General features: G+C 60.2%; 107 protein-coding genes, 5 tRNA genes and 3 pseudogenes (2 of these 115 cut by a window edge). 42 read left to right on the top strand and 73 right to left on the bottom strand.

The window, feature by feature from the left end; all coding sequences use genetic code 11:
- Together infC and thrS are read right to left on the bottom strand one after the other, a co-directional pair.
- Nucleotides 1–454: the 5' portion of a translation initiation factor IF-3 gene (gene infC / locus PSH57_RS18795; RefSeq protein WP_214913249.1), read on the bottom strand. It extends 98 nt beyond the left edge of the window; the window shows 454 of its 552 coding nt (coding positions 1–454); the start codon lies at nt 452–454; its stop codon lies off the left edge, out of view.
- A complete protein-coding gene (gene thrS, locus PSH57_RS18800; protein WP_305444703.1) occupies nt 454–2,376 on the bottom strand; it encodes a threonine--tRNA ligase in 1,923 nt (640 codons plus the stop codon). The genes infC and thrS overlap by 1 nt, the downstream gene beginning before the upstream one ends.
- A 373-nt stretch (nt 2,377–2,749) precedes the next feature.
- Here thrS and PSH57_RS18805 point away from each other — a divergent pair, with 373 nt between their 5' ends.
- Nucleotides 2,750–3,052, top strand: coding sequence for a hypothetical protein (locus tag PSH57_RS18805; RefSeq protein WP_305384780.1), 303 nt, complete (start codon nt 2,750–2,752; stop codon nt 3,050–3,052).
- Between the two features lie 289 nt (nt 3,053–3,341).
- Complete coding sequence (locus PSH57_RS18810; RefSeq protein ID WP_047229330.1) at nt 3,342–3,554, top strand: cold-shock protein; 213 nt, start codon at nt 3,342–3,344, stop codon at nt 3,552–3,554.
- Between the two features lie 66 nt (nt 3,555–3,620).
- Here the strand turns inward: PSH57_RS18810 and PSH57_RS18815 are convergent, their stop codons facing one another.
- Both PSH57_RS18815 and PSH57_RS18820 read right to left on the bottom strand, forming a co-directional pair.
- Nucleotides 3,621–3,935, bottom strand: coding sequence for an I78 family peptidase inhibitor (locus PSH57_RS18815; RefSeq protein ID WP_256228792.1), 315 nt, complete (start codon nt 3,933–3,935; stop codon nt 3,621–3,623).
- 163 nt (nt 3,936–4,098) lie between these two features.
- Entirely contained in the window at nt 4,099–4,404 is a 306-nt protein-coding gene (locus tag PSH57_RS18820; protein ID WP_256228790.1) for a hypothetical protein, read from the bottom strand.
- A 131-nt stretch (nt 4,405–4,535) separates the two neighbouring features.
- On the opposite strand from PSH57_RS18820, the gene PSH57_RS18825 reads away from it, so the two are divergent.
- A complete protein-coding gene (locus PSH57_RS18825; RefSeq protein ID WP_047229327.1) occupies nt 4,536–4,733 on the top strand; it encodes a hypothetical protein in 198 nt (65 codons plus the stop codon).
- A 44-nt stretch (nt 4,734–4,777) separates the two neighbouring features.
- Here the strand turns inward: PSH57_RS18825 and PSH57_RS18830 are convergent, their stop codons facing one another.
- From PSH57_RS18830 to PSH57_RS18865, 8 genes are all read right to left on the bottom strand, one after another.
- A complete protein-coding gene (locus tag PSH57_RS18830; RefSeq protein ID WP_305384783.1) occupies nt 4,778–5,806 on the bottom strand; it encodes a nucleoside hydrolase in 1,029 nt (342 codons plus the stop codon).
- A 29-nt stretch (nt 5,807–5,835) separates the two neighbouring features.
- The gene (rbsD, locus tag PSH57_RS18835) at nt 5,836–6,240 is read right to left on the bottom strand and encodes a D-ribose pyranase (RefSeq protein ID WP_305384785.1); all 405 of its coding nucleotides are present in this window, start codon (nt 6,238–6,240) and stop codon (nt 5,836–5,838) included.
- The gene (rbsK, locus tag PSH57_RS18840; RefSeq protein ID WP_305384786.1) at nt 6,237–7,151 is read right to left on the bottom strand and encodes a ribokinase; all 915 of its coding nucleotides are present in this window, start codon (nt 7,149–7,151) and stop codon (nt 6,237–6,239) included. The genes rbsD and rbsK overlap by 4 nt, the downstream gene beginning before the upstream one ends.
- Before the next feature lie 23 nt (nt 7,152–7,174).
- A complete protein-coding gene (locus PSH57_RS18845; protein ID WP_305384787.1) occupies nt 7,175–8,194 on the bottom strand; it encodes a LacI family DNA-binding transcriptional regulator in 1,020 nt (339 codons plus the stop codon).
- A 3-nt stretch (nt 8,195–8,197) separates the two neighbouring features.
- Entirely contained in the window at nt 8,198–9,175 is a 978-nt protein-coding gene (locus tag PSH57_RS18850; protein WP_092455090.1) for an ABC transporter permease, read from the bottom strand.
- Nucleotides 9,172–10,725 carry a sugar ABC transporter ATP-binding protein gene (locus tag PSH57_RS18855; RefSeq protein ID WP_305384791.1) on the bottom strand — a complete coding sequence of 518 codons (1,554 nt, stop codon included), beginning with the start codon at nt 10,723–10,725 and terminating at the stop codon, nt 9,172–9,174. The genes PSH57_RS18850 and PSH57_RS18855 overlap by 4 nt, the downstream gene beginning before the upstream one ends.
- A 58-nt stretch (nt 10,726–10,783) precedes the next feature.
- Nucleotides 10,784–11,740 carry a sugar ABC transporter substrate-binding protein gene (locus PSH57_RS18860; protein WP_305384792.1) on the bottom strand — a complete coding sequence of 319 codons (957 nt, stop codon included), beginning with the start codon at nt 11,738–11,740 and terminating at the stop codon, nt 10,784–10,786.
- 169 nt (nt 11,741–11,909) lie between these two features.
- Nucleotides 11,910–12,356 (bottom strand): hypothetical protein, encoded by a 447-nt coding sequence (locus PSH57_RS18865; protein ID WP_305384793.1) that lies wholly within the window; start codon nt 12,354–12,356, stop codon nt 11,910–11,912.
- Between the two features lie 133 nt (nt 12,357–12,489).
- On the opposite strand from PSH57_RS18865, the gene PSH57_RS18870 reads away from it, so the two are divergent.
- Both PSH57_RS18870 and PSH57_RS18875 read left to right on the top strand, forming a co-directional pair.
- Nucleotides 12,490–12,789, top strand: a complete 300-nt coding sequence (locus PSH57_RS18870; RefSeq protein WP_305384794.1) for a DUF1654 domain-containing protein — start codon at nt 12,490–12,492, stop codon at nt 12,787–12,789.
- A gap of 5 nt (nt 12,790–12,794) precedes the next feature.
- Nucleotides 12,795–13,493, top strand: coding sequence for an endonuclease (locus PSH57_RS18875; protein ID WP_305384795.1), 699 nt, complete (start codon nt 12,795–12,797; stop codon nt 13,491–13,493).
- Nucleotides 13,494–13,633: 140 nt separating this feature from the next.
- Here PSH57_RS18875 and PSH57_RS18880 read toward each other — a convergent pair whose 3' ends face one another.
- The gene (locus PSH57_RS18880; protein ID WP_305384796.1) at nt 13,634–13,990 is read right to left on the bottom strand and encodes an SPOR domain-containing protein; all 357 of its coding nucleotides are present in this window, start codon (nt 13,988–13,990) and stop codon (nt 13,634–13,636) included.
- A gap of 246 nt (nt 13,991–14,236) precedes the next feature.
- Between PSH57_RS18880 and csrA the strand changes: the two genes are divergently transcribed.
- Complete coding sequence (gene csrA / locus PSH57_RS18885) at nt 14,237–14,431, top strand: carbon storage regulator CsrA (RefSeq protein ID WP_003179932.1); 195 nt, start codon at nt 14,237–14,239, stop codon at nt 14,429–14,431.
- A gap of 200 nt (nt 14,432–14,631) precedes the next feature.
- Here the strand turns inward: csrA and PSH57_RS18890 are convergent, their stop codons facing one another.
- From PSH57_RS18890 to PSH57_RS18900, 3 genes are all read right to left on the bottom strand, one after another.
- Nucleotides 14,632–15,087, bottom strand: a complete 456-nt coding sequence (locus PSH57_RS18890) for a DUF2214 family protein (RefSeq protein ID WP_305384797.1) — start codon at nt 15,085–15,087, stop codon at nt 14,632–14,634.
- Between the two features lie 194 nt (nt 15,088–15,281).
- Nucleotides 15,282–16,664, bottom strand: a complete 1,383-nt coding sequence (gene cysS, locus PSH57_RS18895; RefSeq protein ID WP_305415993.1) for a cysteine--tRNA ligase — start codon at nt 16,662–16,664, stop codon at nt 15,282–15,284.
- Nucleotides 16,665–16,685: 21 nt separating this feature from the next.
- On the bottom strand, nt 16,686–18,383 hold the full coding sequence (locus PSH57_RS18900; protein WP_305415995.1) for a glutamine--tRNA ligase/YqeY domain fusion protein: 1,698 nt from the start codon (nt 18,381–18,383) through the stop codon (nt 16,686–16,688).
- 249 nt (nt 18,384–18,632) lie between these two features.
- Here PSH57_RS18900 and PSH57_RS18905 point away from each other — a divergent pair, with 249 nt between their 5' ends.
- Together PSH57_RS18905 and PSH57_RS18910 are read left to right on the top strand one after the other, a co-directional pair.
- The gene (locus tag PSH57_RS18905; protein WP_256232709.1) at nt 18,633–19,136 is read left to right on the top strand and encodes a peptidylprolyl isomerase; all 504 of its coding nucleotides are present in this window, start codon (nt 18,633–18,635) and stop codon (nt 19,134–19,136) included.
- Complete coding sequence (locus PSH57_RS18910; protein ID WP_305384798.1) at nt 19,133–19,882, top strand: UDP-2,3-diacylglucosamine diphosphatase; 750 nt, start codon at nt 19,133–19,135, stop codon at nt 19,880–19,882. Before PSH57_RS18905 ends, PSH57_RS18910 begins: the two co-directional genes overlap by 4 nt.
- Before the next feature lie 177 nt (nt 19,883–20,059).
- Here PSH57_RS18910 and PSH57_RS18915 read toward each other — a convergent pair whose 3' ends face one another.
- The 7 genes from PSH57_RS18915 to PSH57_RS18945 form a co-directional block, all read right to left on the bottom strand.
- Nucleotides 20,060–21,589, bottom strand: coding sequence for a DHA2 family efflux MFS transporter permease subunit (locus PSH57_RS18915; protein WP_305384800.1), 1,530 nt, complete (start codon nt 21,587–21,589; stop codon nt 20,060–20,062).
- Nucleotides 21,590–21,780: 191 nt separating this feature from the next.
- A complete protein-coding gene (locus PSH57_RS18920; RefSeq protein ID WP_305384801.1) occupies nt 21,781–22,983 on the bottom strand; it encodes a TolC family protein in 1,203 nt (400 codons plus the stop codon).
- Between the two features lie 15 nt (nt 22,984–22,998).
- Nucleotides 22,999–24,468: an efflux transporter outer membrane subunit gene (locus PSH57_RS18925; protein ID WP_305384802.1), complete on the bottom strand. Its 1,470-nt coding sequence runs from the start codon at nt 24,466–24,468 to the stop codon at nt 22,999–23,001.
- Nucleotides 24,465–24,938: a MarR family winged helix-turn-helix transcriptional regulator gene (locus tag PSH57_RS18930; protein WP_305384803.1), complete on the bottom strand. Its 474-nt coding sequence runs from the start codon at nt 24,936–24,938 to the stop codon at nt 24,465–24,467. The genes PSH57_RS18925 and PSH57_RS18930 overlap by 4 nt, the downstream gene beginning before the upstream one ends.
- A 223-nt stretch (nt 24,939–25,161) precedes the next feature.
- Entirely contained in the window at nt 25,162–28,848 is a 3,687-nt protein-coding gene (locus PSH57_RS18935) for a translocation/assembly module TamB domain-containing protein (protein ID WP_305384804.1), read from the bottom strand.
- On the bottom strand, nt 28,845–30,572 hold the full coding sequence (locus PSH57_RS18940) for an autotransporter assembly complex protein TamA (protein ID WP_305384805.1): 1,728 nt from the start codon (nt 30,570–30,572) through the stop codon (nt 28,845–28,847). The genes PSH57_RS18935 and PSH57_RS18940 overlap by 4 nt, the downstream gene beginning before the upstream one ends.
- A gap of 66 nt (nt 30,573–30,638) precedes the next feature.
- On the bottom strand, nt 30,639–31,289 hold the full coding sequence (locus PSH57_RS18945) for a GNAT family N-acetyltransferase (protein ID WP_305384807.1): 651 nt from the start codon (nt 31,287–31,289) through the stop codon (nt 30,639–30,641).
- Nucleotides 31,290–31,465: 176 nt separating this feature from the next.
- On the opposite strand from PSH57_RS18945, the gene xthA reads away from it, so the two are divergent.
- From xthA to PSH57_RS18960, 3 genes are all read left to right on the top strand, one after another.
- Nucleotides 31,466–32,278, top strand: coding sequence for an exodeoxyribonuclease III (gene xthA / locus PSH57_RS18950; protein ID WP_305384808.1), 813 nt, complete (start codon nt 31,466–31,468; stop codon nt 32,276–32,278).
- 259 nt (nt 32,279–32,537) lie between these two features.
- On the top strand, nt 32,538–33,872 hold the full coding sequence (locus PSH57_RS18955; protein ID WP_305384809.1) for a substrate-binding domain-containing protein: 1,335 nt from the start codon (nt 32,538–32,540) through the stop codon (nt 33,870–33,872).
- A gap of 354 nt (nt 33,873–34,226) precedes the next feature.
- A complete protein-coding gene (locus PSH57_RS18960) occupies nt 34,227–34,568 on the top strand; it encodes a DUF6124 family protein (RefSeq protein ID WP_305384811.1) in 342 nt (113 codons plus the stop codon).
- A 134-nt stretch (nt 34,569–34,702) separates the two neighbouring features.
- Here PSH57_RS18960 and PSH57_RS18965 read toward each other — a convergent pair whose 3' ends face one another.
- Nucleotides 34,703–35,788, bottom strand: coding sequence for a diguanylate cyclase (locus tag PSH57_RS18965; protein WP_305384813.1), 1,086 nt, complete (start codon nt 35,786–35,788; stop codon nt 34,703–34,705).
- Between the two features lie 191 nt (nt 35,789–35,979).
- On the opposite strand from PSH57_RS18965, the pseudogene PSH57_RS18970 reads away from it, so the two are divergent.
- The 4 genes and pseudogenes from PSH57_RS18970 to PSH57_RS18985 form a co-directional block, all read left to right on the top strand.
- Nucleotides 35,980–36,504 (top strand): annotated as a pseudogene (locus PSH57_RS18970) (hypothetical protein); the annotation flags it as partial.
- Between the two features lie 17 nt (nt 36,505–36,521).
- Nucleotides 36,522–37,451 carry an alpha/beta fold hydrolase gene (locus tag PSH57_RS18975; protein ID WP_256232721.1) on the top strand — a complete coding sequence of 310 codons (930 nt, stop codon included), beginning with the start codon at nt 36,522–36,524 and terminating at the stop codon, nt 37,449–37,451.
- Nucleotides 37,452–37,608: 157 nt separating this feature from the next.
- Nucleotides 37,609–38,985, top strand: coding sequence for a 2-oxoadipate dioxygenase/decarboxylase HglS (hglS, locus tag PSH57_RS18980; protein WP_305384814.1), 1,377 nt, complete (start codon nt 37,609–37,611; stop codon nt 38,983–38,985).
- Nucleotides 38,986–39,216: 231 nt separating this feature from the next.
- Nucleotides 39,217–39,735 carry an Hcp family type VI secretion system effector gene (locus tag PSH57_RS18985; protein WP_305384815.1) on the top strand — a complete coding sequence of 173 codons (519 nt, stop codon included), beginning with the start codon at nt 39,217–39,219 and terminating at the stop codon, nt 39,733–39,735.
- 425 nt (nt 39,736–40,160) lie between these two features.
- Here the strand turns inward: PSH57_RS18985 and PSH57_RS18990 are convergent, their stop codons facing one another.
- From PSH57_RS18990 to PSH57_RS19010, 5 genes are all read right to left on the bottom strand, one after another.
- On the bottom strand, nt 40,161–40,334 hold the full coding sequence (locus PSH57_RS18990; RefSeq protein WP_305384816.1) for a hypothetical protein: 174 nt from the start codon (nt 40,332–40,334) through the stop codon (nt 40,161–40,163).
- A 32-nt stretch (nt 40,335–40,366) separates the two neighbouring features.
- Nucleotides 40,367–40,609, bottom strand: coding sequence for a hypothetical protein (locus PSH57_RS18995; protein ID WP_305384818.1), 243 nt, complete (start codon nt 40,607–40,609; stop codon nt 40,367–40,369).
- A 65-nt stretch (nt 40,610–40,674) separates the two neighbouring features.
- Nucleotides 40,675–41,745 (bottom strand): lipocalin-like domain-containing protein, encoded by a 1,071-nt coding sequence (locus PSH57_RS19000; RefSeq protein ID WP_305384820.1) that lies wholly within the window; start codon nt 41,743–41,745, stop codon nt 40,675–40,677.
- A complete protein-coding gene (locus PSH57_RS19005; protein WP_422766107.1) occupies nt 41,735–44,203 on the bottom strand; it encodes an ABC transporter permease in 2,469 nt (822 codons plus the stop codon). The genes PSH57_RS19000 and PSH57_RS19005 overlap by 11 nt, the downstream gene beginning before the upstream one ends.
- Complete coding sequence (locus PSH57_RS19010; protein ID WP_305384822.1) at nt 44,203–44,871, bottom strand: ABC transporter ATP-binding protein; 669 nt, start codon at nt 44,869–44,871, stop codon at nt 44,203–44,205. Before PSH57_RS19010 ends, PSH57_RS19005 begins: the two co-directional genes overlap by 1 nt.
- A 248-nt stretch (nt 44,872–45,119) precedes the next feature.
- Between PSH57_RS19010 and PSH57_RS19015 the strand changes: the two genes are divergently transcribed.
- Nucleotides 45,120–47,039, top strand: coding sequence for an acyltransferase family protein (locus PSH57_RS19015; RefSeq protein ID WP_305384823.1), 1,920 nt, complete (start codon nt 45,120–45,122; stop codon nt 47,037–47,039).
- A gap of 172 nt (nt 47,040–47,211) precedes the next feature.
- On the opposite strand, the gene PSH57_RS19020 is transcribed toward PSH57_RS19015, so the two are convergent.
- The 8 genes from PSH57_RS19020 to PSH57_RS19055 all read right to left on the bottom strand — a co-directional run bounded on the left by PSH57_RS19020 (nt 47,212) and on the right by PSH57_RS19055 (nt 58,457).
- A tRNA-Sec gene (locus PSH57_RS19020) sits at nt 47,212–47,307 on the bottom strand.
- Between the two features lie 6 nt (nt 47,308–47,313).
- Complete coding sequence (gene selB, locus PSH57_RS19025) at nt 47,314–49,233, bottom strand: selenocysteine-specific translation elongation factor (RefSeq protein WP_305384824.1); 1,920 nt, start codon at nt 49,231–49,233, stop codon at nt 47,314–47,316.
- Entirely contained in the window at nt 49,230–50,660 is a 1,431-nt protein-coding gene (gene selA, locus PSH57_RS19030; protein WP_305415999.1) for an L-seryl-tRNA(Sec) selenium transferase, read from the bottom strand. Before selA ends, selB begins: the two co-directional genes overlap by 4 nt.
- Before the next feature lie 79 nt (nt 50,661–50,739).
- On the bottom strand, nt 50,740–51,666 hold the full coding sequence (gene fdhE, locus PSH57_RS19035) for a formate dehydrogenase accessory protein FdhE (protein ID WP_305384828.1): 927 nt from the start codon (nt 51,664–51,666) through the stop codon (nt 50,740–50,742).
- Between the two features lie 4 nt (nt 51,667–51,670).
- Complete coding sequence (locus PSH57_RS19040; protein ID WP_305444705.1) at nt 51,671–52,324, bottom strand: formate dehydrogenase subunit gamma; 654 nt, start codon at nt 52,322–52,324, stop codon at nt 51,671–51,673.
- Nucleotides 52,321–53,265 (bottom strand): formate dehydrogenase subunit beta, encoded by a 945-nt coding sequence (gene fdxH, locus PSH57_RS19045; RefSeq protein ID WP_305384831.1) that lies wholly within the window; start codon nt 53,263–53,265, stop codon nt 52,321–52,323. The genes PSH57_RS19040 and fdxH overlap by 4 nt, the downstream gene beginning before the upstream one ends.
- Nucleotides 53,266–56,331, bottom strand: a complete 3,066-nt coding sequence (gene fdnG, locus PSH57_RS19050; RefSeq protein WP_305384833.1) for a formate dehydrogenase-N subunit alpha — start codon at nt 56,329–56,331, stop codon at nt 53,266–53,268.
- Between the two features lie 374 nt (nt 56,332–56,705).
- Nucleotides 56,706–58,457, bottom strand: a complete 1,752-nt coding sequence (locus PSH57_RS19055; RefSeq protein ID WP_305384835.1) for a sulfatase-like hydrolase/transferase — start codon at nt 58,455–58,457, stop codon at nt 56,706–56,708.
- Between the two features lie 378 nt (nt 58,458–58,835).
- On the opposite strand from PSH57_RS19055, the gene PSH57_RS19060 reads away from it, so the two are divergent.
- The 16 genes from PSH57_RS19060 (at nt 58,836) to PSH57_RS19135 (ending at nt 76,169) form a co-directional block, all read left to right on the top strand.
- Nucleotides 58,836–60,200: a UDP-glucose dehydrogenase family protein gene (locus tag PSH57_RS19060; protein ID WP_305384837.1), complete on the top strand. Its 1,365-nt coding sequence runs from the start codon at nt 58,836–58,838 to the stop codon at nt 60,198–60,200.
- Nucleotides 60,197–61,267 carry an NAD-dependent epimerase gene (locus PSH57_RS19065; protein WP_305384839.1) on the top strand — a complete coding sequence of 357 codons (1,071 nt, stop codon included), beginning with the start codon at nt 60,197–60,199 and terminating at the stop codon, nt 61,265–61,267. The genes PSH57_RS19060 and PSH57_RS19065 overlap by 4 nt, the downstream gene beginning before the upstream one ends.
- Nucleotides 61,264–62,010: a sugar transferase gene (locus PSH57_RS19070; protein ID WP_305384841.1), complete on the top strand. Its 747-nt coding sequence runs from the start codon at nt 61,264–61,266 to the stop codon at nt 62,008–62,010. Before PSH57_RS19065 ends, PSH57_RS19070 begins: the two co-directional genes overlap by 4 nt.
- Complete coding sequence (locus tag PSH57_RS19075; protein WP_305384842.1) at nt 62,011–62,655, top strand: CpsD/CapB family tyrosine-protein kinase; 645 nt, start codon at nt 62,011–62,013, stop codon at nt 62,653–62,655.
- A 20-nt stretch (nt 62,656–62,675) separates the two neighbouring features.
- Nucleotides 62,676–63,743: a polysaccharide biosynthesis/export family protein gene (locus PSH57_RS19080; protein WP_305384844.1), complete on the top strand. Its 1,068-nt coding sequence runs from the start codon at nt 62,676–62,678 to the stop codon at nt 63,741–63,743.
- Between the two features lie 2 nt (nt 63,744–63,745).
- Complete coding sequence (locus tag PSH57_RS19085) at nt 63,746–65,338, top strand: GumC family protein (protein WP_305384845.1); 1,593 nt, start codon at nt 63,746–63,748, stop codon at nt 65,336–65,338.
- Nucleotides 65,335–66,438: a glycosyltransferase family 4 protein gene (locus PSH57_RS19090; protein ID WP_305384846.1), complete on the top strand. Its 1,104-nt coding sequence runs from the start codon at nt 65,335–65,337 to the stop codon at nt 66,436–66,438. Before PSH57_RS19085 ends, PSH57_RS19090 begins: the two co-directional genes overlap by 4 nt.
- Entirely contained in the window at nt 66,435–67,805 is a 1,371-nt protein-coding gene (locus PSH57_RS19095; RefSeq protein WP_305384848.1) for an O-antigen ligase family protein, read from the top strand. The genes PSH57_RS19090 and PSH57_RS19095 overlap by 4 nt, the downstream gene beginning before the upstream one ends.
- Nucleotides 67,802–68,758, top strand: coding sequence for a glycosyltransferase (locus PSH57_RS19100; protein ID WP_256232744.1), 957 nt, complete (start codon nt 67,802–67,804; stop codon nt 68,756–68,758). The genes PSH57_RS19095 and PSH57_RS19100 overlap by 4 nt, the downstream gene beginning before the upstream one ends.
- Nucleotides 68,751–69,887, top strand: coding sequence for a glycosyltransferase family 2 protein (locus tag PSH57_RS19105; protein WP_305444706.1), 1,137 nt, complete (start codon nt 68,751–68,753; stop codon nt 69,885–69,887). Before PSH57_RS19100 ends, PSH57_RS19105 begins: the two co-directional genes overlap by 8 nt.
- Nucleotides 69,888–69,898: 11 nt before the next feature.
- Entirely contained in the window at nt 69,899–70,903 is a 1,005-nt protein-coding gene (locus PSH57_RS19110) for a polysaccharide deacetylase family protein (protein ID WP_305384851.1), read from the top strand.
- A complete protein-coding gene (locus PSH57_RS19115; RefSeq protein WP_305384853.1) occupies nt 70,900–72,204 on the top strand; it encodes a lipopolysaccharide biosynthesis protein in 1,305 nt (434 codons plus the stop codon). Before PSH57_RS19110 ends, PSH57_RS19115 begins: the two co-directional genes overlap by 4 nt.
- Nucleotides 72,205–72,442: 238 nt before the next feature.
- On the top strand, nt 72,443–73,132 hold the full coding sequence (locus tag PSH57_RS19120; protein WP_305384855.1) for an N-acetyltransferase: 690 nt from the start codon (nt 72,443–72,445) through the stop codon (nt 73,130–73,132).
- 5 nt (nt 73,133–73,137) lie between these two features.
- Complete coding sequence (locus tag PSH57_RS19125) at nt 73,138–74,316, top strand: GNAT family N-acetyltransferase (RefSeq protein WP_305390426.1); 1,179 nt, start codon at nt 73,138–73,140, stop codon at nt 74,314–74,316.
- Entirely contained in the window at nt 74,288–75,082 is a 795-nt protein-coding gene (locus tag PSH57_RS19130) for a carbohydrate deacetylase (protein WP_305416002.1), read from the top strand. The genes PSH57_RS19125 and PSH57_RS19130 overlap by 29 nt, the downstream gene beginning before the upstream one ends.
- 145 nt (nt 75,083–75,227) lie before the next feature.
- Complete coding sequence (locus PSH57_RS19135) at nt 75,228–76,169, top strand: alpha/beta hydrolase (RefSeq protein ID WP_305384859.1); 942 nt, start codon at nt 75,228–75,230, stop codon at nt 76,167–76,169.
- A 252-nt stretch (nt 76,170–76,421) separates the two neighbouring features.
- Here PSH57_RS19135 and PSH57_RS19140 read toward each other — a convergent pair whose 3' ends face one another.
- The 6 genes from PSH57_RS19140 to PSH57_RS19165 are packed head-to-tail and all read right to left on the bottom strand — an operon-like array spanning nt 76,422 to nt 82,371.
- Nucleotides 76,422–78,164: an ABC transporter substrate-binding protein gene (locus tag PSH57_RS19140; protein ID WP_256232751.1), complete on the bottom strand. Its 1,743-nt coding sequence runs from the start codon at nt 78,162–78,164 to the stop codon at nt 76,422–76,424.
- A gap of 46 nt (nt 78,165–78,210) precedes the next feature.
- A complete protein-coding gene (locus PSH57_RS19145) occupies nt 78,211–78,483 on the bottom strand; it encodes a DUF2160 domain-containing protein (protein WP_047228550.1) in 273 nt (90 codons plus the stop codon).
- Between the two features lie 10 nt (nt 78,484–78,493).
- A complete protein-coding gene (locus PSH57_RS19150) occupies nt 78,494–79,294 on the bottom strand; it encodes a carbohydrate ABC transporter permease (RefSeq protein WP_047228551.1) in 801 nt (266 codons plus the stop codon).
- 10 nt (nt 79,295–79,304) lie between these two features.
- Nucleotides 79,305–80,171, bottom strand: coding sequence for a carbohydrate ABC transporter permease (locus PSH57_RS19155; RefSeq protein ID WP_305384863.1), 867 nt, complete (start codon nt 80,169–80,171; stop codon nt 79,305–79,307).
- Nucleotides 80,168–81,277: an ABC transporter ATP-binding protein gene (locus tag PSH57_RS19160; RefSeq protein WP_305384865.1), complete on the bottom strand. Its 1,110-nt coding sequence runs from the start codon at nt 81,275–81,277 to the stop codon at nt 80,168–80,170. Before PSH57_RS19160 ends, PSH57_RS19155 begins: the two co-directional genes overlap by 4 nt.
- Nucleotides 81,277–82,371, bottom strand: coding sequence for an ABC transporter ATP-binding protein (locus PSH57_RS19165; protein ID WP_305384867.1), 1,095 nt, complete (start codon nt 82,369–82,371; stop codon nt 81,277–81,279). Before PSH57_RS19165 ends, PSH57_RS19160 begins: the two co-directional genes overlap by 1 nt.
- Before the next feature lie 422 nt (nt 82,372–82,793).
- Here PSH57_RS19165 and PSH57_RS19170 point away from each other — a divergent pair, with 422 nt between their 5' ends.
- Nucleotides 82,794–84,638, top strand: a complete 1,845-nt coding sequence (locus PSH57_RS19170) for a sigma-54-dependent Fis family transcriptional regulator (protein WP_305384869.1) — start codon at nt 82,794–82,796, stop codon at nt 84,636–84,638.
- A gap of 210 nt (nt 84,639–84,848) precedes the next feature.
- Here the strand turns inward: PSH57_RS19170 and PSH57_RS19175 are convergent, their stop codons facing one another.
- Complete coding sequence (locus tag PSH57_RS19175) at nt 84,849–85,367, bottom strand: anti-virulence regulator CigR family protein (protein ID WP_305384871.1); 519 nt, start codon at nt 85,365–85,367, stop codon at nt 84,849–84,851.
- Nucleotides 85,368–85,492: 125 nt separating this feature from the next.
- Here PSH57_RS19175 and PSH57_RS19180 point away from each other — a divergent pair, with 125 nt between their 5' ends.
- Together PSH57_RS19180 and PSH57_RS19185 are read left to right on the top strand one after the other, a co-directional pair.
- The gene (locus PSH57_RS19180) at nt 85,493–86,707 is read left to right on the top strand and encodes an MFS transporter (RefSeq protein WP_305384872.1); all 1,215 of its coding nucleotides are present in this window, start codon (nt 85,493–85,495) and stop codon (nt 86,705–86,707) included.
- Between the two features lie 205 nt (nt 86,708–86,912).
- Nucleotides 86,913–87,119 carry a hypothetical protein gene (locus PSH57_RS19185; RefSeq protein ID WP_305384874.1) on the top strand — a complete coding sequence of 69 codons (207 nt, stop codon included), beginning with the start codon at nt 86,913–86,915 and terminating at the stop codon, nt 87,117–87,119.
- A gap of 49 nt (nt 87,120–87,168) precedes the next feature.
- Here PSH57_RS19185 and PSH57_RS19190 read toward each other — a convergent pair whose 3' ends face one another.
- The 5 genes from PSH57_RS19190 to PSH57_RS19210 all read right to left on the bottom strand — a co-directional run bounded on the left by PSH57_RS19190 (nt 87,169) and on the right by PSH57_RS19210 (nt 89,840).
- Entirely contained in the window at nt 87,169–87,477 is a 309-nt protein-coding gene (locus PSH57_RS19190; RefSeq protein ID WP_305384876.1) for an AzlD family protein, read from the bottom strand.
- Nucleotides 87,474–88,184, bottom strand: a complete 711-nt coding sequence (locus PSH57_RS19195) for an AzlC family ABC transporter permease (RefSeq protein ID WP_173406747.1) — start codon at nt 88,182–88,184, stop codon at nt 87,474–87,476. The genes PSH57_RS19190 and PSH57_RS19195 overlap by 4 nt, the downstream gene beginning before the upstream one ends.
- Nucleotides 88,185–88,347: 163 nt before the next feature.
- Nucleotides 88,348–88,716 (bottom strand): hypothetical protein, encoded by a 369-nt coding sequence (locus PSH57_RS19200; protein WP_305384879.1) that lies wholly within the window; start codon nt 88,714–88,716, stop codon nt 88,348–88,350.
- Nucleotides 88,717–88,919: 203 nt separating this feature from the next.
- The gene (locus PSH57_RS19205) at nt 88,920–89,117 is read right to left on the bottom strand and encodes a hypothetical protein (RefSeq protein WP_305384880.1); all 198 of its coding nucleotides are present in this window, start codon (nt 89,115–89,117) and stop codon (nt 88,920–88,922) included.
- Between the two features lie 105 nt (nt 89,118–89,222).
- A complete protein-coding gene (locus tag PSH57_RS19210; RefSeq protein WP_305384881.1) occupies nt 89,223–89,840 on the bottom strand; it encodes a LysE family translocator in 618 nt (205 codons plus the stop codon).
- A gap of 102 nt (nt 89,841–89,942) precedes the next feature.
- Here PSH57_RS19210 and PSH57_RS19215 point away from each other — a divergent pair, with 102 nt between their 5' ends.
- Entirely contained in the window at nt 89,943–90,395 is a 453-nt protein-coding gene (locus PSH57_RS19215; protein ID WP_305384882.1) for an Lrp/AsnC family transcriptional regulator, read from the top strand.
- A 172-nt stretch (nt 90,396–90,567) separates the two neighbouring features.
- Here PSH57_RS19215 and PSH57_RS19220 read toward each other — a convergent pair whose 3' ends face one another.
- Nucleotides 90,568–91,017 (bottom strand): PACE efflux transporter, encoded by a 450-nt coding sequence (locus PSH57_RS19220; RefSeq protein ID WP_305384884.1) that lies wholly within the window; start codon nt 91,015–91,017, stop codon nt 90,568–90,570.
- 106 nt (nt 91,018–91,123) lie between these two features.
- Between PSH57_RS19220 and PSH57_RS19225 the strand changes: the two genes are divergently transcribed.
- Nucleotides 91,124–92,008, top strand: a complete 885-nt coding sequence (locus PSH57_RS19225) for a LysR substrate-binding domain-containing protein (protein ID WP_305384885.1) — start codon at nt 91,124–91,126, stop codon at nt 92,006–92,008.
- A gap of 97 nt (nt 92,009–92,105) precedes the next feature.
- Entirely contained in the window at nt 92,106–92,438 is a 333-nt protein-coding gene (locus PSH57_RS19230; RefSeq protein ID WP_305384886.1) for a type II toxin-antitoxin system HicB family antitoxin, read from the top strand.
- Between the two features lie 170 nt (nt 92,439–92,608).
- On the opposite strand, the gene PSH57_RS19235 is transcribed toward PSH57_RS19230, so the two are convergent.
- From PSH57_RS19235 to PSH57_RS19245, 3 genes are all read right to left on the bottom strand, one after another.
- A complete protein-coding gene (locus PSH57_RS19235) occupies nt 92,609–93,115 on the bottom strand; it encodes a P-loop nucleotide/nucleoside kinase family protein (RefSeq protein WP_305390428.1) in 507 nt (168 codons plus the stop codon).
- A gap of 52 nt (nt 93,116–93,167) precedes the next feature.
- Nucleotides 93,168–93,368: a hypothetical protein gene (locus PSH57_RS19240; RefSeq protein ID WP_305384887.1), complete on the bottom strand. Its 201-nt coding sequence runs from the start codon at nt 93,366–93,368 to the stop codon at nt 93,168–93,170.
- 96 nt (nt 93,369–93,464) lie between these two features.
- Nucleotides 93,465–94,010 carry a hypothetical protein gene (locus PSH57_RS19245; protein WP_305384888.1) on the bottom strand — a complete coding sequence of 182 codons (546 nt, stop codon included), beginning with the start codon at nt 94,008–94,010 and terminating at the stop codon, nt 93,465–93,467.
- Nucleotides 94,011–94,298: 288 nt separating this feature from the next.
- On the opposite strand from PSH57_RS19245, the gene PSH57_RS19250 reads away from it, so the two are divergent.
- A complete protein-coding gene (locus PSH57_RS19250) occupies nt 94,299–94,592 on the top strand; it encodes a type II toxin-antitoxin system RelE/ParE family toxin (RefSeq protein WP_025212842.1) in 294 nt (97 codons plus the stop codon).
- 2 nt (nt 94,593–94,594) lie between these two features.
- Nucleotides 94,595–94,903, top strand: a complete 309-nt coding sequence (locus PSH57_RS19255; RefSeq protein WP_256232771.1) for an addiction module antidote protein — start codon at nt 94,595–94,597, stop codon at nt 94,901–94,903.
- A gap of 128 nt (nt 94,904–95,031) precedes the next feature.
- On the opposite strand, the gene PSH57_RS19260 is transcribed toward PSH57_RS19255, so the two are convergent.
- On the bottom strand, nt 95,032–95,304 hold the full coding sequence (locus PSH57_RS19260) for a hypothetical protein (RefSeq protein WP_305384890.1): 273 nt from the start codon (nt 95,302–95,304) through the stop codon (nt 95,032–95,034).
- A gap of 404 nt (nt 95,305–95,708) precedes the next feature.
- Between PSH57_RS19260 and PSH57_RS19265 the strand changes: the two genes are divergently transcribed.
- Nucleotides 95,709–96,047, top strand: coding sequence for a YceK/YidQ family lipoprotein (locus PSH57_RS19265; protein ID WP_305384891.1), 339 nt, complete (start codon nt 95,709–95,711; stop codon nt 96,045–96,047).
- A 73-nt stretch (nt 96,048–96,120) separates the two neighbouring features.
- Here PSH57_RS19265 and PSH57_RS19270 read toward each other — a convergent pair.
- From PSH57_RS19270 to PSH57_RS19290, 5 genes and pseudogenes are all read right to left on the bottom strand, one after another.
- Nucleotides 96,121–96,466, bottom strand: a pseudogene (locus PSH57_RS19270) (hypothetical protein).
- Nucleotides 96,463–96,792, bottom strand: a complete 330-nt coding sequence (locus PSH57_RS19275) for an MFS transporter (RefSeq protein WP_305416006.1) — start codon at nt 96,790–96,792, stop codon at nt 96,463–96,465. Before PSH57_RS19275 ends, PSH57_RS19270 begins: the two are co-directional and overlap by 4 nt.
- Before the next feature lie 923 nt (nt 96,793–97,715).
- Nucleotides 97,716–97,865, bottom strand: a pseudogene (locus PSH57_RS19280) (antitermination protein Q); the annotation flags it as partial.
- Between the two features lie 126 nt (nt 97,866–97,991).
- Nucleotides 97,992–98,444: a hypothetical protein gene (locus PSH57_RS19285; protein WP_305384893.1), complete on the bottom strand. Its 453-nt coding sequence runs from the start codon at nt 98,442–98,444 to the stop codon at nt 97,992–97,994.
- Between the two features lie 370 nt (nt 98,445–98,814).
- Nucleotides 98,815–98,891 (bottom strand) — tRNA-Val (locus PSH57_RS19290).
- Nucleotides 98,892–99,074: 183 nt separating this feature from the next.
- On the opposite strand from PSH57_RS19290, the gene PSH57_RS19295 reads away from it, so the two are divergent.
- Nucleotides 99,075–100,358 (top strand): NAD(P)/FAD-dependent oxidoreductase, encoded by a 1,284-nt coding sequence (locus PSH57_RS19295; protein WP_305384894.1) that lies wholly within the window; start codon nt 99,075–99,077, stop codon nt 100,356–100,358.
- Nucleotides 100,359–100,580: 222 nt separating this feature from the next.
- Here PSH57_RS19295 and PSH57_RS19300 read toward each other — a convergent pair.
- The 14 genes from PSH57_RS19300 to PSH57_RS19365 all read right to left on the bottom strand — a co-directional run.
- Nucleotides 100,581–100,657: transfer RNA gene (locus tag PSH57_RS19300), tRNA-Asp, on the bottom strand.
- An 89-nt stretch (nt 100,658–100,746) separates the two neighbouring features.
- Nucleotides 100,747–100,823: transfer RNA gene (locus PSH57_RS19305), tRNA-Asp, on the bottom strand.
- Between the two features lie 58 nt (nt 100,824–100,881).
- Nucleotides 100,882–100,957, bottom strand: a tRNA-Val gene (locus PSH57_RS19310).
- A 102-nt stretch (nt 100,958–101,059) separates the two neighbouring features.
- Nucleotides 101,060–101,833 carry an SDR family oxidoreductase gene (locus PSH57_RS19315; protein WP_305384896.1) on the bottom strand — a complete coding sequence of 258 codons (774 nt, stop codon included), beginning with the start codon at nt 101,831–101,833 and terminating at the stop codon, nt 101,060–101,062.
- Nucleotides 101,830–103,041, bottom strand: coding sequence for an O-succinylhomoserine sulfhydrylase (locus PSH57_RS19320; RefSeq protein WP_305384898.1), 1,212 nt, complete (start codon nt 103,039–103,041; stop codon nt 101,830–101,832). Before PSH57_RS19320 ends, PSH57_RS19315 begins: the two co-directional genes overlap by 4 nt.
- A gap of 55 nt (nt 103,042–103,096) precedes the next feature.
- The gene (gene purF / locus PSH57_RS19325; RefSeq protein WP_214914437.1) at nt 103,097–104,602 is read right to left on the bottom strand and encodes an amidophosphoribosyltransferase; all 1,506 of its coding nucleotides are present in this window, start codon (nt 104,600–104,602) and stop codon (nt 103,097–103,099) included.
- A 41-nt stretch (nt 104,603–104,643) separates the two neighbouring features.
- Nucleotides 104,644–105,204: a CvpA family protein gene (locus PSH57_RS19330; RefSeq protein WP_039593931.1), complete on the bottom strand. Its 561-nt coding sequence runs from the start codon at nt 105,202–105,204 to the stop codon at nt 104,644–104,646.
- Nucleotides 105,205–105,303: 99 nt separating this feature from the next.
- On the bottom strand, nt 105,304–105,972 hold the full coding sequence (locus PSH57_RS19335; RefSeq protein ID WP_305384901.1) for an SPOR domain-containing protein: 669 nt from the start codon (nt 105,970–105,972) through the stop codon (nt 105,304–105,306).
- A complete protein-coding gene (gene folC, locus PSH57_RS19340; RefSeq protein ID WP_305384902.1) occupies nt 105,956–107,263 on the bottom strand; it encodes a bifunctional tetrahydrofolate synthase/dihydrofolate synthase in 1,308 nt (435 codons plus the stop codon). The genes PSH57_RS19335 and folC overlap by 17 nt, the downstream gene beginning before the upstream one ends.
- Entirely contained in the window at nt 107,260–108,180 is a 921-nt protein-coding gene (gene accD, locus PSH57_RS19345; protein WP_214914431.1) for an acetyl-CoA carboxylase, carboxyltransferase subunit beta, read from the bottom strand. The genes folC and accD overlap by 4 nt, the downstream gene beginning before the upstream one ends.
- 266 nt (nt 108,181–108,446) lie before the next feature.
- Nucleotides 108,447–109,070, bottom strand: a complete 624-nt coding sequence (locus PSH57_RS19350; RefSeq protein WP_305384905.1) for a phosphoribosylanthranilate isomerase — start codon at nt 109,068–109,070, stop codon at nt 108,447–108,449.
- A gap of 62 nt (nt 109,071–109,132) precedes the next feature.
- Nucleotides 109,133–109,957 carry a tRNA pseudouridine(38-40) synthase TruA gene (truA, locus tag PSH57_RS19355; RefSeq protein ID WP_305390430.1) on the bottom strand — a complete coding sequence of 275 codons (825 nt, stop codon included), beginning with the start codon at nt 109,955–109,957 and terminating at the stop codon, nt 109,133–109,135.
- A 576-nt stretch (nt 109,958–110,533) separates the two neighbouring features.
- Nucleotides 110,534–113,104, bottom strand: coding sequence for a FimV/HubP family polar landmark protein (locus PSH57_RS19360; RefSeq protein WP_305384907.1), 2,571 nt, complete (start codon nt 113,102–113,104; stop codon nt 110,534–110,536).
- A gap of 209 nt (nt 113,105–113,313) precedes the next feature.
- On the bottom strand, nt 113,314–113,349 hold the 3' end of the coding sequence (locus tag PSH57_RS19365; RefSeq protein WP_305384909.1) for an aspartate-semialdehyde dehydrogenase. Its footprint extends 975 nt past the window's final position; 36 of the gene's 1,011 nt are visible here — the last part of the coding sequence; the start codon falls outside the window, past its right edge; its stop codon occupies nt 113,314–113,316.

Below are 113,349 nucleotides of genomic sequence, written 5' to 3' on the forward strand. Positions count from 1 at the left end.
CCCGCTTGAGGAGTTCCATCCCCAGCTCCTGGTGGGCCATCTCACGGCCGCGGAATCGCAAGGATACCTTGGCCCTGTCCCCGTCACTCAGGAAACGTACCAGGTTGCGCAGTTTTACCTGGTAATCCCCTTCCTCCGTCCCTGGACGAAACTTGATTTCTTTTACCTGAATCTGCTTCTGGTTTTTCTTTGCCGCGGCAATCTGCTTCTTCTTTTCGAAGATCGATTTGCCGTAGTCCATCAGTTTGCAAACAGGGGGTACTGCATCGGCGGAAATCTCCACCAAATCCAGTTTGGCCTCTTCAGCCTTAAGAAGCGCGTCTTCAATTGACACAATCCCAAGCTGTTCACCTTCAGCACCAATTAACCGAACCTCGCGTGCCGAGATATTCTCGTTGATCGGGGCTTTCGGTGCAGCTCGTTTATCTTGTCTCATTTCACGCTTAATAATAATTACTCCAAATCTGGGCGACCACGCCGGGAAACCGCTTGCGCGAGGAACTCAGCGAATTCGGCGACGGGCATCGAGCCCAGGTCAGCACCTTCACGAGTACGCACAGCGACAGTCTGCATCTCGACCTCCCGATCTCCGATAACCAAGAGAAAGGGAACCTTGAGCAAAGTATGCTCGCGGATTTTAAAGCCGATCTTTTCATTTCTCAAGTCGGACTTGGCACGAAATCCGCTTTGGTTGAGAGTTTTTTCGACTTCAGCGGCAAAATCTGCCTGCTTGTCAGTGATATTCATGATCACTGCCTGGGTCGGCGCCAGCCACGCAGGGAATGCCCCTTCGTAGTGTTCGATCAGAATCCCGACGAAACGCTCGAAGGAACCGAGGATCGCGCGGTGAAGCATGACCGGGTGCTTGCGACTGTTGTCTTCGGACACGTATTCGGCGCCCAGACGGATCGGCAGGTTAAAATCGAGCTGCAGGGTACCACACTGCCAGACACGACCGAGGCAATCTTTCAGCGAGAACTCGATCTTCGGCCCGTAGAAAGCCCCTTCGCCCGGTTGCAGATCGTACGCAAGGCCCGCACTGTCGAGGGCTGCGGCCAGTGCCGCTTCAGCGCGATCCCACAATTCATCGGAGCCGACGCGTTTTTCCGGACGAGTGGACAGTTTCATCTCGACTTCGGTAAAGCCGAAGTCCCGGTAGACGTCCATGGTCAGCTTGATGAAGGCAGCGGATTCGGCCTGCATCTGCTCTTCGGTGCAGAAGATATGCGCATCGTCCTGGGTGAAAGCACGCACGCGCATGATGCCGTGCAGCGCACCCGACGGCTCGTTACGGTGGCAGGCACCGAACTCGGCCAGGCGCATCGGCAGCTCGCGGTAGCTTTTCAGGCCCTGGTTGAACACCTGCACGTGGCACGGGCAGTTCATCGGCTTGATGGCGTAGTCGCGGTTTTCCGACTGGGTGGTGAACATGTTGTCGGCGTAGTTGGCCCAGTGCCCGGATTTCTCCCACAGGCTACGGTCCACCACTTGCGGCGTCTTGATCTCCAGGTAGCCGTTTTCACGCTGGACCTGGCGCATGTACTGCTCGAGCACCTGGTACAGGGTCCAGCCGTTCGGGTGCCAGAACACCATGCCCGGGGATTCTTCCTGAGTGTGAAACAGGCCCAGGCGCTTGCCGATCTTGCGATGGTCACGCTTCTCGGCTTCCTCGATACGCTGGATGTAAGCCGCCAGTTGCTTCTTGTCGGCCCAGGCCGTGCCATAGACGCGCTGCAACTGCTCGTTCTTCGCATCGCCGCGCCAATAGGCGCCGGACAGCTTGGTCAGTTTGAAAGACTTCAGGAAGCGGGTGTTCGGCACATGCGGGCCACGGCACATGTCGACGTATTCTTCGTGGTAGTACAGGCCCATGGCCTGCTCGTCCGGCATGTCTTCCACCAGACGCAGCTTGTAATCCTCGCCACGCGCCTTGAACACCTCGATGACTTCGGCACGCGGGGTCACTTTCTTGATGACGTCGTAATCTTTCTCGATCAGCTGCTGCATGCGCTGTTCGATGGCCGCCATGTCTTCCGGCGTGAAAGGACGCTCAAAGGCGATGTCGTAATAGAAGCCTTCGTCGATGACCGGACCGATGACCATCTTCGCGCTCGGATACAACTGCTTGACCGCATGGCCAACCAGGTGCGCGCAAGAGTGGCGAATGATCTCCAGCCCCTCTTCGTCCTTGGGCGTGATGATTTGCAGCGTGGCGTCGCTGTCGATGACGTCGCTGGCATCGACCAGTTTGCCGTTGACCTTGCCAGCCAGGGTGGCCTTGGCCAGGCCCGCGCCGATGGATGCTGCGACCTCGGCTACGGAAACCGGGTGATGGAATGAACGTTGACTGCCGTCGGGAAGAGTAATAGTTGGCATGGCGCCTCCTCTCCTAGTGGTGACCCCTACCAAAGGTCACGTGGGTTGGGATGAGCCAGTACAAGATCCAGTCCAGGCCATTCAATGACGAACGCCTGCCTTACAGCGGCAGGAGCCTTGCGGCCAACCGGGAAAACCGAACCAGAGTGACTGGGATTCAAATCAGGGTTAATCGAACATTTGCCGCCGCCGGGACCTGTTGTCCTCCGGAGCCTGAAAATACCCGAGCCCGGCATGCTAGCACAGATGAACGGTCATCGCCGCGCCCGGATTGAAGCGGACGTAAATCCACGGTTTTTATGCCAGAGTGCTGAACTGAACCGTCCGCTACGCCTCAGATAACAAGACATCGACCCGAAAGGAGCATCTTCGCATGCGTCTGAACACCTTATTTGCAGTAGTCGCCCCCCTCGCCCTGCTGCTTCCACTGACCGCCCACGCCGAATGGCCTAAAGGCGAGCGTGAGAAATACATGGCCCAGTGCACTGAGGCGGCAACGCCACAGATCGGCGCGGCAGCGGCCAAGTCTCATTGCGCCTGTGGCGCCGATGCGATCAAGTCCTACCCGGCAGCCGACATTCAGGCCTTGATGGACAACAAGGCAACCCCACAGCTGCAGCAAAAAGCACTGGGGGAGATTGCAAAATGCAAGGCCGATAACAAGGCTAAAAAGTAAGAACACGGGTCTTTGGACAGAGCCGTGCATCGATAAAAAACGCTGATTTCAGGCCTTTTTGATCGATTTATTCAGGTTTTACAGCTTTTTTTATTGTCTTTACGTTCGGCCGAAAGCCTTTAAAACCGGGCCTTTCAGCCGGACAAGGCAGTAAAGAAAACGCGACTGATCGGCAAACAGCGCGTCCGGGGGGCTCCCAAATCGAACATTTCGACTATGATACCCCGGTGTGCCCAGTTGGCCTGAGCAGCACAGTACACTGAAAATATATGTTTCTTGGAGATACACCATGTCTAATCGCCAAACCGGCACCGTTAAATGGTTCAACGATGAAAAAGGCTTCGGCTTCATCACTCCTACAGGTGGCGGTGACGACCTGTTCGTACACTTCAAAGCTATCGAAAGCGACGGTTTCAAAAGCCTGAAAGAAGGCCAGACCGTTTCCTTCGTGGCTGAGAAAGGCCAAAAGGGTATGCAAGCTGCACAGGTTCGCCCAGAGTAATTTCTCGACGAGCACAAAAAACCCCGTCCATGTGACGGGGTTTTTTATGGGCGATTGAAAAATCAATCAGCCGCAGTTCACCCGGTTGATGACCAGGTTGGCATCGGTGTTGAGATTCAGGCGATCTGAGCGGTACTCAAGCGTCACCATGTCATTGGGCTTGAGGATTCGCGCATTCTGCGCACCGGCACGGGTGCGGGCTTGTTCCAGCAGTTGCGGCGAGGCCTTCTTGCCGATGGCAAACTCGGCACCTTTTGCTTCGCAGCGGCTGTAACCCGTTTCAGTTGCCACTGGGTCAGGGGTCGATTCAGAGGTGCTGCTGCAACCGCTCAAGAGTGCGACGGCCAGCAAAGTACTCAATGACGCGAGCTTCCAAGGCATGAAGCCTCCTTTTCTTGATAAATAAACAGAGAGCGTGCGACAGCCCAAACGACGCTTGGTTTCAACACCAGGGCTATCATGGTGCCCTCATCTGGAAAACAGGCAGTTTGCCTGAGCCGACTTGCCGGTTCAGGTATGAATCGTGACTGAATATGAATGGTGCTCAGTAAACGTCAATGTAGTCAAAGGGTGGATTCGGCCAGTTGTCTTTCAGCGCATTGTAGATCTGCATGACCCAGACCTCGTCGCTGGCGGCGACCCTTCCGACGTAGCCTGAACCTTTCGCCCACGTTTCCAGCCGAAACGATAGCCCGTCGATCTCCACACCGCCCACCACGCCCGAAGACAAATAGGCGATACCGCCCTTGGTCACGCGCAGTTGGGTGTGCTCGTCATCACTGGCCGACGCCAGCAACTGACGAACCGCGTCAAGGGTCAACCCGTCAGGAGCGTTCAAATCGATCTGCACGGCGGGGGCCTCTTCAGAAAGTCAAAAAACAAGTGTCGCACAGCCCTTCCCTGATGCCTAAGTCGCAGTGCAAAACCCCAGACAAAAATGGTTAACTCAACCTACAGACCTCCCAACTCGCGAGCCCGACCATGAGCACCGTCAGCATCGAAGCCACCATCAATGCCAAATGGTCGGAGGGTCACAGCTCCTACAGCCCTGGCAGCCCCGAAGAACTGGCAATCATCGGTATAGAACTGTTGGTGAAGGAATTGGGAACGAAGGCCGCTCTGAACTTTATCCAGCAAGCGTTCGAACGATACCCGAGCAGCATTGAAGCGGTGGATTGAAACACACGCGCAGGCCATGGCCTGCGGGTGTTCGGCAAGACCGATTACTTCAGGCGCGCCAGACGCTCGGTCAGCAGGTCAAAGAAACCCTGAGCATTGCCATCCTGCACCCAGTAGGCATTTTTTGGCGCCTTCAGGCCGTCGTACCAGTCAACGATGGTCTGTCCGAAAGTCGGGCCTTCACGACTGTCCACCACGACATTGACCGACCGCCCGGTAAACAACTGCGGCTTGAGCAGGTAAGCGACCACCGTAGCATCATGCACCGGCCCCCCCGTCATGCCGTAGTGCTCCATATCACCTTTGACGTATTCGTTGAGAATGTCGCCGACGATCTTGCTGGCCTTGTTGTTCACGGCAGCGATCTGCTTCAGACGTGCTTCGCTGGTGAGGATCTTGTGGGTCACGTCCAGTGGCAGATAAGTGAGCTTCACACCGCTCTTGAGCACCACTTCTGCAGCCTGTGGATCAGCGAACAGGTTGAACTCGGCCACCGGCGTGATATTGCCGCCATTGAAGTGTGCGCCGCCCATGATCACCACTTCCTTGATGCCCTGGACAATGTCGGGTTCCTGTATCAATGCCAGGGCCAGATTGGTCTGCGGGCCAAGCATGGCAATGGTGATGCTATGGGGCTTGGCAGTCTTGAGGGTGTCGATCAGGTAATTGACGGCATTGCCCTTGGCCAGGCCCTTCTTCGGCTCATACACCTCGACACCCGACAGGCCTTCCTTGCCATGGATGTTTTCCGCGTAGATGGGCGTGCGCATCATCGGCTTCGGCGCACCGGCATACACCGGCACCTCTTCGCGCCCCGCCCATTCCCTGGCCAGGCGAGCGTTGCGCGATGTCTTGTCCAGCGTAACGTTACCGGCGACGGTGGTCAGCGCACGGATATTCAGCTCCTCGGGAGAAGCCAGGGCAAATAACAGCGCAACCACATCATCGGCCCCCGGGTCGGTGTCGATGATCAGGTCGATTTTTTCCGCCGCCTGGGCGCTCGTAGCGGTGATCAATGACAAAAGCAGCAGACTCCGCAACAGTTGACGCATTTTCTGAGCATAGTGGTGCATGGCGCATTCCTTGTGCAGGGTTGACAGGGTTAGAACGTTACTCCGGCAATCAATACGATGTTGCAGTACGGGGAGCATTCTCCCGTGCGAATAATCGCCCGAGCTTGCCGGCTGACCGCCTTGAACTGTTCATGGCTGACCAGCTCTCGCGCGCCCAGCGCGCCATCAGCATGAAGTGCCTCCAGTGTCGCCAGGGCTGCCGGTTGTTTATCGAAAATTTCTTCAGCGAGCACGTGGCTCTCCACCTGCATTTCGCTGAGCACCACTTTCAGGGTGCTGACAAAATCCGGAATGCCGTGGGTCAAGGCCAGGTCGATCAACTCGACCTGGGGTGGCACCGGTAACCCCGCATCCCCAATGACCACCTTGTCGCCATGGCCAAGGGAAGCGATCAGTCGCGACAGCGCAACATTCAACAACGGCGTCTTTTTCATGATTTAAAAGCCTGTACTTCCAGCAAGGTGGGAATGGAGGGCTGTGCCCCCGCGCGGGTGACCGACAACGCGGCGGCGATCTGACCAAAACGAATCGCCTCGACCTCACTTTTGCCGTCAGCCAACGCTGCCGCGAAGCCGCCGACAAAGGTGTCTCCGGCCGCCGTGGTGTCCACCGCCTTGACCAGCGGCGCCGGGAAGTGCTCGAAGCTCGCGCCGTTGGCGAACATCAGGCCCTGGGCACCCAGGGTCACGATCACCTTGCCGGCACCGGCGGCGAGCAATTGCGTCGCGGCGGCTTCGGCGGTTTCCAGGGAGTCCACCGCCAGCCCGCTCAGCACGGCGGCTTCGCTCTCATTGGGAATCAGATAGTCGATAGAGGCGTACCAGTCGGCCGGCAATGCACGAGAGGCCGGCGCCGGGTTCAGGATGACGGTCTTGCCCAGTTCCCGGCCCCGCTTGAGTGCATGCCCGACGGTCGCGTCCGGCACCTCCAACTGGCAGATAATGACGTCGGCGCTGCGCAGCACCTCATCGAACCGGTCCAGGACATCAGGGGTGAGCACGCCGTTGGCACCGGCAACGATAACGATCGCATTCTGGCTGTTGTCGTCGACAACGATCAGCGCTACGCCGCTGGAGCCGGCCACGACACTGACCGACTGGCAGTCGATGCCCTCGGCCAGCAGCGCCCCGCGTAATTGCTGGCCGTAGGCATCACTGCCCACGCAACCGACCATGGACACATTCGCCCCCAGGCGCGCCGCGGCGACGGCCTGATTGGCCCCCTTCCCTCCCGGGATGGTGCAGAACGACTCACCGATCAGCGTTTCACCCCCCTTGGGCAGACGGGGTGCACGGGTCACCAGGTCCATGTTCAGGCTGCCTATTACCACTACTTTTGCTGGCATACATCTTCACTCATCAATTCGGTTCAGCGGTATTGGGCGAATGTACCTGACAGCGGTGCAGTCGACTCTCGCAAGACAATACTGGGCGTCACGATGCGCTGATCGGTGGCAAGCCCCGGCGTTGCGATCCGCCGCAACAGCACTTCAGCGGCCATCTCACCGAGCTGCAGGATCGACTGACCTACCGTGGTCAGCGCCGGATAGACATAACGGCTCATCTGAATGTCATCGAAACCAATGACCGACAGTTCACCGGGCACGCGCACGTTGCGCTCGGCGGCAGCGCGCAGCACACCGATTCCGATCATGTCGTTGGCTGCAAAAATCGCACTGGGTGGCTGATGCTCGAGCAGCCTGGCCGCCGCCTGGTAACCACCGGTACTGGTGAAATCGCTTTCGAGCATGCGCTCGACGGGCAGTTCGATCCCGGCCTCTTTCAGGGCGCGGCAGTAACCGGCCAGACGCATTTGCGCCACGCTGGTGTCCGCCGGGCCGCCGATAAAAGCGATATCACGGTGACCCAGCTCCAGCAGGTGCCGGGTGGCCAGGTACGCGCCGAGCTCATGGTCGATGCGCACCAGGTCCGCGTCGACGCCGTCAAGCCCACGGTCGACGATGACCATGGGCGTACGCACGTTGGTCAGCCCTTGGGCGAGACCGACGTCACCGCCGGCGGAAGCGACGATCAAACCGTCGATGCGCTTTTCCAGCAGCACCCGTAGATAACTGCGCTGCTTGTCCGGGTTGTCGTCGGAATTGCACAGGATCACGCAATAGCCGTTGCGCTCACAATAATCTTCAATCCCCCGGGCCAGTTCGGCAAAGTAGGGATTGAGGCTGTTGGGCACCAGCAAGCCAATGGTCGCAGTGGTCTTGGCCTTGAGCGACCGGGCCACCGCGCTGGGCACGTAGTCGAGGCGCTCGATGGCAGCCTCGACCTTGAGCCGCACTTCTTCGCTGACCGGCCGCGTTTTGTTCACTACGTGGGAGACGGTCGTGTAGGAAATTCCCGCGAGCGCCGCCACATCCTTGATCGTCGCCATGGTTCAGGCCCGCCGGCTGGCGCGCTGGCTGCGGTAGGTGTCGAGCACCACCGCAACGACGATCACCGCGCCGGTAATGATGCGCTTGGTCGGTTCGGAGGCGCCAATCTGCGCCAGGCCCGCTGCCAGCACGGAGATGATCAGCACGCCAAAGAAGGTGCTGATGACCGAACCGCGCCCGCCCATCAGGCTGGTGCCGCCGATGACCACAGCAGCGATGACCTGCAGCTCGAGCCCTGAACCAGCGTTCGGGTCTGCCGCCTCCAGGCGCGAAATCTGGAACAGCGCGGCCAGACCGGCCAGCAAGCCCATCAGGCTGAACACCAGGATCTTGTAGGGCTTTGGATTGATGCCGGCCAGACGCACGGCTTCCTCATTGGTGCCGATGCCGATCAGGTAACGGCCAAACACGGTGCGGGTCAGCACAGCCTGGGCAATGAAAATCACCAACAAGGCAATGATGAATGACGGGGAAATGCCGAAGGCGATCGGGTTGGACAACCAGGCGAAGGAATCCCCGATGTAGGCCGTCCGCGAGCCGGTCATCTGGTACGCCAGGCCTCGGGCCATTTCCAGCACGCCGAGGGAAACAATGAACGACGGGATCCGCCACGCCACGGTAATCGAACCGGTGACGGTGCCAGCCAGCGCCGCCACGGCCATGCCCAACAATGCTGCTGGCCAGACACTCCAGCCCCAACCCAGCACCGCCACGCTCACCGTCGAGGCGGCCAGGGCCAGCACCGACCCGACCGACAAATCGATACCGCCGATGATCAGGATGAAGGTCATGCCGACCGCCAGCACCATGAGGTCTGGAATCTGGTTGGCCAGGGTGCTGAAAGTGTCATACGAAAGGAAATGGCTGCTCAGGACCGAGAACAACGCGATCATCGCCAACAAGGCCCCAGCCAGTCCCAGGTAGGTACCCAGGCCATAGAAGTTGCCACTCGGCTTGCCGACGGCAGATACGGTTTTCATGAGAAGTCCCTAGGCGCTGCTTCGTTGAGCAACGCATCACGTTTCTGGTAGCCGGCGAATGCGGCGGCAAGCAAGTCATCCTGGGTCCAGCTGTCACGCTCGAAGGTGTCAATCAGGCGTCCGGCGGACAGCACACCGATCCGGTCACAGATCAGCATCAATTCCCGCAGGTCGCTGGACACCACGACCAGCGCCTTGCCCTGGCGCGTCAGCTCACCGAGCAGCGCATAGATGTCGAATTTGGCGCCGACGTCGATGCCTCGGGTCGGCTCATCGAACAGCAATACCGAGCAATCGCGTTCCAGCCAGCGACCGATCACGACCTTCTGTTGATTGCCGCCCGACAGTTCGGACACCAACTGCGTCGGGCTGGAGCTGCGGATTCGCATGGCGTCGATCTGTCGCTGCGCCAACGAGAACTCATCGCCACCATTGACGAAGCCGGCACTGGAGATTTCCGGCATATTGCCCAGGGCAATGTTGGCGGCGATGGATTGAGTCAGCAGCAGGCCTTCGCCCTTGCGGTCCTCGGTGATCAGCGCGATGCCGTGGGCCACCGCATCGGACGGCGAGCGAATACTGACGACACGGGCCGGCGAACCCAGCGCCACCGTGCCGCTGTCGGCTGCATCGGCGCCGAAGATCAGCCGAAGCAGTTCGGTGCGCCCTGCCCCGATCAGCCCGGAAATACCAAATATCTCGCCGCTGCGCACCTCGAAGGACACATCGCGGACCTTGTCCGAACGGCTCAAGCCGCTGACGGTCAATGCCGGCGCGCCGATCTGGCGCGGGCCCAGGTCGATATGCTCGCCCAGTTCCCGCCCGACCATCAGCGTCACCAGTTGCTCGCTGTTGTAGTTGGCCATCGGCTCGACGCAGACCAGGTTACCGTCACGCAGCACCGCAATGCGCTGGGCGACCCGAGCCAGTTCTTCAAGACGATGGGAGATATAGATGATCGACACGCCCCGCGCCTGCAAACGAGTGATCTGCTCAAAGAGCATCTCGACCTCACGCGCGGTCAGCATCGCGGTCGGCTCGTCGAGAATCAGCACATGGCAATCACCGATCAGGTTGCGGGCGATCTCGACCATCTGCTGGTGACCGATACCCAACTCACCGACCAGCGTGTCAGGGTCGATCGCATCGAGCCCCACCTGGGCCATGGCCTCGACCGCCGCTGTGCGCAACTGCTTACGGCTGATCCAGCCACCATGGCTGGGCAAGTTGTCGAGAAACAGGTTTTCGGCCACGGAAAGCGTCGGCAGCAGGTTGAGCTCCTGCATCACCATGCGCACGCCCAGCTCTTCAGCCTGGGTGCGACTGCCGGGGCGATAATCCTGTCCCTGGAATTGCATCTGCCCGGTGGTCGGCGTCACCAGCCCGCCGATGATCTTGGACAGGGTGCTCTTACCGGCGCCATTTTCGCCGGTCAGCGCCAGCACTTCACCACGCATCAACGTCAGGTCGATGTTGGTCAGTACCGGCTGGGCATAGGTCTTGCCGATGCCGCTGACCGAAAGGACAGCGTTCGGGTCGCGAACGGACATAAAAAACTCTCCAATACGCTCGCCAGTAATGGCGAGCGTCGTTGTGTCGCCAGAATAACTACTGGGTCACCAGCTCGACCGGAGTTTCGATAACGCCGTTGGTGCCGCTGTCGACGGCTTCGCCCTTGAGGATCTTCAGGGCCGTCTCGATACCGAAAACAGCCTGCTTGGCGGCGAACTGGTCGGCAGTCGCCAGGACGCGACCATCCTTGAGCATGGGCTTGATGGCGTTGATGTTGTCGTAACCGACCACTTGCACCTTGCCCGCCTTGCCGGCAGCCCGAATGGCCGATACCGCGCCGACCGCCATGCTGTCGTTACCGGCCAACAGCGCCTTGATGTTCGGGTATTCGCTAAGCATCGAGGCGGCAACCTGATTGCCCTTGTTGATTTCCCAGTCGCCCGATTGCAGGGAGACGACCTTGATCTGCGCCGCTTCCATTGCATCCTTGAAGCCGGCCGTGCGCGCCTGGGCATTGGTGGTGGTGGACACGCCTTCGATGATACCGACTTCATCACCGGCCTTGAGCTGCTTGGCCAGGTACTCACCTACCAGGCGCGCGCCCTTGCGGTTGTCCGGGCCTACGAACGGCACAGTGATGTTTTTGCTTTTGACCACGGCCGGATCGAGCTGGTTGTCGATGTTGATCACGGTGATGCCGGCGTCGACGGCTTTCTTGATCACCGGCACCATGGCCTTGGAATCGGCCGGCGCGATGATGAGGGCATTGACCTTGGATACGATCATCTGCTCGACAATGCGGATCTGGTTGGCGGTGTCGGTTTCATCCTTGATCCCGTTGGAGATCAGATCGAAATCGGCGGAGTGTTCCTTCTGGTAGGCCTTGGCGCCGTCTTCCATGGTCAGGAAAAACTCGTTGGCCAGGGATTTCATGACCAGGGCAACCTTGGGTTTTTCCGGGGTCTGGGCAAATGCCGAAGAGAAAGGCAGCGCAGCGGATGCGGCCGCGAGCATGGCGACGGCGAGAAGGCGTCCAGCGAATGGCAACTTCATGGGTTCACTCCGATTTTATGATTATTTTGAGCAAAATCGTTGCACGGGAAGTCGTTCCACAGGCCGTCGCCAAGCATCAACGAAGGCTGCGCAAACGTTTGCGTGAAGAGAACTATGGTAAAGCTTCCAGGATTTGTCAACGTGCGGATTTCACCGCAAGGCTGCGGGCTCAGACCGTCGTGTTGACCAGGGCACCCGAGCCGGAGCCCTTGGCCAGCTCTGTGATCAGATGGCCGGTGACCTCCAGCAACGCTCCGCTGGTGTCGGCAATCTGACCTTGTATCGCCATGACCGTCGAGGTTTTGGCTTCGGGTGTCGGATAGGCCTGCTTCTGCGCAGCAGCCAACTGTTGTTGCTGTTCTCTGAGCTGCTGTTGAAGCTCTTGCATGCGCTTGAGCAACACCTGCACGGCAATGCTTTGGGTGCTCCCGCTCTTTTCCGCCTTGCCTTCGGACGCAGGGCTCATGCTCGTACGGACCTGGCCTGGCGCCTGCGTCTGGCCGAGGGTCTCATCGGCTGCCTCGGCGCTCGCTTGGCTCAAGGCATTGAGCGTGGCCGCGGATTTGCCGCCGATGGTGACGGCAGCGGCATTTGGAAAGCCGACGGAAAACGACATAACAAAACTCCATGAATGAGATTCCTACAAAGGCCATCGACTGCTTGAGCGGCTTCTTTAGCTTAATTTTTCCTACACCAAAACGGAAAAAGCGTTGTCAGAGGATTTTCTTGAATTTTAAGCAGTTGCGTAAATGCCTACGGTTAAATACTGTACGCACGTACAGCTCAATAAGGATAATCCTGTGGCAACGCCGTCCGCTGCAACTACCCCCTTAGATTCCTATACCCGTCTTGGCCTGCGGGTCTCGAAAATCATCAACGCCCCCACCGCACAAAAAGCCAAGGCGGCCCTGATCTTCCGGCTTCCCGAGGAGCCGGTGGATGAGTGGGAGCGCCTGCTGGAAGAAATCGACGAGAACGACAATGTGACCCTCGCCTATCGCGACGATGGCGGTGTGCAGGTGTTCTGGGTTGTGCCGAAGGAAGATTGAGTCAGATGAGTGTTCGTTGTTTTGCTTTATTGCTTGTGATGGTCGCCATGGGCGCGCAAGCCGATGCGCCCCGTACATTCAGCGAGGCCAAGAAAGTCGCCTGGAAACTCTATGCCCCCCAATCCACCGAGTTCTACTGTGGCTGCAAATACTCCGGCAATCGCGTGAACCTGGCAGCCTGCGGTTATGTGCCGCGCAAAAACGCCAATCGCGCCGCGCGTATCGAGTGGGAACATATCGTCCCGGCGTGGCAGATCGGTCATCAGCGTCAATGCTGGCAACAAGGCGGGCGGAAGAATTGCACCCGCCACGACCCGGTCTATCAACGGGCCGAGGCCGACCTTCATAATCTGGTGCCCAGCATCGGGGAAGTGAACGGCGACCGCAGCAACTTCAGCTTTGGCTGGCTACCAACGCAGAAGGGCCAGTACGGCTCGTGCCTGACCCAGGTGGATTTCAAGGCCAAGAAAGTCATGCCCCGCCCTTCCATCCGTGGAATGATCGCCCGGACGTATTTCTACATGAGCAAGCAATACGGCCTGCGCCTCTCGAAACAGGACCGGCGCCTGTATGAAGCCTGGGACAAGACCTACCCGGTACAGAGCTGGGAGCGCCAGCGCAACCAGAGCGTGGCGTGCGTGATGGGACGTGGAAACGAGTTCGTAGGCTCGGTGAATTTGAAGGCCTGCACCTCGCATTTGTGAACAACGCAAATCAACTGTGGGAGCGAGCTTGCTCGCGATAGCCTGTCCGTCAACATCAACGTTGGCTGATCCACTGCTATCGCGAGCAGGCTCGCTCCCACAGGTTTTGTGGCTTAACGGACTTTTCTATTCTGCGTGGCTTATTGAGCGGGCGGGTAATCCACCACCAGCGACTCGATGTTGCGCTTTTTCGCTCGAACCAGGGCGGCGTTCAATTGCTCCTGTTTCGCCTCGGCTTCAGCCTTTGAATTGAAAGGCCCGACCAGAACCCGGTCCTTGCCATTCTCTTTCACCACGCTTGATACAAAACTGTGCTCGATGAGCCAGGCGGTCAGGTCACTGACAGCCTGCGGGATCTCGCCACGGACCTCGACCCCCCACTGCGGCGCAGCGACGGCTGGCGCGGAGGTCGCCGCCGGCTTCGGCGTTTCGACATCACGCCCTTCACCGCATCCTGCCAGCGCCAATACCGCGATTACCCAAGCCAATTTGCGCACAACGTTTACCCCGGAAGACATGGAGCGGGGATTTTAGCACTCAAGCCTGCCAAAACGCCGCAAACAGTGCTCAAAACACGAGAAACCTGCACGGCGTCTCTGTATAGTCGCACCCTGGGAATTAATGCTGCGTCTGCGCGTCAGAAAGAGGCACCCACATTGTGACACTTGGCACTAATCTATAAGCAGTACCGACATCTGCACTGCCTGAATCAGGTGCCCTATAAAGCAATCAAGGAGAACACCATGCTGATACTCACCCGCAAAGTCGGTGAAAGCATAAACATTGGTGACGACATCACGATCACCATTCTGGGCGTTAGCGGCCAACAAGTCCGTATCGGCATCAACGCGCCAAAGAACGTTGCGGTGCACCGCGAAGAAATCTATCAGCGTATTCAGGCGGGCCTTACCGCCCCCGACAAGCCGCAAACGCCCTGAGCCCTGTAGCAGTCCGTAGCCAGCCCGTATGCATCGTCGCAAGGCTGGCTAAAGATTCATGCCGACCGTCCTCTCCCCCCTGCTCCATCCCGCCCATGATTTTTTCGTCCACCCCGTCAAACCGATACTAATGACATTGCTCATAGCATGGCTGTCAGACGTTTCGTTTTAATGGCGACGAAGCAGGTATTCATGAAGGGTCAACCCAGCCTCACGCCGCGAGCCATTCCTGTGGCAGCGACCACCATCAGTACCAGCAACAAGGCTTCAATGTGGCTGATCCGCGCAAACCGGCCGGCTTTTGAAGGATCGATCGCACGCCCTTTACCCAGTGCCATCCGCCACTTTATCAAGGCGATCATCGGCGCGACTTCAAGCAACAGAATCAGCACGAACAAGGTCATCTTCAGGTGAAACAGCGGCTGGTGCAGGTAATAGTCCGTGCCTTTTTCGAAGCCGCCGAAAGCTCGCATCCCACCGGTCACCAGCAGGACCACCGCCGATAGCCCCCACAGGTTGTCCGCCATCAAGACATTTCGAACCGCGTCCATACCGCCCGCCAGGCGTCGAAGCGCTGTGCCACGGGCAAGTACCGCCCAGAACCCCAAGGCGAACGCCAGAAGATGAATTGCCGCGAGAGACCAATGAGCCAACATGGAGGACTCCTGTCAGAGGATGTCGAATTGACCTGACAGTACTAGCTCATAACAGGGTGATTGCCAGGATTGGCATGCAAAAAACTGTGGGAGCGAGCCTGCTCGCGATAGCGGTGTATCAGTCGACAACAATGTTGTCTGACACTCCGTCATCGCGAGCAGGCTCGCTCCCACAGTGGGTATTGCGTAAGGACTCAGTCAGCCAAACGCCAGGTCGTCCCGCCCTTGCCGTCTTCCAGCACCACGCCCATGGCAGTGAGCTGGTCGCGGATGCGGTCGGATTCGGCCCAGTCCTTGTTGGCGCGCGCAGTCAGGCGTGCCTGGATCAACGCCTCGACCTCGGCGGCGTCCACGCGACCTTCGGCACCGGCCTGAAGGAAATCATCCGCCTCAAGCTGCAACACACCCAGCACGTCAGCCAACTCTTTCAGACGCGCCGCCAAGCCCGCCGCCGCGTTGAGATCGCTCTCACGCAGACGATTGATCTCGCGCACCATCTCGAACAGCACCGCGCAGGCTTCCGGCGTGCCGAAGTCGTCGTTCATCACGTCGGTGAAACGCGCGACAAAGGCTTCGCCACCGGCGGCCGGCACCTTCGGCAAGCCCTTCAACGCGTGGTAGAACCGCTCCAGGGCGCCCTTGGCGTCCTTGAGATTGTCTTCCGAATAGTTGATGGCGCTGCGATAGTGACTGGACACCAGCAGGTAACGCACGACTTCCGGGTGGTACTTGTCGAGCACGTCGCGGATGGTGAAGAAGTTGTTCAAGGACTTGGACATCTTCTCGCCGTTGATGCGGATCATGCCGCAATGCATCCACGCATTGGCGTAGGTCTTGCCGGTGGCCGCTTCGCTTTGGGCGATTTCGTTTTCGTGGTGCGGGAATTCCAGGTCGCTGCCGCCGCCATGAATGTCGAAGGTCTCGCCCAGGCAGCAGGTGGACATCACCGAGCATTCGATGTGCCAGCCCGGACGTCCGGCGCCCCACGGCGACTCCCAGCTCGGTTCGCCCGGTTTGGCGGCTTTCCACAGCACGAAGTCCAGCGGGTCCTGTTTCGACTCGTCGACTTCGATGCGCGCGCCGATCCGCAAGTCTTCGATTTTCTTGCGCGACAGTTTGCCGTAGCCCATGAACTTGGCGACGCGGTAGTACACGTCACCGTTGCCCGGTGCGTAGGCATAGCCCTTGTCGATCAAGGTCTGGATCATCGCCAGCATGCCTGGGATGTGGTCCGTGGCACGCGGCTCCAGGTCCGGCTTGAGGATATTGAGGCGCGCCTCGTCCTCGTGCATGGCCTTGATCATGCGTTCGGTCAGCGCATCGTAAGGCTCACCGTTTTCCCGGGCACGGTTGATGATCTTGTCTTCGATGTCGGTGATGTTGCGCACGTAGGTCAGGTCATAACCGCTGAAACGCAACCAGCGGGTCACCAGGTCGAAAGCGACCATGCTGCGACCATGGCCGATGTGGCAGTAGTCGTACACGGTCATGCCGCAGACGTACATGCGAACCTTGTTACCGTCCAGCGGCTTGAAAACTTCTTTGCTCTTGGTGAGCGTGTTGTAGATCGTAAGCACAGGGTTTCCCTTAAGACTTGATCACTGACCCCAGGAATCGCGCAAGGTCACGGTACGGTTGAATACCGGACGACCGGGTTTCGAGTCCTTGATATCCGCGCAGAAGTAACCTTCACGCTCGAACTGGAAACGGTCTTCCGGCTGTGCGTTGCCCAGCGAAGGCTCGGCACGACAACCAGTGAGTACTTGCAGGGAGTCAGGGTTGATGTTGTCCAGGAAGCTGGCGCTGTCCTCGGCCTTTTCAGGGTTCGGCGAACGGAACAGGCGATCGTACAAGCGCACTTCGCACTCGACGCTGGCAGCGGCCGGCACCCAGTGGACCACGCCCTTGACCTTGCGACCTTCCGGGTTCTTGCCCAGGGTCTCAGGATCGTACGAGCAATGCAGTTCGACGATGTTGCCATCGGCGTCCTTGATCGCTTCGTCGGCGCGGATCACGTAGCTGCCGCGCAGGCGCACTTCACCGGCCGGCTCCAGGCGTTTGTAGCCTTTTGGCGGCTCTTCCATGAAGTCTTCACGGTCGATATAGATTTCCCGAGCGAACGGCAGAACGCGCACGCCCATGTCTTCTTTCGGGTGGCAAGGCAACTCGAGGTTCTCGACTTTGTCTTGCGGGTAATTGGTGATCACCACTTTCAACGGACGCAATACGCACATGGCGCGTGGGGCGCTGTGGTCGAGGTCGTCGCGGATGCTGAATTCGAGCATGCCGAAGTCCACCACGCCGTCGGAACGGTTGGTGCCGACCATCTCGCAGAAGTTGCGGATCGATTTTGGCGTGTAGCCACGACGACGGAAACCCGACAGCGTCGACATGCGCGGGTCATCCCAGCCGTTGACGTGCTTTTCGTCCACCAGTTGCTTGAGCTTGCGCTTGCTGGTGATGGTGTAGTTCAGGTTCAGGCGGCTGAATTCGTACTGGCGCGGCTGAGCCGGCACCGGCAGGTGCTCCAGGAACCACTCGTATAAAGGACGGTGGCTTTCGAACTCCAGGGTGCAGATCGAGTGAGTGATGCCTTCGATGGCGTCCGACTGACCGTGGGTGAAGTCATAGTTGGGGTAGATGCACCATTTGTCGCCGGTCTGGTGGTGATGGGCATGACGGATGCGGTACATGATCGGGTCGCGCAGGTTCATGTTCGGCGAGGCCATGTCGATCTTCGCGCGCAGCACCCGTGCGCCGTCCGCGAATTCGCCGGCGCGCATGCGGGCGAACAGGTCCAGGTTCTCCTCCACACTGCGATCACGGAACGGGCTGTCCTTGCCCGGCTCGGTCAGGCTGCCACGGTACTCCTTGGCCTGCTCGGGGGTCAGGTCGCACACGTAGGCCTTGCCGGCCTTGATCAGCTCCACCGCCCAGTCGTGCAACTGGTCGAAATATTGCGAGGCATAGCGCACCTCACCGGCCCATTCAAAACCCAGCCATTTAACGTCGCTTTCGATCGCGTCGATGTACTCCTGGTCTTCCTTGGCCGGGTTGGTGTCGTCAAAACGCAAGTGCGTGACGCCGCCAAACTCCTGGGCCAGACCGAAGTTCACGCAAATCGACTTGGCGTGACCGATGTGCAGGTAGCCGTTGGGCTCCGGCGGAAAGCGGGTGACGATCTGCGTGTGCTTACCCGAATCCAGGTCCGCCTGGATGATCGGGCGCAGGAAATTGACCGGCACGGCCGGGCCGGTCTTGGAATTCGAGGTAGGGTCGACAGTGGGCTTGCTCATAGGATCCTTGAACGTACAAGTGCGCGGCCGGGTGCGGCCTGATAAATCAAAGCCCGTATCATAGCCGATGCTGTCAAGCACCTGACAGGCCAGGCCGGCAAACGATTGAATTTAATCGACCGGCAGATGAAAAACCGCCTCGAAAAACCCGCTCGGCGCGCTAAACTGCCCAGCCTGGCCGATTACAGCCAGACCGGTTGCGGGCCACAAAGCCCCGAAACCCACGAATTCCTTGAAAGAGTAGCGATCATGACTCAAGTCAAACTGACCACCAACCACGGCGACATCGTCCTGCAACTGAACGCCGAGAAGGCACCGATCACCGTTGCCAACTTCGTTGAATACGTCAAGGCCGGCCACTACGAAAACACCGTTTTCCACCGTGTCATCGGTAATTTCATGATCCAGGGCGGCGGTTTCGAGCCCGGCATGAAAGAAAAGAAAGACAAGCGCCCGAGCATCCAGAACGAAGCCGACAACGGTCTGGCGAACGAGAAGTACAGCGTCGCCATGGCCCGTACCATGGAGCCGCATTCGGCTTCCGCGCAGTTCTTCATCAACGTGGCCGACAACAGCTTCCTGAACCACAGTGGCAAGACCACCCAGGGTTGGGGTTATGCGGTGTTCGGCAAAGTGGTTGAAGGCACCGACGTGGTCGACAAGATCAAAGGCGTGTCCACCACGTCCAAGGCCGGCCACCAGGACGTGCCAGCAGAAGACGTGATCATCGAGAAAGCCGAGATCATTGAGTGATACTGCTGATTTCAGATTTGCATCTGGAAGAGGAGCGCCCGGACATTACCCGGGCGTTTCTGGATTTGATCGCCACACGCGCCCGCTCGGCGCAAGCGTTGTACATTCTGGGCGACTTTTTTGAAGCCTGGATCGGCGACGATGCCATGACGCCGTTCCAGCGTTCCATCTGCCAGGCCCTGCGCGAATTGAGCGACAGTGGCACGGCCATTTTCCTGATGCACGGCAATCGCGACTTCATGCTGGGGCAGGCCTTCTGCAAAGCGGCCGGCTGCACCCTGCTCAAGGACCCCAGTGTCGTGCAGTTCAACGGCGAACCGGTGCTGCTGATGCACGGCGACAGCCTCTGCACCCGCGACGAAGGTTATATGAAATTGCGGCGCTGGCTGCGCAACCCGGTCACGCTGTTCATCCTGCGCAACCTGCCATTGGCCAGCCGCCGGAAACTGGCGCGCAAACTGCGCAACGAAAGCCGCACGCAGACGCGGATGAAAGCCAACGACATCGTCGACGTCACGCCGGAGGAAATTCCGCGGATCATGCACGAGTATGGCGTGAAGACCTTGATCCACGGCCACACCCATCGCCCGGCCATCCATAAGCTGCAACTGGGCGAACATGCCGCCCGGCGCATTGTGCTGGGCGATTGGGACAAGCAAGGCTGGGCGTTGCAGGTGGATGAACAGGGGTTTGCCCTGGCGCCGTTTGGTTTTGGCAATGCGCAGTTGGCGTTGCCAAGCAACTGAAGAACGCAGATACCCCTTGTGGGAGCGAGCTTGTGGGAGCAAAGCTTGCTCGCGATGAACGATGACACAGTCTTGTAGTGGAACCGTGTCGCCCGCATCGCGAGCAAGCTTTGCTCCCACAGGCTCTGTCCCACAGGCTCGCTCCCATAGGCTCGCTCCCATAGGGGTGTATTGGATTCAATGGCCGCTGGCGGCAGGCCCCGCCTTCGCCGCAAACGGTGGCTTGGCCAGCCACACCAGCACGATCAACCCCATGAACGCCCACCCCAGCAGCGTGAAGTAATCCACGGTGGAGAGCATGTACGCCTGGCTGGTGAGGATATGGTCGAGCTGGGCATAAGCCGGTGTGCTCGCGCCACCGAGCTGGTTAAGCGCCTCGCGGGTGGCCGGCTCATAGGTGCTGATGCTTTCGCTCAGGTAGGCATGGTGCTGGTCGGCCCGGCGTATCCAGATCCAGGTAGTCAGGGACGCGGCGAAGCTGCCGCCCAGGGTGCGCAGGAACGTCGCAAGCCCGGCACCGTCGGCGATCTGGTGTGGTGGCAGGTCCGACATCAGGATGCTCAAGGTCGGCATGAAGAACAGCGCCACGCCGATACCCATGAACAATTGCACCAGGGCAATGTGCTGGAAATCCACTTCGTTGGTGAACCCGGCGCGCATGAAGCAGCTCAGGCCGATGGCCAGAAACGCCAGCCCGGCCAGCAGACGCAGGTCGAACTTGTGGGCGTATTTACCGACGAAGGGCGACATCAGCACCGGCAGGATGCCAATGGGCGCCACCGCCAACCCGGCCCAGGTGGCGGTGTAGCCCATCTGGGTCTGCAACCACTGCGGCAAGATCAGGTTGATGCCGAAGAACCCCGCGTAGCCCCCCACTAGCACGATGGTGCCGATGCGAAAGTTGCGATAGGCGAACAACCGCAGATTGACCACCGGATGACGGTCGGTCATTTCCCAGATCACGAACACCGCCAGGGCAATGACCGAGATGACCGCACCCATAATGATGAAGTTCGACTCGAACCAGTCCAGGTCGTTGCCCTTGTCGAGAATCACCTGGAGCGCACCGACTCCGATGATCAGCGTGATCAACCCCACGTAATCCATTGGCTGGTGGCTGGTGACCACCGGCCGCGCCTTCAGCTGCTGGCGCACCACCATCACCGCGAAGATCCCGATGGGCACGTTGATGAAGAAAATCCATGGCCAGCTGTAGCTGTCGGTGATCCAGCCGCCGAGGATCGGCCCGGCAATCGGCGCGACCACCGTGACCATCGCCAGTAACGCCAGGGCCATGCCGCGCCTGGCCGGCGGATACACGGCAATCAGCAAGGTCTGGGTCATCGGGTACAAAGGCCCGGCCACCAGCCCCTGAAGGACACGAAAGCCGATCAGCTCCGGCATCGACGTGGAGATACCGCACAGAAACGAGGCGAGCACGAACAGCAGGGTTGCCCACAAAAACAGCTTCACCTCACCAAAGCGGCGACTCAGCCAACCGGTCAGCGGCAAGGCGATGGCGTTGCTCACCGCGAACGAGGTGATCACCCAGGTGCCCTGCTCCGAACTGACACCCAGGTTGCCGGAAATGGTCGGCAAGGCGACGTTGGCAATGGTGGTGTCGAGCACTTGCATGAACGTCGCCAACGACAGCCCGATGGTGCTGAGCAACAGGCTGGGCGGCGTGAAGGACGCGTTATTGCTCATTGCGAGATCCTATGAAGCGACGGTGGTGAAATCGTTAGGCCAAGACATTCCCCCTGTGGGAGCGGGCTTGCTCGCGAAGACGGTTCCACATTCAACATCTGTAGTGGCTGATACAGCGCATTCGCGAGCAAGCCCGCTCCCACAGGGTTTTGCACCAACCTGCTGGTGCAAAACCCTGGCGGAGATAGCGATCAGCGCTGCGCGGTCTTGCTGGCAGCAGCACTGTTTTCGTGGATCAACCGGGTGATCATCGCGTCGGCGTCGACCAGTTGCCGGTCATAGACCTGGGTGCTGAAAGAGGCTTGTTTCGGTGGTTGCTGGGCCAGCACCGGACCACTCTGGTCCCGCAGGTTGACGTCGACCTGGGTCGACAGGCCGACCCGCAGCGGATGCTTGGCCAGTTCCTGGGCATTGATATGAATACGCACTGGCACCCGCTGCACGATCTTGATCCAGTTGCCGGTGGCGTTTTGCGCTGGCAACAAGGCAAACGCGCTGCCGGTGCCAGCACCGAGACTGTCGACGGTGCCGCTGTACTTCACGTCGCTGCCATAGAGGTCGGTTTCGATGTCCACCGGTTGGCCGATGCGCATGTCTCGCAGTTGGGTTTCCTTGAAGTTGGCGTCAATCCATAACTGATCCAGCGGAATCACCGCCATCAGCGCCGTGCCCGGCTGCACCCGCTGGCCCAACTGCACCGTGCGCTTGGCGACGTACCCGGTAACCGGCGCGATCAAGGTGCTGCGGGCGTTGGTCAGAAAGGCTTGGCGCAATTGCGCGGCGGCCGATTGCACGTCTGGATGGGAAGCCACTACGGTGTCATCCACCAAGGCACTGGAGGTCTTGAGTTGCTGCCTGGCGTTGGCCAACGCATTTTGCGCCGAGGTCAAGTCGTCACGGGCGTGGGACAGTTCCTCCCGGGAAATGGCCCCGCCGGCCGCCAGATTCTTGCGTCGGTTGTAGTTCTCCTGGGCCTTCTGTACCTCGGCCTCCTGGGCTTTGACCTGGGCCCGCATGCCATCGACGTTGCTGTACAAGCCCCGCACCTGACGCACGGTACGGGCCAGGTTGGCCTGGGCACTTTGCAGCCCGACCTCGGCGTCGTTCGGGTCGAACTGCACCAGCACCTGGCCTTCACGAACCAGGTCGCCGTCGTCGGCACCGATGCTCACCACGGTGCCGGTGACTTGCGGCGTGATTTCCACGACGTTGCCGTTCACATAGGCGTCGTCGGTGCTCTCGCTCCAGCGACCATACAGTTCGTGCCAGGCCCAGACGCCCAGCCCCCCCAGGACGACAATCAGCGCCAGCCCCAGCAGCATCAGCTTGCGCTTGCGCGGGTTGCTGCTGTCCTGGGCAGTTTCAGAGGGTTGGGTAGTTTCGGCAGTAGCCATGACAAGTACCTCGAATCAGTTGTTCGGCGTGGTGGAGGCCGGCGCGGCCGAAGCCAGGGTGTCGGCCTCGAAGCCACCGCCCAGGGCCTGCATCAGTTGGATCGACAGGTCGATCTGCTCGGCATTCAGGTTGGCCAGTTGGCGCTGGGTCTGGAGCAATTGCTGCTCGATGCTCAGCACGTCCAGGTAATTTCCGATGCCGGAGCCATAGCGCTGGACCACGGTGTCGTAAGAGTTCTGCGCGATATCGGTGGCGTGTTGCTGCGCGGCGATCTGCCGTGCGATGTCGCGCAACTGGTTGATGGTGTCGCTGACATCCCCAAGGGCCTTGACCAGACTCTTGTTGTACTGCGCCACCGCCAGGTCGTAATCGGCATCCCGGGCGTCCAGGTCCGCCCGCAAGCGCCCGCCGTCGAAGATCGGCAGCGACACCGTCGGCGCTACGTTGAAGAAGCGACTGGCCGAACCGAACATCGCGTCCCCCAACAACGACTGCACCCCCGCCGCCGCGCTCAGGTTGAGGTTGGGGTAGAAATTCGTCTTGCCGGCTTCAATGTTCTTGCCCGCCGCCTCAACTCGCCAGCGGCCCGCGACCAGGTCCGGACGACGGCCCAGCAATTCGGCCGGCAGGTTCGACGGCAGGGCGACGGCGCTGGCTTGCAGCACGTGGGGGCGAGCAATTTCATTGCCGCGGTCCGGCCCCTTGCCCAACAACACCGCCAAGGCGATTTTTGCGCTTTGCAGGCGTTTTTCCGCGTCGATCCGGCTCGCATCGGCGCTGGCTTCCAGGCTTTCGGTCTGCTGGAACTGATATTCACTGTCGATCCCGGCGCTGAGGCGGCGCTTGCCCAGATCGAGCATTTGCCGGGTGCGCTTGAGGTCTTCAGAGGCCAGGTCGTAAATGATATGGGCCTGCCCCAGATCGCTGTAGGCCCGGGCCACGTCAGCAGCGAGCGTCAGGCGGGCGGCCTGCCGGTCGATCTCGGCGGCGCGGGCCTGGCCCAGGGCCGCTTCCCAGGCGGCGCGCTGGCCGCCCCAGAGGTCGAAGTTGTAATTGAAATCCACGCCCAGCGAACGCAGCGTGCTGTATGCCCCGCCCTGCCCTTGCGGGTCCTGGTCACGGGCCAGGCGCGAACGGCTGACACTGGCGCTGGCATCCAGGGTCGGCATGCGCGCCGCATTGGCGGCGTAGGCAGCGGCGCTGGCCTGATGCACCCGGGCGCTGGCGATCTGCATGTCCGGGCTGTCGCGCAACGCTTCGTGGATCAAGCCGTCGAGTTGTGGATCGCCGAGGCTTTTCCACCAATCGCTTTTCGGCCAGGAAGCGGGCGACAGCGTCACGCCGTTGAGAGATTGCCCGGCCTTGAGGTTTTGGGCCTCAAGGCTGACGCCTTCGGTGTCCAGGCCGCTGTAGCTGGCACAACCAGCCAGGCTCATGGCCAGCAACACCAGGCTGATTCGGCTACGCAAGGTTTTACGACTCATTTGCCCCCCAACCGCAACACGGTGATGGGATCACCGGCGGCGAGCAGAATTTTCTTGAGAATTTGTTCGAGGATTTGCAGCTCCTCACGGCTGATCGCACCGGCCAATTGGTTCATGGCATCGGCACCGATAACAGGCAGACGATCGGCCAGAGCCTGGCCGGCTTCGGTCAGCACCAGTCGCACCTGCCGACGGTCATCCGCCGAGCGTTGGCGGATCAAGAAACCTTTCTGCTCCAGGCGATCGACCATTCGTGTCATCGAGCCGCTGTCCAGGGACAGGTACCGACACAGCTCGACCGGCGTATCGATGCCGTGCTGGGCCATGATGATCAACACCTTGAACTGCGCGGCGGTGATGCCGACGGGTTCCATGTGGGTATCGATGATCCGGTCCTTGAGCAGCGCGGCACGGCCGAGCAGCATGCCGAGCTGGCAATTGTGGAAATCGTCCGGGGTGAAATGTTTCATCTGACCACCTTTTACTGCCTAGGCAGTGAATGTATGTCGAGATGTTACTGCCTAGGCAGCAAATGTCAAACAAATAGTTAGTTTACTATGCATAACCCGACAAACGCAGATAAAAAATGTGGGAGCGGGCTTGCTCGCGAAAGCGCTAGTCAGTCAACGAAGATGTTGAATGTCACACCGCATTCGCGAGCAAGCCCGCTCCCACAAATGATTGGGGGAAGCGTTAGAAATCGCGCTTGTAGAAGATATCCAGGGAACTGGCGACGCCGCTGGCGGCTTCCAGGTAAACCCGCTTGCTGAGTTTGTAGCGCAGGGCGATGGTGTTGGCCGGTTCGAACACGCCGACACCGTAACGCAGGCTGAGTTTTTCCGTCAGATTGCCGCTGGCCACCACGCTGGTGGTATCGCCGCTGCCCTGGGTATCGAGCTGAAAATCCTGGATACCCAGGTCATTGGCCAGGCTGGTGGTCACCCCCGCACTGCCCATCAGCCCCAGGCCCAGTGCCGCCTGGGCGAGCATGTTGTTGTCCTCGCCCGTGGTGCTCAGCGGCCGGCCGAGTACCAGATAGGACAACGCCTGCTCCTGGCTCATGGCCGGCTCAGAGAAGATTTGCGTGGTCGGCTGTTCGGCGCTGCCGCTCAAACGAATGCCGGCGATCACGTCATCAGTCTGGCGGATCGCTTCAATATCCAGGTAAGGCTGGTCGATGGGCCCGGCGAACAGCAGCCGCGCCCGACGCACCGTCAGCCGCTGCCCATAGGCCCGGTAGCGACCGTCGTTGAGCCAGAGTTCACCACGGGTGTCCATGTTGTCGCCAATGTGTACCTGGCCCCGTACGTTGGCCGTGAGGCCGAAGCCTGCAAACGCGAGTTTTTCCTGGCCTACGATCACATCGATGTCCATCGCCATGGCCATCGGTGTCTTACCCTCCTCGGTCTGGTGACCGACGATTACTGTGTCATCCGACACCTTGACGGTAGACGGCGGCAGTTCGCGCACGGTAATTTCGCCTTTGGGCACCAGGACCTTGCCGGCGATGGAAAGCCGCTCGTCCTGCATCGTGATGGTCAGGTCCGGCGCCACCTCCAGCACCGCATAAGGTTCGACGGTGACCGGCAATTGCGACCCCTTGAGCGCCAGGTTCATGCTCAGGGCTTCGCCCCAGCCAATGTCCCCGGTCAGGCTGCCCCGTCCATCCTTGCCACTTTTCCAATCACCGTTCAGGCGCACCGTTTCACCGGCAATCGTTGCGCGCATCTGCAAGTCTTCGAGGCTGACCGGCAGTTCCGGGCCGGACACTTCGCCGTCGCTGATCAACAGGTTACCGTTGACCTGGGGCGCCAACAAACCACCCGACAGCGTGCCGCTGCCGTTCAGGTGCCCGGTGAGGGTTTCCACCATCGGCAGGAATGGCCGGGCCACGGACAAGTCCAGGCCGCTCAGGCGGAACGAGCCGCTCAGCGGTTTGCTCGCCGGTAACGGGTTGATCTGCGCCTGGAGCATCAGTTCGCCAAGTTTGGCCCCGGCGAAATTCAGGTGGGTGTCGATCCGCTTGGGCGTAAGGCGACTGTCAAGGGTCAAGGTCTGGTACGGGAAGTCCAGCCATTGCTCATCGTCGCGTTCCTTGTTCCGGATCCGCAAAGTGCCACCGCTGGCATCCACCAGGATGCGTCCGTTCGGCCCGCTGGCCGGCAGGTCCAGTTGCAGGTCGGCGCTGAGCCGGCCCTGCCAGGCAAAATCCTTGGGCATCCACTGGGCTAGGCTTTCGATGGGGAATTGCTTGAGGTGATAGCGCAGCTTCGGCTCCGGCATCAGGCGCTGATCCTCACCACACAGGCTGGCCTGGCCGGAACGCCAACAGTGGGCCCCCAGGTTGAGCGTGCCGTTGGCCAGTCGCTCCAGCTTGGCCGGGGCTTGCAGACGCCAGTCCTGGCCGCCGGCCTGCACATTGCCAGTGCTTAGACGCCCGCGCCAGTTGCCTTGGTCGAGCACGCCATCGAGCGCCAGGGTCGTTTCAAGCTGTGGCCCTTGCAGGTCGAGGGTCAGTTTTTGCTGCCTGATGTCGCCCTGCCCACTGACCGTCAGGACACCTAGCGACGTATCACCCGCCCGAATGCCGCTGGCCTTGAGGTCAACCTTGCCCCGCTGCGCGCTGTCGAGGGTCGCATCCAGGTTCAGGCTTTGCAGGCGGTTGTCCTGCAACGCCAGTTGCGTGCCTTGCAGGTCGAGCTTGCCTTGGGGGGCCTTGAGTGTCCCGGCCACGTTGAGGCGACCGATCACCTGGCCACGCAATTGCGGCCAGAGCTGGGCCAGACGCGAGAGCTTGATATCGATCTGACCGGTGAGTTTTTGTTGCAAGCTGCCCGTGCCGTTGATGCGGTTATCCCCCAGGCGAATGTCCAGCGCGCTGAGGTTCCACTGCTCGCCACCACCGTTGGCCTTGGCCTGGAACAGCGCCGGTTGGCCGCGCAACTTGCCCTTGAGGTCCAGGTCCGCATCGAGACTCAATGCATCGTTTTTCATCGAACCCTTGCTGCGCAACGGCCCGGCCAGGGTGCCGGGCAGCTCGCCCAGCCAGTACGCCGGGTTGATGGCCGAAAGCTCCAGTGCCGTGTCCCAGGCGATGCCGTCGGCAAATTGCAGGTTCAAATGCCCCTCGGCCTTGCCCTGCCCGGCGGCGAGTTTGAGTTCCGGCAAATGGATTTGTGTCAGATCGCCGCTGAACGGACTGTCCAGGCTGAACGCCCCGGCGGGCCCGTCCAGCGCTGCCTGGAAATTGCCCAGGTATTGGCCATCGGTGTACGACACTTCACCGTTGAAACTGCGCAACGTCACCTGCGGCTCGTCGATCAGCGGATAGAGGCGATGCCAAGGGAAGTCCAGCCAAGCGATTTTTGCCTCGGCGCTCAAGCCTTCGCGCCAGTCCAGTTGGCCGGTGAGCTTGAGGTGTTGCTGATCACCGGCGTTGAGGTCCAGGCCGGCGATCTGCGCACCGTTGGCGTCCACTTTGCCTTGCAGCAGCAATGCCACCGGGCCTTTTTCGGCGGGCAACGTGGCCTTGCCAAGCAACTGGTAGCCGCTGTTCAGATCGCCTTCGCCGGTCAGTTCCAGTTGATTGAGCATCAGGGTGTCCGGCAGATCGGCGCTGGCCCTGAAGCCGTCGGCGGTGATGCGTACCTTGGCCGGCAGGTTGTCCGCCAGCGGTTGCAGCTCACCGACCAGTTGGCCTTGCAGATAACCGCTGCTGTCGGCGTTAAGGTTGAGGGTTTTGAGCAGATTGCCATCGATCTTCAGGTCCAGCGTCCAAGGCGTGGCGCCCGGCGCCGGCAAAGTCAACCGGCCTTGGGCCTTCAGGGGCCAGTCGCCGCCGGGTTGCAGCACCCCGGACAGCGTCAGGCTCAGCTCGTCGCGCTGTAGCTGCACCGCGTCGATCTGCAGACCCTGGGCGGTCCAGTGCGCGGCCAGTTGCAACCCTTTGAGCTGTTCGCTGCCATTGAACAACAGGCTGCCGACTTGCACGTCGCCCAATTCGAGGGCAAGCGGCAAGTTCAGGTCCGGCAAAGTGATCGGACCGCTACTGGGCTCGTCGGCGGACGGAGGAAATTGCAGGCTGACCTTGTCGGCCTTGAGCTGGTCAATGCACAGGGTCATGCGCGCCAGGCACAGCGGCGACCAGGCGAAGATCACCTGATCGAGTTCCACTCGGCTGCTGTCTTGCTGCCACAACAGGTGGTCGGCACTCCACTGACCGCCCAACCGTCCCTGGAAATTATCCGTGCTCAAACCCGGCACGACGCCAAGCGCCCAACGACTGCCCCATTGCGTGCCGAGCACGACGCTCAGGGTCAGCAAGACCACCAGCAGCAACGCGCCGAGCGTCAGCAGCGCTATTTTCAACCCACGATTCACAACTCGGGCCCCATGGAAAAGTGCAAGCGAATGCCGCCGTCGTCATCCAGCGCGTGGGCAAGGTCGAGGCGGATCGGCCCCACCGGCGACACCCAGCGCACCCCGACGCCAACGCCCGTCTTGAGGCTCGGCAGCTCAAGGCTGTTAAAGGAATTACCCTGGTCGACGAAGGTCGCCAATCGCCATTTTTGCGCAATCGAATACTGATACTCGAGGCTGCCGGCGACCATGTAGCGACCACCGATGCGATCACCTTCGGAGTTTTCCGGTGACAGGCTCTGATAATCGTAACCGCGCACGCTCTGGTCGCCACCGGCAAAAAAGCGCAGGGACGGCGGGATGGATTTGTAGCCATTGGTGGCGCTGCCACCGACCTGGGCCCGGGCCAGCAGGCGATGCTTGTTGAACACCGTGGTCAGGCCCTTGACCATGGCCGTGCCATATAAAAGGTTGTTGTCCGACCCCAGCCCTTCCTTGGCGACCTTGGTGTCGAATTGAATGCGATAGCCGTTGCGTGGATCGATGCGGTTGTCACTGCGCAGGTAGGAATAGCTCACGCCCGGCATCAGCAAGGTGCTCAGGCCCGAATCGTCGCCGAGCCGATATTCCTCACGCTGCCACTTGAGCGACACCACCCGCTGCCAGCCACTGGGTAACTTGCTGTGCCATTCGGGGCCCACGGTCAGCAGCTTGCTGAGGCTATCGGTGCCGGAAAGCTCTTCATATTGATAGCCACCGGCGTAGCGCATCTTGTCGGTCAACGGCGGGTCCAGGGGCACGTCGTACCACAGGCCAACGTTCTGCCGGGGTGCCGAGACTTCCGCTTCCCAGCCATAACTGTGGCCCTGAGGATTGACCCAGTGGCGCGTCCAGTTGGCCTTGGCCCGTGGCCCGACGTCGGTGGAAAACCCCAGGCCAAAACCCATGGTGCGCGGCTTGCGGGTGTCGAGCTTGACCGCCACCGGGATCACGTTATCGGTGGCTGCGGTGGGCGCCGCATCCACCCGAACGCCTTCGAAATATCCGCTCGATTGCAGGGCCTGGTTGAGTTCTGCAATGAGTTCCGAGTCGTACGCCTCGCCCGCCTTGAACGGCACCATGCGCTGCAACAACTCTTCATCAAATGGCGTGTCACCCTCGAAACTCACCGGGCCCAGGGCGTAGCGCGGGCCGCTGTCGTAGACCAGCTCGATGTCGGCGACGCCAGCCTGGGGGTCCACCAACAGCTTCTGGCTGACAAATCGCCCGCTGAAGAACCCGTAACGCGAAGCCTGGTTCTGGATGATCCGCTTGGCGTCTTCATAACGCCCATGGTTAAGCACTGCGCCAGGCTTGAGCGCGGCGTTGTCGGGTACGCGAAAAGCCTTGAGGGAAGCCGCCGGGCCGTCGATGCGCACGGTGACATTGCGCAGGTGCACCGGCTCGCCAGGGTCGATGGTCAGGATCAGGCGCGGGGGCTTGCCGCCCTCAACCTCGCTGTCGATCTGCGGCTGGTAGTAGCCCAACGCCTGGGCGGCTTTGCGCGCCTGTTCCTCGGCACCACGACTGAAGCGCAACAAGGCCTCTTCGTCACGATCGCCTACGCCGCCGATGTAGCCTTCTACGTTAGCCTTGAGCTGATCGTTGGACGGCTTGACCCGTACATCCAATTCACTTTGTGCCAGCGCCGCGCAGCTGAGGGACAGCAAGAGCGCACCACTGGTTATTCGTCCTGGGAAATTCATGGCGCGGATGCTATCACGAGCTTGGAAGCCTGATAGAGCCGGACATGTCTCAAAAGTTTCCCCGGATTAAGCCGTTGCGCTTTGCAATACCTGCGGGTTGGCGTGAAAGAAGACATGTTCGCGGACGGGGCCTACCGCAATCTCGCCGATTTCCTCATAGCCCTGGCGTTTATAGAACTCCAGGTAACGTGGGTTGCCGGTGTCCAGCACCACACCCTGGGAGTTCTCGTCCACCGCACACCAGTTATGTACCGCCGTCAGTAACTGTTCGCCAAAATGCTGGCCTTGAAACTGCGGATGCACCCCCAGCAGTGGCAACACATGGACAGAATCCGACGGCAGGCAAGCCGTCACTGCGCCATGGTAATCCAGGTAACGCCGGGTGCAGCGAAAGCCCGTACTCAACACCATGCGCAGGCGCCAGGCCCAGCTTTCGGTGATCCCCAGGCGGCGCTGCGGTGGAGCAATCAGGGCGATGCCAATCAGGCGGTCGTTGACCAGCAAGCCGATGGCTGGCAAATCCTGGAGAAAGTGCTGCTTGACCAATTCGCGCACCGTGGCCCGTACCCGATGTTCATAACCCGGCCGCTCGGACTCGAACAGGAAGCTGAAGGTCGGTTCATGGCGATAGGCCTGGTAGAGCAATGAACGTGCCTCGCGGGAATAACCACTGTCGAGCATATGGATGTCGGCGATGGCGGTGGCGGTTTCTGGCATGACGGTCAATCTCCTGGACGAAGCTCGGTGAGGCCCCGCTCTTATTGAGTACGAACCCGATTGGGTGGTGATCGTTCCTACATGCACAGGACATTAGCAGCGCATTTGCCCTACTGCCACGCTGGCCGTGGTCCTACATGTCAGCTAGCATCGCAGTTTTGCCAGGACAGCCGACCATGAAGATCGTCTCCTTCAACATCAACGGGCTGCGCGCCCGCCCCCATCAGTTGGCGGCGCTGATCGAGAAACATCAGCCTGACGTGATCGGCCTGCAGGAAACCAAGGTCCACGACGAGCAGTTCCCCCTCGCCGAGGTGCAGGCCCTGGGTTATCACGTGCATTACCATGGGCAGAAGGGTCACTACGGCGTCGCCCTGCTCTCCCGCCAGGCCCCACTGACGTTGCACAAAGGCTTCGAGGGCGACGAGGAAGACGCCCAGCGGCGTTTCATCTGGGGCACTTTCGCCGATGCCAACGGTGTGCCGGTCACCATCATGAACGGTTATTTCCCCCAAGGCGAAAGCCGCGATCACCCGACCAAGTTCCCGGCCAAGGAGCGCTTCTACAACGACCTGCAGCAACTTCTGGAAAGCCGTTTCAGCAACGACCAGCCCGTGGTGGTGATGGGCGACGTGAACATTTCCCCGGAAGACAGCGACATCGGCATCGGCCCGGACAACATGAAGCGCTGGCTGAAAACCGGCAAATGCAGCTTCTTGCCGGAAGAGCGCGAATGGATGGCCCGCCTGAAAAACTGGGGCCTGGTGGACAGCTTCCGCCATCTGAACCCGGACGTCACCGATCGCTTCAGTTGGTTCGACTATCGCAGCCGCGGGTTCGAAGACGAACCCAAACGTGGCTTGCGCATCGACCTGATTCTCACCTCCCATGGACTGCTGCCGCGGGTCAAGGATGCCGGGGTGGACTATGAGCTGCGGGGCATGGAGAAACCTTCGGACCATGCGCCGATCTGGCTGCAGTTGAGCTGACTGGCGCACACAAAACCTGCACAAGCCTGTGGGAGCAAAGCTTGCTCGCGATGAACAATGACACGGTCCCGCCGTTAAACCGAGTCGCCTGTATCGCGAGCAAGCTTTGCTCCCACAGAACGCAGTTCCCTGCATCCCTCTATCAGAACGCAGCGCCCTGCATCCCTCTGTGGCGGCTGAAAAGTCGCACGTCTGTCACTTTTCAGTAACCTGACTGACTTAATCTTCCGCCACGTCCTCAGGTTCAGAAGGTTCCGGCATGCGGCTGCGCGTTGTTTTTTTCATCAGCCTCTGGCTGCCGCTCACGGCATGGGCCAGCGGCCTGCCGATTCCCGAACACGGCCCCGCGCTGCGCCTGCAGGGCTCGAACACCATCGGCGCAACGCTGGGGCCGGCGCTGGTCAAAGCGCTGATGGTGGACCAGGGGCTGTTCAAGGTTCGCAGCGAAATCACCGGTCGCGAGAACGAGCAGCGAATCGTCGGCCAGGCGGCCGATGGTCGGCGGGTGGAAATCGACATCGCGGCTCACGGCTCCAGTACCGGCTTTTCTGCCCTCAGGCACGCCAGCGCCGACCTGGCTGCCGCTTCCCGACCGATCAAGGACAGCGAACTCAAGGAACTGGCACACCTGGGCGATCTGAAAAGCCCCAGCGCCGAACAGGTCATCGCCATCGATGGCCTGGCGATCATTCTTCACCCACAAAACCCGCTGCGCCAACTCGAAACCAGGCAACTGGCGAAGATATTCAGCGGCGAGGTGAGCACCTGGGAGGCGGTGGGCAGCGCCGGCGGGCCGATTCACCTTTACGCCCGGGACGAGCAGTCCGGCACCTACGACACCTTCAAGGAACTGGTGCTCAACCGACAGGGAAAACGCCTGGCCCCTTCTGCCCAGCGCTTCGAATCCAGCGAGCAGCTTTCCGACGCTGTCAGCCAGGACCGGCAAGGCATCGGCTTCATCGGTTTGCCCTACGTGCGCCAGGCCAAGGCACTGGCGATTGTCGACGGCGATTCCCAACCCATGATGCCGTTGAACAACCTGATCGCCACCGAAGACTACCCCTTGTCCCGCAGGCTGTTCTTTTATCTGCCACCGCAGGAAACAAATCCGTGGGCGCAGGCTTTGGTTGAGTTCAGCCAAAGCGAAAAGGGACAGGCCATCGTCGCGGCCAACGGGTTCATCGCGCAAACGGTCCAGGCCATGGCCGTCACCCCCAATGCATTGATGCCCGAGGGTTATCAGGCTCTGAGTCGACATGCCCATCGCTTGTCGGTGAATTTTCGCTTCGAAGAAGGCAGCGCCAGCCTCGACAACAAGGCCCAGCAGGATTTGGGTCGTGTGCTCGCCTATATAAAGCAGCACGACAAGCTCGACCGCCGAGTAACGCTGGTCGGGTTTGGCGACGCCAAGGACGACCCGGCGCGCGCCGACCTTCTGTCCCGGTTGCGGGCCATGGCGGTGCGGCGCGAATTGGTCAAATACGGTGTGGCCCTGCGCGAAGTACGCGGCTTCGGTGCCCTGATGCCGGTGGCGGCCAATAGCGAGGATGAAGGCCGGGTCAGGAATCGGCGGGTGGAGGTTTGGGTTTACTGACACCGAAAGGCCAAATGTTTATCCCGCCAGCATCAGTGTAGGACCTGACCGCCTCGCCTTGCGCCGTTGCCTACAACTACGCCAGAATCCGCCGGCTTGTGCGCCTTGGGACGGGGCTTTATCGTTTTCCGGTCGCTGACGAATCAGCGATCGGGTTTGGTAGCCCGGTTTTCCTGGTGCACGTGCAACCTGACGCAGGGGATTTCTATGCCCTCTGTTTTATGGTGGTCATGCGCAGGGCGTCCTCGGACGCGCCGGGTTGCCAGGTAACCGGTCTACCAACCTTCGTATGGCCACCTCCCTTCGTTTGGTAGCGAAAGGGATGGCTCCAATTTCTTACCTGGAGTTTCATCAATGTTCAAACCAACACCCAATCCGCCAGACACCGATCCAACCGCCCTCAACGCCAAAGAATTCGACAAAGCCGCCGACCGCGCCCTCGACTTCTACCTCAAGCCCAAACCAACCAAGCCCGAGCCTGATCCAAACCAAGTCTTCACCGTCGTCAACGGCATCGACACCGAAGCCCTGCTCGCCAACCTCAGCGAAACCCTGGCCTCGGCCAATGCCATGGTCAGCGACCTGGCCTTCGATCTGGAAGGTTCCCGGCGCCACGTGGCCCTGGGCATTCAGCAACTGATCGAACTGAGCGGCTTGCTGGCGAACCGGGTGCTGGATAACGTCGACCCGCGCTAGCCGCCTCACCACCTGAAACTGGCCTCTGGAAAACACCCGAGGCCTGTGGGAGCAAAGCTTGCTCCCACAACGGGTCCGCGACAACAGATAAATCCGCAGTGTAGCAACCCCTTTCTCGTGACCAAAAGTGAGTATTAAAGAGATACGGCCGACACCTCCAGCAGCTGTCGCTGCCGGTAACAAACGACACGGTTGCGCCCGGTGGTCTTGGCTTCATAGAGCGCCTGGTCGGCGTCGTTGAGCCAGAGGGTCGCGTCGCCATAGGCCGGGTTGAAGGCCGCCAGGCCAATGCTCAAGCTGACTTTTAGCGCGGGGACCTGTTCGTAACCGAGCAGCGCGAATCGCTCGCGCAGGCCGTCCATGGCCTGCACGGCGTTGTGCAAGGTCAGGTCCGGCAGAATCACGCAGAACTCATCACCGCCATAACGCCCGACAATGTCGGCGGCCCGCAGGTTTTGCTTGAGCATCTTGCCGAGCTGCCGCAACACATCGTCACCCGCGCCATGACCATAAGTGTCATTGATGGTTTTGAAGTGGTCGATGTCCATCAGCACAATCACACCGTGACCTGCCCTATCGTGGGGCTGTCGCAGGCAGCGCTGAAATTCCTCGTCGAGCCGGTCCTTCCAGGCTCCGTGATTGAGCAGACCGGTCAGGCTGTCGGTACGGCTCAGGGCCAACAACTCGCGCTTTTGCCGGCCCAGGATGTCGGTCTGGCGAAAACAGATCCAACCCAGCGCCAGCGGATATATGCACAACAAAGGCAAACTGGCATAGAGCTGCGCCGAGCTGGTCATGGGCACGCTGGTCAACGGGAAGATTGCCATGCCCAGAGCGATGCCTGCCATTTGGACCGTCGCCCCTGCGAACATAAAACGCAGGCCCCCGATGGAGACGTTGTTCATCGCCATCATCGCCAGCGTAACGGCCGTGGGCAGCGGATTGAATTGCATCGCCGCGACCCAGAAGCCGCCAAGAAAGGCGTCGACCAGCAAGTTTCGGCGTTCAGCCTGGTGCGGCTGCGCCGCGCGGCGGGCCCATTGATAGGCCACATGCGGCCATATCAGGCCGTTGAACAGCATGGCCGCCCAAACCCAGGGTGCCGGGTCGAGGGGATAGACAGCGACACTCACCAACAACAACCCTAGCATCAGACCCAGGATTCGTGAGGTGTAAAGCCTCCTGGCCAATGACAGTCCCTTTCGTCCCGTTTTTTGCATAGAGGCCTCTGTACCGAGGGCTTCCCGGGTTGTGGGATAGGGTTGTTTGAAGTCTATCAGGGCGGCATCAAATAGCCACTACCGATGAAAGGGTATTTATTCGCCATCAAATGCACGGGCTTTGCTCGGATTTTGGCCTATACATGACAGAGGGAATCGGCAATCAATCACCAGAAAAGGGGGCCCATATGCAGCTCCTGATCAATGCCACAGGTCCCCTCAGCCAACCGGTGATGCCACCGTTCGAAGGCAGGGATCGCTTCCAGAGCAAGACGTTTCACACCAATGATTGGGACCACGCCTGCGACTATCGCCATAAACGTGTCGCCATAGCCGGCAGTGGCGCCACCGCCGGGGTGATTTCCGATCCCGTTACCGGCCGCAACGGCACCCGACTGCACGACGTCTGGGCCCAACACTGGCATCGGTCACCCCTCGGCGTTATCCATCACCGAATCACAGATGTACTACATCCTGGACTGCATCCGCCCCCTGAACCGGCAGCACCTGCGCAACATCGAAGTGCTGCCTGCGGCCGAACAGCGCTACACCGAAATGATCCGCCGGGAAATGCACGCACCGTATGGAAATCCGGCGCCTGTCACAGCTGGTATCAAAGCAAAAGCGGCCACGTCGTCGCGATGTTCCCCGGTTTCAGCTTCACTTATCACTATCTGACTCGTCGGCTCCGGTTGGCCGACCACATTCTGTCCTGACCCCTGGAGGGCAAAACATGTTGGTGTTGTGGGTAGTCCTCGCCGTGTTTATCGCCTGGAGCTGGCTGACGTATCCAGGCATCGGCCATGTGCTGTACGACATGGGCATGGCCCTGGAAGCGCGTCTGTACCGATTGCACAAGATCACGGTGCCCATCAGCGAGATGACCGTGTCGACCTGGCAAGGCGGGCCTTACGAAGCGTCCGGCAGCATATTGATGCTGCACGGCTACAGCGCCGACAAGAACCTCTGGTTGCGATTTGCCCGGCACTTTGTTGGCGACTACCGGGTGGTGGTTCCCGACCTGGCCGGTCATGGCGAAACCGGCTTCAAGGCCGGCGGCGGTTATGACATCCCGACCCAGGCCCGGCGGGTGATCGAGCTGCTGGATGCCTGCGGCCTGGACAAGGTCCATGTGATCGGCAACTCCATGGGCGGTCATCTCGCCGCCTGGCTGGCGGCGACTTCGCCGGAGCGGATACTGACCCTGGCGCTGATCGACCCGGCCGGCGTCACCGCGCCCGAACCCAGCGACATGGAGCGGCACCTGGCGGCCGGCCACAACCCGTTCCTGGTGCGCTCGCGGGACGATTTCGCCCCTTTCTATGCGATGACCATGGCGTCGCCGCCGTGGCTACCGAGTGTGGTGCTGGCGGCGCTGGCCGAACGTTACGAACAGCGTCGGGACGAACTGGCGGAAATCTTCGTGGACTTTCGTGCCAGCCCGCCGATGGAGCCGCGCTTGCCCGACATCCGCGCGCCTTCGCTGCTGCTCTGGGGCCGCAAGGACCGGCTGATCGACGTCAGCAGCGTGCCGGTGTGGAGCAAGGGCATCGCCGACTTGCGCGTGGAAATCTGGGAGGGGGTGGGCCACATGCCCATGGTCGAACGGCCAGGGAAAACCGCGGCGCTGTATCGCGATTTTCTCAAAGACCTGGGCCAGTGACCGTGATGCCGCGGGTCAAGGCTTGCCCGATCCCTTGTGGAGTGGGTCGATCAGTCCCTGACAGAATGAAGTCCTGAAGATTCTTCGTTTGTGGACACTGGCGAAGGCTGCGATCTTTCCTTCCACTTTCCCACAGCTTGCGCCAGGAACACTCACCATGAGCTTCGTCAGTCCAGACCTGATCCGCCAACGCTTCTCCAGGGCGATGTCCGACATGTACCGCGACGAGGTGCCGCTGTACGGCGCACTGATGAACCTGGTGGAACAGACCAATGCCCAGGTGCTGGTCAACGACCCGCACTTGGCCGAACACCTGCGCAGCACCGGCGAACTCCAGCGCCTTGACCTGGAGCGCCACGGCGCGATCCGCGTCGGCACCGCGGCGGAACTGGCCACCCTGGGGCGCCTGTTCGCGGTCATGGGCATGCACCCGGTGGGCTACTACGACCTCACGCCCGCTGGGGTACCGGTGCATTCCACGGCATTTCGCGCCGTGCATGAAAGCGCCCTGCAGGTCAGCCCGTTCCGGGTATTTACCTCGCTGCTGCGCCTGGAGCTGATCGAAAGCGCCGAGCTTCGGGCCTTTGCCGAATCGGTACTGAAGAAGCGGCAGATCTTCACGTCCACAGCCCTGCAGCTCATCGACCTCGCCGAACGCCAGGGTGGCCTGACGGAGCCTCAAGCCGAGGACTTCGTCCAACAGGCCCTGGAAACCTTTCGCTGGCACCACAGCGCTACCGTCACGGCTGAGCAATATCGACAACTCAGTGCCCAGCATCGGCTGATCGCCGACGTAGTGGCCTTCAAGGGCCCGCACATCAATCACCTGACGCCGCGAACCCTGGACATCGACATCGTTCAGGCCCAGATGCCTGTGCACGGTATCACCCCCAAGGCGGTCGTCGAAGGCCCGCCCCGTCGCAATTGCCCGATCCTGTTGCGCCAGACCAGTTTCAAGGCGCTCGACGAACCTGTGGCGTTCACCGACCAGCCACAATCCCAAGGCAGCCACAGCGCCCGCTTCGGCGAAATCGAACAACGGGGCGCCGCCCTCACACCCAAGGGGCGCGCGCTCTACGACCAGTTACTGAACGCCGCACGAGATGCGCTCGGGGCGTTTCCCAACGAAGCCAACGCCGGGCGCTACAACGCACTGATGGCCGAATACTTTGCCCAGTTCCCTGACAATCACGAGGAGCTGCGTCGGCAAGCACTGGCGTACTTTCGCTATTTCGTGACGCCCAAGGGCCTCGCCGCCAAAGGCACCCTCCAGCAACCGGTCTCGCTGGAGCGCTTGCTGGACGAGCAATACCTGCGCGCCGAACCCTTGGTGTACGAAGACTTCCTGCCAGTGAGCGCCGCTGGCATCTTCCAGTCGAACCTCGGCGATGCCGCCCAAACTCATTACGCCGGACAGTCCAACCGCCAGGCTTTCGAGCAAGCGCTGGGGCAGCCGACCATCGATGAGCTGCGGCTGTATGCCGAAACGCAACAGCGCTCCATCGATGAGTGCATGTCCGCCCTGGAAACATAGGAAAAATCCGAAAGCCGAATGCGTAAGGAATTGCGCATCCGGCTTGCCGGACTACGCAACTCCTCGCGCGCACTCATCTGTCCCCAGAGCGATCACGGATCGATATTTAATCTTAACTTATTGATATAAATAGCTTTTATAGAAGATGGCATAGCTCTTGATAACCGTCAGGCCACCTGGGGACGATTCCCTTCCCAGGTCCCTTTAGTTATCCAGCAAGGAGAGCATCCATTGGCTACCCCCGCTTACATGTCCATCGAAGGCACCAAACAAGGTCTGATCACTGCCGGCGCGTTTACGGCCGACTCAGTGGGCAACACCTATCAGGAAGGTCATGAAGATCAAGTCATGGTGCAAGGTTTTGAACACCAGGTCATCATTCCCCGCGATCCTCAGTCCGGCCAGCCAACCGGCCAGCGCGTGCATAAACCGCTGGTTATCACCAAGGTGTTCGACAAGGCCTCGCCGCTGCTACTGGCGGCTTTGACCTGTGGAGAGCGCCTGACCAAAGTCGAAATCCAGTGGTATCGCACCTCGGCCGCCGGCACTCAGGAGCATTACTACACCACCACCCTGGAAGACGCGATCATCGTCGATATCAAGGACTACATGCGCAACTGTCAGGACCCGGCGAACGCGCACTTCACTCACCTGGAAGATGTGCACTTCACTTACCGCAAGATCACCTGGACTCACGAAGTCAGCGGCACGTCGGGCTCCGATGACTGGCGCTCACCAGTTGCCGGTTAATCGCCGGTAGTTATTGATTCAGAGGGTGGTGTTCGCCCAGTGCGACGGCCTCGGCATTCCATGCACTGGTAAAGAGCCTGACACTGGGCGAACGGGCCAATAATAGTGGAACTTGCGAAATATGTCCGGCCCCCTGTTTAAATAATTATTTATCTTTCGTCGTCATTATTAACGTTCAATCAATTGCCGCGACGAGAACTCCCGCTGTCCTTCGGCGGCGCAGTTGCCGCTGTTTTATAGCGCTTCACAGCCGGCGCGAGCGGGCGCTCTCCCCCAAGAATTTCGACAAACTCCAGCTCGCCTGCATAGCTATACAAACATCTATACAAACCCCAAGAGCAGTACAAAAAATATATCCGCTACGCCTCACAAGAGGTGGCAAGTAAAACAGTCATTAACAAACCGTTTTGAAGACTGCGGGGCTATCAGCCACGTCGTCCGGTCTTTTGCGCATCAGTCTCTCCGGTCTCAGCGTCACCTTCCTGCTGTTTGCGTTTGGCCGGGTCATTCGGGCGCAGGGCATCGTTGTCGCGTTCCACTTCGCCAGGCATCGCTGGCTCGTCCGGGTTGTGCGACGTTTGATCGGGGTTGGGTTTCATGGCGAACTCCTTGGTTTGTCCGGGCCTGCGCGTCAGGCGTCAGGGTCGGCGACTTCTTCAGCGACGTTGGCGTCCGGTGAGCGGTGGTGCAGTTGCTCGGCCCTGGCCTTGAGTTCCTGCCATTGCGCCAGATCGATAGCGCCCTGGCCAAACAGGTCATCGGCCACCCGCATCAGCTCGGTGAAATGGACATCGGGCGACTGCTGCCAGTAAGTCTTGTCGTCGAACAAGCGCTGCCAATCGGCCAGCGAGGGAAGTTTGAGGTCATCGCTCATGACGGGCTCCTCAGAGGCATTCATAAGGTATGAGGGTCGACGTTCCCGGGGAGTTCCGGCGATTCTCAGTAGCCCGTCATTTCCAGATAACCGTTGCCACCGTGGCTGCCGCTCAGGTGCACCGGGCCTTCCCAATAGGGGATGCGCAGGTTCATCCAGGCATTGGGGTTCAGGGCATCGGTGGTGATGTCGAGTCGCTTGCCGGGGATCTTGATCGTCCAGCGCACCGGCATCGAACGCCCGGCAACCTCGGTGGTGTCCAGTGGTTCAAGGCTGATCTCCCCGGCGTGCAGGGTTTGCGCCGTGCCTTGGGCATCGATCCAGGTACCTGTGAGGTACGGCGCCCCATCCTTGTGGCGCATGCGGTAGAGCATCACATGCTCGCCGCTGTCCAGGTGCAGGGAGAACCAGTCCCAGCCCGTCTGGTTGGCGGTCAGCGGCTGGCTGCTCCATTCGCGGTCAAGCCAGGCCGGGCCGCTGACCGTATAACGCTGGCCATCGATTTCCACATGGCCGCTGGCCTGGAAAAACGGCTGGCTGTAGTAGTACGACGCCTGGCCCTGTTCGGATTTCTGACTGAAACCTTTATCGCCCTGCAGCACCAGCGGACGAGTCGACGTGAGGCTCAGCTCATAACTGAAGTGTGGGTCACTGGCCTTGAGCAGCATGTCCGCCAATGGATCGGCCCCAGACGCTTGCGTCGCGAACCGCCAGTCATCGATCCAGGCGTCGAAAGGAGTGGTCTGCACCCCGGCCTGCCCCACTGCGCCCCGAGCATAGCGCTCGGCGGCATGATGAACAGTACTGGAAGTGACCGCAGCATGACCGAGCCAGATCGTTTGGTTGCGCCAGCCACTGGCCTGAGGAGCAGCGTTCAGGGCGCTGCGAAACAGTGTCCATTGCACGCCGTAATCGCGGCCCTCGGCATCCTTGAGATTAGCGGTGACGTACCACCACTCGATGCGGAACCCCTCATGAACGGCATGATCGGCGGGAAAGCTGAATGCTCGCCCCGGCACCACGGGCTTGAATGCAACGGCCTGATCGGCCAGGCCGGCGAAACCCTGTTGCGGCGGTTGCGGGTTATCACAACCGCTGAGCAACGCCAGCAACATCAGACCGAGTTTAATCTTCATGGGCGAAGGTCCTTAGCAAATCCGCCGGTTGCGTGCGGTACAACGCATACAGCGGCCAGGCCGACGCCAGCAGCGTGGCGAGCATCGCCAGGCCCAGCAACTGCGCCAATTGCCACGGGAACACCCGCAAAGGCAGGCGCCAGCCGAAGGCCTGCACATTGATCACCGCGTCCAGGCACCAGGCCAGGGCGATGCCCAATGGCAAGGCCAGCACCAGGGTCAATAGCGCCAACAGCCAAGTCTGACCGAGGTTAAGCAACATCAACTGCCGACGCGTCACCCCCAATGCCCACAGCGGGGCCAACTGGCCGAGGCGGCTTTGGCTCTGGGTCAGCAGGCTGATGAACAACGCGACCCCGGCCACCGCCAGCGTCAGGCTATTGAGGGCGGCGGTGGCGGCGAAGGTGCGTTCGAATACTTGCGTCGACCAGCCCTTGAGCCGCGCCTGATCGACGATACGACTGTCATCCAGGCTGAACCGGGCCTGCAACGCCGTCAGCAACGCCGGGATCGCAGACGGTTCGATGCGCAGGTTGAAGCGGTTCGGCGTCAGTTGCGGCCAATGCCGCAGCAAGTGGTCGGCATTGACCAGCACATGGCCCTTGGGGTTGCCGTAGTCGGCATAGATCCCGACGAGGCGCGGCGTCCAGGGTCCCTGGGGCGTCGGGAGCGTCAATCGATCGCCAATATTCACTTTGAGACGGCGGGCCAGTTGCTCGCTAAGCATCAGCGTATCGCCAGCGGCCAGTTGCTCCCAAGGCTGGTCGGAAACCGACTCCAGCAACGGCCAATGCTGGCGATAGGCGCTGTGATCGATAATGCCGTAGATGTCCGTCGGCCAGCCTTGCAAGGTGATCGAGACCTGCCAGTTGGGCAATATCGTGGTAATCGCCGGCTGCTCCTTGAGCCAGGCGTGCAGCTCGCCCGCCTGGGCCGGGGTTTGCGGGCTGATATACAGCTCGGCGGTCAGCCGTTGTTCGAGCCAGTCACTGAAGGTCTGACGGAAACCTGTGGTCATGCTGCCGGCTCCGATGTTGGCCGCCAGCGCCAGCAGCAACGCCATCAGTGCCAGGCTCAGTGTCGGCAACTGCTGACGGCAATCGGCGAGAAACCATTGCCCAAGCACCGAACGACTGCGGCGTAACAGCAGCTTCAGCGCACCGTTGAGCAACACCGGCAAGGCCAGGGCAGCACCGAGCAACAACGCCGTCATCAAGACAAACCCGCTGGCCAGGCTGTCGCCCCAGATCAACGCCGTTACCGCGAGCAACCCCGCCAATGTCGCCACCCAACCCTGGCGACGCAGCCAGCGAGCATGAGCCTGATGCCAGGCCTGGGGATTGGCCAGCGCCAACAACGGCAGGCGCGCCGCCCGCAGCAAACTGCCGGCCCCGGCCAACAGCGCGCCGAGCAGGCTCAGGCCCACGCCGCTGAGCCACCACCACGGGCTGAGGTTCAGGTGACCAGCCACTTCGGCGCCGTACAAGCCGCGCAGGCTCGCCGCGACATCGGGCAACAACAGGCTGGCCAGCCAATAGCCACTGAGCACGCCGGCGATACCACCGAGCAAGGCCAGCGCCCCCAATTCGAGGACCAGGCTGGTGACCAGCAACCGCGCACTGACGCCACAGGCCCGCAGGGTTCGCAGCAAGCCGCGGCGTTGTTCCAGGGCCAGGCCAATGGCTGCGTGAACGATGAACAGCCCCACCACGAAGGACAGCACCCCCAGGGCGTCGAGGTTCAGGTGAAAGCTTTCGGTCAGGCGCGACAGATTGTTTTCTTCATCGGCGTGCTTGAACTGCAGCCGGCCGTTGAACGCATCCGGCAAGGGCGCCGTGAACGTGGCAGGCAATAGCAATCGCGACAGCTGGTCCGGCCGGCCGAGTACTTGCTGGGCGAAGCCGATGTCCATCAGCAGCACGCCCGGCGCCATGTCCGCCTGAATAAGCAGCGGCGGCAGGGACTGTCCATCGACTGTTCGGGGCCGGTCGCCCTCGTTCAGCCCCAAGGCCTGCAAAGTCTGCGCAGCGATCCAGGTACGGCCAGGCTCAGTGAAAAACTCCACCACTTCTGCCATCTCCCGGGCCTGCCCCGCCACTGCGGCACCGGGGGGCAAAGACACCGGATCGATGCCCATTAACTGCAGGCGTCGGTCTTCGTGCCCCTGTAGCGTCACCCGAGCCTGCAACACTGGCGATACCGGCCAGCCCTGACGACGCAGATCGACAAACCATTGTTGAGTGAAGGTGCCGCCACCGGGCGCGCTGAGACTGGCCTGGGGTTCGCCGCCTATGAGCTGGCTGGCTCGAGCGTAACTGTCCCGGGCCTGACTGTTGAGCGCCTGCACACCGGTGAGCAGGCTGGTGGCGAGCCAGAGCCCGGTCAGGACACTGAAGAACTGCACCGGATGCTGGCGCCAATGGCTGAGCAAAGCCTTGAGCGTCTGGCGAAGGATCATCACCCCTGGACCACCTGCGCCAGGCGTCCGCCTTGCAAGACCACGCGACGGCTCAACCGGGCTGCCACCCGGGGACTGTGAGTGACCATCAGCAGGCTTGTCGGGCTGCCATCGAGCAACTCCAGCAACAGTTGCAACACCTCGTCGCTGGTAGCCTCGTCGAGACTGCCGGTAGGTTCGTCGGCCAGCAACAAGGCCGGCCGCGAGGCCAGCGCCCGGCCCAGCGCCACCCGTTGCTGCTGACCGCCGGAAAGCTGCTCGGGATAACGCCGCAGAAAATCGGAAAGCCCGAGCCGTTGCACCAGATGGGTCTGCCAGGCTGGGTCATAGCGCCCGCACAGTCGCGCCTGGAACGCCAGGTTGTCCTCCACCGGCAAGCTGCTGATGAGGTTGAACTGCTGGAACACCAGGCCGATCTGTGTACGTCGCCAGTTTGCCAGTTGGCTTTCGTTCATGCCGTCGAGCCTGCGCTGGCCAAAACGAATGCTGCCGCGATCAACCTTGTCCAGGCCGGCAACCAGATGCAGCAAGGTACTTTTCCCGCTGCCGGACTCGCCCATCAGCGCCAGGCTGTCACCAGGGACCAGCGTCAGGTCAATACCTTGCAGCACCGGCAATGACCCTTGGGGCGTGGCGTAGCTCTTGAAAACGTCGCGAACTTCAAGCATGAAAAGGCTCGATGGATAAACGTGAGGCTCAGGATAGCGGAGTTGGGTGACGGGCAGACCAGGGGTTGCGCTCAGGCGATGGGCTAACGCCGCTTGTCGTCTACCCCGTCTTGTTTTGCTCAAAGCCTTGCAAAGCCTCAACTTCCAGCTATCAATCAATGACTAATACGTGCCGTTAACTGCTGTCGGCAAACTCGTCATAAACATGACGCACCTGGATTGACTCCTCTTCAAGGACGATCGCCGACATGCATCAAACCAAATATCGCCCCGATATCGATGGGCTTCGCTGTATTGCGGTGCTGGCCGTGTTCATTCATCACCTCAACGCCAACCTGATGCCGGGCGGGTTCGTGGGTGTCGATATTTTTTTCGTCATCTCGGGTTTTCTCATTACTTCCCAAGTGTTTTCCGAGATCAAGGACAACACCTTTTCGTTGAAACGTTTTTATCAGCGGCGCATCAACCGCATCGTTCCGGCATTGGCAACGGTGTTGTTGGCGAGCGTGATCGCCGGGGCCTTCATTCTTTCCCCGGCCGACCTGACGCGGCTCAACGTCAGTGCGCTGTTCTCCCTGCTGGGTGTCTCGAATATCTATATCTGGATGAAGTACGGAAACTATTTCGCCGCCGATGCCAGCGAGGCGCCACTGTTGCATACCTGGTCCCTGGGGATTGAGGAGCAATTCTATGTGATCTGGCCGCTGTTGATCCTGGTGCTCTATCGCCTGGTGCCGCGCCATGTACTGCCAGTGTTGGGCGTCGGTATCGTGGCGGCAGTGGGGCTTTCCGAATACGCCACGAACGTCTTTGCCACGGCCTCCTATTACCTGCTGCCCACACGGTTTTTCGAGCTCATGATGGGCGGAGCGCTGGGTATCTATCTTTATCAGCCACGTACATTCGGCAGGATAGAAGTGCTGGCTTATACAGCGGCGGGGTATGGGTTGATTGGTTTTTCCTTGTTTGCCCTGAGCCCGGACACGCCCTTCCCCGGCGTCAATGCTGTTATACCTTGCCTGGGGGCCGCGCTGCTGATTCTGGCCGGCAGCGGTGAGGCTCGCTCGCGCCTGCTGACCAACCGACCCATGGTGTTCATAGGCCTGATTTCCTATTCGCTGTATTTATGGCACTGGCCGTTGATTGCCTACCTGAATTATCTGGGCGTCGACATATCCCTTTCTGTAGGCCTGTCACTGGTAGTGGTGGCGATTCTGTTGTCGTGGGGGTCCTGGCGGTTTGTCGAAATTGCGTTTCGACGGAGCGGCGCGCAGTTGCAATTTTCTCGCGTACTGGGCCGGCGATTCATGGTCCCAGTCCTGGGGCTGGCCGCTCTGGCGGTCTTGAGCCTGCTGTGGAATGGCTTTCCACAGCGTTTTGCGCCTGAAGTGTCGAGGCTCGAGGCCATGGCGCTGAGCAAACCAAACCGGCTTCGCAGCGGTTGCCATATGCCCAGTGCGCGGTACGGCGCCGACCCCGATCCGGATTGCCGGCTCGGTGCGTACAAGGAGCAACTGGACGGGATGATGGTGGGTGACTCGTTCGCCAATCACTTCACGGGCATGGTCGATATCCTGGCCAAACCCAACGGCATCAGGTTGATGGACTACACCCTGGATGCCTGCCCGCCGATTTTCGGCTATGCCGCCGAGGTGTCCGCGGCGTATGGCGAGCGTTGCGTGGCGCGCAATGCCCGGGTGTTCGAGCTGATCAAGCAGAACCACTACCCTTACGTCGTGCTGGCCGGCGCCTGGCCCAGGGATGCGGCGGCCGCGCAGATTATCGAAGCAAGCATCAAGCGCGTGGCGAACAACACCGGCCAGGTCATCGTGATTCTGCGCAACCAGAACATCGATAACGCGGCGACCTGCCCCGTGCGTCGCCTGATGTTCGGCACCGATCGTCCATGCTCGGCCCCACTGGATATCACCGCGCCTTATTGGGAAGGGATACGCGCCAGGCTGACCCAGGTGCGGTTTATCGACCCCAATCAAGTGATATGCCCAGCGGGACTCTGCAGCCCGATCATTGACGGGCAGTTGCTGTACCGCGATGACGCACACTTGAATGATGTGGGCTCACGCTTCATCGGCCACACATTGCGCGACCTGGGATTCTCCCTCCTGCACGACCCAGCCCGACTCGACCCGATCGCCGCAACCCAGTAAGCCCCCCACGGCTTTGCGGGGTACGCAAGGCCTGCGAGCGACTCGGACTACTGTGGGAGCGAGCCTGCTCGCGATGACGGACTCACATTCAACATTTCTATCAGTTGATACACCGCTATCGCGAGCAGGCTCGCTCCCACAGCGATTGCACCTGTCCCTGTGCTCTATCAAATGGCGGAAGGCAGCCGGAGTCGAACCTGCCCGGGAACGGATGCCGTCCCCAACCGGGTTTGAAGCCCGGCCGCGCCACCGGGCGCGATTGCCTTCCTTGAACTCAGTCTTCTGTTTGTTGGGCCAGTGCATTGTCGAGCCGGATGTGGCGCCGGTCGCCAAAGCGTCGGGTCAGGCCGATTCGGTCGAAGTACTCCAGAATCTGAATACTGCGCTTGCGCCCCAGGCCCACGGCATCGCGAAACGCGGTGACCTGAATCACCGGGTCATCGCTGACCAATTGCACCAGCATAGCCGCCAATCGGCGCACCAGGGGCTCGGTATAAAACAAGTCACGGACCACTTGATGCATCAACCCCAAACGCGCCATCTTGCGCAGCAGCAGACGCACGGTGGCCTCTTCATGGCTTGTCGCTTTAGCCAGATCACGCACCCACGGCGGATCGAAACCCGCCTGTTCGAACAACGGCTGTAATTGTTGCCACAGGGTTTCATCGTCTTCGCTCAATCGCACCTGGTGATCGGGCAAATGCAGCCAAGGGCCGCTGGCGACAATCGCACCGCTGGCCAGTAATTCCTCGAGCAGGCTGATAAAGGTCGGCCGGTCCAGCGCGGTGCCGGCGAAGCGACGCAGGCGATCCCTGTCTGGTCCCATTTGATCCGGTTCGAGTTGATGAAAGCGTGCCAGGTGTTCCAGCAGTGGCGCTTTCAAGGCTTCCCAGCGGGCAGCATTGAACAGCAACGGCCCTTGCCGCGTATCGATCAAGCGCACGTCATCGGGCAACACCCAGCTATCGCGCGGACGATTGAACTGGCGTTCCAGACGCTGCGGATCGAGCCCGGTGTCGCTGTTGGCCAGCAGCGCCGGCAGTGCATCTTCCAGGCTGGTCGTTGTGGCCAGCGTCTTTAGCTGCGCCAGTCTTTCGGGGCTACGGCGGTGTCGGGCCGGGGCGAACGGGTCAAGCACCCGGCCACCGCCGAGAGTGCGTTGAGCGCTTTGGTCGCGCAGGATCAAACGATCGCCCTTTACCGCCAGCACCGGCGCGTTCACCAGCAATTGTGCGAACATCTGCTCGCCCGGTGCCAGGCTGGCGCCCTCCAGCAAGGCCGCTCGCCCGGTCACGTCCTGAGTGCCCAGATGCACGTGCACTGGCTGAAAGTGCTCGAAGCTGCGCGCCTCGCTGACCAACAAGGTCATCTCGATATCCAGACGCTGGGGCGGCGCATGCAGCCATTCGGCCAACAACCAGTGGCCCCGGTGAATCTGCTCCAGGGCCAAACGGTCGGCACTCAGGTTCAGCGCGACTCGCTGCCCGGCCGTTGCGCTGTCAGCCGCCTGATTCTGCGCATGCAGGCCGCGCACCCGCACCGGTTTACCCAGCGGACTCAACATCAGCGTATCGCCCACGGCCACCTGGCCAGACAACGCGGTTCCGGTCACCACGATCCCGGCACCGGCCACACTGAAAGCCCGATCAATCGCCAGGCGAAAACCGCCGCTGGCGCTGCGTTGAAGCACCTCATGTTGCGCATCCAGCAAGGCTTTACGCAGTGTCTCGACGCCTTCGCCGGTCACACTCGACAGCGCGATTTTCGGCGCGCCGGCATAAGGTCCGGGTGCAAGCAATGCTTGGATCTGTTCCCGGACGGCTTGCACACGAGCTGGGTCGACGCGGTCGCATTTGGTGATTGCAATCAGTGCCCGAGGGATGCCCAGCAACTCGACAATCGCCAAATGTTCGCGGGTCTGAGGCATGACACCGTCATCGGCCGCCACCACCAACAACACCAGATCAATGCCCTGAGCACCGGCGAGCATGTTGTGGGTGAAGCGCTCATGGCCGGGTACGTCGATAAAACCGGTCAGCACGGCGGCCGGTTCCAGCGCCGCGTAGATGTAGCCGAGGTCAATGGTCATGCCGCGTTCGCGTTCTTCCCGGCGACGGTCGCCAGCCTGGCCGGTCAGTGCCTGGAGCAAAGAGGTTTTACCGTGATCGATGTGCCCCGCTGTGCCGACAATCACCCGTCCCGGCCCTCCTCCTGCAGTTGATTGAGCTGGGCCAACCACGCGGCTTCGTCGTCGAGCTGGCGCAGGTCCAGCCAAAGCGCATCGCCGTCGATGCGCCCGAGCACGGGAATCGGCAACCGACGAAACGCGGCTTCCAGCCCCATCAATCGCCGCCCGCGCAGACGTTTGGATACGTTGGGCCGCAGGCATAACGCAGCACTAGGTAAGCGAGCCACCGGCTGGCTGCCGCTGCCGATCATGCCCAGCGCCGGTACCGCGCTGACGCTCCAGCCGTCACCCAATACCTGTGCCAGTGACGGTTGCAGGCGTTCGGCCTGGGCGAAGATGTCGGTTTGGGGGCGGGTCAGCAGGCGCAGACTCGGCAGGCGTTCGACCAACCGATCAGGATCGCGGTACAGCGCCAATACGGCTTCGAGGGCTGCCAGGGTTAGCTTGTCGACCCGCAGTGCGCGCTTGAGCGGATTCTTCTTGATCTTCGCGATCAGGTCTTTGCGGCCGACTATCAACCCGGCCTGGGGACCGCCGAGCAGTTTGTCGCCGCTGAAGGTGACGATATCCGCGCCATCGATCAGGGCCTGGCACGCCGTCGGTTCGGCGGGCAGGCCCCAGCGAGTCAGGTCCAGCAGACTGCCGCTGCCCAAGTCTTCGAGCAGCGGCAGTCCGTGGCGGTGAGCCAACTCCGCCAGTTCAGCCGTCGGCACCCGGGCGGTGAAACCTTCGATTGAGTAATTGCTCGCATGTACGCGCATCACCAGGCCACTGCGCGGACCGATGGCCGCCTCGTAATCGCGGGCATGGGTGCGGTTGGTGGTGCCCACTTCGTGCAGCCGCACTCCGGCGCGGGCCATGATGTCGGGAATGCGGAAGGCACCGCCGATTTCGATCAGTTCACCACGGGAAATGATGCCTTCCTTGCGCGCGCCCAAGCTATTGAGGGCGAGCAACACGGCGGCGGCATTGTTGTTGACCACGGTCACCGCTTCGGCGCCGGTCAGCTCGCGGATCAACCCCTCGATCAAATCATCGCGGTCGCCGCGCTTGCCGCTGTGCAGATCAAATTCCAGATTGAGCGGATAGCGGGCGGCGAGCTGAACGGCTTCGATAGCCGACTCCGGCAGCAACGCGCGCCCGAGGTTGGTGTGCAGCACCGTGCCGGTGAGGTTGAACACCCGACGAACCTGGCTGCGATGCTGGATCGCCAGACGCTCACCCACCCTGCCCGCCAATACGTCGGGAGCTATTTCAACGGCAGCGAGTTCACCCTTGAGCATCGGCTCGCGCAGATCATCGAGCAGTTGCCGCAGGCCGGTCAGCAGCGCGTCACGCCCATAACGCTCAGCCAACACCTGGCAGGCGGGATGGCGCAGCAAGCTGTCGATGGAGGGCAGCCGCAAAACTGGGCTGGCGGAGGTTGCAGACATCAGAGGCTCCCGGAAGCGAATGACCGTCGCGTCTGAGTGTAGCTGCTGGGCTCATAGGGATAGGCTTAGGAGGACAGGCTCAGTCGCCTCCCGGTGCCAGCATCAGATTCGGCGATGGGCGCTGGTAGCCTTCCTGCTCCAGGCGCATGTCCAGCATCAGGCTGGACAGGTCCGCCGAGAGCGCTTCGGCTTCGGCGTCGTTTTCCAGGTAGATCAGTTTCAGATAGCTGCTGCAGCCGGGGCAGACTTCCGCCCGCAACGGCGCCTGATTGGCAGCATGACGGTCATCCTCGAAGCTGACGTATTGCAGCCCCTTGCTCTGTTCGCAATACACGCACTTGACCCGCACCGCGTGCCATTCGCAAGCGCACAACGAGCACACCAGATAACGCAATCCGTTGTATTTGCCGCGATGACGAATCACTCCGGCCATCGCCGGTGAACCGCAGGCCGGGCATTGACTAAGACTGTTGCCGCGCTTGAGTTCAAGGTTCGGTGAACCCAGCAACCAATGGCTCCAGGCCGCTTGCAGCGCTGCACCGAGGAACGGCACCAGCGCTGCCGGCAGCATTGAATACTGTCCGCTGACCAAGGCAATCGCCCACGCTTTGAGCAGCCCCGGGTTGGCACTACGCAAAGTCGCCACGGCGTTTTCTACCGCTGTTTGTGGCGGTGGCTGATAGCGTTGCAACAAGGCTTCGAGATACGGCAACCAAACGTTTTCGCGCACCAGACTGTCCGCGGCGAACGGTGGCAAACCATGTTCCACGCACACCCGAAGACGTTCGGGATCGGGCATGGCCGCCACGGGCGGATCGTCCATCAATTTCTGCTGGGCGTGGCACAGCCCCGCGATCAAGCGCAGATAGTCCGCCATGGGATGCCCGTCGGCCAGGTGGTCCAGACGCAGCGCGCGCAAGGTGAACAGGTTATTCGGTGGCAGGTACAGAAACGGCGGTGAGCTCGCCGCCGCTTCTATCTGCCCAGGCTCAAGGATCGTGGCCAAGGGGTCATCCTTTTTTGGTGATCGGTCGTTCAGGCTTCTCGTCTCGGGTCACTTGCTGATACCAGAGTTCATGGTGTTTTTTCGCCCAGGCGCGACTGACTCTGCCACGCACCATGGCGTGGACCGAGCCACGAATCCAGATACCCGCATAGATGTGAACGATGATGCTCAGCACCAGGATGAACCCTGCCAGCGCATGCAGAAGCATCGCCCAGCGAATACTGGTGATGCCGAAGTACGCGCTGAACCAGGCACGCCAGATCACCAACCCGCTGAACAGCAGCACCAGCATGCAGATCAGCAAGACCCAGAACAGCACTTTCTGCGCCGGGTTGTATTTGCCGATTGGCGGTACGCCCTCCTCCTCGTTACGCATGACCGTCCCGACGCGCCTGAGCCACAACCGGTCGTTGGCGCTGAAGTAATTCGCCCGCCAAAAACTGAACACCAGGCCGAGGAACAGCACAAACATCGCCACGCCCATACACGGATGCAGAATGCGCGTCCACGAACCGCCGCCAAACAGGTTGCTGAGCCAGAACAGTCCCGGATGGAACAAGGCCAGCCCCGACAGCGCGGCCATGAAAAACAGAATCGCCACCAGCCAGTGATTGGTGCGCTGGTTGGAGGTGTAGCGCAGGATCGTTTTGTCGTTCATGACCTGTCCTCCCCGCCGGGTTTCGTCGGATCAAAGGTGTGCACCGATGGATCGAATTCATGCACCGCTGGGTCAAGGGTAACTGGATGTTCGTCTTCCTCGACCCGTTGTGGCCCGACGCGCACGTAATGGAAGAACCCGGCCAGCACCGCCGCGCCCATGGCCAGCAACGCCAGGGGTTTGCTCAGGCCTTTCCACAGCTCCACCAACGGACTGATCACCGGGTGATCCGGCAACCCGGCATACAACCTGGGTGTGTCGGCATGGTGCAGCACATACATGACGTGAGTACCGCCGACGCCTTCGGGGTCATACAAACCGGCGTTTTCGAAACCGCGACTCTTGAGGTCGACGATACGTTCGGCGGCGTGTTCTTTCATGTCTTCCTTGCTGCCGAAAACGATGGCGCCGGTCGGGCAGGTTTTCACGCAGGCCGGCTCCAGCCCCACCGCCACCCGATCCGAACACAGCGTGCATTTATAAGCCTTGTGGTCCTTTTGCGAGATGCGCGGAATGTTGAACGGGCAACCGGTGATGCAATACCCGCAGCCAATGCAATGGTCCTGATCGAAATCGACGATGCCGTTGACGTGCTTGATGATCGCGCCGGGGCTCGGGCACGCCGCCAGGCAGCCGGGCTCGGCGCAGTGCATGCAGCCGTCCTTGCGGATCAGCCATTCGAGGTTACCGGCGTCAGTTTCATGCTCGGTGAAGCGCATCAAGGTCCAGGTGTCTGCGCTGAGGTCTTGAGGGTTGTCGTAAGTGCCGAGGTTGTGACCGACATCGTCGCGCAGCTCGTTCCATTCCGAGCAGGCGACCTGGCAGGCCTTGCAGCCGATGCACTTGGTGGTGTCGATCAGCTTGGCCACTGCCTCTTGCGTGCGCACCGAGGGCGGCATGGTGGTGGTGGCCGAACGGGCGATGATGTCTTGGCTGGCCATTTAGACTTTCTCCACGTTGACCAGGAATGACTTGGATTCCGGGGTCTGTGTGTTGCCATCGCCGAGGAACGGCACCAGGGTGTTGGTCAGGTAACCGTGACGGGTGGCGCCGGTGAAACCCCAGTGCAACGGGATACCGATCTGGTGCACCACTTGATTGTTGACCTGCAGCGGACGAATCCGCTTGGTCACCACCGCCACCGCTTCGATGTGCCCGCGCTTGGAACTGACCCGCACGCGGTCACCGGCAGCAATGCCCTTCTCCTTGGCCAGGACTTCACCGATTTCGACAAACTGTTCGGGCTGGGTAATAGCGTTGATCGGGCAATGCTTGGACCAGAAATGGAAGTGTTCAGTCAGCCGGTAGCTGGTCGCCGCATAAGGGAAGTCCTTGGCCTGCCCGAGGGTGTCCCAGACTGAATCGAAGATCCGCCCGGCCGGGTTGCTGGTCGCCTGCCTGTTGTTGGGGTGCATCGGGTTGATGCCAATGGGCGTCTCGAACGGTTCATAGTGTTCCGGGAATGGCCCTTCGTTCATCTTGTCGAGGGCGAAGAAACGCGCCACGCCTTCGGGGTTCATGATGAACGGGTTGATGCCCGCTTCCGGTGCGGCGTCGGCCTTGTAGTCGGGCACGTCGGTGCCGGTCCAGACCTTGCCGTTCCACCACACCAGCCGTTTGTTCGGGCCCCATGGTTTGCCTTGAGGGTCGCAAGAGGCGCGGTTATAGAGAATCCGCCGGTTCATCGGCCACGACCAGGCCCACCCCAGGTTCTGCTTCATGCTGAAAGGATCACTGTTGTCACGCCGGGCCATCAGGTTGCCCTGCTCGGTCCAGCTGCCGCAGAAAATCCAGCACCCGGACGCCGTGCTGCCATCGTCCTTGAGTTGGCCGAAGCCGGACAGTTGCTGACCCGTCTTGATCACCGCGCCTGAAGCGTCGGTGACATCGGATACGGCGTAGCCGTTGAATTCCCGGGCCAGCTCTTCCGGCGACGGGTCATCCGGTAATTTGTAGGGCCAGTGGAGCTTGAGGATCGGCTCGGCCAAGGCACCACCATCGGCCTGGTAACGCTTGCGCAGGCGCAAGAACAGCTCGGCCATGATCTTCACGTCCGTGCGCGCCTGCCCCGGGCCATCGGCACCCTTCCAGTGCCATTGCAACCAGCGACCGCTGTTGACCAGCGAACCGCTTTCTTCGGCGAAACAGGTGGTGGGCAAACGGATGACTTCGGTCTGGATCTCGGCCGTTTGCACATCGTTGTAAGGTCCGGCGTTGCGCCAGAACTCCGAGGTTTCGGTGGCCAGTGGGTCCATCACCACCAGCCACTTGAGTTTGGCCAGCGCCTTCATTACCCGGTTCTTGTCCGGCAAGGCAGCGATCGGGTTGAAGCCCTGGCACATGTAGCCATTGACCTCGCCCTTGCCCATCATGTCGAACATTTTCAGGATGTCGTAGCCGGGAATGTCCAGTTTGGGCAGCCAGTCATAGCCCCAGTTATTCTCGGCAGTGGCATTGGCGCCGTACCAGGCTTTCATCAGGCTGACGTGAAACTTGCCGTAGTTCTGCCAATAAGACATCTGCCCGGGACGCAGCGGCTTGAGTGCGCGCTTGGCGATGTAGGCGTTGTAATCCTGTTCGGCCTCGGCCGGCAGGGTCAGGTAACCGGGCAGCAGGTTGGACAGCAAGCCCAAGTCGGTCAGGCCCTGGATGTTGGAGTGCCCGCGCAGGGCATTGACGCCCCCGCCCGGCATGCCGACGTTGCCCAGCAGCAGTTGCACCATGGCCGCGCTGCGGATCATCTGCGAGCCTGTCGAATGCTGGGTCCAGCCCAGCGCGTAGAGAATCGTCATGGTTTTGCCCGGTTGCGAGCAGGTGGCGATCTCTTCCCAGATTTTCTGCATTGCATCCACGGGCATGCCGCAGACCTGACTGGCCAGCTCCAGGGTGTAGCGGCTGTAATGCTGCTTCATTAATTGATAGACGCAGCGTGGGTCTTGCAAGGTCGGGTCGACTTTGGCGAAACCGTCCTCGCCGGTTTCGTAGCCCCAGCCGGACTTGTCGGTATAGATGCGCTTGCTCGCGTCGTAACCGCTGAACAACCCATCCTCGAAGCCGTAGTTAGCCTTGACGATGAACGACACGTCCGTATAGGTGCGTACGTATTCGTGCTGGATCTTGTCTTCGGTCAGCAGGTAATTGATCAGCCCGCCCATGAAGGCAATGTCGGTGCCGGTGCGGATCGGTGCGTAATAGTCGGCCACCGAGGCCGTACGGGTGAAACGCGGGTCGACCACAATCAGCCGCGCCTTGTTGTGGGCTTTGGCTTCGGTGACCCATTTGAAACCGCAAGGGTGCGCTTCGGCGGCGTTGCCACCCATCACCAGAACCAGATTCGCGTTGGCGATATCGGTCCAGTGGTTGGTCATGGCACCACGGCCATACGTCGGGGCAAGACTTGCCACCGTCGGGCCATGTCAGACACGTGCCTGGTTATCAAACCCCAGCATGCCGAGACTGCGAATCACCTTGTGGGTGATGTACCCCGCTTCGTTGGACGATGCCGACGCCGCCAGGAAACCGGTGGTCAGCCAGCGATTCACCGTTTGCCCCTGGGCGTTCTTCTCGATGAAATTGGCATCGCGGTCGGCCTTCATCAGGTCGGCGATGCGATCCAGCGCTTCATCCCAGGAGATTCGCGTCCATTGCGTGGTGCCGGGCTTGCGCACCTGCGGGTACTGGAGACGCGTGGGGCTATGAATGAAATCGAGCAGGCCTGCGCCTTTGGGGCAGAGGGTGCCGCGATTGACGGGATGGTCGGCATCGCCTTCGATGTGGATGATGCTCTGGGCGACATTCTTCGCATTGTCGCCCAGGCTGTACATGATCAAGCCGCAACCGACCGAGCAGTACGGGCAGGTGTTGCGGGTTTCATGGGTATGGGCGAGTTTGAAATGACGCACTTGTTCGGCGAAAGCTGGCGTCGGGGCCATGCCCAGCGCGCCGAGGCTTGAGCCCGCAAGGCCGAGACCAGCGACCTTGAAGAACTGACGACGGTTGAGGTCCATCGTGCACTCCTGATCAGGTGGAAACCCGGTGCATTGGCCGGATTTTTCTGGACGATCACGGTGACGGCAACGGAACTACCGTCGCTTTAAACTGTAGACAATGCTGTTTGGTGCTGTGGAAAAACCGACCGTCGGGTAATCCGCAAGCCAGCCAGACACATAATTAATGTGGGAGCCCCCTCGAAGGGATCGCGCAGATAGAGCGTAGTTTGTGTAACCGCCAGGCTTGATAACAACGAAGATCTACTGTGGGAGCGGGCTTGCTCGCGAAGAAGCCTGCACATTCAACATCGAGCCCGACTGACACACCGCCTTCGCGAGCAAGCCCGCTCCCACAGGGGATCTGCGGGGGCAAGGTCTGCGAACAACTCGGACTACTGTGGGAGCGAGCCCGCTCGCGATGACGGCGGCACATTCGACATCGAGCCCGACTGACCCGCCGCCATCTCGGCCTGAGCCGGCCCCGGTGTGACAATGTGCTTGAGGTCGATGTGTTTCCACTCAGGCATCGCCCCTAGCCGCGCATTGAAGCGGTAATTGAAGGTAAAAGCGTCTTCAGTTGGTTGGTTCAGGGATTTTCCATAGGTCGCTTCAACACCGGCCGGGTCGTACCCCATCAACTGCAACAGCGTCGGGAAGATGTTGTAGTGACTGGACCGGTCCTTGTTCTGTGCCCATGCATGTTGCCAATCCAGGGTGTGCAACCGCGCGCCTTCTATGACCACCAGCGGCACGAGTCCCTCCTCCGCCGCCGGGTCACCGCCGCAGTGGGTGTTGAGCCCGGGGTTGCCGCGCTCGTGAAGGTCCTGGCCATGGTCGGAGGTGTAGATCAACACGGCGTTGTTTAAATCGGCCTGCTGGAAGAGCCGCTTGAAAAACTCTCCGACATTCCACAACAAGGTGTTCTGGTAGGCGTTGCGGTACAGCTCCCAGTCATGGGTCCGGCCATCAAAACCGTCACGTTGGCCGGTGTCGGCGACCTCGAGAAATCGCCCGCGCGGCAGGGCGGGACGATAACTCATGAACTCATCCGGGTATTTATCATGCACGGGAAAATGCGCACCGAGCTTGTTGACCACTATCAGCTCGGCCCGGTCATTACCTAGCCGCTGGATCAATGCCGCGGCGACCGCCATGTCGCGCTCAAACACCGGGGTCCCGTCGAATTGCACGAAGTCGTCGATATCGTTTTTTTCGGTGTCGGTCATCAGGTTCTGCAGACGACCACCGGTGCGCTGGGCGTCGATATAGACCGTGCGCAACCCGGCCTTTTTGGCGTACTGCCAGATCGACGGCAACGTGCTGTTGATGCGCACGTAATCGTCGCGAGTACCGCCATAACGCAAGCTGACGTTGGTGTCGGCGCTGCAATTGGCGATGGAGGCCGCGTAACCGAAATTGAAAATTTCCACGCCGTCCGGTGGAGTCTTCAAACCGCTTTGCACGCCGAATGGCGCGTTGATATCCAGATAATTCCCGGCGACGCTTTCATCGATAATCAGCACAATATCGTGCTCGATCGGCGATGTTGGCCGCGTCAGTCGGATCGGCTCCCGAGGGCCGACGGTGTTATGCAGAGTTTCGTAAACGAACAGATTCAGATAGGCCAGCGGTGTGTACATCACCGGTAGACCCCGCGCGCCTTCGCCCGCCCGGACGAATAAAACCCCACTGAGCAACAACACACCCAGCACAGGCGCGGCGATTGGCAAATACCCGGGCAATGGCACCGTCCGCCGAGGCTTGAGACCGAGCCCCAACAGCAACAACAGGCCGCCGGTCGCGGCACTGACAATCACCTCGCGATACTGGTGCGCCGCCTCCCCGACAAAACCACCCGAATACACCAGAGACACGAACTGGCTGTACGTCAGGTAGCTGTCCGTCACCCTTGTGTACACCTCAAAGAACACCGCCGAACCAAACATCGCCAGCGCAAACAGATGGCGCACGAGGGTTTGGCGGATGTACGCGCTCATCCACAGCGCCACCACCAAGACCATGAACATCGCACCGAACAGCAACGTGGCGAATCCCCAACCCAGGGCATTCAGACGATCAAGGTAATAGTCATATCCCCTGATCAGATAGAGCACCAGCAGCAGTTCCTTGAGGTATCGGAGCATGTCTTTCTCGGCGATAGGGCGGCGTTGGAGAAGGGGTCGTTTTCTGCACGTTAGCAGCGGCTTTCCAAAGCGCAAGAAAAGCACCAGCCGGCCGAAGCGTCAAAAAAAAGTTAGCCCAAAAATGACACGCTTTAAGCAAGTTAAACGTAAAAACCTATGGATAATTACCGTTCATCGCCTAGTTAAATTCCGCTAAAGCCCTTTAAAAACGGCACTTTTCTAAACCAGTCAATGACTTGATATCAAAAGGCCAAGTTCTGTCGAGTTTGCCAACAGTGACAACTGTCATTTTGCTGACACGATTTTCTGAAGCTGCGCTATACCCCTCTAAACAGTTTCATCCGAGTTACATCACACGGTCTGCGAGGCGCGCCAAGAATGGACGTGAGCGTATTTGGAACGGGGTATGTGGGGTTGATTCAAGCGGCTGCGCTGGCTGACGTCGGCCACCGCGTTTTGTGCATCGACATTGACCCCAACAAGATCCGTCAGCTGCAACAAGCGGTGCCGCCGATCAGCGAGCCCGGGCTGTCCGAATTACTCGAAGAGAACATCAAGTGTGGTCGACTGCTGTTCAGTGATCAGGCCAGCGATGCGGTCAATCACGGCGAACTGATTTTCATCGCGGTCGGCACGCCGGCCGATGAAGACGGTTCGGCAGACCTGAGCCATGTACTGGCGGTCACCCGCCAGATCGCTGACTTCATGGACAGCGACCGTACCTTGATCATCAAGTCCACGGTGCCGGTCGGCACCGCCGACAAGGTCGCCGAATGCGCCCGTCAGGCGTTGGCTCGCCGGGGTCTGAAACAGCTGAATGTGCGAGTGGTGTCCAACCCCGAGTTTCTCAAGGAAGGCAGCGCCCTGGCCGACTGCATGCGCCCGGACCGGATCATTATCGGCACCGCCGACCCGCTGGCTCGCGACCAGATGAGCGAGCTGTACGCGCCCTTTTGCCGTAACCGCGAAAAACTGATGTTCATGGACAACCGCAGCGCCGAACTGACCAAGTATGCGGCCAATGCCATGCTCGCCACCCGCATCAGCTTCATGAACGAACTGGCCAATCTCACCGAAAGGTTGGGCGCCGATATCGAAGCGGTGCGCAAGGGCATCGGCTCGGACCCACGCATCGGCTATCACTTCATTTACCCCGGATGCGGCTTTGGCGGTTCATGCTTTCCCAAGGACCTGCGCGCCCTGCTGCACACCGCCGAACAGAGCGGCATGCCATTGCGCCTGCTGCGCAGCGTCACCGATGTCAATGACAGCCAGCGGCACATTCTCTTCGAGAAACTGACGCAACAGTTCCCCACAGGCCTGGCCGGCAAATCGATTGCGATTTGGGGCCTGGCTTTCAAACCCAACACCGATGACATGCGCGAAGCCCCCAGCCGCTACCTGATGGAAGCGCTGTGGCGCGAAGGCGCTCGGGTCCATGCCTACGACCCGGAGGCCATGTCCGAATGCCGACGCCTCTACGGCTACCGCAAAGACCTGAACCTGTGCGCCACCCGCGACGACACCCTGGAAGATGCAGACGCCCTGGTGATCTGCACCGAATGGAAGAATTTCCGCGTGGTGGATTTCGACATGCTGGCCAGCAAGTTGCGCGCCCGGGTCATCATCGATGGCCGCAACCTCTACAACCCGGAACACCTGGCCGCCGCCGGTCTCTTGTATCGCGGCATCGGGCTGCGTCACACCGTGCCCAGTCCCCTGACCCTGGGGCCACGGGCGTGAACATTCTGGTGACCGGCGCGGCCGGTTTCATCGGCGCCCATTGCGTGCTGCGGCTGCTGCGCGACGGTCATCAGGTGTGGGGGCTGGACAACTTCAACGACTACTACGACCCGCAACTCAAGCATGACCGCGTGGCATGGGTGAAAGACCAGGCGGGGGATTTTCCGTTGGCACGGGTGGACCTGACCGATGCCTCGGCCATCGATGAGTTGTTCCAGTCGCACCGCCCGGAGGTGGTGATTCATCTCGCCGCCCAAGCCGGCGTGCGTTATTCCCTGGAGAATCCGCGGGCCTATGTCGACAGCAACCTCACCGGGTTCCTGAACATTCTGGAAAGCTGCCGCCACCATCCGGTCAAGCACCTGATCTACGCCTCCTCAAGCTCCGTGTATGGCGCCAACCAGCGCACTCCTTACTCAGTACAGGACGGTGTGGACCATCCGCTGTCGCTCTACGCGGCCAGTAAAAAGGCCAACGAACTGATGGCTCACAGTTACAGCCATCTGTTTGACATCCCGTGCACCGGCCTGCGGTTTTTCACCGTGTACGGTCCTTGGGGCCGGCCGGACATGTCACCGATCCAGTTCGCCCGCGCCATCGCCGAAGGCCACGTGTTGCAGCTGTTCAATCATGGCGAGCACCAGCGCGATTTCACTTATATCGACGACATCATCGAAAGCATTGCCCGGCTGATCGAACGCCCGCCCCATGCCACACCGCAGTGGGATCGCGATCAACCGGACCCGGCCACCAGCGCAGCGCCCTGGCGGATCTACAACATCGGTGGGCAGCACCCGGTAGCGCTGCGCACCTATGTGGCGTTGCTGGAAAAGCACTTGGGACAAACCGCCCGGATCGAACTGCTGCCCCTGCAGCCCGGAGACGTGCTGAACACCTGCGCCGATGCCAGCGACCTGGCACGGGCCACCGGGTTCCAGCCGCGCATTGAACTGGATGACGGCCTGGGCCGCTTCATCGACTGGTTCCTCGATTACTACCCCCTGCCTATCGCCGACACCGCTTGCAGCCGAACGCTTGCGACCAACCTTCAGCGGAGGAGTCTATGACCCGACATGAGCAAAGCATCCCTATCACCGCCTTCGGGGGCGACAAGCGCGTCGATCCCGAGCACCGCCGACGCCTGGACGCGGCCATCCATCGTCAGGGCCGCGGCTGGCTGACCGGTCGCGTCGGCGGTCGACCCTGGACTGTCTCGCGCACCAATCGAGTGGTGGCCTGTCTCGGCGCGTTGTCGATTCTGTTACTGCTCAGCCCGCTGTTGCTGGGTCTGGCGCTGCTGATCAAGTTCTCAAGCCCCGGTCCAGTGTTGTTCGTGCAGAAGCGCACCGGATACCGCGGCCGGGTCTTTGGCATGTACAAGTTCCGCACCATGGTTGCTGATGCCGAGGCGCTCAAGGAGTCACTGCGTCACCTCAACAAGCACGGCGCCGATGCCATCGACTTCAAGATCGACAACGACCCGCGCATCACCCCCGTCGGCCGGTTCCTGCGACGCAGCAGCCTCGACGAGCTACCCAACCTGATCAATGTGGTGACCGGCGACATGCGCCTGGTCGGCCCGCGGCCGACCTCGTTCAACGCCTACCGCTACAAGGACAACCATCTTGTCCGCCTGAGCATCTACCCCGGCCTGACCGGCCTGTGGCAGATCTCCGGGCGCAGCAACATCGACTTCGATCAGCGCGTGGAACTGGACCTCAGCTACATCGCCGAACAAAGCCTGTTGCTGGACCTGAAGATCCTGATGATCACCCCTTTCAAAGTTTTCAGCGGCCACGGAGCGAGTTAAATGGACGGTTCAACCAATATCCTGACCATCGCAAGCCCGAGCGAGACCAACCTGACCTCGACCGTGCTTGATCCTTCCTTGCGGATCCTGCTTCTGACAGCCGCCAACACCGGCACCGGAACCAGTACCAGTGCCATGGCCCTGGCCGCTCAACTGGCGCAGATGAGCAGCGGCCGCGTGCTGCTGGTAGACGCCAGCCAGTCGCCGCGCAACCTCAGTCAGCAACTGTCGCTGCACAAGGAGCGCGGCTTCAGCGACCTGCTGTTCAACAGCCTCTCCCCGCCCCTGTTGCAGGACTGCGTGGTGCAAACCTCCAGCCTGCCTTTCGACGTGCTGCCCAACGGCCGTCTGGGGCGCAATGCCGAGCATCTGAACGCCGAGCAGCTTCGCCCGTTGTTCAAGCAACTGGCCGGGCAGTACCGCTTTGTGGTGATCGACGCCGACGCGGTGTACTCGGCTTCCGACACCCTGGTCATGAGTACCCAGGTGGACGGCGTGGTGCTGGTGGTACGCGGTGAAGACACCCGTTGGGAGGTGGCCCAGGCCGCTCGCCAGCGTCTGGCCCAGGCCGGCGCCAAGGTGGTGGGCAGCGTGTTCAACCGCCGCAAGTACTACATGCCCAAGTGGCTCTACAACAACCTGTAAGCCTGCAAAAGGATGACGAGATGAACGCCAGATTGCTTGTCCTGCTGCTGTTGCCGCTTGCCGGTTGCAGCAGCCACACCGAAACCCGCTCAATGCCGGTGCAGATCCTCACGGCCGCACCGGCCAACGCCCAGGCCACCGACATGCCCCGGGTCGAACAGACCCTGCGCCCGCAGGATGTGCTGGATGTGATCTTTCACATCAGTACCAGCGGGTCGGATGCCTACCGGGTCCAGCCGGGTGACCAGGTGGCCTTGAACTTCACCGCCGCCAGCCAGCTCAACGGCGCGCAACAGGTGATGCCCGACGGCAGTATCGAACTGCCGGGGGCCAACACCTCGGTGAAAATCGCCGGGCTGACCACGGACGAAGCACGCCTGGAGGTACAACGTGCCTATGACCGCAAAATGTTGTTCCAGCCCAACCGCAATCAATTGACGGTGCAGGTCACCAGCCCCCTGAGCAACGAGACAAAACTGCGCAACACCCTGACCCACCCGGGCACCGGCATGAGCCGGGAGATCACCGTGGGCCGGGATGGTTACGCAAGCTTCCCGGAAATCGGTGCCGTGCCGCTGCAAGGCATGACCGTCAATCAACTGGAAACCTTCCTCAACGAGCGCTACGCCCAATTGCCGGGGCGCATGACCGTCGATGTGCTGCTCAAGTCCACCGCTGGGAACGAAATCTATGTCCTCGGGGAAGTCGCCCAGCCCGGTTCCTACCCGATCCGCCGGCCGATCTCGGTCCTCGAAGCCCTGACCCTGGCCCGAGGCACCAACATCAAGGCCCGGCTCGACTCGGTGGTGATCATGCGCCGCAACGGCAACCAGGTTGAAGCCCGCCACTATGACGTGGAAAAAGCCCTGAGCGGTGACGCCTCGCAGATCGCCTACCTGCAACCGGAAGACATGCTTTTCGTGCCCAAGACTGGCCTGGCCAAAGCCGGTGAAATGGCCCGACAACTGGCCGACGTGGTGCTGTTCCAGGGCATGGGTGTCAGCTTCGGCTACCGCCTTGACAGCAAAGGCGACGACGGCAGATCCGACAGCAACGGCAGCGCCACTTCTTCGGCAGCAGGTAATTGATCATGAACCCCAAAGAAAACTATCTGCATGAGTTCTTCAGGATTTTCTTCGCCAACAAGCAGTGGGTGAAGCGCGTCTTCCTGATCTTCGCCGTGATTGCCCTGACGCTGCCGCTGATGCTCAAACAGAGCTTCGACATCACCGCCCAGGTCATCGTCCAGTCGAAAAAACTCTCCCAGGGCGACGCCACCACGTCGCTGAACCAGGAAGACGCCACCTTCATTCCACCGTCCCTGGCGGACATGGAAACCGAGAGCAATATCCTGCGTTCACCGGCATTGATCCGGCAAACCATCGGCACCCTGCGCGACCAGGGTGAGTACAGCCCAAGCCCGGGTATCCTCAACAAATGGGTGAGCGAACCGCTCAAGCGCTATGTCACCACGCCGCTGCGCGAGTACATCGTCAACCCGTTGCGCGACGGCCTGGGACTGGAGGTCGATCCGGTACGTGATACCACGCTCGACATGCTGACCGACGAAGCCATCGCCAACCTGAAAATCGAAACCCTGCCCGGCTCCAACGTCATTTCCATCATCTACAGCTTCGGCGACCCGGCCCAGGGCACCCGGTTTGTGGCGCAACTGCTGGAGAACTACCTCTCCGCTCGCCAGAACCTGCAATCGATCGAGCTGCCGCAAGCCTTCTATGAGCAGAAGAAAACCCAGTACCAGACTCGCCTCGACGGCCTGGAAGGCACGCGCCTGGCGTTGCTTGAAGACGTCAGTTCCTCCGATCCCAAGGAGGAAATCACCTTCCGTCTGAACGCCATCAATACCGAAGAACAGGCCCTGAACCTGTACCGCGATCGTCTGCTGCAAAGCCAACGCTGGCTTGATTACCTCAAGACCAGCCTGGCGGCGGCGAACAACTCACGGTTCAACGACTACACCTTCCCCTTCACCTTCACCACCACCATGGACAACATCGCCTTCGAAGACCGGGAAATCAAACAACTGGGCGAGCAACTGACCACCCAGGTCAGCCGCTACATGAATGATCTGGCGATCTTCCAGCCCGGCAGCGAACCGATGTTGTTGACCCGGGAGCAGATCGCGCGCACCCGCCAGCAGTTTCTCAAAGTGGTGAGCAACCGCATCCAGGAACGCACCAACGACCTGGCAGTCGTCAGCTCGGTGATCGACCAGAAAACCGCGCGCATCGCCGACTTCAAAGAGCGCATCCATCAGTTGCAGCAAACCCAGAGCAAGCTGCGGCAGATGGACACCGAGATCAATGCCCTGCATGCGGCGTTCTCCACCTACGCCCAACGGTTCGCCGAAAGCAGCACCGTCCGCTCGCTGAACAACGACCTGTCCAACGCCCGCGTCCTGAGCCCGCCGTTCGAACCAACCGCCGCGGCGTTCCCCAAGCCGACGCTGATTATTGCCTTCGGTCTGTTCAGCGGCTTGCTCCTGGCGATTGCCCTGGTCTATGTGCGTGAGTTCTTCGACCATCGCTTCAAGCACCCTGCCCAGATTACCCAGCAACTGGATGTACCGGTGTTGCTGGTGATCAACGAGCAGAACCCCGAACAGGTCAACCCGCACCGCAACTGGAGCCTGCCCAGCCTGGTCCATTGGGTGCGCAATTGAACGCGCCGTTCGGCCCGACCTGCCGCAGCAGCGCCCTGCCGATCATTCACTTGCTCGACAGCGGCGGCTTCTACGGGGCCGAGCGGATGTTGCTCGATCATTGCCTGGCCACGCCGGGGCAGCACCAGGTGCTGTTCCTGGCGGCGCCGCCGACTTTGATCACGCGCTTTCGCCAGGCCGGGGTCGATTGCCGCCACTGCGCCAATTGGACCGAACTGTTGCAGCACCTGCGCCAGCGACGGCACGAGCAACCGCTGATCAATACCCACAACTTCAAGGGCCTGCTGTTCGGTTGGGCCGCGGCCACGTTGCTGCGCTTGCCGCTGGTCATCACTCAGCACGGCTTCACCCCGCGCAGCGCCAAGCAGCGTTTCTACACCTGGCTGAGCCTGCAACTGTGCCGCACCGCGTCGGTCAATCGGGTGGTTTGCGTGGCCGAAAGCATTGCCGCGCTGCACCGTCGAGCCAGCGTGCGCGCAGAAAAGCTCGACGTGATCCCCAACGGCCTGCCGGCGGTCACGGTGCCGTTGCCCCACCGCGACGACAGGCTGCGCTGGCGGGTCGGCTATGTCGGCCGCCTAAGCAGCGAGAAAGGCCCGGACCTGTTCCTCGACGCCATGATTCCCCTGTGCCAGCGGCATGCAGCGCTGCATGCAGTGATGCTCGGCGACGGCCCGGAACGTCAGGTTTTGCTCAAGCGAATTGCTGACGCAGGGCTGCCAACGCGCATCGAGCTACCCGGTTATCAGACCGACATGAACCCTTGGTGGAGTCAGCTCGACGCGCTGGTGATCAGTTCGCGCACCGAAGGCACGCCGATGATTCTGCTCGAGGCGATGCAGGCCGGAGTGCCGGTGGTGGCGTTCGGTGTCGGGGGCATTCCCGATGTGCTGCAGGACCGTCACAACGGCCTGCTCGCAACACCGGCCGACAGCGCCGAACTGGCCCGGCAAATCGAAACGCTGTTCAGCGAACCACCCCTGGCGCGGATCCTGGCCGACAACGCCCGCCGCACCCAGCGGGACCGTTATGACCTGCGGGCCCTGGCCGAACGCTGGTCGCAGCTCTATATCCGCACGGCACGGGAGGCTCGTCCATGATTGTCCCGCTCTCGATTGTCAGTCTGCTGGGTCTGGTTTGCCTGATGTTGCTGGCCAGCCCCTATCCTTTCCTGGCGCCGGGGGCGGTGCTCGGTCTGGTGGGCGTCGCTGTGCTGTACCGCAAACCCGGCTGGGGCCTGCTGGGCATCGCCGCACTGGTGCCGTTCGAGGGCCTGTTCAAGGAAAACGCCTTCTCGGGCAGCAAATTCTTTGGCGTGGCGCTGATTCTGATCCTGATGTTGCAACTCTCTCTGCGCCAGATCCCTTCTTCACGCTTGCGCAGCAATATCTGGCGCCCGCTGATCGCCTTCATGATGCTCTATGGCCTGAGCCTGTTGCTGTCGCAGAATCTGGGCCTGTCCATGACCCATCTGCGCGAATTGATGGTGGGGCTGATTCTGTTCGTGATTACCCTGCTGATCGGCCGTGAGCTGAACCTGGACCTGTTCTGCCGGCTGATGACCCTGAGCGTGACCACTACCTGCGTACTGGCAATGTTTTCGGTCAAATACCAGGACCAGGGCCGTGCGTCCGGCCTGCTGGAAGACCCGAACGCCTTTGCCCTGTTGATCGCCCTTACCGTGCCACTGGCATTGTTGCTGGTGTTGCGCAGCCCGAACCTGCTGCACCGGTTGTTCTGGGGCGGCTGTTTCATCCTGCTGCTGGGCGGCATGACCAAGACCGAATCGCGCTCGGGGCTGGTGGTGCTGTTGCTTAGCCTGGTGATTGGCCTCTATCACTATCGCGCACAATTGCCGCGCATCCGCCCACGGCACCTGGGCTTCGCCATGCTCGGGCTGGCGATCATGATTCCCTTGGTGATTGCGGTGATGCCGGCCGGCTACGTGGCGCGCATCCAGTCGCTGAGCATCCTCAGCGCCGGCGCCAATGCCCATAAAGACGAATCCCTGGGCCGTCGTGCCTCATACATCGTGGTCGGCAGCCAAATGATCCGCGAGAACCCGGTGCTGGGCAGCGGTCCGGGCACCTTCCCGCTGCACTACGCCCCCACCGGCTACGCCAAGGCGTTCTCGGCCAATCGCAAGCTGGGAGATCTGTATCGCCGGGCCCATAACACCTACCTGGAAATCTTCAGCGAGATCGGCATCCCTGGCGGGCTGATGTTCGTCGGCATGCTCGGCCTGGGTCTGTACAACCTGCTGCGCGCCCGCCAGCTCTGGTTGCAGCGCAGGGACTGGGCGCAGGCAGACTTGGTGACGCACCTGGGCATGAGTTTCCTGTCGCTGACGCTGTTTTTGATGTTCCTCAGCGCCCCCAACCATAAGTTGCTGTGGATCGTGCTCGCCCTCACCAGCGTGTTGCGCTACGACGCCGAACAGCCAGCACCGCAGGAGGCCCGTCCATGAGCCGCATCAGCATTGTGATCCCGATGTTCAACGAGGCCCGACACATTGCTCGTACGTTGCTGGCGGCGCAGGAAGCCGCCCGCCAGGCGCAACTGGACTGCGAGTTGATCGTAGTGGACAACGGCTCCGACGATCATGGCCCGCGCATCGCCAACGAACTGGGCGCGCGAGTGCTGATCGTGCCCGGCGTACACATCGGCGCCCTGCGCAACCGCGGTGCAGCCGTCGCTCACGGGGAATGGCTGGCGTTCATCGACGCCGACATCGAGATGCCGGCCAACTGGCTCAAGCTGTTGCTGGAACTCGACGGCCAGGGCGATGTGCTTGGCCTAGACCTGGACACCCCCCGTCAGGCGCCCTGGTTCGCCCAAGCCTGGCAACGCCGTAGCCAGCGTCCGGGTTCGCGTCCCTTGCATCGGGTGCAATGGCTGCCCAGCGCCAACCTGTTGCTGCGTCGCCAGTGGTTTGAGCAGGTCGCTGGCTTCGACGAAACCCTGCGCACTGGCGAAGACAAGGATTTTTCCCTGCGCCTGCGCGACGCCGGTGCGCAGTTGCTGCTGGTCAATGAAAGCGTGGCCCTGCACTGGGGCTACGAAGGCAGTTGGCGGGAGTGGATGAGCAAGGAACTGTGGCGCCAGGGCAGCCATGTGCAATTGCTGCGCAGCCATGGTCCGAGTCTGCGCCTGCTGCGCTTTCCGGCGCTGTCCATCGGGGCCTGGGGCCTGGACTTTCTGGCGTTGGTCGCCCTGTTCCAGGGCCAGCCGCGTATTGCGCTGATGCTGCTGCTGATGACCTCCCTGCCCGCGTTATTCCTCAGTCTGCGTCAAAGCGGGCGCGACCTGCGCCTGACGCTGCAACTGTGGGCCTTGCACGGGGTGCGCTTGCACCTGACTGGCGCCGCGCTGCTTCTCAACCTTTGTCATTGGAACGTCAGGAGACCTGCCCGTGGCTGAATTCCTTTACTGGTCATGCCTGTTGCTGCCGGTGTACGCCTACCTCGGTTATCCGCTGATGCTGAGCCTGCTGGCGCCGCTGTTTCCGCTGCGGCGCTACGGGCCGGCGTTGCCGATGGACACCAGCATTGTCATTGCTGCCCACAACGAGGCACGGCACATCGAAGAAAAACTGCGCACCTTGCTGGCCCAGGACTACCCGGCGCGCTCGCTGCAAATCATCCTCGCCAGCGACGGTTCCACCGACGACACGGTGGCGTGCGCTCGCCAGGTAGTCGACCCGCGTATCACCGTGCTTGACCTGCCGCGTCAGGGCAAAGCCGCTGCCCTGAATACCGGCGTGGCCCATAGCACTGGAGAGATCCTGGTGTTCACCGACGCCGACAACCGATGGGCCGACGATACCCTTGGGCACCTGCTGGCCCCGCTGGGCGATCCGGAAGTCGGCGCCTGTGCCGGGCACATGGAAATCCCGGTGCCGGGTAAGGGCCTGAGCCTGGGCGACAGCCTGTATCGGCATTACGAAGGCTGGCTGCGTCAGGTGGAGAGCCGCACAGGCTGCATGGTCTCGGCCGACGGCGCCTTGCTGGCCCTGCGGCGCGAGCTGTTTGAGCCAATACCGGCGCAGGTCAACGACGACTTCTTCCTCAGCACCTGTGCGCCGGCGGCGGGAAAATCCATCGTGTATGCACCACTGGCCCGGGTCACCGACCAGGGCGTGGACGAAGCCAACAAACAGTTTCGTCGGCGCCAGCGGGTCACCGTCGGCGGTCTGCAAAGCCTGGCCCAGCGCCGACAGTTGCTCAACCCCTTGCGTCACGGGCTTTACGCCATCGGCCTGATCAGCCACAAACTGATCCGCCGCCTGGCGCCGGTGTTGCTATTGCCGCTGCTGCTGAGCAACGCCTGGCTGTGGAATGACCATCTGTTCTATCGCCTGAGCCTGGTGGCGCAACTGCTCGGCTACGCCATTGCGTTGATCGGCTTGCTGGATGTAGGCCACCGTTTGCCCAGGCCTTTTCGTCTGGCCGCGTTCGTGTTGGTGACGCTGGCGGGCATGAGTATCGGGCTGTGGCAGTTTCTGCGCGGCCATCGCTACAGCCAATGGAACCCCGAGCAGAACCGCTAAGGAGACGGCCCATGTCAATCAAGCAAGTCTTCAAGTGCACCGGCGGCTGGCTGTACCTGAACACGTCCCTGGGTCGCGGTCCGTTGCGTGGCGCCGGCGTGATTCTGATGCTGCACCGGGTCCTTAACAATGACCGCGCCGCCGAACTGCCCCATCGCAACGAATTGTGCGTGGGGCCTGAGGCTTTCGAGCACTTGCTGATCTGGCTGCAACGCTATTTCGAATGCGTGCCCTTGATGAGCCTGCTGCTGGCGGACCCTGAAAGCGTCCCGAATCGCCCGCGAGTGGCCCTGACGTTCGATGATGGTTGGCGCGACAATGCGATGAATGCCTTTCCTTTGTTGCGCCAATACCAGGTGCCGGCGAGTATTTTCCTGTCCACCGATTTCATCGGCAGCCGCCAGCACTTCTGGTGGGAAAGTATCGGCGAAACCCTGTGGGGCAGCCATGGACAAGTGGCGCGACATTCGTTGATCGAGCATTTGCAGCACGCCGGCCGGCCGTTGCCAGTGATGCTCGATGACCTGGATGACCAGCGCCGCAGCCTGTCGTTGATGCACTATCTGCAGAGCCTCAAGAGCCTTGATCCGCAGGTCTTGAACAACCTCACCGACGCCTGCCCCAGTGGCGCCCAACCCCAGGCACTGGATTGGTTCCAGGTGCGGATGCTGGAAGATTCCGGGCTCATCCGCTTCGGCCCTCATGGCGCCAGCCATGCGATTCTCACCGGGCTGGATGATCAGCGCCTGCACGAGGAGCTGAGCCGCAGCCGGGCGGCCCTGGAGAACGGTTGCGCCCAACCGCTGCCAGTGTATTGCTACCCCAACGGCGATCACGATGAACGCGTACGCCAACAGGTGGCAGCCCACGGCTTTCCATTTGCCCTGGGCACCGAGACCGGCTTGTATCGCACCGACGGCGACCCGTTGAACGTGCCGCGCTTCGGTGTCAGCCAACGCAATGCCCAGCACCCCGAATTGCTGGCCTGGCGCATTCGCCGAGGGACCCGCTCATGAGCCGCAGTCATTACCTCAAACATCTGGCGCTGAGCATGGGCACGCGCCTGGCGATGATTGGCCTGCGCCTGCTGCGCAATGTGTTGCTGGCGCGGATTCTGGGGCCCAGCGAACGCGGGCTGTTCGCACTGCTGAGCACCCTGCCGGACCTGATCAGCGCCGCCACCAGTGGTGGCCTGAATTCGGCCGTGGGTTATCAAGCGGCTCAACAACGTTCGATGGGGGTGCTGCTCAGTCAGGTGCTGGTCTTCGGCTGCCTGTTGGCCGGGTTGTTGACGGTGCTGGTGGTGGCGCTGGTGCGCGAATTCGGCGGCGAACTGGACATCACCACGCAGTTGGGACTGCTGGCGTGGTTGCTGCTGTTGGCCGTGCCGTTGACCGTGCTCAAGAGCGGCCTGCTGACACTGCACAATGCGTCCGGCGGCGTGGGCGCCTTCAATGTCCTGCGGCTGATGGAATCCCTGGCGCCGCTGTTGCTGTTCCTGGCGTTGTTCTGGATGTGGAAGGACACCGCCCTGGAAGCCGCGCTGATCAGTTGGCTGGCGGGTCTGAGCCTGGTGGTGCTGGCTGGTTGGGTTTGGCTGCGGCGGGACCACACGTTCACCCTGCTGTGGGATCGCACCCACCAGAAAGAGCTGTTGCGCTACGGTGCCCGCAGCCACCCCGACTTGCTGTTCCAGCAAGTGGTGCTGCGCTCGGACTACCTGTTCATCGGCGCCCTGCTGGGCAGCACTGCGCTGGGCCATTACGCCATGGCCAGCGCCGCCGCCGAACTGCTGCTGATCGTGCCGGAGGCGGTCACCACGCCACTGATGAAGCGCCTGCTGCAGCAGGACACCGACATGAAACGCCTGACACCCCTGGCCCTGCGCCTGACCGCCACGGTCATGCTTGGCGCCTGCCTGGGCATGGCGCTGATTGGTGAATGGTTGATCGTCACGCTGTTCGGCGCCGCCTACCAACCGGCTTATCCCGCCTTGCTGGCGCTGCTGCCGGGACTGTTCGGGTTGTGTTACGCGAGCATCCTGCGCCTGGATCTGCTGGGCAAGAATCGACCCGGTACGGTTTCGCTGCTGATGGGTGTGGGGGCGTTATTGAACCTGACCTTGAACCTGATCCTGATTCCGCGCTTCGGCATCGTCGGGGCCGCCGCGGCTTCTTCGATCGCCTACATGGCCGTCACCGTCGCGCTACTGGCGACGTACTGCCGTCTCAGCGGCGTGACGTTGTGGCAGACGTTGATCATCCTGCCCAGTGACCTGCTGCCCATGCGGCAAATGCTGATGGGTAAATCCGCATGAACGCCTTCATCAGACAGACCGTCATCGCGAGCAGGCTCGCTCCCACAGGGCTCGGCGCCGAGCACAAAAACTGCGGTCGCTACACATCCAATGTGGGAGCGAGCCTGCTCGCGATGGGTTCGGCCCGGTGCTTGTGCAAACCCGTCAGATCCGGTTTCTCCTGCCCGGGGACACCCTGTTTTGCCATGGACTGGAGCACCCCCCTTTTCTCCCAACACGCCACCCGTCAGGAGGCACTATGAACGCTCTGCAAAAATTGCGTGATCGCATCCAGAAGAAAGGCCTGCGCGCCGTGCTCAAAAAACTGTGCAGACGCTACGTGTTTTTTCACTCCCAACTGATATGGATGGAACGGGATCTGGTCAGTCCTGTGCGGCCTTGCAAGCTAAAGGCTTATCCTCCGTTGCGCCGGGAGTTCATCACAACGAGCAACGCCGACGCCTTCGCCACCCACTTCGGCGACCGCGTCGAGACCATGCGTGAGCTGGCAGCCGAAGGCCACACCGGCCTGATGTACCTGGATGACAAAGGTGACACCGTCGCTTTCATCTGGGGCAGTCAACGCGACTATTTCGACCGACATTTCTACGGTTGCTGGTTCCCGGTCAAGGCGGGCGAGTTCTTCGAATTCGGCGGTGAAATGATCCGTGCCTATTGGGGCAGCCAGTTGTCGGTGGACGTGCAACTGGACCTCTGGAAGACCATGGCCGACAAAGGCAGCGACAAAGTCATCGACGTCTGCGACTTGCAGAACACTCCAGCCGTCAAGCTGCACCTGCGCATGGACTATCAGGAGCGCGGTCAAATCACCCACGTGTATTGCCTGTTTGGCCGCTGGCGCTTTTTCCGCGACACCTTCTACAACGGCTCGCTACTGGACACGTTTCGCAAACCGGCACAGCCCGCCGCCACCACTGCGGCGGCCTGATGTCGATGGCGATCCGGTTCCAGTGGTGCCGTTCCTTGAGCGCGGCGCAGTTCCCTGCAACAGCTTTTGAACAGCTGCGAACCCAGGTGCCCGACACTACGCCGTTCAACACATTGGCCTGGCTGCAAGCTGCGGAATTTGCGCTGCTGCCCGATCAGCAGCTCAACATATTGCTGGGCTGGCAGGATCAGACACTGTGCTTGTGTCTGCCGCTCATATCGGGGCGCGAACGCATTTGCGGGCTGCGCTTTCGGGTGCTGCGTCACTTGGGCTATCCATTGGCTGACCGCATCGCGCCGCTGATACGCCTGGACGCCGAGGGTATGGCAGAGGCGCTGATGCAGATCCGCCAACATCTGCCCCATGCGCTGCTGCAGTTGAATGAAGTCACCGAGCCGGTGGGTGAAGGCAGCGTCCTTAGTGCCTGGATGGCCCTGAGCTCCACCGGGGAACGACGGCTCAGTTGCCGGGTGCCGGTGCATTTGATCAGTGACAGCGACCGCCAGGAGATTTCCGGCGACCCACGCTACAAGTTGCGCCGGGCGCGCAAGCGAATCGCCGCATGTGGGGCCCGGATCCGCCGGATAACGCCGGACGCCATCAGCATGGGCCTGCTGCTGCATGACCTTGCCGAAGTCGAGGCAGCCAGTTGGAAAGGCGAAGAAGGTGTCGGCATCTTCGCCGACCCCGGGCGTCGGCAATGGATGAACCATGCCTTCACCGCCCTCGCCGCCGAAGGCATGGTGCGGGTGGTGACGCTGGAGCTGGACGGCCGCTGTATCAGTTATCGCCTCGGCCTGCTGGATCAGGGACGGCTATACGACTACAACCTGGCGTTCCTGCCACAGCATGCCGATCTGGGCAGCGGCCGGGTTCTGCTCGAGGAGTGGATTCGCTGGGGGCTGGATGACAACTGGCGCTGGATCGATGCGTCGCGGGTCAGCCTGGAAAACTCGAGCCATCAACTGCATGAACGCATGACCGGACAACTGGAGCACTGGCGTTGGAGTTTTTATTCATGGCAGCCCGATGGCCTGGTACTGGGGCTCGCCTTACGGTTATGGAAAAGCCTTAAGCCGCTACTGCACAAGCGCCCCGCCGGGCAAACCGCAACAGCAGCTTCGCCGTCGTCCCCCAAACACAAGGAGAATGTGAATGCCACGCCAAGTGATCGTCAACGCTGACGACTTCGGACTCGACCTCAACGAAAACGCCCTGATCCTGCGGGCCTTCGAGGCCAGCGTGATCAGTTCGGCCACGGCCATGGCCAACATGCCGGCTTTCGAGCAAGCCTGTGAGATGGCCCGGCAACCATTGCTCGACGGCCGGATCGGTCTGCATTTCAACCTCAGCTACGGCCGCCCACTGAGCCAGAGCATTGCTTCACGACCGGCGTTTTGCGACGCGAACGGCGAGTTCGACCTGAATATCTCGCGCTACTGCCTGCGTCTTGGCTCAAAAGACCTCGCCGCTGTGGAGCAGGAGCTCCGGGCGCAATGGCAACGCTGCCTGGACCACGGCCTGCGCCCCAGCCATCTGGATTCCCATCAACATGTGCATAACATCTGGCCCATTGGAGAGCTGGTGGCCCGCTTCGCCGCACGCAAGGGAGTGCCGATTCGGCTGGCGCGTAACCTGGGGGCGAATCTGAACCTGCCTAAGCGCGTGTTCAAAACGTTGCTCAACCGTCGCCTGCGCAGCTTGTGCGGCGCGACAGCCGACTACGTCTGTACACCGGCCGACCTGCACCACGCCGCGCCGCCGGGCCACGGCTCGCTTGAGGTGATCGTTCACCCACTGCACCTGGATGAAGACTTTGGCGACGCGAGCCTGATGCCAGGGGACTCACTGACCCAAGTGCTGCATAAACGCCTGGCGGGCGTGCCCAGGGTGGCGTACGGCGCGGCGGTGAAGGTTTTGATGCTGAACCAATATGGGGACGTGCAGTGATTTGAGAAACTCGACGGTCCACCTGTGGCGAGGGGATTTATCCCCGTTGGGCTGCGTAGCAGCCCAAAAAAAGACGAGTAGTGACCCACCCTTCAGACGAATCTGATAAAAAGCACCTTCATGTCTTGAGTAGCGAATCGCATCGATGTACTCGTCTCTTCTCTCGCGCCTTGGGCGACGCTGGCTGGCTGGGCTCTGCATGACCGCGATGGTGGTGGGGCTGCCGGTGGGCTGCGGCGTGTTGCAGCACAAGGAGCGTGAGCTGGTGTTTCGGATCGAGCCGGGCACGGCGACCTGGTTCAGCGGCTTGCCGGGGGACGTCCAGGAGTTCGACCTCAAGCCCAAAAGCTTCAAGGCCGGGGAAAGTATCCACGGCTGGTGGTGGCCGGCCGAACGCAAGAACGCGCCGGCGATTCTGTACCTGCATGGGGTGCGCTGGAACCTGACCGGTCAGTTGTTTCGTATTCGACAGTTAAGGGCCCTGGGCTTTTCGGTGCTCGCTATCGATTATCGTGGCTTCGGCAAAAGCCAGGGCGATCTGCCCTCGGAAGCCAGCGTCTATGAAGATGCGCGCATTGCCTGGCAGCGTCTTGAAGTGCTGCAACCGGACCCGGCCCTGCGGCTGATCTACGGCCATTCACTGGGCGGCGCCGTCGCGGTGGACCTCGCCGCGGAACTTGGCCAGCAGGCGGCGAAAGACGGCAGCCTCGTGCCCGCCCGAGGCCTGGTCATCGAATCTACTTTCACCTCTCTGGGCGATGTCGCAACGGCCATGGCGGACACCTCTCTACCGGTGCGCTGGTTGCTGTCGCAGAAGTTCGATTCCATCGACAAGATCCGCGAGATCAACATGCCGTTGCTGGTGGTACACGGCGCCGCTGATCGCTACGTCCCGCCACGCTTCAGTGAACAATTATTCAACGCCGCCCAGGAGCCCAAGCGCCTGTTACTGGTGCCAGGCGCGACGCACAACAACAGCATGAACCTGGCGGGCAGCACCTACCGACAGGCATTGGAGGCCCTGATGAAAGCCGGACCATCGCCCGTGGCCGGACACCCTCATACCAGCCCGGCCAAGGCGGGCTGATTCACAAACTCCTGTATGGGAGCAGACTTACTCCCACATCGTTTTCGGGTATGACCATAGATTCACATCCCCCTGTGGGAGCGGGCTTGCTCGCGAAAGCGGTGGGTCAGTTTTCACCGATGGTGAATATGCTGCCGTCTTCGCGAGCAAGCCCGCTCCCACACTTGATTGTGTTCACTTTAGATTTCCTGGGGCTGGGCGCACAAAAAAAACGGCACCTCACGGTGCCGTTCATTCATTGCAGGTCCAGCTTTACTTACGCGCTGCTTCCCATGATTTCAGCAGCTCGGCGTAGCTCACTGTTTCACCCTTAGGCTTCTCGTTGGCCAGTTTCGGCTTCGGTGCGCCCGGCTGGTCGAACCAGTATTGCGCATCGCGCTCGGGGTTCATTTTCGGGGCGCAGGTGGCCTGGGCCTTGGAGCGTTCCAGGCGGGCCATGATTGCGTCCTGATCCTTGGCCAGACCGTCGAGTGCCTCTTGCGGAGTCTTCTCGCCGCTGGCGGCTTCGGCGATGTGGCTCCACCACAGCTGCGCAAGGCGAGGATAATCCGGCACGTTGGTTCCGGTCGGAGACCATTGCACGCGAGCCGGGCTGCGGTAGAACTCCACCAGACCACCGAGTTTCGGCGCCAGGTCGGTCATGGCTTGGGAATTGATGTCCGATTCACGAATCGGCGTCAGACCGACGATGGTTTTCTTCAGCGACACCGTCTTGGACGTCACGAATTGCGCGTAAAGCCAGGCCGCAAGCCGCTGCTTCTCAGGCGTGGATTTGAGGAACGTCCAGGAGCCCACGTCCTGATACCCCAGCTTCATGCCCTCTTCCCAATACGGTCCGCGCGGCGACGGCGCCATGCGCCATTTCGGCGTGCCATCGGCGTTCATCACCGGCAGGCCCGGTTTGGTCATGTCGGCAGTAAAAGCGGTGTACCAGAAAATCTGCTGGGCGATGTTGCCTTGCGACGGCACCGGGCCGGATTCGGAGAAAGTCATGCCCGCCGCCTCCGGTGGCGCGTACTTCTTCATCCAGTCCACGTATTTGGTGGTCGCGTAGACGGCCGCCGGGCCATTGGTATCGCCACCACGGGTCACGCTGGAGCCGACCGGATGACAGTTCTCGACGCGAATCCCCCACTCGTCCACCGGCAAACCGTTGGGCAGGCCCTTGTCGCCACCACCGGCCATGGAGAACCAGGCATCGGTAAAGCGCCAGCCCAGGGACGGATCCTTCTTGCCGTAGTCCATGTGACCGTAGACGCGCTTGCCGTCGATTTCCTTGACGTCTTCGGAGAAGAATTTGGCGATGTCTTCATAGGCCGACCAGTTCACCGGCACACCCAGCTCGTAGCCGTATTTTTCCTTGAACTTGGCCTTCAGGTCCGCCCGCTCGAACCAGTCGGCGCGGAACCAGTACAGATTGGCGAATTGCTGGTCCGGCAGTTGATAGAGCTTGCCGTCCGGCGCGGTGGTGAACGAAGTGCCGATGAAGTCCTTGAGGTCCAGGGTCGGCGAGGTATAGGCCTTGCCTTCGTTGGCCATCATATCGGTGATCGATTCGGTCTTGCCGTAGCGAAAGTGCGTACCGATCAGGTCCGAGTCGTTGACCCAACCGTCGTAGATGTTCTTGTCCGACTGCATCTGGGTCTGCAGCTTCTCCACCACGTCGCCCTCCTGCAACAGGTCGTGGGTCAGCTCGATCCCGGTGATGTCCCTGAAGGCCTTGGCCAGCACCTTGGATTCATATTCGTGGGTGGCGATGGTTTCCGACACCACGTTTATTTTCATGCCGCGAAACGGCTCGGACGCCTTGATGAACCACTTGAGCTCTTCGAGCTGCTGTTCGGCTGTCAGGGTAGACGGCTTGAATTCACTGCCAATCCATTTTTTTGCCGCGTCTTCATAGGCGTCGGCCCAGGCCGCAGCGCTCAGCCCGCTGAGTGCCAGCACGGCTGCCAATGAAACGCTATGTCGCAGCTTATTGTTTTTATCGAACATAGAGACCTCCTGTTTGGGTTTAAGAGCCTGATCGTCGAACCTTCGACTAGCCCCACCGCATCACTGCCAACAGCCACACCAAAGACAACGCGAACGCTATCCAGATGCTCCAGTCGGTGGCGCCGATCACCAGCAGATGCAGGTAGGCGCTACCGAGAAGACCGATAAACAACCGATCGCCACGGGTGGTGGCAATCGGCAGGAAACCGCGCCGAGGGATACTCGGCGAACGCAGTTCCCACGTAGTCATGCCTGCCAGCAGCAAGGCGATGACACCAAAGAAGGCCGCCGTCGGGCCGGTCCAGTTCATCCATTCCATCATCGTCTCCTCAGACCCGGCCCAGGGCAAAGCCCTTGGCCACATGGTTGCGTACGAACCAGATCACCAGCATGCCTGGCAGGATAGTCAACACCCCCGCCGCCGCCAGCACGCCCCAATCGATACCCGATGCCGAGACCGTACGGGTCATGACCGCCGCGATCGGCTTGGCATTCACCGAAGTGAGGGTGCGCGCCAGCAGCAGTTCGACCCAGGAAAACATGAAGCAGAAAAACGCCGTAACGCCGATGCCGGAACCGATTAACGGGATAAATATCTTCGCGAAGAACTTGGGGAAACTGTAGCCGTCAATGTAGGCGGTCTCGTCAATTTCTTTCGGCACCCCGGACATGAAGCCTTCGAGAATCCACACCGCCAGCGGCACGTTGAACAGGCAATGGGCCAAAGCCACGGCGATATGGGTGTCAAACAACCCGATGGACGAGTACAGCTGGAAGAACGGCAACAGGAACACCGCCGGTGGCGCCATGCGGTTGGTCAGCAGCCAGAAGAACAGGTGTTTGTCCCCCAGGAACCGGTAGCGCGAAAACGCATAAGCCGCCGGCAACGCCACAGCCAGGGAAATCACCGTGTTCAGGCTGACGTAGTACAGCGAGTTCAGGTAACCGGTGTACCAGCTCGGGTCGGTGAAGATCACCTTGTAGTTCTGGAAGGTGAAGTCCTGAGGCCACAGTGTCAGGGTGCCGAGGATCTCGGTGTTGCTCTTGAACGACATGTTCAGCAGCCAGTAGATAGGCACCAGCAGGAACAGGATGTAGATCAGCAACGGAATCAGCTTTCTCTTGCTCATGGCGCGGGCCTCAACGGTTGGCGTCGGAGTGAGTCATGGCGGTATAGAACAGCCACGACACCAACAGAATGATCAGGAAGTACACCAGGGAAAACGCTGCCGCCGGGCCCAGGTCGAATTGACCGATGGCCATCTGAGTCAGGGTCTGGCTCAGGAACGTGGTGGCGTTACCCGGCCCGCCGCCGGTGAGCACGAACGGCTCGGTGTAAATCATGAAACTGTCCATGAAGCGCAGCATCACCGCGATCAGCAGCACGCTCTTCATCTTCGGCAACTGAATATGCCGGAACACCGCCCAGTTGGAGGCCCGGTCGATTCGCGCGGCCTGGTAATACACGTCCGGAATCGCCCGCAACCCGGAATAGCAGAGCAGCGCCACCAGGGATGTCCAGTGCCAGACGTCCATCACCAATACCGTGACCCAGGCGTCCATGGTGTTGGCCGCATAGTTGTAGTTGATGCCCATGGCGTTGAGCGTGGAACCCATCAGGCCGATGTCGGCGCGACCGAAAATCTGCCAGATGGTGCCGACCACGTTCCATGGGATCAGCAGCGGAATCGCCAGGATGATCAACACCAGCGATGACCATTTGCCCTTGGTCGGCATGGTCAGGGCGATGGCGATCCCCAACGGAATCTCGATCAGCAGCACGCACCCCGAATAGATGAACTGGCGCAGCAGCGAGTCGTGCAATCGTGGATCGAGCAGCACCTGTTTGTACCACTCGGCACCGACGAAATAGCGGCTGGACTGGTCGAAGATGTCCTGCACCGAATAGTTGACCACGGTCATCATCGGGATTACCGCACTGAATGCCACCAGCAGGAACACCGGCAACACCAGCCACCAGGCCTTGTTGTTCTGCACCTTGTTCATGGCTGCACCTCGCTCAACGGTTCCAGCAGGTATTCATCGGCATACACCATCAGCCACTGGCCCGGAAAACTGATGTACGCGGTGCCTTCGGGCACCGGTTTGTCTTCGGCCAGACGCACCTTGATCGGCGCGCCATCGAGGTTGAGGGTGAGGATCTTGTAGGTGCCCAGGTCTTCGACGTGGACGACATCGGCCCGCATCGCGTCGTCGTAAGGCCCGTCCCAGACATGGACGAACTCAGGACGAATACCGACCTTCAGGCTTTTGCCTTCGGCCTGGGCAATACCGCGTTGCAACGTTTCGGACAACGGCAAGTGGGTGGAAGCGAAACCGACGCCGCCGGTTTGTGCCGTGACCTCGATCAGGTTCATCCCCGGGCTGCCGATGAAATAGCCGACAAAGGTGTGGCTCGGACGCTCGAACAACTCCCGGGGCGTACCGAACTGCACAATCTGACCGCCATACATCACCGCGATCTTGTCGGCGAAGGTGGAAGCTTCCAACTGGTCGTGAGTGACGTAGACCATGGTGATGTTGAACTGCTCGTGGATCTGCTTGAGCTTGCGCCGCAGTTTCCATTTCAGGTGCGGGTCGATCACCGTCAGCGGCTCGTCGAAGAGGATCGCCGACACATCGTCGCGCACCAGCCCGCGACCCATGGAGACTTTCTGTTTTTCGTCGGCGGTGAGGTTGCGGGCCTTTTTGTCCAGCAGGATCTGCAGGTCCAGGACCTCGGCGATTTCCTGCACCTTGGTGTGGATTTTCGCCTCGGCCATGCCCTGGTTACGCAGCGGGAAGGCCAGGTTGTCGAACACTGTCATGGTGTCGTACACCACCGGGAACTGGAACACCTGGGCAATGTTGCGACGCTCCGGGGTCAGGTCGTTGACGACTTTACTGTCGAACATCACCTGGCCTTCGGAGGGGCTCAGCAGTCCGGAAATGATATTGAGCAAGGTGGATTTTCCACAACCCGATGGCCCGAGCAACGCATAGGCGCCGCCCTGTTCCCAGATGTGGTTCATCTCGCGGATCGCGTAATCCTCAGGGCCCGCCGGGGTGCTGGTGTAGCTGTGGGCGAGGTTCTGCAAACGAATTTCAGCCATCAGGCAACCCTCGCAATACGCTGGCCCGGGGCTTGGACCAGCTTGCCCTGGGCATCGAAGACAAACAGTTTGTGGGTCGGAATGTAGATGCGGATCGGCTCATCCACGTCGTATTCATGGACGCCGGACAAGTGCAGCACCAGCAGGAAATGCTCGTTGCGCACGTGCAGGAATGTCTCCGAACCGCTGATCTCGGCCACCTCGACGGTCACCGCCAGTTCCAGGTCGTCGTCGTTACTCGGCACCAGGGAAATATGGCTGGGTCGCACACCGAAGCGGAACTCACCCTCGCCCACCGGCCGCAGGTCGACGTTCAGCGGAAAGTGCACGAAATTGGCAAAACTCACTTCATTGCCGGCGATACGGCCCGGCATGAGATTGATCGGCGGCTCGGAGAACAGCTCAGCGGCCAGTACGGTTTGCGGCTGGTGATACACCGAGGCCGACTTGCCGCTCTGGATCACCCGGCCCTCATGCAGAATCGTCGTGGTGCCGCCCAAAGCCAAGGCCTCGTTGGGTTCGGTGGTGGCGTAGACGGCGATGGTGTGGCGGGCCTGGAACAGTTCGCGCATTTCCTGGCGAAGTTCTTCACGCAGCTTGTAGTCCAGGTTCACCAGGGGCTCGTCGAACAGGATCAGTTCGGCGTCCTTGACCAGCGCCCGGGCCATGGCGGTGCGCTGCTGTTGGCCACCTGACAACTCCAGCGGGTAACGCTGCAGGAACTTCTCAATGCGCAGCATCTTCGCGGTTTCCAGCACCTTGCTCTGGATCACCTCGTTGGACACACCGGCCTGGCGCAACGGCGAGGCGATGTTTTCGAACACGGTCATGGTCGGGTAGTTGATGAACTGCTGATAAACCATCGACACATTACGCAGCCGCACCGGGCGCTGGGTGACGTCAACGCCGTTCATCAGGATGCGACCGCTGTCGGGCTTGTCCAGACCGGCCATCAGGCGCATGAGGCTGGTCTTGCCGGACAGCGTGCGGCCCAGCAGAACGTTGAAGGATCCGGGTTCGAAACTCAGGTTGGCATCGTCGATCCAGGTCTGGCCTTCGACGGTGCGACAGATGTGCTCAAGCGTTAATGACATGGCTCGGCCTTTTTATTATTTGGAGTCAAGCGACCCGAGTCTAAAAGCGAAAGCCGTGCCAGGAATCACAAACCCATGATCCTATTGATTTTTTCTCTTACTCTTCAGAAAAGCACGTTCGTTGATGAACGAAAATGAACAAATCTGACTGAACAACTGAACAGATCACAGGTTGACAATGAACAATTTTGAACAACACTGAATAAACGCTTTCGGCTAGCCTGACCGAAATCCTGTGGGAGCGGGCTTGCTCGCGAAGGCGGTGTGTCAGCCAGCAGAAATATCGACTGTCACGACGCTTTCGCGAGCAAGCCCGCTCCCACAGGTTTCTGTGTAGGAAGTGGCATTCAGGCATGCCCCAGCACAAGGAGTATGTGCGAGACTTATCACAACAATAAAAACAACATCTGCGAGAGTGCCCCATGGCCGCACCTGCTCCAGCCTTGTCCCACGATGCCATCATCCAGGCGTCCTGGTCCCGCTGCCGCGCCTTTGGCCTGAATCACCAGAGTGTGCCTGCCTTCGATCAATTGCCCGCCGAAGGCATTGCCCGGTTGCTGGAAAGCCAGCATTCGCTGGTGCAGACCACCCACCAGGAAGTCCTGCCGTATTACGAGAACATCCTGAGCAACTCCAATTGCCTGATCATGCTGGCCGACAACCAGGGCCAAGTGCTGACCTCGTGGGGCACCCAACGCTTCATCGAACCGAAACTGGCCCATGGCTTCAGCGCCGGGGCGAGCTGGATGGAGCGCAGCAGCGGCACCAACGCCATCGGCACCGCCCTGGCCTGTGAACAGGCGGTACACATTGAACACGATGAACACTTCCTCAAGGCCAACCGTTTCATGACCGGCTCCGCCGCGCCGATCTTCGACGCCGAGCGCAAGGTCATTGCCGTGCTGGACGTTTCCAGCGACAGCTACCTGCCGCCGTCCCACACCCTGGGCATGGTCAAGATGATGAGCCAGACCGTGGAAAACCGGCTGATCCTCAACCTGTTTCGCGGTGAACATTTCCAGCTGACCTTCAACACCGGATTAAACAACCTCGACAGCCAGTGGGCCGGACTGCTGATTTTCGATGAAACCGGCCAGGTGCTTTCCGCCAACCGCCGCGCCGACAATCTGCTGGGCCTGCGCCTGTCGCGGGTGAGCATCGAAAGCCTGTTCAAGGTTTCGCTGTTGGAGCTGCAGAACCAGCCCGACGGCCTGCCGTTCGCCCTGCAAGCGTCGGGGAGCAATCGTTTCCAGTGCTTGCTCAAACGCCCGCAACAGGTGACGGTCAAGGCCCGGGTCTTCAGCGAGCCAGCGCCCTCGTCCGCCCCCGCCGCAAACGTGATCAGCCTCAATACCCTGCACTTCGGTGACAGCCGCGTGGAAAAAGCCGTACGCCAGGCCGAGCGCTTGCTGGAGAAGGACATTCCACTGCTGATCCACGGCGAAACCGGGGTCGGCAAGGAAGTGTTCGTCAAAGCCCTTCACCAGGCCAGCTCCCGCAGCAAGCAGCCGTTCATTGCGGTCAACTGCGCGGCAATCCCCGCCGAGCTGGTGGAATCGGAACTGTTCGGTTACGAAAAAGGCGCCTTCACCGGCGCCAATCAAAAAGGCAGCATCGGCCTGATCCGCAAGGCCGACCGCGGCACCCTGTTCCTCGATGAGATCGGTGACATGCCCCTCCCGACTCAGGCCCGATTGCTGCGGGTATTGCAGGAGCGTTGCGTGCAACCGGTGGGCAGCGCCGAGCTATTCCCGGTGGACATTCGCATCATCTCCGCCACCAACCGCTCGTTGCGCGAACAGGTGCAGCTGGGCCGGTTCCGTGAAGACCTGTACTACCGCATCGGCGGCCTGACCCTGGAGCTGCCGCCCCTACGCGAACGCAATGACAAACAGGCCCTGTTCAAACGTCTTTGGGAACACCACCGCGAACCCACACAATGGGCCGGCCTGAGCCGCGAAGTGCTGGATCTGTTCGAACGCCATCCGTGGCCAGGCAACCTGCGCCAGGTCAGCAGCGTGCTGCAAGTCGCCCTGGCAATGGCCGAAGAGCAGCCGATCCGCGCGGAACATCTGCCGGACGACTTCTTTATTGATCTTGAGATGGAACCGGTGGAAACACCGGAGCCGCTGACGGTCGACCTGAACGATGTCGAGAATCTGAACCGCCAGTTGCAGGCGGTAGGCGGGAACATTTCGCACCTGGCGCGGCGGCTGGGGGTCAGCCGCAACACCTTGTACAAACGTCTGCGGCAACTTGAAAACTGATGCAAAACCTGTGGGAGCAACTGTCTTGGATGGTTTATTTAGCCATCCAATCTGTGGGAGCAAAGCTTGCTCGCGAGGCGGCCTTGCGGCCGGCCTGGCTCTCCCGGTCGTACTCCGATCCAGTTGTGGGAGCGAGCCCGCTCCCACAGGCGTTTCGCTTAACTGACTGGCATCACTGCGAATGAGGCTGCTATTTATTCCATTGACGCTTTAGTCAAACGCACCGTTGAGCACTTCATAAATGATGCCGGTGGCAATCGCCACCAGAATCAGGTCCGTACCCACCTGCTGCCATTCATAACCGTCATAGTGCGGCAAGCGCCCCAGCAAACGCCCGTCCAGCTTCTTGGCGATGCCCGGTGGCAGCGGTTTGCCTCGGGCGAGGTTTTTCTGGATACCCGGTGGCAGTGGCGGACCGGGGCTCCAATAATCACGGTGGCCGCTGATCAGACCAAGAACGCCGCCACGGTCGATGCTGGGGCCGTTGTGCCAATCGCCGCCACCACCGGATGGGTTGCCCTTGCCGCCCTGGTTGCCTTTGCCGCCCTGATTGTTTCCTGGGTTGCCTTGACCGCCCTTGTTGCCCTGCCCGCCTTTGCTCCCTTGCCCCTGACCTTGATCGAACTTGGCGTTCCCCTTGTCGTTACCCGGGTTTGCCACTACAGCGGTAGCACCCGCCACGAGGGCGAAGCAGGTAACCGCAACAATCAACGAGCGCGATTTGAACATAGTAGTTCTCACTCAAAATGGAACATCCCTGCGAATATAGAGGCTAGCGGTGATATTAGTTCCATATCATGCTGCGTGCCGACAGCGAGGCCCAATACCGTACAACAACGCTTTCAAGGAGCTCCATGCGCAAGGATTACCTGGCCTTTTTCATTTCAATGTTCCTCTCACGGCTGGCCGACCAGATATTACTGTTCATCGTCCCGTTGATTGTTTTCCAAACCACCCACAGTGTCTCCTGGGCGGGCCTGGCTTTCTTCGTCGAATCCCTGCCGCGCTTTCTGTCGTTCCCGATCTGCGGCGCGCTGTGCGACAAGTTTTCGCCCATTAGAATCCTGCACATCAGCCAGGTTTATCGCGCCGTGATATGCATTGCCGCCGTGGTGCTCTTCATGATTTTCGGCGGCATCTATTGGATCGTCGCCCTCTCGGCGGTCTGCGGCGTACTGACCACCCAAGGCATCATGGCGCGTGAAGTGGTGATGCCTTACATCTTCAAGCACTACACCTACACCAAGACCTTGTCGTACTCGCAGATCGCCGACCAGACCGGGCTGGTGCTGGGCCCGTTGATCGCCGCGCTGATGCTGGAGGTCTGGGCCTGGCACTGGGTGGTGCTGGCAATTGCCGGGCTATTCCTGCTGGCGGACCTGGCCATGCTGTTCTGGCAGCGCGCCAGTGCGGTGACGCTTGAGACCTTCGAACAACATCACGACGTCTGGCTGAACCCGCTGCGCATTGCCTTCGGTCACATCCGCAACCTGGCCGAGCTGAAAAAAATCATTGGCCTGGCCGTGGGTGTCAACCTGATCATCGGCGTCACCCTCGCCACCTCGGCGGCCATGGTGATTGGCGAGTACAGCGCCGGTAAGGACTACTACGCCTGGTTGCAGGCGGCCGGCGCCGTAACCACCATCCTCATTTTGTTCTTCCTGGCGCGGGTGACCTTGCCCTTGAGGGTCCTGGGCAGCCTGTCCTACACGCTGATCGCCGCCGGCGCCTTCATCACCGCGTTCAGCCCGACGCTGTGGGGCTACCTCGTCGGATTTTTGCTGATCGTCGGCTTCGACAAGATGTTCAACGTCTACATGCGCAGCATTCGCCAGCAGGTCATTCCAGCCAAGGATTTTGGCAAGACCGTGGGTGTCATTACCCTGCTCAATAACCTGTCACAACCCTTCGCGGGGCTGCTGATAGCGCTGCTGGCAGCGCCTGTCGGAACGCAGCAGGTGATCCTGCTGCTGGCGCTTGCCACCAGTCTGATCGGCATCACCGTGGTCGTGGTCTTTAGCAAGACGGCAGGCCTGCCGGAAGGCTATGGCGCCGATACAGACGGTTGAGAAGTCGTCCGCGTCTTTAAATATTCATCTGTGGGCGGTTAGAGTTTCCTGGTGCGCACCATTCGTCGCTAATGGAAGGTGACGCGTATTTCGCCGCCACGTCTGGCTCAGGGTTTGCACCGACTTGTCATGGCAGCCTCGGGGCGACGTAACCCTGACGCGGCGGCCGTCTAATCACTGCTTGGTCAGTCACCGGAGATGTACCGTGTCAACTCTCAACGAAATCGCAGCGAACCACGCGAGAATGGCAAAGGCAAAGGAAGAAGAGTCGATACGGCTGCGCGCACTTCACGGTCAGATAGTCGGTGGTTTTGACATTGCGCCGGTCGAGGCGAAACAGAAGATGCCACTGCACTTCATGGCGGGCGTTCAGGACCACTCGTTTGGGGAGGCATTGGCCCTGAACTTCTGACCTGTGTTGATTGAAATTCATCGCCCGCTTGTGAGCGGGCGGTATGGCTTCAGAACTGCCTGACTAACGCGGCTGCAAGTATCCCGGCCGCAATCGCCGGCAGAGGTTTCTTCACTATCACCATGATGATTGCGGTGGTCAGCAAAGCCAGGCGTGCGCCGTTGTCACCCTCGATCGCCAACGGGGCAAGCACCGCCACTAATACCGAGCCGGACATCGCCGTAATGAATTGCTGGACCCGATAGTTGATCGGCACGAACGACATCACGAAAACACCGCCCCAGCGGGTCGCCAACGTCACGATGGCCATGATCAGGATGATGATCAGGGTGCCATGGTCCGCCGTGTCGATATTCATTGTTTTTTCTCCATCCACAACGCGCCCAGGATCCCCCCCGCCAAAGCCCCCACCACGACATGACTGTTAGCCGGCAGATACCAGTAGGCCAACAGCGATGAACAGGCCGCCACCGTCCAGATGATGAGCATGCGCAGGTTCTTCTTGCCGCCCACGACCATCGCCAACAAGAAACAGCCCATCACCATGTCGAGCCCGAAACTGACGGGGTCTTCAATGGCGCTGCCAAAGTGCAGCCCCAGCCAACTGCCCAGGATCCAGGCGACCCAGAGCGCGATGCCACCGCCGAATAAAAGCCCCAGTCCCGGCTTTCCACGACTGAACGCTTGCATCGCCATGGCCCAGTTGGCGTCCGAGACCACCAGCATCACACCATAACGCTTGGCAACCGGCAGCTCCCGTAGCCACGGGTAGAGCGTGGCGCCCATCAACAGGTGTCGGGCGTTGATGGCAAAGACGGTGATCATCAACGGAACAACCGGGACCTGTTGGCCCCATAGATCCAGCGCGGCAAATTGAGAAGCGCCGGCGAATACCAGCGTGCTCATGAGCACGGCTGAAACATCACTCAGCCCTGACTGCGCTGCAGCCAGGCCAAAGGCGACGCCAAATACAACGACGAACAGAGAAATGGGGAGTAGCTGTTTGAAGCCGTCGTAGATGTGATTGAGCTTTAGTTCATGCAGGCGGGATTCTACGTTCGACAAGGGATGGCCTCTTTTAAATATTTGCTGCGTCACTTGAACAACCAAGGGCCGCAAGACAGGAGCCGTGTCAGCAAAGAAGTCATGAGAAAGCCCTACGATTTAATGTAGGGCTTACTTTAGCCATTCTCGTCAGTTACCACTGCGAACGCACTGAACTGCTGGCTTACTCAGCCGCCGACCGGCTGTTACGCCAGAACAGATACGCCAGCCCCACCGGCGCTACGAAAATCGCCAACGACCAGCACATCGCCATGGTGAAAGCCTTCACCATCAGCATGAACAGTGCGTTCACGAAGAACACATTGTTGCCCATGATGTAACCAACGACACTTTCGTAGACAAACCGAGAATACGGGTAGAGCAATGTGTTGATGACCGCTAACACAATCAACCCAGGCTTCGCGCCGATTCCTCCAGGACCATTGGCCGCCAGAGAGATGATCATCACAGCGAACACCAGCCCAAAAAGGAAGTGGCGGATGTAGTAGCTGGTAGTAAGACCCCCAAAGGTCTTGGCGAAAAATGAGTGCATAGAAGATCCCTCTTGAACGCTGATTTAAACGAGGCGCCACCATACCAGCATCATTTTTTCGCGCAAGATCAAGCGGGTCGACGGATTGATGTCTCAGCAAGCGGTGGACAATCGGACCAAGTCGTTTTTTAGAAACTGAGACCTACAAAAAACGGGCGATTCACACGTCGCCCGCTTTTGACATAAATCAGCAAGGACAAAAGCTAAGCGTCGGGATGCTCACTGGCCACTGAGTCGGCGGCATCTACATCTGACATATCCTCTTCGAGAGGGGCCTCATCGTCCGAGGGCAGCTCAAGCTCCGTGCCGTCTTTCTTGGGATCGTGGCCTGCTTCGTTATCCGTGCCGCGCGTAACGTCCTGCTGGGATTTGTTCCCAGGAGCATTCTCGTCGATTTCCATACTGGCTCTCCGTTCTGACACGAGGGATCTCCTCGCTTAAACATGAGAGATGCCGGGGAACTGTAAGTGCCGGGCAATGGATGAACGGCAGGTACAGGGTTGAGCCTAGTATTGCTGTGTCGCGAACCGAAATACAGCAGGCACGGTTGCCAGAATTAGAGTAATGGACATGCCCATATTGAATATTAACGCGAGGTTCGGACGCGTTAATACTCGCCGTAGTGCAACGCCTGCTATTGCCCATACGCCAACACAAGGAATTGTCACGGTGGTTAACAGAGCGGCCGCTATCGTTAAATTCAGGAGATGGTTCTCGACTGGAATATAGGTGGCGGCCGCGCTAATTGAAAGAGTCCATGCCTTAGGGTTTATCCACTGAAACGCGGCCCCTCCGATAAGCCCCATTGGCGGTCGAGTCTCCTGATGCAGCTCCAGCGGGCCACTGGTTGCAATCTTCCATGCGAGCCAAAGAATATAGCCTGTTCCGAGGATTGCCAGTGCTATATGAAAACCTGGAACCGCGTCGAAAAGAACTCCCAGGCCCAGCCCCAATACTGCGAATTGCAAGCCGACTCCCAAGGCAATCCCACTGACAAGGGGAATTGAACGTAAAACTCCTGAGCGCGCGCCACACACGAGCACCATGGCATTGTTCGGGCCCGGGGTGCCCGTCATAACAACAGCGAATATCAAAAACGGTAGTAGGACTGCAAGATCCGTCATGAATACACTTCTAATTGAGTGGTTGATGAGCGGTCTATTTTATCGCGCGCAACTCGTATTTTGGTTGCATAATGGCGGCCATATCCAGCAACGGCACAACAAATGACCGGTTTTGACAGAATAGATCGAAGAATATTGCAGGAGCTTGCAACTGACGCCCGTCAGACGAATGTGAAGCTGGCCGAGCGAGTCGGCCTTTCGGCGTCCGCATGCCTAAGGCGGGTGCAAGAGCTTGAGCGATCCGGGGTCATTACTGGATATCGCGCGGTGATTGATCGATCCCGCCTGGGAGCGGGCTTTGTGGTTTACGTAGCCGTTGGACTTTCGAACCACACGAAAGATTGCCTGGAGGCTTTCGAGCGCGCAGTCAGCCGATGTCCAGACGTCGTGGAGTTCCACACGATAACTGGGGCAATTGAGTATCTACTGCGGGTTGAAGTTGAGGATATAAGGTCCTATAAAACTTTCCACACCGACGTCCTCGGTACCTTGCCGCACGTTTCTTCGATCACCAGCTACATCGTTATGGACTCGCCAAAAAATGAGCGTCCTTGAACAGTAGATTGCAGGCTGGTCTGGCGTGCTGTTGGGGTTTCTAAAGGTAATGATCTGCGATCACCAGTATCCTTTTTCCTGCTTCCATTGCTCCCTGCTGAAAATAGATTGGAAGATGTAAACCTCATCAGGACGGGACAAGCGTATCCGGATTGCAGCTCATGCAACTGATTCAGGGTCCGTTGGATACAGGACCCTGAGCGGACTGTGCTGAAAGCGGAACATCAAACACTCGATCAAACCCCCATTGAAAAACCAGCGAGTAAAAAAAGAAAAACACAAACAGGCCCAGGTTAGTCATCAGTGCCATCCACAGGCTGATGCCTAGCCACGCCCCAATCACCGGGGTAAGGATCAGCGTCAAACCACCTTCAAAACCCAGGGAATGGAACAGTCGTCGAATCCAATTGCGATGACGGCTGCGCTGGTGACGCTCCCACCACTCGAACAAGCCATTGAAAAGCATGTTCCAGGCCAGCGCGACAGCAGAAATCACCAGCGACAGCAGGGTTGAATAGCCCATGCCCTGGTCGTAGGTCAGCGCCAACGCCGGTGCCACGAACAGCACGCCGCCGGTTTCGTAGAGAACGGCCTGGAGGATTCTGCGGTTCGTACCTTGCATCGGCGGGCTCCTGAATGGGGTTGGATGACCACAGCCTGGCAAGTTGAGCGCACGCGCACAATTGAGCTAAATTGAGCCACGCTCAACCTGAGTAACCTACCCGCCTATGTTCGCCAAACTGCCCCTCACCGCCTTGCGCGGCTTCGAGTCCGCCGCACGGCTGGGCAGCTTCAAGGCGGCGGCCCAGGAACTGAATGTCAGCCCGGCAGCGATCTCCCATCAGGTCAAAAGCCTTGAAGCCTTCCTTGGTGTGCGACTGTTCGAACGCACCAGCCAAAGCGTGCGCCTGAGCGCCGATGGCGAACGCCTTCAGCCGTTCATGCACCGTGCCCTGCTTGATATCCAACATGGCCTGCAGGTTCTGTCGCCGCCTTGTGCTGCACAGTCCTTGGTGGTGAGCACGACGCCGGCATTCGCCAGCCTGTGGCTGATACCGCGGCTTGGGGATTTTCATCGGTTGCACCCGGAGATCGACGTCAGGCTGCACAGCAGCAACGAAGTGGTGGACCTGCGGCGTGATGCAAGCATCGACCTGGCCATCCGCGCCCTGTTCACGCCTGACCCACAACTGTTCGAGCAGCCTTTGCTGGACGAGTATTTTGGCGTCTATTGCCGCCCCGGCTGGCAGCCGCCCGCTACGGGCTCGCCCGTCGAACTGATCGACGTGCCGTGGCTGAGTAGCGCAAAGGCGGAGGTCGACTGGCCTGCGTGGTGCGCCAAGGCCGAGGCCCTGGGCTGGCTGGAGAACGCGCGTTTTCGGCGTTATGACGAGGAACAGCATGCACTGCAGGCGGCGATCGCCGGGCATGGGCTGGCGCTCGCCAGCAATGTGCTGGTTGCTGAGGCTGTTGCGCGTGGGGAGCTGGTTGATTACCGCCCTGAAGTTCACCTGGCGGGGGCGCGGTATACCGTAGTGTGTGTGCCGGGGCGGGAGCGGCAGGTGGCGGTGCGGGGGTTTAGTGAGTGGTTGCTGGGTCAGAGTAACGGCTGAATGGTGAATGACCGTGGAATTCGCACCCAGGACAGAAAGCCAAGAAATATCAAGTAGAAGAAGCTCGTGAATTTCTCCAGCGAGCAGGAGTTTAACTATGAACAGCATGACCTATAAGGGCTATACAGCCCGAGTTGAGTTTGATGAGCGTGACGACATCTTCGTCGGTCGAGTTCTGGGAGTACGTGACATCATCAGCTTTCACGCCGAGTCAGTAACAGAACTGCGCACCGAATTTGCTAGTGCTATCGAGGATTATTTGGCGGACTGTGTCGAACAAGGAGTCAGCCCTGAGAAGCCAGCCTCTGGAAAGGTGATGCTGCGCATTCGTCCTGAAGTGCATGCTGCCGCTACCATTGCAGCCCAAGCTGCCGGCAAGAGCCTGAACCAATGGGCCGACGAGGTGTTTGAGCGCGCTGCACACGCCTAATGACAAATCAAGCCCAGCGCATGGCTGGGCTTTGAGCATCTATTCAGTCAACGGATGGAAAACTGGAGACAGGCCCCTCCGCCTCATATCGTGGTCTGTCCCCGCCTTCACAATGCGCTGGTTCCGAGGTTGGCGTAGGAGTTTTCGTCGATGTCGCTGGCGCGCCGACATTACTCACTGGACAGGAATCGGTCGATGATCATCGAGACCGCTTGCACCGGAGATGCCAAGGCCGTGTCTATGCAAAACGGAGCTTCGTCCCATGGCTCATATTCATGATCCAGTACCGATTGCCAGGTTGGTGGAGTCAGCCCTGGAACATCAACCCTCCTTGTTTCGACCCGGCGCCGATGTTCATCTTGATCGGAACAGACCACTTGGATATCTGCTAATCGGACACCCGCTTGTGAGGCGATTTCGCTCCACGCGATTCGGCTTTCGAGGACGGGATTGACACAATCAACGATGACTGCGTGGCCCAAACGAAGATTACTCAGGGCAAGCTCATTAGCAACCATGTAACCACTGCGCCCCACATCTTGCGCAAGAGCGCCAGAGTTTCGAATCGCCTGTTCAATTGTATCTATGCGCAGGTACACGGCGCCTGTCGTAGCGGCGAGTTCATTGGCGATAGTCGTTTTTCCGGTGCCGGGAAGGCCGCTGAAGACAATGAGCACTCCATGTCCTTCGATTAATCTCATAATCGCGGCCTCCCCCCCGCTTTCCCCTTTAATGAAGAACCCTGCGACTCTCCCCAATCCTGATCCTATCGAGCGCCCTGTTTAAAGCATCCAAGGCATCGAGCAGGGCTTTCGCCTCAGCTTCCCGACCGTCGCCCCAGAGACGTTCAGCCATTTTGTTCAGTGCCTGGATAGAACGTTCAATGTCAGCAGCCGTCACGACTTTGCTTTCCTGATGTTTCTTTGGCATTGATTCACTCTTCCTCGGGGCGTGCTTCATCAGCTTCAAGAAAAAACTGGGATCACCACCCGCCCCGGTCAACCAACACTAGTTAGCCAGGATCGATTACTTAGCTTTTGCGCTCTTGATGTCACTGATGATTTTCTGAGAAATAGCCTGAACCTGCTCTTGGGTCATCGCCGACATGACGCCTTCCCAAGCAGACGACGAGGTGTCATATGTCCGAGTTCCAATCAGGCGGCCTGATTTCAAGTCCGAATAATCTGCACTGGAATTGACCCACGCATTTCCCACCATGACCCCAGCTCCGTATCGCGCGCCTGGGGTGAGGTAACGGAAATTGGTCACATTGATCTTGATGCCGACGCCGTCCTTGCCCTCTTGGCTTAATGCCTGAGCCTCTGTAAGGCTGTAACCGGCGCGAGTCGCTTCGACTTGCAGGGCGTCATTCCACTCTTGCTTCAAGCGAGGCCAGTCTTCGTTTTGTTGAACCTTGTTATTGCCTTGAAAGTTTACAACCAGATTCTGCTTGGCTGACTCCTGAATGACGAGCGTTTCAGTCCCGCCGCTTTTTACAGAGGCAGCGCATCCGCTCAACATCAAAACAGCTACAGCGCAGGACAGCGCAATCGAAAGCTTGGGTGTGTTCATTGAATTTCCATATCCACAAAATCGATTGAGAGAGGCGTTGAATATTCCCGCCGAGCCAGATGAGCCCACACGCTGGACGCGCAGAATTTAGCACCATTGCGTCGCTGCTACGAGCCAAGGGCGAGGTCAGCAAAGCCTGAAGACAGGCCACGATTTTGAGTTCACTCATCATCAGATCGTGATCTGCTTCCGTTTTCTTCCCCTCCCCAGCACCCTGAATCGAGAATACGGGGGGATGACCGACATCAGCATCTTGACTTCCAGTATCCAACTGGATACGGTCCAATCATGAATTATCTCATCCAGCAAACGCAGACGTTCACTGCTTGGCATTCATCGGTCCGTGATCTGCGAGCAAAAATCGCTATCGCCCGTCGCATTGATCGCGCCGCAGCAGGTAACTTGGGCGATGTGAAACCTGTTGGTGATGGTATTTCAGAGTTGCGTGTGGATGTAGGCGCTGGCTACCGGGTCTATTTCACCATGCGCGGTGGAGTGGTCATCGTGCTACTGGCGGGTGGTGACAAGTCTTCACAGAGTGCTGATATCCGGCGAGCGAAGAAATTGGCAAAGGAGATTTGAGCATGAGCCAACACCTGACGACATTTGACATGGCGGCACTTCTCGATAGCGACGAAGCAATCAGCGAATACCTTTCTCAGGTGCTGGCTGATGGTGATAGCGAGGAGTTTCTCCGAGCGATCGGCTATGTGGCCAAGGCCCGCGGCATGGCGCAGATCGCTAAAGACTCTGGCATGGGGCGAGAAAGCTTGTACAAGGCGTTCGCCCCCGGATCAAAGCCGAGATTCGATACTGTACTTAAAGTCATTCATGCGCTAGGCATTGATCTTCATGCGCAGCCTGGGCATGCAGTTAATCATTCACCAGCCTGAAGAGCGGATTAGACACCGGGAATAAACCGCGATTTTGAGTTCGCCTTGTAAATCGGACCGGCTCAGAATCGTAGCCTACCTCTGTTCTCCTCTTATGAAACGGGCGGCTTATAAGCCGCCCGTCTTCATCATTTCGCCGCCTGCGCCCGCAATCGTCTTCCAATCACATCCATGACATCACAACCATCGCGTAACGAGGTGGTCAGCAATTTACAAAAATCAGTCAGCACCACCGTGTCTGAGTTGATGTCCGAGCGAAACGCGATATTTTCCAAGACTTGGGTCACGGTGCGGATGCGGTAGTCGGCGGTTTCGAAAAGGACGTCTAGAGGCGCTTCGGTGTCGATGAGCAGGGTTGCGGGGATGAAGTCGATGCCGGTGATGGGCATGTATCGGGTCATGAGCAGTACCTTCATTCAATTGATAAGGAGCAGGAGCTTCTGCGCTTCATTCAATCGAGTCGCCAAACCCGAATCGCCATCTGGGCGACAGAGAGACAATAAGTTGCACATCCAGATGCTGCAATGCACTGGTTTCCGAGGTTTGTGTAGGAATTTGCGTCAATACCCTCGCGGCGCTCGTTCGAGCCTTCATAAGCCGTAGCGAAGGGAAGTGGGGAAACTCACCGCGGAATAACCCACCAGCGGCGAGTTGACTTGAGCTTGACGCTTATCGTCGCCATAACCCTCTCCAGTGCCGCGACACAATTTTCTGATGCGCGAAAGGTGTCGAAACCTATGAATTGAGAATTCGCGATTCCACCCACTCGTCTACAATCCAAAACTCTTCCAAAGGACTTGAATCAATGAATTTCAGGTGCATTCTGTTGGTGCTCGCGGTCGCTTCAGCGTCGGGATGCGGGACGATCAATACGACCTTTCGGGATGAGGCTGTGGCTAGCGGTAAACTGGCTCGCTGGCATTCCCACTGTGACTCGGTTCCACGAATCTATAGCGGTGCAGTTTTTGATTACTGCACACTGGATGCGGAGCCACGGCAAAACACTGGTTTCAATGGACACCCCGCCCCAGCACTTATTGTACTCGACATGGGCCTCTCAGCTGTCGCGGACACTCTCTTATTGCCTTACTCCGTCTATTTGCAAAACAAGCACGGCGATATCAGGAAAGCGCGTTTCGAATAGCAAGGCAAGCTGGTCACGGGCGGACCATTTGGAGCTGTCCCGGCTTCGCATAATTGAGAAAGCGCACCCCGACTTACTTGGGTCGGCGTTCGACCCCGCCGGGCACCTTGTCACACCGCATGCAATGCTCACAGTTCAAATGTCGGCAGATCCAGGCTTTTACCCGCAGCCAGTAGGTGACCATGAACAGGTGATGGATGCCGGCCAGAGCCAGGGCGATGTGCAGCGTCAGCCCGGCAGTGGTCGGGCCGAACAGAACGCTGTCATGCCGGGTAGTGACCACGTACGCGCTGATGGCGATAGCCGAGTAGATTCAGCTTCCCGAGGATGCCGTCCCTCACCTTGCCACTTACCACGCACCAGAACGCCCATAAGGCGATCATGCCGCAGGCGATGGAGTTGATCAGTTCAAGCTTCATGGTGGATTGCCTCCCCCGAACCGCTGGCGGATAAATGCCCAGAGGTCAGCGGCTTTGATGGCCCGGGTTATGGCGGCGATGAGTGAGCCACCGAAGGTGCCCAGGAGGAAACCGACACCGGCAACACTGCGCGGCTCGACCACTCCGAAATAGGAACTAATCAGGCCCGTCAGGTAATGGGCACAGACCGCACCCGAGAAAATGAAGATCGCCCAGGCCTTTCGGTCTACCAGGTCATCACGGTGCCAGAAACTGACGGCAATCGCGCCAATCAATCCGGCCAGTGCCCAGTCAAGCTTGTCGAGCAGGCGATGCAGGAATTCCATGCGCTTAATTCCGTAGGCATGACTGAATTTGAATCAGCTCCAGCAGCACTCCCAGCTCAGAGCAATGGGTGTAGTGGAGCCGAAAACGAAAAAGCCCCGGCAAATGCCGAGGCTCATGAATATGTGGAGATATCTTTAAGCTGAGGCCACGACCCCCGCAGTGAGCAAAACAATTCCCAAATACCAACCCCAGAGGAACACCTTCGCTTGTGAGTCTTTCCTCGCATAGACGTACACGTAAAAAGGTATGACTAAGCAGAGCATGGCTTGGGGTAACGAATTTTTTATGGCAACGCAGAAAATGACCAGTTGCATAGCAACCATTAAGCCGAGCCCCGACAGGAGCAAGTACATGACCATCCGATTACATCCATTTGAAATGAGTGGTGAATGTATCGGCGGCCCAATCAGAAACTAAAAGCCCGATAATGCCGGCTCTTTCTCTTTCCATATATGCACAAAAAAGCCCGACGCAATGGCCGGGCTTTCTGTGAATTCATGCTGTCCAGCAGCCTACTTCGCGCCGCCGTTCCCACGATTCGTCTGAGCATCCTGATCAGATCCAGGATTACCGGGCGGAGGGTCCCAATCTACGGGCCTCTCGGCCGTGCCCTGCTGAGGCTCTGATTCGGCCTGTTCAAGACCGGAACCATGACTCTCACTTGTATCAGGCGCATCTTCGTCTGGTCCGGGGTATGGAGCGTCCGGGCCGTTGTTATCGTCCACCATGGCATCTCTCCTTTCTGAGGCGCACATCTGCGCATATACGTGGGAGAGCCAACTTGGACAGGAAGTGCAACGAACTCGACGAGTGGACGAAAAAAAGCCCGACTCAATGGCCGGGCGTTCTCTGTGGTGTCGCGCTTGAAAAGCTGAACACGGTGCTATGAAAACAGAGCTATTCCATATGGACAACTCTTTTTTCAAGCTGCCTCCCTCATCCGCTCCAAGACGCAATCCACCCAGGCAACGCCGGCCTTGATCAGCTCCCGGGCCTTGCCTTCGCTCATGCCGTATTGGCGGTCGACTCGCACCGCGGCCCACTTAGCGCCGTAGTACAGCCAGATCATGTCGGGAAAAGGGGACAGATTTATTTTCTAGCCGGCTGCCAGTTGATCCAAGCGAATCCATTCGATGAAAACTCTCAGCGCAGCGAAGTAAAAATAAATCTGTCCCCTTTTCTGCAACTCGAATAGCCACTATCCGACTTGATCGATCAGACGCTGTGTGTTGCGAGCCGTCAAAGTTTTCAGCCCTTCCAAGTCGATATCGCTCTCGATGACATTCGGGACGATGGTGCGTTGACGTACCAGGGAATCATTCATCGCCGCGACCGAGCGCGCCTTCGCTACAGCACGAAGCAGCGTATTGAACTCTTTTTCGCGCCCGACCGGAGTGCCAACTTCACGGAGCTTCTTTTCTGCAAACCTCAGGTTATCTGCGATCAGGCCAAAAGGGTGGCCTTCCAGATAGCGTTCGGGAACGTCTTCCGCGCACAAAATCTTGGTGCATTTACTCATGTCGGTTTCGAGCTTGCTCAGATCGGCAACAACACGTTTCACAAGATCCTGCACATTCGCCTGGATCCGCTTCGCTGTTGCAGCTGACTGCTTGGCTGGCACTACATCAGCAAATGCCATTTGATCAGTCATGACCATGCATGCCGCAACCATAGTCATGGCGATGGAAGGCCCCGACCAAGAGCCTTTGCTTTGAGCTGCTACTGTCATAACGTCACCAAACCTACCGAATTGCTCAAATACTATACAGTGAATTCAAGGTTCGATGTATGGCCCCGAGCAGCCACCGATACGCCTATCCACCGGCTTACCAAACCTCTTCCTTGATAACGTTCAGAGCGTAGCGCGATAAAAAGCCTTCGACGATAGGCTTGGGACCAGATTAGTGCCTTTGAAGAGATTTTCAGAAACCTCCTACGTCGCAGCTTTGCAAACCCAAACGCAAAAAAGGGCCAACCTTTCGGTTGACCCTTCTAGACCGCCCAGCAGAGCGGATTTTGTTTGGTAGGCGCGATTGGACTCGAACCAACGACCCCCACCATGTCAAGGTGGTGCTCTAACCAACTGAGCTACGTGCCTGCTGTGAGGCGGCATTCTACGGAATTCCGAAGGGGTGTCAATACCTTTTTTTCACCTAACCCTATGAATATGCAAAATATTTAATTTCGCCAATGCGGCGAAGATTTGGCGGTGGCTGGCGGCTGATTTTTATCTCGGGTAGGATCGGCGCATTCGTAAAAAATATAAAACAGAGGTTGCAGAATGGCGAACACACCGTATCCAGAGTCTTATTACGCCGCGTCGGCCAATCCGGTTCCAGCTCGCCCTGCCCTGCAGGATGATGTCGAAACGGATGTTTGCGTGATCGGCGCTGGTTACACCGGCCTGTCCTCTGCGCTGTTTCTGCTGGAGCACGGTTTCAAGGTCACGGTGCTTGAGGCGGCGAAGGTGGGTTTTGGTGCTTCGGGGCGCAATGGCGGGCAGATCGTTAACAGTTATAGCCGCGACATTGATGTGATCGAGCGTAGCGTTGGCCCTCAGCAGGCGCAGTTGCTGGGCAACATGGCGTTCGAGGGTGGGCGGATTATTCGCGAGCGGGTGGCGAAGTATCAGATTCAGTGTGATTTGAAGGATGGCGGGGTGTTCGCCGCCCTTACCGCCAAGCAAATGGGCCATCTGGAGTCGCAGAAGCGTTTGTGGGAGCGTTTCGGCCATACCCAGCTGGAGTTGCTGGATCAGCGTCGGATCCGCGAGGTGGTGGCCTGCGAGGAGTATGTAGGCGGAATGCTGGACATGAGCGGTGGGCATATTCATCCGCTCAACCTGGCATTGGGCGAAGCGGCGGCTGTGGAGTCCCTTGGCGGGGTGATTTATGAACAATCGCCAGCGGTGCGCATCGAGCGTGGTGCCAACCCGGTTGTGCATACGCCGCAGGGTAAGGTCAGGGCCAAGTTCATCATCGTGGCCGGCAATGCTTATCTGGGCAATCTGGTGCCGGAGCTGGCGGCCAAGTCCATGCCTTGCGGCACCCAGGTGATTGCCACCGAGCCGTTGGGGGAGGAGCTGGCTCGCAGCCTGCTGCCTCAGGATTATTGCGTTGAGGACTGCAACTACTTGCTCGATTACTACCGACTGACGGGCGACAAGCGCCTGATTTTCGGCGGCGGCGTGGTGTATGGCGCGAGGGATCCGGCGAACATTGAAGCGATCATTCGTCCGAAGATGCTCAAGGCCTTCCCGCAGCTCAAAGACGTGAAGATCGATTACGCCTGGACCGGAAATTTCCTGCTGACGCTGTCGCGTCTTCCGCAGGTCGGGCGCCTGGGGGATAACATTTACTATTCCCAGGGCTGCAGCGGCCATGGCGTGACGTATACGCACCTGGCGGGCAAGGTCCTGGCTGAGGCGCTGCGTGGTCAGGCTGAGCGTTTTGATGCGTTTGCGGACCTGCCGCACTACCCTTTCCCTGGTGGTCAGCTGTTGCGTACGCCGTTCGCGGCGATGGGGGCTTGGTATTACGGGCTGCGGGATAAATTGGGGTTCTGAGAACGACAACACATCACCAAAGGGCTGCTTCGCAGCCCAACGGGGATAAATCCCCTCGCCACAAGCAAGCTTCCTCGCCACGGGCTTGTTCCAACCTTTCAGTGTCCTTATCCCGAAAACAAAAAACCCCGGTCTTTCGACCAGGGTCTTTGCTATCGACTAGAAGTAGCTTCGCAGCTTGCTTCTTAGCTTCAAGGCGTTCAGTGGGCCTCGAAGCAGATATGGCGCAGCGGACGGGACTCGAACCCGCGACCCCCGGCGTGACAGGCCGGTATTCTAACCGACTGAACTACCGCTGCGTATCGCTGTGGACTTGCGTCCAGTTAACTCGTCTGATCTAAACCCTTGGGTTTGGATCTCGAACCAGGCGAACCTGCTTCGGAAAATATGGCGCAGCGGACGGGACTCGAACCCGCGACCCCCGGCGTGACAGGCCGGTATTCTAACCGACTGAACTACCGCTGCGCGTCGGTGGAGGCTTTTGACAGCTTCCGTCTTGCTTTCGCAAAACTCTCGTAAAACATGGTGGGTGATGACGGGATCGAACCGCCGACATTCTGCTTGTAAGGCAGACGCTCTCCCAGCTGAGCTAATCACCCTTTGCTTCGTTGAGGCCGCGAAATTTACGCAGGTACCGAAGCTAAGTCAATAGCAGGGTTGAAGTTTTTTCAAAACAGTTCAAGCGGCACGCACAACCGCTCTCACTCATAAATCATTTTCTTGGTCATGCCGCCATCCACCACGAACTCCTGGCCCGTGACAAAACCGGCATTGCGCGACAGCAACCAGGCCACCATCGCCGCCACGTCCTCCACCGTGCCTACCCTGCCCGCTGGATGCTGGGCATGATCGGCGTCGGTCAGCGGTTGGGCACGACGCTGGGACGGGTCCCGTGCGTCGATCCAGCCGGGGCTGACAGCATTGACCCGGATTTCCGGCCCTAGGCTGATCGCCAAGGCATGGGTCAGGGCGAGCAAGCCACCCTTGCTCGCTGCGTAGGCTTCGGTGTCAGGTTCCGATTGCGCAGCGCGGGTCGAGGCCAGGTTGACGATGGCGCCATTGTGAGCACGCAGGTAAGGCGCGCAGTGCTTGGCCAGCAGCATCGGTCCGCCAAGGTTCACCGCCAGGACCCGATTCCAGTAGGCCAGGTCCAGACTTTCCAGGGTGATGTTGTGCGGGTCGGCAATGGCCGCATTGCACACCAGCGCGTCGAGCCGGCCGAACTGGCCCAACACTTCGGCAATGCCCGTGGCGACTTGCGACTCGTCTGCCACGTCCATGGTGATGAACCAGGCGTTATCCCCCAGGGTCTTGGCGACCTTGGAGCCGCGTTCGCGATCCAGGTCAGTCAGAACCACCTGCCAACCCTCACAGATCAGCCAGGTGGCAATGCCCAGGCCGATACCCCGCGCGGCGCCCGTCACCAGAGCGACCCGACCATGAGTGCCGCTGGGCGGCGTTGCCAGCTCGATCACAAGGCCGCCAACCCACGGGCCAGGTCGGCTTGCAGGTCGGCGACGTCTTCGAGGCCGACCGCTACACGGATCAGGCTGTCGCGGATGCCCGCGGCTTCACGCTCCTGGGGCGCCAGGCGACCGTGGGAGGTAGTGCTCGGGTGAGTGATGGTGGTTTTGCTGTCACCCAGGTTGGCGGTGATGGAAATCAACCGGGTTGCGTCGATGAAGCGCCAGGCGCCCTCCTTGCCCCCTTTGACTTCGAAACTCACCACCGCACCGAAACCCCGCTGTTGACGCGCGGCCAGGTCATGTTGCGGATGGCTCTTGAGGCCGGCGTAGTGCACTTTCTCGATGCCGTCCTGCTGTTCCAGCCACTCGGCCAGGACCTGAGCGTTGGCGCAATGGGCTTTCATACGCAGGCCGAGGGTTTCCAGGCCTTTGAGGAAGATCCAGGCGTTGAATGGGCTGAGGGTTGGCCCGGCGGTGCGCAGGAAGCCCACCACTTCTTTCATCTGCTCGCCACGACCAGCCACCACGCCGCCCATGCAACGACCCTGGCCGTCGATGAACTTGGTCGCCGAATGCACCACCACGTCGGCACCCAACTTCAGCGGCTGTTGCAGCGCCGGTGTGCAGAAGCAGTTATCGACCACCAGCATGGCGCCCTTGGCGTGGGCGATTTCCGCCAGCGCGGCGATGTCCACCAACTCGGCCAAGGGGTTGGACGGCGACTCGACAAATAGCAGCTTGGTGTTGGCCTTGATTGCCGCATCCCAGCCGGATAACTCCGCCAGGGGCACGTAATCGACTTCCACGCCGAAGCGTTTGAAGTACTTTTCGAACAGGCTGATGGTCGAACCGAAGACGCTGCGCGACACCAGCACGTGGTCGCCAGCGCTGCAAAAGCTCATGACCACAGCCATGATTGCCGCCATGCCGGTGGCGGTAGCCACAGCCTGCTCGGCACCTTCCAGGGCGGCGATGCGCTCTTCGAAAGCCCGCACGGTGGGGTTGGTGTAGCGTGAGTAGACGTTGCCCGGCACCTCGCCGGCAAACCGTGCCGCCGCATCGGCAGCGGTGCGGAACACGTAGCTGGACGTGAAGAACATCGGCTCGCCGTGCTCGGCTTCCGGCGTGCGATGCTGACCGGCGCGGACCGCCAGGGTATCGAACGCTACGCCTTCAAGGTCGCTGTCCAGCCGACCGGCATCCCAATCCTGACTCATGCTGTCGCTCCTGTAGTCATTAAACGCAAACCGGCCCCTCAGGGCCGGTTTTCACTCAGTTGTTGTACAGATCGATGATCGCGCTGACTGCCTGGGTCTTGGCCTTGGACGCATCGTTACGAGCGTTCTCGATCTTGTTCAGGTAGGCCTCATCGACGTCACCGGTGACGTACTTGCCGTCAAACACCGCGCAGTCGAACTGCTCGATCTTGATCTTGCCGCCGCCCACCGCTTCGATCAGATCCGGCAGGTCTTGGTAGATCAGCCAGTCGGCGCCGATCAGGTCGGCTACTTCCTGGGTGGTGCGATTGTGGGCGATCAGCTCGTGGGCGCTGGGCATGTCGATGCCGTAGACGTTCGGATAACGCACCGCCGGCGCTGCCGAACAGAAGTACACGTTCTTCGCACCAGCTTCACGGGCCATCTGGATGATCTGCTTGCACGTGGTCCCACGCACAATGGAATCGTCCACCAGCATCACGTTCTTGCCGCGAAATTCCAGCTCGATGGCGTTGAGTTTCTGGCGTACGGATTTTTTCCGCGCAGCCTGGCCGGGCATGATGAAAGTACGGCCGATGTAGCGGTTTTTCACGAAACCTTCGCGGAACTTGACGCCCAGGTGGTTCGCCAGCTCCAGGGCCGCGGTGCGGCTGGTGTCCGGGATCGGGATGACCACGTCGATATCGTGTTCCGGCCGCTCGCGCAGGATCTTGTCGGCCAGTTTCTCGCCCATGCGCAGGCGGGCTTTATAGACCGAGATGCCGTCGATGATCGAGTCCGGGCGCGCCAGGTAAACGTGCTCGAAGATGCACGGGGTCAGGCTCGGATTGGTTGCGCACTGGCGGGTGAACAACTTGCCGTCTTCGGTGATATAGACCGCTTCGCCCGGGGCCAGGTCGCGAATCAGGGTGAAACCCAGCACGTCCAGGGACACGCTTTCGGAGGCAATCATGTACTCGACGCCTTCGTCGGTGTGACGCTGGCCGAACACGATCGGGCGGATGCCATGGGGATCGCGGAAACCGACGATGCCGTAGCCGGTGATCATCGCCACGACCGAGTAGCCGCCAACGCAACGGTTATGCACGTCGGTCACGGCGGCGAACACGTCTTCTTCGGTAGGCTGCAGCTTGCCGCGCTGGGCCAGCTCATGAGCGAAGACGTTGAGCATCACTTCCGAGTCGGAGTTGGTATTGACGTGGCGCAGGTCCGATTCGTAGATCTCCTTGGCCAACTGCTCGACGTTGGTCAGGTTGCCGTTGTGCGCCAACGTGATGCCGTACGGCGAGTTGACGTAGAACGGCTGGGCTTCGGCCGAAGTCGAGCTGCCCGCTGTTGGGTAGCGCACATGGCCAATGCCCATATGGCCGACCAGACGCTGCATGTGACGCTGGTGGAACACGTCACGCACCAGCCCGTTGTCCTTGCGCAGGAATAACCGGCCGTCATGGCTGGTCACGATACCGGCAGCGTCCTGGCCGCGGTGCTGGAGCACGGTTAGCGCGTCATACAGCGCCTGATTGACGTTCGACTTACCGACGATACCGACGATGCCACACATGCGACACAACCCCTACTTAATGGATCTGAACTGAACAACACTCACTGCGGCGTTTTGGCCATCGGCAAGAGTTGTTCCTTGAACGGTATTTCAGCGGGTACGCTGATACCGCTGGCAAGCCACTGACTGCTCCAACCCAGGATCAGGTTCTTGGACCAGTCTGCGACCAATAGAAATTGTGGCACGAGCCGGGACTCCTGCCACCACGTATCCTGCTGTACCGGCCCCAGGCTCAATAGCCCGACGGCCACGACCACCAGCAACGCGCCACGCGCCGCGCCGAAGGCCATGCCCAGGAACCGGTCCGTCCCGGAAAGCCCGGTGACGCGAATCAGTTCGCCGATCAGATAGTTGATCATTGCGCCGACCAGCAAGGTGGCGATAAACAAGATGGCACAGCCCGCGATCACGCGGGCCGATGGAGTTTCGATGTATCCGGCGAGGTACTGGGACAACGAACCACCAAACATCCAGGCTACGACTCCCGCGATGATCCAGGTCAGCAGCGAGAGGGCTTCCTTGACGAAGCCGCGGCTCAGACTGATCAATGCGGAGATGGCGACGATTGCAACGATCGCCCAGTCAACCCAGGTAAATGGCACGGTGCAGCCTACAGACGGATAAGGCGGCGCATTTTAGCAGAGGCCAGAGCTGTCGGTAAGCTGCGATTGTCAGTGTGACTCAAATCAGACAAATCGCCGCTAACCGCGCTCAGGCTGGAAACGCACCACAAAACCCTTGAGGTTCTGCTGGCGACTGAGCAGGTCCCGTAGCCGGTCGGCCTCGGCACGCTCGATCAGCGGCCCCACAAACACGCGATTCTTGCCATCGGCGGTGCGGATGTAAGCGTTATAGCCCTGGCTGCGCAGGGTTTTCTGTAATTTCTCGGCCCCTTCACGATTGCTCAGGCTGGCCAATTGAACGGACCAACTGACCGACAGACCGTTGGCGTCCACGCGGCTTTGCGTGGTGTCCGGCTTGGCCGGGGCTGCGGTAATCGGCTGGGTCGGCGCTGGCTTGACCACCGGCGCTGCCGGAGCCGGAGCGACTGCCGGCTTGCCCGGAGCCTGCGTGGCCGTGGCGGGCGCCGCCGGTGCAGGTTCGATCGGCATGGAAGGCGCAGGTTGCTCGGCCAGCTCCTCGTCGCTCGGAACGGGTTCCTGCGGTAGCGCATCGGGCTCTGGCACCGCCACAGGGTCGACCTGCACGGGCGCAATCGACGGCGCCTGGGGCGCGGTCGGCGCTTCGACCGTCACTTGGCGCTGTTCATCCTGTCGGGAAAACAGCATTGGCAGGAAAATCACCGCCAAAGCCACCAATACCAGGGCCCCCACCATGCGCTGCTTGTACGCCTTATCCAGCAATGCCATCTGCAGCTTCCTCCGTGGAGCGCCGGGCCAGCCATTGAAGGGCCTCGGCAACACAAAAAAATGATCCGAACAACAGGATCTCATCGTCGCCCGTCGCCAGGGCGCACTGCCCTTCCAGCGCCGCGGCCACGCTGTCATAAGTCTCTACGCTAGCCCCGCGACGCTGCAAGGCTTCCCGTAGTTCGGCAGCCGGGCGCGAGCGCGGTGAATCCAGCGGCGCTACCGCCCAATGCTGGACACTAGCACCCAACGCATCGACAACGCCATCCAGATCCTTGTCGGACAGCAAGCCGAACACCGCCAGGCGGCGCCCGGCTACCGGCCGCCGCGCCAGGCGCTCGGCGAGGTACTGCGCCGCATGAGGGTTATGGCCGACATCGAGCAGCAGATTCAAGCGTTTGCCGTGCCAATCGAACTGGCGGCGATCAAGACGACCGACGACGCCGGTCGCTTGCAATGCTTCAACGATTTGCCCGGCGTGCCACGGCAGGCCCAACAACAGGTAAGCCTGGAGCGCCAGCGCGGCGTTTTCCATCGGCAGATCCAGCAGCGGCAAATCGTGCAACTCCACCGGGTTGCCCTGGGCGTCACTGCCACGCCATTGCCAATGCTGCTCAGTCATTGCCAGGTCGAAATCGCGCCCGCGCAGAAAGAACGGACAGCCCAACTCGCGGACTTTGTCCAGCAACGGCTGAGGGGGATTGAGGTCGCCACAGAGCGCAGGCGCGCCTGGACGGAAGATACCGGCCTTCTCGAAGGCCACGGACTCACGGGTGTCACCCAGATAATCGGCATGGTCCACACCGATACTGGTGACCAGCGCAACGTCCGCATTCACCAGGTTGACAGCATCAAGCCGGCCACCCAGGCCAACTTCAAGCACAACAGCATCAAGACCGGCACCCGCGAACAGCCAGAACGCCGCCAGGGTGCCCATCTCGAAATAGGTAAGGGAAATCTCGCCCCGCCCGGCTTCCACCGCCGCAAAGGCTTCGCACAGTTCGGCGTCAGAGGCTTCGACGCCGTTGATCTGCACCCGCTCGTTGTAGCGCAGCAGGTGCGGCGAACTGTAGACACCAACGCTCAGCCCCTGGGCCCGCAGCAGCGAGGCCACGAAGGCGCAGGTCGAACCCTTGCCATTGGTGCCGGTAACGGTGATGACCCGGGGCGCCGGCTTGGCCAGTCCCATGCGGGACGCTACCGCTTGCGAGCGCTCCAGCCCCATGTCGATGGCCGATGGATGCAACTGCTCGAGGTAGGCAAGCCAATCGCCCAGGGTACGTTGGGTCATATGTTCGCTGGCACCGGCGGAACCACGATCGGCTCAATGGGGGCGGCGACGAAGGTCGGCGTCGGCAGGCCCATCAGTTGCGCCAACAGGTTGCCCAGGCGAGGACGCAATTCCTGGCGATGGATGATCATGTCGATGGCGCCATGTTCCAGCAGGAACTCGCTGCGCTGGAAGCCTTCCGGCAGTTTTTCACGCACGGTCTGCTCGATGACGCGCGGGCCGGCAAAACCGATCAAGGCCTTTGGCTCGCCGACGATTACATCACCCAACATCGCCAGGCTCGCGGAGACGCCGCCGTAGACCGGGTCGGTCAGCACCGAGATGAACGGAATGCCTTCTTCACGCAGGCGCGCCAGTACCGCGGAGGTCTTGGCCATTTGCATCAGGGAGATCAGCGCTTCCTGCATACGTGCACCGCCGGACGCGGCAAAGCAGATCATTGGGCAACGGTTTTCCAGGGCATGGTTGGCGGCACGCACGAAGCGCTCACCGACGATGGCACCCATGGAGCCTCCCATGAAGGAGAACTCGAAAGCCGAAACCACCACCGGCATGCCCAGCAGAGTGCCGCTCATGGACACCAGGGCGTCTTTTTCGCCGGTCTGCTTCTGGGCCGCGGTCAGGCGATCCTTGTATTTCTTGCCGTCGCGGAATTTCAGGCGGTCCACCGGCTCCAGGTCGGCACCCAGCTCAACACGGCCTTCGGCGTCCAGGAAGATGTCGATACGTGCACGCGCGCCGATGCGCATGTGGTGGTTGCACTTGGGGCAAACGTCCAGGGTCTTTTCCAGCTCGGGGCGGTACAGGACCGCTTCGCAGGATGGACATTTGTGCCACAGACCTTCAGGCACCGAGCTTTTTTTCACCTCGGAACGCATGATCGAAGGGATCAGTTTGTCTACCAACCAGTTGCTCATGCTTTCTTTCTCCAGTACCGGTGACCCGAACGCTCTGGTTCGCGGTCCCGCGTATGCCCTTGAGCTAAATTCATTGTGCGGCGAGGGGCCAGGGACCACCACGATCAGCGCAAAACATGACCTGCGTGCAGCCCAACCTTCCTCAGCCATCCCGGCAACCGCGGCACCGCGGTTGCCACTACGCTATCGGCCCACCCGGAGGCGGTGCCTGCCTGCTTTGTACAGTGCTGGTATGGACGGCGGCAGTCTGCCAGCCGTCACATTGACTACTGGCTGCTGCGTACAGCGGCCATGAACGCACGAATCCTGGCCGGATCCTTGATGCCCTTGCTTTGTTCCACCCCGCCGCTGACGTCTACCGCGTAAGGGCGAACCTGACGGATGGCTTCGGCCACGTTTTGCGCCGTCAGCCCACCGGCGAGGATAATCGGTTTGCTCAAGCCATGAGGCACCAGCGACCAATCGAATGCTTCACCGGTCCCACCGGGAACACCTTCCACATAGGTGTCCAGCAGTATGCCACTGGCACCGGTAAAGGCGTCGCAACTGGCCGCGATGTCGTCACCGGCCTTGACCCGCAATGCCTTGATGTACGGACGATGCCAGCCCTCGCAATCGGCCGGTTCCTCGTCGCCGTGAAACTGCAACAGGGCCAACGGCACCGCGTCGAGTATCTCGCCCAGCTCGCAACGACTGGCATTGACGAACAGGCCGACGGGGGTCACGAACGGCGGCAAAACCCGGATGATCGCCCGCGCCTGCTGCACCGTCACCACGCGCGGGCTCTTGGCATAAAACACCAGCCCGATGGCATCGGCCCCGGCTTCCACCGCTGCCAGCGCGTCCTCGACGCGGGTGATCCCGCAAATCTTGCTGCGAACGGCCGGCATGTCGTCAAAACCTCAGGCAAATCCGTGAAAGTCCCGGATGGTAGCAAATGCTGCGCAGGGCGTCAGCCGTCGAGTTCCGAGAAGCCCGTGAGGAAATGTGGCCCGATGTAACGCTGCGGCAGCTCGAACTCATCGTGGTATTCGACCTGCACCAGGTACAGGCCAAACGGGTGCGCCGTCACGCCACCGGAACGACGGATGCGGCTTTCGAGCACTTCCTTGATCCACTCCACCGGCCGCTCACCGGCACCAATGGTCATCAGCACGCCCGCGATGTTGCGCACCATGTGGTGCAGGAAGGCGCTGGCGCGGATATCGAGCACGATCATTTTGCCGTGGCGGGTCACGCGCAGGTGATGCAACTCTTTGATCGGTGACTTGGCCTGGCACTGGCCGGCGCGAAAGGCACTGAAATCATGAACGCCGACCAGGTACTGCGCCGCTTCGGCCATGCGCTCGACGTCCAGCGGACGGTGGTTCCAGGTAATTTCTTCGTTCAGATGCGCGGGGCGGATCTGGTCGTTGTAGATCACATAGCGATAACGCCGGGCGATGGCCTTGAAGCGTGCATGGAAATGCGCCGGCATTGCCTTGGCCCAACTGACACTGACGTCGTGGGGCAAGTTGATGTTGGCCCCCATGACCCAGGCCTTCATCGACCGCTCGACCTGGGTGTCGAAATGCACCACCTGGCCGCAGGCATGTACGCCAGCATCGGTACGGCCAGCGCAATGCAGCGACACGGGCGAATTGGCGACTTTGGACAGCGCGCTTTCGAGGGTTTCCTGCACCGTCGCCACACCGGAGGCCTGACGCTGCCAGCCGCGATAACGCGAGCCTTTGTATTCAACGCCCAGGGCGATCCGGAAAAAGCCGTCGGCCGCCATTTCGGCGGCCGGGTTGTCTATGTTTGCCAAGGAATTACAGCCTGCTGAGGTACGCAAAGGCGGGCATTATAAGGCCGGCGGAGTGGGATGCCAGTCCAACCGGTAATCATGTGTTGAAGGTACTGGCGCCATCGCGAGCAAGCTCGGCTCCCACGGGGTTCTCGGGTGTTCATGGACCCTGCACCCAGCACAAATCCCTGTGGGAGCTGAGCTTGCTCGCGATAGCGGTGGGTCAGCTTGCGAAGATGTTGAATATGCCGCCGTCATCGCGAGCAAGCTCGGCTCCCACAGGGGTTCTCGGGCGTTCATGGAACCTGCGCCCAGCACAAATCCCTGTGGGAGCTGAGCTTGTTCGCGATAGCGGTGGGTCAGCTTGCGAAGATGTTGAATATGCCGCCGTCATCGCGAGCAAGCTCGGCTCCCACAGGGTTCTCGGGTGTTCATGGAGCCTGCGCTCAGCACAAATCCCTTGTGGGAGCGAGCCTGCTCGCGATGGCGCCCATCAGCGCCACCGAATGTCCGCCCCAAACAAAAACGGCAGCCTCACCGGCTGCCGCTTTTGTTTACTCGATCACCTCAAGCCAGGCGCGACAACATCTCCTGCGCCTCGCTCTTCTGCGTGGCATCGCCTTCGCTGAGGACTTCGCCGAGGATATCCCGGGCGCCGTCGTTGTCACCCATGTCGATGTAAGCCTGGGCCAGATCAAGCTTGGTCGCCACTTCATCGGTACCGCTGAGGAAGTCGAAATCCGGCTCATCGTCGGCACTGGCCAACGCGTCTTCAGCGGTGAAAGTCGGCTGAGCCAGGCCGTCGGACAGGCGCTCAAGCTCGGCATTGACATCATCCAGTTCGGACTCGAAGGCATCCTTGGGCTTGTCTTGCACGTCCATTTCATCGGCCAGGGACAGGTCGAAATCTTCCGGCAACTCGAGGTCGTCAGATGGAGTGTCGGCCACGGCAGGGGTTGCGGCGGCAGGCAGATCCAGGTCCTTGAGGTCGTCGTCCAGGTCCAGTAGGAAGTCTTCATCGGCCAGGGCCGGCGCGGGAGCATCGGCACCCAGGTCAAGGTCGAACTCGGACAGGTCATCCAGGCTTTCATTGGCTTCGGTCTGCTGCTTGAGCAACGATTCGAAGTCCAGGTCGTCATCCGATGGGAACGCATCCAGCTCGGCCACAGGCTCTGGCTCTGGCTCTGGCGTAACCGGTGCGGCCTCCAGATCCTCAAGGCTCAGGTCGAAGGCGCTGTCGAGTTCATCGTCGGTCGCCGGCTTGTCTTCCAGCAGGTCTTTGACGTATTGGGCGTCCAGTTCGGCGGCGACTGCCGCTGCGGCCAGACCAGCAGTGGCGGCGACCGCCATGGCCGGGAATCGGCTTTTGAGCTGTTCGACCTGGGCATAGTTTTCGCCGTTGGCCACCAGTTGACGCTCTTGGGCAACAAAGGCGTCGCGGTCACCCTGCTGACCGTAGACTTCCATCAGTTTCAGGCGCAGGTCGCTGCGCTGAGGCTCGGCCTTGATGCCCTGCTCAAGCAGATCGGCAGCCTGATTCAAGCGACCACGATCAATGTGGGACTGGGCCTGACTCAGTACATCGTCGGAACGCTCGGCAGCCGGAGCCACCAATGGCGCGGCGATCGGCGGCGTGACGATCACGGGCGCAATCACCGGGGCTGGCTTAGGCGCTGGCTCGGGAGCGGGTTTTGGTTCGAGCTTTACGCTTGGCGGTGGAACTTCAATGCCCTCGAAGCTGCTCGGGGGCAGATCGAGCTCCGGGGAGAAGTCGGCCTCCTCCTCAAGGGCCCGAGCCATGCGCAAGTGCTTCTCGGCTTCCTGCTGCGCCTTTCGCCGGCGGGCCAGCAACAAGAGCAGCAACAGGAGGATCAGCGCACCACCACCGACCAGTCCCAACAGAATCGGATTGGTCAGCAGATCGTTGTACTTTTGTCCGGCGGACGCAGCGGGAGCTGGCTCGACGGGAGCCGCAGGCGGCGTCGCTTCAGGCGCGGGTGCTGACGCCGGGGTTTGAGCCGTTGGGTCCGGCGTCAATTCTGCCGACATCGCCGGGGCCGACTCGTCGGCGGGTGGTACGGCAACTCCGTCGGCTTGCATCTTGGCCAGTTGGTTGTTCTTCAGTTCGATCAGGCGTTGCAGCTTGTCCAGCTGGCTTTGCAGATCAGCCATCCGACTTTTCAGTTCTTCATTGTCGCGGCGAGCCGAATCGAGGCTTTCCTGAGTAACCGCCAGTTTATTGCTCAACGCTTGGGCATCGCCGGCAGCGCCTTTGGCGCCCGCCTTCGCGGCTTCGGCGGAAACCAGACTCAGGTTATCGCGACCGGCTGCCTGGGCCGGTGCGGTTTGACTGCCACCACGCTTGGTAGCGTCCAACTGCTGCTGGCCGGACCGCGCCACGCCCCGGCGTCCCTGGCGCCAGGCGGCATTCTGCGCAGCCACTTCAGCGATAGCCTGGGGCTGCGGCAACGCGGTGCTTTGCACCGGATCCGGCAGGCGCAATACCTGGCCGGTCTTGAGCAGGTTGATGTTGCCGTTGATGAATGCGTTCGGGTTCAACGCCTGAATCGCCAGCATGGTTTGCTGGATCGACCCGCCGTTGCGCACCTTGGCGGCAATTTCCCAAAGTGTATCGCGCGGCGTGGTGGTGTATTGGGAGGGCTTGGTGGCCCCGGTCACCGGCGTGGATACGACCTGGGACGGCTTCGTCCGGGCGGCATCTGCAGTCTGGGGGGAGAATTTGGAAGGATCGATCAACACGCTGTAGTCGCGCAGCAGGCGACCATTGGGCCACATGACCTGCACCAGGAACTTGATCATTGGCTCGGACAGCGGCTGGCTGGACGTCACCCGCAGGACGCTCTTGCCATTGGCATTGATTACCGGGGTGAAGGTCAGGTCATTGAGAAAGGCCTGGCGGTCGATCCCGGCCTTGGCAAATTCCTCGGGCGAGGCCAGGCTCGGTACGACTTCGGCGGCGGTCAGTTGCTGGACGTCGAGCAGCTCGATCTCGGCGACCAGAGGCTGGTTCGGCGGCGACTTCAGGGTCAATTCCCCGAGCCCTAGCGCTTGCGCCATACCGGAGGACAGCGCCGAGGCGGCCGCTATTGCTAACACCAGTTTGCGAACTTGAACCATAGCCTCTTCCTTTGTTTGAACATTCCTCGGCCAGCGAGAAGGTGTTGATGCCGCTGCCGTAAGGCATTGCGCGCCACCCCGAAGCGACGGCGCGCGCGATCGTTTCACTCATGCCCGGGGAAAGCCCCGAGAGGGAGGTTCGCCTTCAGCACTCTGGCCAAGCATAGCGCCCAGCTAGAATCATTCGACAAATTGTTGCCAAGTATCTTTTACAGCAGGTCTTTTATCAACAACTCAGCCACTTG

Origin of the sequence: Pseudomonas hefeiensis (assembly GCF_030687835.1) — a bacterium.
In the GTDB taxonomy this organism is placed as follows: Bacteria; Pseudomonadota; Gammaproteobacteria; order Pseudomonadales; family Pseudomonadaceae; genus Aquipseudomonas; species Aquipseudomonas hefeiensis.

What these genes read in the sequence shown, in the direction of transcription:
- PSH57_RS18870 (WP_305384794.1), top strand. Translation starts at nt 12,490, where the DNA reads ATGCCTACGGTTAAATACTGTACGCACGTACAGCTCAATAAGGATAAT.
- PSH57_RS19205 (WP_305384880.1), bottom strand. Translation starts at nt 89,117, where the DNA reads ATGGAAATCGACGAGAATGCTCCTGGGAACAAATCCCAGCAGGACGTT.
- PSH57_RS19215 (WP_305384882.1), top strand. Translation starts at nt 89,943, where the DNA reads ATGACCGGTTTTGACAGAATAGATCGAAGAATATTGCAGGAGCTTGCA.
- PSH57_RS19230 (WP_305384886.1), top strand. Translation starts at nt 92,106, where the DNA reads ATGAACAGCATGACCTATAAGGGCTATACAGCCCGAGTTGAGTTTGAT.
- PSH57_RS19155 (WP_305384863.1), bottom strand. Translation starts at nt 80,171, where the DNA reads ATGAACAAGGTGCAGAACAACAAGGCCTGGTGGCTGGTGTTGCCGGTG.
- PSH57_RS19040 (WP_305444705.1), bottom strand. Translation starts at nt 52,324, where the DNA reads ATGAACGACAAAACGATCCTGCGCTACACCTCCAACCAGCGCACCAAT.
- PSH57_RS18875 (WP_305384795.1), top strand. Translation starts at nt 12,795, where the DNA reads ATGAGTGTTCGTTGTTTTGCTTTATTGCTTGTGATGGTCGCCATGGGC.
- PSH57_RS18860 (WP_305384792.1), bottom strand. Translation starts at nt 11,740, where the DNA reads ATGAAGTTGCCATTCGCTGGACGCCTTCTCGCCGTCGCCATGCTCGCG.
- PSH57_RS19140 (WP_256232751.1), bottom strand. Translation starts at nt 78,164, where the DNA reads ATGTTCGATAAAAACAATAAGCTGCGACATAGCGTTTCATTGGCAGCC.
- PSH57_RS18830 (WP_305384783.1), bottom strand. Translation starts at nt 5,806, where the DNA reads ATGCACCACTATGCTCAGAAAATGCGTCAACTGTTGCGGAGTCTGCTG.
- PSH57_RS19200 (WP_305384879.1), bottom strand. Translation starts at nt 88,716, where the DNA reads ATGCACTCATTTTTCGCCAAGACCTTTGGGGGTCTTACTACCAGCTAC.
- thrS (WP_305444703.1), bottom strand. Translation starts at nt 2,376, where the DNA reads ATGCCAACTATTACTCTTCCCGACGGCAGTCAACGTTCATTCCATCAC.
- PSH57_RS18930 (WP_305384803.1), bottom strand. Translation starts at nt 24,938, where the DNA reads ATGAAACATTTCACCCCGGACGATTTCCACAATTGCCAGCTCGGCATG.
- PSH57_RS18955 (WP_305384809.1), top strand. Translation starts at nt 32,538, where the DNA reads ATGCGGCTGCGCGTTGTTTTTTTCATCAGCCTCTGGCTGCCGCTCACG.
- PSH57_RS19275 (WP_305416006.1), bottom strand. Translation starts at nt 96,792, where the DNA reads ATGGAATTCCTGCATCGCCTGCTCGACAAGCTTGACTGGGCACTGGCC.
- PSH57_RS18865 (WP_305384793.1), bottom strand. Translation starts at nt 12,356, where the DNA reads ATGTCGTTTTCCGTCGGCTTTCCAAATGCCGCTGCCGTCACCATCGGC.
- PSH57_RS19225 (WP_305384885.1), top strand. Translation starts at nt 91,124, where the DNA reads ATGTTCGCCAAACTGCCCCTCACCGCCTTGCGCGGCTTCGAGTCCGCC.
- PSH57_RS18855 (WP_305384791.1), bottom strand. Translation starts at nt 10,725, where the DNA reads ATGTCCGTTCGCGACCCGAACGCTGTCCTTTCGGTCAGCGGCATCGGC.
- fdxH (WP_305384831.1), bottom strand. Translation starts at nt 53,265, where the DNA reads ATGGCCAGCCAAGACATCATCGCCCGTTCGGCCACCACCACCATGCCG.
- PSH57_RS19060 (WP_305384837.1), top strand. Translation starts at nt 58,836, where the DNA reads ATGGACGTGAGCGTATTTGGAACGGGGTATGTGGGGTTGATTCAAGCG.
- folC (WP_305384902.1), bottom strand. Translation starts at nt 107,263, where the DNA reads ATGACCCAACGTACCCTGGGCGATTGGCTTGCCTACCTCGAGCAGTTG.
- PSH57_RS18960 (WP_305384811.1), top strand. Translation starts at nt 34,227, where the DNA reads ATGTTCAAACCAACACCCAATCCGCCAGACACCGATCCAACCGCCCTC.
- PSH57_RS18815 (WP_256228792.1), bottom strand. Translation starts at nt 3,935, where the DNA reads ATGCCTTGGAAGCTCGCGTCATTGAGTACTTTGCTGGCCGTCGCACTC.
- PSH57_RS19260 (WP_305384890.1), bottom strand. Translation starts at nt 95,304, where the DNA reads ATGACCCGATACATGCCCATCACCGGCATCGACTTCATCCCCGCAACC.
- PSH57_RS19190 (WP_305384876.1), bottom strand. Translation starts at nt 87,477, where the DNA reads ATGAATATCGACACGGCGGACCATGGCACCCTGATCATCATCCTGATC.
- PSH57_RS18995 (WP_305384818.1), bottom strand. Translation starts at nt 40,609, where the DNA reads ATGAGCGATGACCTCAAACTTCCCTCGCTGGCCGATTGGCAGCGCTTG.
- PSH57_RS19150 (WP_047228551.1), bottom strand. Translation starts at nt 79,294, where the DNA reads ATGAGCAAGAGAAAGCTGATTCCGTTGCTGATCTACATCCTGTTCCTG.
- csrA (WP_003179932.1), top strand. Translation starts at nt 14,237, where the DNA reads ATGCTGATACTCACCCGCAAAGTCGGTGAAAGCATAAACATTGGTGAC.
- PSH57_RS18915 (WP_305384800.1), bottom strand. Translation starts at nt 21,589, where the DNA reads ATGAGCAATAACGCGTCCTTCACGCCGCCCAGCCTGTTGCTCAGCACC.
- PSH57_RS19250 (WP_025212842.1), top strand. Translation starts at nt 94,299, where the DNA reads ATGAATTATCTCATCCAGCAAACGCAGACGTTCACTGCTTGGCATTCA.
- PSH57_RS19135 (WP_305384859.1), top strand. Translation starts at nt 75,228, where the DNA reads ATGTACTCGTCTCTTCTCTCGCGCCTTGGGCGACGCTGGCTGGCTGGG.
- PSH57_RS19055 (WP_305384835.1), bottom strand. Translation starts at nt 58,457, where the DNA reads ATGCTCCGATACCTCAAGGAACTGCTGCTGGTGCTCTATCTGATCAGG.
- PSH57_RS19005 (WP_422766107.1), bottom strand. Translation starts at nt 44,203, where the DNA reads ATGATCCTTCGCCAGACGCTCAAGGCTTTGCTCAGCCATTGGCGCCAG.
- PSH57_RS19145 (WP_047228550.1), bottom strand. Translation starts at nt 78,483, where the DNA reads ATGGAATGGATGAACTGGACCGGCCCGACGGCGGCCTTCTTTGGTGTC.
- rbsD (WP_305384785.1), bottom strand. Translation starts at nt 6,240, where the DNA reads ATGAAAAAGACGCCGTTGTTGAATGTTGCGCTGTCGCGACTGATCGCT.
- PSH57_RS19285 (WP_305384893.1), bottom strand. Translation starts at nt 98,444, where the DNA reads ATGACTGATCAAATGGCATTTGCTGATGTAGTGCCAGCCAAGCAGTCA.
- PSH57_RS19210 (WP_305384881.1), bottom strand. Translation starts at nt 89,840, where the DNA reads ATGACGGATCTTGCAGTCCTACTACCGTTTTTGATATTCGCTGTTGTT.
- accD (WP_214914431.1), bottom strand. Translation starts at nt 108,180, where the DNA reads ATGAGCAACTGGTTGGTAGACAAACTGATCCCTTCGATCATGCGTTCC.
- PSH57_RS18925 (WP_305384802.1), bottom strand. Translation starts at nt 24,468, where the DNA reads ATGAGTCGTAAAACCTTGCGTAGCCGAATCAGCCTGGTGTTGCTGGCC.
- purF (WP_214914437.1), bottom strand. Translation starts at nt 104,602, where the DNA reads ATGTGTGGCATCGTCGGTATCGTCGGTAAGTCGAACGTCAATCAGGCG.
- PSH57_RS18945 (WP_305384807.1), bottom strand. Translation starts at nt 31,289, where the DNA reads ATGCCAGAAACCGCCACCGCCATCGCCGACATCCATATGCTCGACAGT.
- PSH57_RS19170 (WP_305384869.1), top strand. Translation starts at nt 82,794, where the DNA reads ATGGCCGCACCTGCTCCAGCCTTGTCCCACGATGCCATCATCCAGGCG.
- PSH57_RS19160 (WP_305384865.1), bottom strand. Translation starts at nt 81,277, where the DNA reads ATGGCTGAAATTCGTTTGCAGAACCTCGCCCACAGCTACACCAGCACC.
- PSH57_RS19110 (WP_305384851.1), top strand. Translation starts at nt 69,899, where the DNA reads ATGTCAATCAAGCAAGTCTTCAAGTGCACCGGCGGCTGGCTGTACCTG.
- PSH57_RS19075 (WP_305384842.1), top strand. Translation starts at nt 62,011, where the DNA reads ATGGACGGTTCAACCAATATCCTGACCATCGCAAGCCCGAGCGAGACC.
- PSH57_RS18810 (WP_047229330.1), top strand. Translation starts at nt 3,342, where the DNA reads ATGTCTAATCGCCAAACCGGCACCGTTAAATGGTTCAACGATGAAAAA.
- PSH57_RS19070 (WP_305384841.1), top strand. Translation starts at nt 61,264, where the DNA reads ATGACCCGACATGAGCAAAGCATCCCTATCACCGCCTTCGGGGGCGAC.
- PSH57_RS19360 (WP_305384907.1), bottom strand. Translation starts at nt 113,104, where the DNA reads ATGGTTCAAGTTCGCAAACTGGTGTTAGCAATAGCGGCCGCCTCGGCG.
- PSH57_RS19085 (WP_305384845.1), top strand. Translation starts at nt 63,746, where the DNA reads ATGAACCCCAAAGAAAACTATCTGCATGAGTTCTTCAGGATTTTCTTC.
- PSH57_RS18940 (WP_305384805.1), bottom strand. Translation starts at nt 30,572, where the DNA reads ATGAATTTCCCAGGACGAATAACCAGTGGTGCGCTCTTGCTGTCCCTC.
- PSH57_RS19180 (WP_305384872.1), top strand. Translation starts at nt 85,493, where the DNA reads ATGCGCAAGGATTACCTGGCCTTTTTCATTTCAATGTTCCTCTCACGG.
- PSH57_RS18975 (WP_256232721.1), top strand. Translation starts at nt 36,522, where the DNA reads ATGTTGGTGTTGTGGGTAGTCCTCGCCGTGTTTATCGCCTGGAGCTGG.
- PSH57_RS19255 (WP_256232771.1), top strand. Translation starts at nt 94,595, where the DNA reads ATGAGCCAACACCTGACGACATTTGACATGGCGGCACTTCTCGATAGC.
- PSH57_RS18845 (WP_305384787.1), bottom strand. Translation starts at nt 8,194, where the DNA reads ATGGCGACGATCAAGGATGTGGCGGCGCTCGCGGGAATTTCCTACACG.
- PSH57_RS19010 (WP_305384822.1), bottom strand. Translation starts at nt 44,871, where the DNA reads ATGCTTGAAGTTCGCGACGTTTTCAAGAGCTACGCCACGCCCCAAGGG.
- PSH57_RS19095 (WP_305384848.1), top strand. Translation starts at nt 66,435, where the DNA reads ATGATTGTCCCGCTCTCGATTGTCAGTCTGCTGGGTCTGGTTTGCCTG.
- PSH57_RS18990 (WP_305384816.1), bottom strand. Translation starts at nt 40,334, where the DNA reads ATGAAACCCAACCCCGATCAAACGTCGCACAACCCGGACGAGCCAGCG.
- PSH57_RS19100 (WP_256232744.1), top strand. Translation starts at nt 67,802, where the DNA reads ATGAGCCGCATCAGCATTGTGATCCCGATGTTCAACGAGGCCCGACAC.
- truA (WP_305390430.1), bottom strand. Translation starts at nt 109,957, where the DNA reads ATGGCGGCCGACGGCTTTTTCCGGATCGCCCTGGGCGTTGAATACAAA.
- PSH57_RS19335 (WP_305384901.1), bottom strand. Translation starts at nt 105,972, where the DNA reads ATGGCATTGCTGGATAAGGCGTACAAGCAGCGCATGGTGGGGGCCCTG.
- PSH57_RS19000 (WP_305384820.1), bottom strand. Translation starts at nt 41,745, where the DNA reads ATGAAGATTAAACTCGGTCTGATGTTGCTGGCGTTGCTCAGCGGTTGT.
- PSH57_RS19350 (WP_305384905.1), bottom strand. Translation starts at nt 109,070, where the DNA reads ATGCCGGCCGTTCGCAGCAAGATTTGCGGGATCACCCGCGTCGAGGAC.
- PSH57_RS19175 (WP_305384871.1), bottom strand. Translation starts at nt 85,367, where the DNA reads ATGTTCAAATCGCGCTCGTTGATTGTTGCGGTTACCTGCTTCGCCCTC.
- PSH57_RS19015 (WP_305384823.1), top strand. Translation starts at nt 45,120, where the DNA reads ATGCATCAAACCAAATATCGCCCCGATATCGATGGGCTTCGCTGTATT.
- PSH57_RS19125 (WP_305390426.1), top strand. Translation starts at nt 73,138, where the DNA reads ATGGCGATCCGGTTCCAGTGGTGCCGTTCCTTGAGCGCGGCGCAGTTC.
- PSH57_RS19130 (WP_305416002.1), top strand. Translation starts at nt 74,288, where the DNA reads ATGCCACGCCAAGTGATCGTCAACGCTGACGACTTCGGACTCGACCTC.
- PSH57_RS19320 (WP_305384898.1), bottom strand. Translation starts at nt 103,041, where the DNA reads ATGAGTCAGGATTGGGATGCCGGTCGGCTGGACAGCGACCTTGAAGGC.
- PSH57_RS18905 (WP_256232709.1), top strand. Translation starts at nt 18,633, where the DNA reads ATGACTCAAGTCAAACTGACCACCAACCACGGCGACATCGTCCTGCAA.
- PSH57_RS18920 (WP_305384801.1), bottom strand. Translation starts at nt 22,983, where the DNA reads ATGGCTACTGCCGAAACTACCCAACCCTCTGAAACTGCCCAGGACAGC.
- PSH57_RS19295 (WP_305384894.1), top strand. Translation starts at nt 99,075, where the DNA reads ATGGCGAACACACCGTATCCAGAGTCTTATTACGCCGCGTCGGCCAAT.
- PSH57_RS18890 (WP_305384797.1), bottom strand. Translation starts at nt 15,087, where the DNA reads ATGTTGGCTCATTGGTCTCTCGCGGCAATTCATCTTCTGGCGTTCGCC.
- PSH57_RS19115 (WP_305384853.1), top strand. Translation starts at nt 70,900, where the DNA reads ATGAGCCGCAGTCATTACCTCAAACATCTGGCGCTGAGCATGGGCACG.
- PSH57_RS18850 (WP_092455090.1), bottom strand. Translation starts at nt 9,175, where the DNA reads ATGAAAACCGTATCTGCCGTCGGCAAGCCGAGTGGCAACTTCTATGGC.
- PSH57_RS18825 (WP_047229327.1), top strand. Translation starts at nt 4,536, where the DNA reads ATGAGCACCGTCAGCATCGAAGCCACCATCAATGCCAAATGGTCGGAG.
- PSH57_RS19080 (WP_305384844.1), top strand. Translation starts at nt 62,676, where the DNA reads ATGAACGCCAGATTGCTTGTCCTGCTGCTGTTGCCGCTTGCCGGTTGC.
- PSH57_RS18965 (WP_305384813.1), bottom strand. Translation starts at nt 35,788, where the DNA reads ATGCAAAAAACGGGACGAAAGGGACTGTCATTGGCCAGGAGGCTTTAC.
- PSH57_RS19265 (WP_305384891.1), top strand. Translation starts at nt 95,709, where the DNA reads ATGAATTTCAGGTGCATTCTGTTGGTGCTCGCGGTCGCTTCAGCGTCG.
- PSH57_RS18900 (WP_305415995.1), bottom strand. Translation starts at nt 18,383, where the DNA reads ATGAGCAAGCCCACTGTCGACCCTACCTCGAATTCCAAGACCGGCCCG.
- PSH57_RS19120 (WP_305384855.1), top strand. Translation starts at nt 72,443, where the DNA reads ATGAACGCTCTGCAAAAATTGCGTGATCGCATCCAGAAGAAAGGCCTG.
- xthA (WP_305384808.1), top strand. Translation starts at nt 31,466, where the DNA reads ATGAAGATCGTCTCCTTCAACATCAACGGGCTGCGCGCCCGCCCCCAT.
- selA (WP_305415999.1), bottom strand. Translation starts at nt 50,660, where the DNA reads ATGTCTGCAACCTCCGCCAGCCCAGTTTTGCGGCTGCCCTCCATCGAC.
- PSH57_RS19220 (WP_305384884.1), bottom strand. Translation starts at nt 91,017, where the DNA reads ATGCAAGGTACGAACCGCAGAATCCTCCAGGCCGTTCTCTACGAAACC.
- hglS (WP_305384814.1), top strand. Translation starts at nt 37,609, where the DNA reads ATGAGCTTCGTCAGTCCAGACCTGATCCGCCAACGCTTCTCCAGGGCG.
- PSH57_RS19245 (WP_305384888.1), bottom strand. Translation starts at nt 94,010, where the DNA reads ATGAACACACCCAAGCTTTCGATTGCGCTGTCCTGCGCTGTAGCTGTT.
- PSH57_RS19165 (WP_305384867.1), bottom strand. Translation starts at nt 82,371, where the DNA reads ATGTCATTAACGCTTGAGCACATCTGTCGCACCGTCGAAGGCCAGACC.
- PSH57_RS18805 (WP_305384780.1), top strand. Translation starts at nt 2,750, where the DNA reads ATGCGTCTGAACACCTTATTTGCAGTAGTCGCCCCCCTCGCCCTGCTG.
- rbsK (WP_305384786.1), bottom strand. Translation starts at nt 7,151, where the DNA reads ATGCCAGCAAAAGTAGTGGTAATAGGCAGCCTGAACATGGACCTGGTG.
- PSH57_RS19240 (WP_305384887.1), bottom strand. Translation starts at nt 93,368, where the DNA reads ATGCCAAAGAAACATCAGGAAAGCAAAGTCGTGACGGCTGCTGACATT.